This window comes from Halovivax ruber XH-70 (assembly GCF_000328525.1).
GTDB classification, from domain to species: domain Archaea; phylum Halobacteriota; class Halobacteria; order Halobacteriales; family Natrialbaceae; genus Halovivax; species Halovivax ruber.
In genome coordinates, this window is sequence record NC_019964.1 from 1 (window position 1) to 112,086 (window position 112,086).

Annotated in this window: 110 protein-coding genes and 1 pseudogene (1 of these 111 only partly in view); 65 read left to right on the top strand and 46 right to left on the bottom strand. The window is 64.4% G+C overall.

From position 1 onward, the window contains the following. The first annotated feature begins 181 nt into the window (after positions 1 to 181). Positions 182 to 1,936 (top strand): Cdc6/Cdc18 family protein, encoded by a 1,755-nt coding sequence (locus tag HALRU_RS00005; protein WP_015299361.1) that lies wholly within the window; start codon positions 182 to 184, stop codon positions 1,934 to 1,936. 270 nt (positions 1,937 to 2,206) lie between these two features. Here HALRU_RS00005 and HALRU_RS00010 read toward each other — a convergent pair whose 3' ends face one another. Next, complete coding sequence (locus HALRU_RS00010) at positions 2,207 to 3,202, bottom strand: S26 family signal peptidase (protein WP_015299362.1); 996 nt, start codon at positions 3,200 to 3,202, stop codon at positions 2,207 to 2,209. A 147-nt stretch (positions 3,203 to 3,349) separates the two neighbouring features. Here HALRU_RS00010 and HALRU_RS00015 point away from each other — a divergent pair, with 147 nt between their 5' ends. The 6 genes from HALRU_RS00015 to HALRU_RS00040 all read left to right on the top strand — a co-directional run bounded on the left by HALRU_RS00015 (position 3,350) and on the right by HALRU_RS00040 (position 9,320). Next, positions 3,350 to 4,960 (top strand): DNA-directed DNA polymerase II small subunit, encoded by a 1,611-nt coding sequence (locus HALRU_RS00015; RefSeq protein WP_015299363.1) that lies wholly within the window; start codon positions 3,350 to 3,352, stop codon positions 4,958 to 4,960. Positions 4,961 to 6,268: 1,308 nt separating this feature from the next. Further along, positions 6,269 to 6,907, top strand: coding sequence for an Era-like GTP-binding protein (locus HALRU_RS00020; protein ID WP_015299364.1), 639 nt, complete (start codon positions 6,269 to 6,271; stop codon positions 6,905 to 6,907). A 3-nt stretch (positions 6,908 to 6,910) separates the two neighbouring features. Continuing rightward, a complete protein-coding gene (locus HALRU_RS00025) occupies positions 6,911 to 7,303 on the top strand; it encodes a DUF2073 domain-containing protein (RefSeq protein WP_007701204.1) in 393 nt (130 codons plus the stop codon). Beyond that, positions 7,303 to 8,052, top strand: a complete 750-nt coding sequence (locus HALRU_RS00030) for an OapC/ArvC family zinc-ribbon domain-containing protein (RefSeq protein ID WP_015299365.1) — start codon at positions 7,303 to 7,305, stop codon at positions 8,050 to 8,052. The genes HALRU_RS00025 and HALRU_RS00030 overlap by 1 nt, the downstream gene beginning before the upstream one ends. Positions 8,053 to 8,448: 396 nt before the next feature. Continuing rightward, positions 8,449 to 8,538 carry a hypothetical protein gene (locus tag HALRU_RS16200; RefSeq protein WP_015299366.1) on the top strand — a complete coding sequence of 30 codons (90 nt, stop codon included), beginning with the start codon at positions 8,449 to 8,451 and terminating at the stop codon, positions 8,536 to 8,538. Further along, positions 8,538 to 9,320, top strand: a complete 783-nt coding sequence (locus HALRU_RS00040) for a DUF7089 family protein (protein ID WP_015299367.1) — start codon at positions 8,538 to 8,540, stop codon at positions 9,318 to 9,320. The genes HALRU_RS16200 and HALRU_RS00040 overlap by 1 nt, the downstream gene beginning before the upstream one ends. Before the next feature lie 113 nt (positions 9,321 to 9,433). Here the strand turns inward: HALRU_RS00040 and HALRU_RS00045 are convergent, their stop codons facing one another. Continuing rightward, positions 9,434 to 10,012: a DUF7090 family protein gene (locus HALRU_RS00045; protein ID WP_015299368.1), complete on the bottom strand. Its 579-nt coding sequence runs from the start codon at positions 10,010 to 10,012 to the stop codon at positions 9,434 to 9,436. 314 nt (positions 10,013 to 10,326) lie between these two features. Here HALRU_RS00045 and HALRU_RS00050 point away from each other — a divergent pair, with 314 nt between their 5' ends. Further along, complete coding sequence (locus HALRU_RS00050; protein ID WP_015299369.1) at positions 10,327 to 11,007, top strand: class I SAM-dependent methyltransferase; 681 nt, start codon at positions 10,327 to 10,329, stop codon at positions 11,005 to 11,007. 480 nt (positions 11,008 to 11,487) lie between these two features. Here HALRU_RS00050 and HALRU_RS00055 read toward each other — a convergent pair whose 3' ends face one another. Next, entirely contained in the window at positions 11,488 to 12,057 is a 570-nt protein-coding gene (locus HALRU_RS00055; protein WP_015299370.1) for a DUF1684 domain-containing protein, read from the bottom strand. Between the two features lie 422 nt (positions 12,058 to 12,479). On the opposite strand from HALRU_RS00055, the gene aspS reads away from it, so the two are divergent. Further along, entirely contained in the window at positions 12,480 to 13,784 is a 1,305-nt protein-coding gene (aspS, locus tag HALRU_RS00060; RefSeq protein ID WP_015299371.1) for an aspartate--tRNA(Asn) ligase, read from the top strand. 105 nt (positions 13,785 to 13,889) lie between these two features. Continuing rightward, positions 13,890 to 16,292, top strand: coding sequence for an ATP-dependent DNA helicase (locus HALRU_RS00065; protein WP_148680569.1), 2,403 nt, complete (start codon positions 13,890 to 13,892; stop codon positions 16,290 to 16,292). 60 nt (positions 16,293 to 16,352) lie between these two features. Here the strand turns inward: HALRU_RS00065 and HALRU_RS00070 are convergent, their stop codons facing one another. Then, positions 16,353 to 16,619 (bottom strand): hypothetical protein, encoded by a 267-nt coding sequence (locus tag HALRU_RS00070; RefSeq protein WP_015299373.1) that lies wholly within the window; start codon positions 16,617 to 16,619, stop codon positions 16,353 to 16,355. A 136-nt stretch (positions 16,620 to 16,755) separates the two neighbouring features. On the opposite strand from HALRU_RS00070, the gene HALRU_RS00075 reads away from it, so the two are divergent. Together HALRU_RS00075 and HALRU_RS00080 are read left to right on the top strand one after the other, a co-directional pair. After that, the gene (locus tag HALRU_RS00075) at positions 16,756 to 17,184 is read left to right on the top strand and encodes a CBS domain-containing protein (protein ID WP_015299374.1); all 429 of its coding nucleotides are present in this window, start codon (positions 16,756 to 16,758) and stop codon (positions 17,182 to 17,184) included. A 97-nt stretch (positions 17,185 to 17,281) separates the two neighbouring features. Next, positions 17,282 to 17,482 (top strand): hypothetical protein, encoded by a 201-nt coding sequence (locus HALRU_RS00080; RefSeq protein ID WP_015299375.1) that lies wholly within the window; start codon positions 17,282 to 17,284, stop codon positions 17,480 to 17,482. A gap of 64 nt (positions 17,483 to 17,546) precedes the next feature. On the opposite strand, the gene HALRU_RS00085 is transcribed toward HALRU_RS00080, so the two are convergent. Continuing rightward, positions 17,547 to 17,975 (bottom strand): DUF6069 family protein, encoded by a 429-nt coding sequence (locus tag HALRU_RS00085; protein WP_015299376.1) that lies wholly within the window; start codon positions 17,973 to 17,975, stop codon positions 17,547 to 17,549. A gap of 116 nt (positions 17,976 to 18,091) precedes the next feature. On the opposite strand from HALRU_RS00085, the gene HALRU_RS00090 reads away from it, so the two are divergent. Together HALRU_RS00090 and HALRU_RS00095 are read left to right on the top strand one after the other, a co-directional pair. Continuing rightward, on the top strand, positions 18,092 to 19,750 hold the full coding sequence (locus HALRU_RS00090; RefSeq protein ID WP_015299377.1) for a thiamine pyrophosphate-binding protein: 1,659 nt from the start codon (positions 18,092 to 18,094) through the stop codon (positions 19,748 to 19,750). A gap of 177 nt (positions 19,751 to 19,927) precedes the next feature. Beyond that, positions 19,928 to 20,911 (top strand): hypothetical protein, encoded by a 984-nt coding sequence (locus tag HALRU_RS00095; protein WP_015299378.1) that lies wholly within the window; start codon positions 19,928 to 19,930, stop codon positions 20,909 to 20,911. A 689-nt stretch (positions 20,912 to 21,600) separates the two neighbouring features. On the opposite strand, the gene HALRU_RS00100 is transcribed toward HALRU_RS00095, so the two are convergent. Then, a complete protein-coding gene (locus HALRU_RS00100) occupies positions 21,601 to 22,569 on the bottom strand; it encodes a DMT family transporter (RefSeq protein ID WP_015299380.1) in 969 nt (322 codons plus the stop codon). 75 nt (positions 22,570 to 22,644) lie between these two features. Here HALRU_RS00100 and rpiA point away from each other — a divergent pair, with 75 nt between their 5' ends. Beyond that, positions 22,645 to 23,328, top strand: a complete 684-nt coding sequence (gene rpiA / locus HALRU_RS00105; RefSeq protein ID WP_015299381.1) for a ribose-5-phosphate isomerase RpiA — start codon at positions 22,645 to 22,647, stop codon at positions 23,326 to 23,328. 11 nt (positions 23,329 to 23,339) lie between these two features. Here rpiA and HALRU_RS00110 read toward each other — a convergent pair whose 3' ends face one another. Next, positions 23,340 to 23,804: a hypothetical protein gene (locus HALRU_RS00110; RefSeq protein ID WP_015299382.1), complete on the bottom strand. Its 465-nt coding sequence runs from the start codon at positions 23,802 to 23,804 to the stop codon at positions 23,340 to 23,342. A gap of 161 nt (positions 23,805 to 23,965) precedes the next feature. Between HALRU_RS00110 and fni the strand changes: the two genes are divergently transcribed. Together fni and HALRU_RS00120 are read left to right on the top strand one after the other, a co-directional pair. Then, the gene (gene fni, locus HALRU_RS00115; RefSeq protein WP_015299383.1) at positions 23,966 to 25,027 is read left to right on the top strand and encodes a type 2 isopentenyl-diphosphate Delta-isomerase; all 1,062 of its coding nucleotides are present in this window, start codon (positions 23,966 to 23,968) and stop codon (positions 25,025 to 25,027) included. A 254-nt stretch (positions 25,028 to 25,281) separates the two neighbouring features. Then, positions 25,282 to 26,649, top strand: coding sequence for a hypothetical protein (locus HALRU_RS00120; protein WP_015299384.1), 1,368 nt, complete (start codon positions 25,282 to 25,284; stop codon positions 26,647 to 26,649). Between the two features lie 201 nt (positions 26,650 to 26,850). Here HALRU_RS00120 and HALRU_RS00125 read toward each other — a convergent pair whose 3' ends face one another. Beyond that, positions 26,851 to 27,018, bottom strand: coding sequence for a hypothetical protein (locus HALRU_RS00125; RefSeq protein WP_007701338.1), 168 nt, complete (start codon positions 27,016 to 27,018; stop codon positions 26,851 to 26,853). Positions 27,019 to 27,307: 289 nt separating this feature from the next. Here HALRU_RS00125 and HALRU_RS00130 point away from each other — a divergent pair, with 289 nt between their 5' ends. Then, entirely contained in the window at positions 27,308 to 27,556 is a 249-nt protein-coding gene (locus HALRU_RS00130; protein ID WP_015299385.1) for a GIY-YIG nuclease family protein, read from the top strand. A 42-nt stretch (positions 27,557 to 27,598) separates the two neighbouring features. Here the strand turns inward: HALRU_RS00130 and HALRU_RS00135 are convergent, their stop codons facing one another. After that, positions 27,599 to 28,186: an NADPH-dependent FMN reductase gene (locus HALRU_RS00135; RefSeq protein ID WP_015299386.1), complete on the bottom strand. Its 588-nt coding sequence runs from the start codon at positions 28,184 to 28,186 to the stop codon at positions 27,599 to 27,601. A 667-nt stretch (positions 28,187 to 28,853) separates the two neighbouring features. Here HALRU_RS00135 and HALRU_RS00140 point away from each other — a divergent pair. The 6 genes from HALRU_RS00140 to HALRU_RS00165 all read left to right on the top strand — a co-directional run bounded on the left by HALRU_RS00140 (position 28,854) and on the right by HALRU_RS00165 (position 33,276). Then, positions 28,854 to 29,744, top strand: coding sequence for a hypothetical protein (locus HALRU_RS00140; RefSeq protein ID WP_015299387.1), 891 nt, complete (start codon positions 28,854 to 28,856; stop codon positions 29,742 to 29,744). Between the two features lie 56 nt (positions 29,745 to 29,800). After that, positions 29,801 to 30,190 (top strand): hypothetical protein, encoded by a 390-nt coding sequence (locus HALRU_RS00145; protein WP_015299388.1) that lies wholly within the window; start codon positions 29,801 to 29,803, stop codon positions 30,188 to 30,190. Between the two features lie 210 nt (positions 30,191 to 30,400). Continuing rightward, entirely contained in the window at positions 30,401 to 31,795 is a 1,395-nt protein-coding gene (locus tag HALRU_RS00150; RefSeq protein ID WP_015299389.1) for a phosphoglucomutase/phosphomannomutase family protein, read from the top strand. 109 nt (positions 31,796 to 31,904) lie between these two features. After that, complete coding sequence (locus tag HALRU_RS00155) at positions 31,905 to 32,186, top strand: hypothetical protein (protein WP_015299390.1); 282 nt, start codon at positions 31,905 to 31,907, stop codon at positions 32,184 to 32,186. 69 nt (positions 32,187 to 32,255) lie between these two features. After that, complete coding sequence (locus HALRU_RS00160; RefSeq protein WP_015299391.1) at positions 32,256 to 32,792, top strand: NUDIX hydrolase; 537 nt, start codon at positions 32,256 to 32,258, stop codon at positions 32,790 to 32,792. Between the two features lie 49 nt (positions 32,793 to 32,841). Further along, a complete protein-coding gene (locus HALRU_RS00165; protein WP_015299392.1) occupies positions 32,842 to 33,276 on the top strand; it encodes an NUDIX domain-containing protein in 435 nt (144 codons plus the stop codon). 32 nt (positions 33,277 to 33,308) lie between these two features. Here the strand turns inward: HALRU_RS00165 and HALRU_RS00170 are convergent, their stop codons facing one another. The 4 genes from HALRU_RS00170 to tenA form a co-directional block, all read right to left on the bottom strand. After that, positions 33,309 to 33,761 (bottom strand): GNAT family N-acetyltransferase, encoded by a 453-nt coding sequence (locus HALRU_RS00170; RefSeq protein WP_015299393.1) that lies wholly within the window; start codon positions 33,759 to 33,761, stop codon positions 33,309 to 33,311. After that, on the bottom strand, positions 33,758 to 33,988 hold the full coding sequence (gene samp2 / locus HALRU_RS00175) for a ubiquitin-like small modifier protein SAMP2 (protein ID WP_015299394.1): 231 nt from the start codon (positions 33,986 to 33,988) through the stop codon (positions 33,758 to 33,760). The genes HALRU_RS00170 and samp2 overlap by 4 nt, the downstream gene beginning before the upstream one ends. Positions 33,989 to 34,118: 130 nt before the next feature. Further along, on the bottom strand, positions 34,119 to 35,561 hold the full coding sequence (locus tag HALRU_RS00180; protein WP_015299395.1) for an Nramp family divalent metal transporter: 1,443 nt from the start codon (positions 35,559 to 35,561) through the stop codon (positions 34,119 to 34,121). Positions 35,562 to 36,022: 461 nt separating this feature from the next. Continuing rightward, the gene (tenA, locus tag HALRU_RS00185; RefSeq protein WP_015299396.1) at positions 36,023 to 36,679 is read right to left on the bottom strand and encodes a thiaminase II; all 657 of its coding nucleotides are present in this window, start codon (positions 36,677 to 36,679) and stop codon (positions 36,023 to 36,025) included. A gap of 131 nt (positions 36,680 to 36,810) precedes the next feature. Here tenA and HALRU_RS00190 point away from each other — a divergent pair, with 131 nt between their 5' ends. Further along, positions 36,811 to 37,887, top strand: a complete 1,077-nt coding sequence (locus HALRU_RS00190) for a S66 family peptidase (RefSeq protein ID WP_015299397.1) — start codon at positions 36,811 to 36,813, stop codon at positions 37,885 to 37,887. Positions 37,888 to 37,995: 108 nt separating this feature from the next. Here the strand turns inward: HALRU_RS00190 and HALRU_RS00195 are convergent, their stop codons facing one another. Then, entirely contained in the window at positions 37,996 to 38,202 is a 207-nt protein-coding gene (locus tag HALRU_RS00195) for a hypothetical protein (protein ID WP_015299398.1), read from the bottom strand. Positions 38,203 to 38,359: 157 nt separating this feature from the next. Between HALRU_RS00195 and HALRU_RS00200 the strand changes: the two genes are divergently transcribed. Continuing rightward, the gene (locus HALRU_RS00200; protein WP_015299399.1) at positions 38,360 to 39,349 is read left to right on the top strand and encodes a replication factor C small subunit; all 990 of its coding nucleotides are present in this window, start codon (positions 38,360 to 38,362) and stop codon (positions 39,347 to 39,349) included. Positions 39,350 to 39,384: 35 nt separating this feature from the next. Here the strand turns inward: HALRU_RS00200 and HALRU_RS00205 are convergent, their stop codons facing one another. Then, the gene (locus HALRU_RS00205) at positions 39,385 to 41,541 is read right to left on the bottom strand and encodes a sensor histidine kinase (RefSeq protein WP_015299400.1); all 2,157 of its coding nucleotides are present in this window, start codon (positions 41,539 to 41,541) and stop codon (positions 39,385 to 39,387) included. Positions 41,542 to 42,323: 782 nt separating this feature from the next. Between HALRU_RS00205 and HALRU_RS15885 the strand changes: the two genes are divergently transcribed. The 9 genes from HALRU_RS15885 (at position 42,324) to HALRU_RS00250 (ending at position 49,500) form a co-directional block, all read left to right on the top strand. Beyond that, on the top strand, positions 42,324 to 42,551 hold the full coding sequence (locus HALRU_RS15885; RefSeq protein ID WP_015299402.1) for a hypothetical protein: 228 nt from the start codon (positions 42,324 to 42,326) through the stop codon (positions 42,549 to 42,551). Positions 42,552 to 42,914: 363 nt separating this feature from the next. Continuing rightward, a complete protein-coding gene (locus tag HALRU_RS00215) occupies positions 42,915 to 43,397 on the top strand; it encodes a hypothetical protein (protein WP_148680364.1) in 483 nt (160 codons plus the stop codon). Positions 43,398 to 43,510: 113 nt separating this feature from the next. Beyond that, a complete protein-coding gene (locus HALRU_RS00220) occupies positions 43,511 to 44,596 on the top strand; it encodes a hypothetical protein (protein WP_015299404.1) in 1,086 nt (361 codons plus the stop codon). 1 nt (position 44,597) lies between these two features. Then, positions 44,598 to 45,749 (top strand): hypothetical protein, encoded by a 1,152-nt coding sequence (locus tag HALRU_RS00225; protein WP_015299405.1) that lies wholly within the window; start codon positions 44,598 to 44,600, stop codon positions 45,747 to 45,749. A 447-nt stretch (positions 45,750 to 46,196) separates the two neighbouring features. Next, positions 46,197 to 46,646 (top strand): HVO_A0114 family putative DNA-binding protein, encoded by a 450-nt coding sequence (locus HALRU_RS00230; protein WP_015299407.1) that lies wholly within the window; start codon positions 46,197 to 46,199, stop codon positions 46,644 to 46,646. A 377-nt stretch (positions 46,647 to 47,023) separates the two neighbouring features. Continuing rightward, positions 47,024 to 48,013: an eCIS core domain-containing protein gene (locus tag HALRU_RS00235; protein WP_449271806.1), complete on the top strand. Its 990-nt coding sequence runs from the start codon at positions 47,024 to 47,026 to the stop codon at positions 48,011 to 48,013. Further along, a complete protein-coding gene (locus tag HALRU_RS00240; RefSeq protein WP_015299409.1) occupies positions 48,010 to 48,507 on the top strand; it encodes an ankyrin repeat domain-containing protein in 498 nt (165 codons plus the stop codon). The genes HALRU_RS00235 and HALRU_RS00240 overlap by 4 nt, the downstream gene beginning before the upstream one ends. A 201-nt stretch (positions 48,508 to 48,708) precedes the next feature. Further along, on the top strand, positions 48,709 to 49,038 hold the full coding sequence (locus tag HALRU_RS15815) for a hypothetical protein (RefSeq protein WP_015299410.1): 330 nt from the start codon (positions 48,709 to 48,711) through the stop codon (positions 49,036 to 49,038). Positions 49,039 to 49,161: 123 nt separating this feature from the next. Then, positions 49,162 to 49,500, top strand: a complete 339-nt coding sequence (locus HALRU_RS00250; protein ID WP_015299411.1) for a hypothetical protein — start codon at positions 49,162 to 49,164, stop codon at positions 49,498 to 49,500. Between the two features lie 99 nt (positions 49,501 to 49,599). Here HALRU_RS00250 and HALRU_RS00255 read toward each other — a convergent pair whose 3' ends face one another. Beyond that, on the bottom strand, positions 49,600 to 49,974 hold the full coding sequence (locus HALRU_RS00255; protein WP_015299412.1) for a hypothetical protein: 375 nt from the start codon (positions 49,972 to 49,974) through the stop codon (positions 49,600 to 49,602). A 133-nt stretch (positions 49,975 to 50,107) separates the two neighbouring features. Here HALRU_RS00255 and HALRU_RS16205 point away from each other — a divergent pair. Continuing rightward, a pseudogene (locus tag HALRU_RS16205) lies at positions 50,108 to 50,972 on the top strand (hypothetical protein). A gap of 375 nt (positions 50,973 to 51,347) precedes the next feature. Continuing rightward, complete coding sequence (locus tag HALRU_RS00265; RefSeq protein ID WP_015299413.1) at positions 51,348 to 52,445, top strand: NADH:flavin oxidoreductase/NADH oxidase; 1,098 nt, start codon at positions 51,348 to 51,350, stop codon at positions 52,443 to 52,445. Positions 52,446 to 52,466: 21 nt separating this feature from the next. Here HALRU_RS00265 and HALRU_RS00270 read toward each other — a convergent pair whose 3' ends face one another. Further along, entirely contained in the window at positions 52,467 to 52,952 is a 486-nt protein-coding gene (locus tag HALRU_RS00270) for a cupin domain-containing protein (RefSeq protein WP_015299414.1), read from the bottom strand. 372 nt (positions 52,953 to 53,324) lie between these two features. Here HALRU_RS00270 and HALRU_RS00275 point away from each other — a divergent pair, with 372 nt between their 5' ends. Continuing rightward, complete coding sequence (locus HALRU_RS00275; protein WP_015299415.1) at positions 53,325 to 54,044, top strand: DUF2270 domain-containing protein; 720 nt, start codon at positions 53,325 to 53,327, stop codon at positions 54,042 to 54,044. A gap of 366 nt (positions 54,045 to 54,410) precedes the next feature. Here the strand turns inward: HALRU_RS00275 and HALRU_RS00280 are convergent, their stop codons facing one another. Together HALRU_RS00280 and HALRU_RS00285 are read right to left on the bottom strand one after the other, a co-directional pair. Beyond that, positions 54,411 to 55,046, bottom strand: a complete 636-nt coding sequence (locus tag HALRU_RS00280; protein WP_015299416.1) for an SDR family oxidoreductase — start codon at positions 55,044 to 55,046, stop codon at positions 54,411 to 54,413. Positions 55,047 to 55,214: 168 nt separating this feature from the next. Continuing rightward, a complete protein-coding gene (locus HALRU_RS00285; RefSeq protein WP_015299417.1) occupies positions 55,215 to 55,901 on the bottom strand; it encodes an SDR family NAD(P)-dependent oxidoreductase in 687 nt (228 codons plus the stop codon). 229 nt (positions 55,902 to 56,130) lie between these two features. Here HALRU_RS00285 and HALRU_RS00290 point away from each other — a divergent pair, with 229 nt between their 5' ends. Together HALRU_RS00290 and HALRU_RS00295 are read left to right on the top strand one after the other, a co-directional pair. After that, positions 56,131 to 56,604, top strand: a complete 474-nt coding sequence (locus HALRU_RS00290) for a hypothetical protein (protein WP_015299418.1) — start codon at positions 56,131 to 56,133, stop codon at positions 56,602 to 56,604. Positions 56,605 to 57,026: 422 nt separating this feature from the next. Next, positions 57,027 to 58,757 (top strand): MFS transporter, encoded by a 1,731-nt coding sequence (locus HALRU_RS00295; RefSeq protein ID WP_015299419.1) that lies wholly within the window; start codon positions 57,027 to 57,029, stop codon positions 58,755 to 58,757. 133 nt (positions 58,758 to 58,890) lie between these two features. Here HALRU_RS00295 and HALRU_RS00300 read toward each other — a convergent pair whose 3' ends face one another. After that, positions 58,891 to 60,120, bottom strand: a complete 1,230-nt coding sequence (locus tag HALRU_RS00300) for a cation:proton antiporter (protein ID WP_015299420.1) — start codon at positions 60,118 to 60,120, stop codon at positions 58,891 to 58,893. Between the two features lie 1,039 nt (positions 60,121 to 61,159). Between HALRU_RS00300 and HALRU_RS00310 the strand changes: the two genes are divergently transcribed. The 3 genes from HALRU_RS00310 to HALRU_RS00320 all read left to right on the top strand — a co-directional run bounded on the left by HALRU_RS00310 (position 61,160) and on the right by HALRU_RS00320 (position 64,824). Beyond that, a complete protein-coding gene (locus HALRU_RS00310; RefSeq protein ID WP_394295000.1) occupies positions 61,160 to 62,848 on the top strand; it encodes a Na+/H+ antiporter NhaC family protein in 1,689 nt (562 codons plus the stop codon). 345 nt (positions 62,849 to 63,193) lie between these two features. Beyond that, positions 63,194 to 64,018 (top strand): helix-turn-helix transcriptional regulator, encoded by an 825-nt coding sequence (locus tag HALRU_RS00315; RefSeq protein ID WP_015299423.1) that lies wholly within the window; start codon positions 63,194 to 63,196, stop codon positions 64,016 to 64,018. Positions 64,019 to 64,218: 200 nt separating this feature from the next. Then, the gene (locus HALRU_RS00320; RefSeq protein ID WP_148680366.1) at positions 64,219 to 64,824 is read left to right on the top strand and encodes an OsmC family protein; all 606 of its coding nucleotides are present in this window, start codon (positions 64,219 to 64,221) and stop codon (positions 64,822 to 64,824) included. A 130-nt stretch (positions 64,825 to 64,954) separates the two neighbouring features. Here HALRU_RS00320 and HALRU_RS00325 read toward each other — a convergent pair whose 3' ends face one another. The 3 genes from HALRU_RS00325 to HALRU_RS00335 all read right to left on the bottom strand — a co-directional run bounded on the left by HALRU_RS00325 (position 64,955) and on the right by HALRU_RS00335 (position 68,282). Then, a complete protein-coding gene (locus HALRU_RS00325; RefSeq protein ID WP_015299425.1) occupies positions 64,955 to 66,670 on the bottom strand; it encodes a hypothetical protein in 1,716 nt (571 codons plus the stop codon). 104 nt (positions 66,671 to 66,774) lie between these two features. Beyond that, positions 66,775 to 67,473, bottom strand: coding sequence for a hypothetical protein (locus tag HALRU_RS00330; RefSeq protein ID WP_015299426.1), 699 nt, complete (start codon positions 67,471 to 67,473; stop codon positions 66,775 to 66,777). Further along, complete coding sequence (locus tag HALRU_RS00335; protein WP_015299427.1) at positions 67,470 to 68,282, bottom strand: hypothetical protein; 813 nt, start codon at positions 68,280 to 68,282, stop codon at positions 67,470 to 67,472. The genes HALRU_RS00330 and HALRU_RS00335 overlap by 4 nt, the downstream gene beginning before the upstream one ends. Positions 68,283 to 68,539: 257 nt before the next feature. On the opposite strand from HALRU_RS00335, the gene alaS reads away from it, so the two are divergent. Next, the gene (alaS, locus tag HALRU_RS00340) at positions 68,540 to 71,317 is read left to right on the top strand and encodes an alanine--tRNA ligase (RefSeq protein ID WP_015299428.1); all 2,778 of its coding nucleotides are present in this window, start codon (positions 68,540 to 68,542) and stop codon (positions 71,315 to 71,317) included. A gap of 53 nt (positions 71,318 to 71,370) precedes the next feature. Here the strand turns inward: alaS and HALRU_RS00345 are convergent, their stop codons facing one another. From HALRU_RS00345 to HALRU_RS00355, 3 genes are all read right to left on the bottom strand, one after another. Next, positions 71,371 to 71,574, bottom strand: coding sequence for a hypothetical protein (locus tag HALRU_RS00345; RefSeq protein WP_015299429.1), 204 nt, complete (start codon positions 71,572 to 71,574; stop codon positions 71,371 to 71,373). Beyond that, a complete protein-coding gene (locus HALRU_RS00350; protein WP_015299430.1) occupies positions 71,571 to 71,771 on the bottom strand; it encodes a DUF7511 domain-containing protein in 201 nt (66 codons plus the stop codon). Before HALRU_RS00350 ends, HALRU_RS00345 begins: the two co-directional genes overlap by 4 nt. Positions 71,772 to 71,958: 187 nt before the next feature. Next, entirely contained in the window at positions 71,959 to 73,071 is a 1,113-nt protein-coding gene (locus tag HALRU_RS00355; protein ID WP_015299431.1) for a S1C family serine protease, read from the bottom strand. A gap of 127 nt (positions 73,072 to 73,198) precedes the next feature. On the opposite strand from HALRU_RS00355, the gene HALRU_RS00360 reads away from it, so the two are divergent. The 4 genes from HALRU_RS00360 (at position 73,199) to HALRU_RS00370 (ending at position 75,465) form a co-directional block, all read left to right on the top strand. Next, positions 73,199 to 74,680 carry a tRNA pseudouridine(54/55) synthase Pus10 gene (locus tag HALRU_RS00360; protein WP_015299432.1) on the top strand — a complete coding sequence of 494 codons (1,482 nt, stop codon included), beginning with the start codon at positions 73,199 to 73,201 and terminating at the stop codon, positions 74,678 to 74,680. Beyond that, a complete protein-coding gene (locus HALRU_RS15520; protein WP_015299433.1) occupies positions 74,677 to 74,838 on the top strand; it encodes a hypothetical protein in 162 nt (53 codons plus the stop codon). Before HALRU_RS00360 ends, HALRU_RS15520 begins: the two co-directional genes overlap by 4 nt. 95 nt (positions 74,839 to 74,933) lie before the next feature. After that, positions 74,934 to 75,209 (top strand): ribbon-helix-helix domain-containing protein, encoded by a 276-nt coding sequence (locus HALRU_RS00365; RefSeq protein ID WP_015299434.1) that lies wholly within the window; start codon positions 74,934 to 74,936, stop codon positions 75,207 to 75,209. Continuing rightward, positions 75,202 to 75,465: a type II toxin-antitoxin system RelE family toxin gene (locus HALRU_RS00370; RefSeq protein ID WP_015299435.1), complete on the top strand. Its 264-nt coding sequence runs from the start codon at positions 75,202 to 75,204 to the stop codon at positions 75,463 to 75,465. The genes HALRU_RS00365 and HALRU_RS00370 overlap by 8 nt, the downstream gene beginning before the upstream one ends. A 47-nt stretch (positions 75,466 to 75,512) precedes the next feature. On the opposite strand, the gene HALRU_RS00375 is transcribed toward HALRU_RS00370, so the two are convergent. Further along, entirely contained in the window at positions 75,513 to 75,968 is a 456-nt protein-coding gene (locus HALRU_RS00375; protein ID WP_015299436.1) for a hypothetical protein, read from the bottom strand. Positions 75,969 to 76,066: 98 nt separating this feature from the next. On the opposite strand from HALRU_RS00375, the gene rnhB reads away from it, so the two are divergent. From rnhB to HALRU_RS00400, 5 genes are all read left to right on the top strand, one after another. After that, positions 76,067 to 76,765, top strand: coding sequence for a ribonuclease HII (gene rnhB, locus HALRU_RS00380; RefSeq protein WP_015299437.1), 699 nt, complete (start codon positions 76,067 to 76,069; stop codon positions 76,763 to 76,765). Between the two features lie 53 nt (positions 76,766 to 76,818). Next, a complete protein-coding gene (locus tag HALRU_RS00385) occupies positions 76,819 to 77,061 on the top strand; it encodes a hypothetical protein (protein WP_015299438.1) in 243 nt (80 codons plus the stop codon). A 132-nt stretch (positions 77,062 to 77,193) separates the two neighbouring features. Beyond that, positions 77,194 to 78,987 (top strand): oligoendopeptidase F, encoded by a 1,794-nt coding sequence (gene pepF, locus HALRU_RS00390; RefSeq protein WP_015299439.1) that lies wholly within the window; start codon positions 77,194 to 77,196, stop codon positions 78,985 to 78,987. Positions 78,988 to 79,220: 233 nt separating this feature from the next. After that, a complete protein-coding gene (gene pan2 / locus HALRU_RS00395; protein ID WP_148680367.1) occupies positions 79,221 to 80,450 on the top strand; it encodes a proteasome-activating nucleotidase Pan2 in 1,230 nt (409 codons plus the stop codon). A 353-nt stretch (positions 80,451 to 80,803) separates the two neighbouring features. Beyond that, the gene (locus tag HALRU_RS00400) at positions 80,804 to 81,010 is read left to right on the top strand and encodes a hypothetical protein (protein WP_015299441.1); all 207 of its coding nucleotides are present in this window, start codon (positions 80,804 to 80,806) and stop codon (positions 81,008 to 81,010) included. Positions 81,011 to 81,040: 30 nt separating this feature from the next. Here HALRU_RS00400 and HALRU_RS00405 read toward each other — a convergent pair whose 3' ends face one another. The 3 genes from HALRU_RS00405 to infB form a co-directional block, all read right to left on the bottom strand. Next, on the bottom strand, positions 81,041 to 81,439 hold the full coding sequence (locus HALRU_RS00405) for a DUF5811 family protein (RefSeq protein WP_015299442.1): 399 nt from the start codon (positions 81,437 to 81,439) through the stop codon (positions 81,041 to 81,043). A gap of 74 nt (positions 81,440 to 81,513) precedes the next feature. Beyond that, on the bottom strand, positions 81,514 to 81,993 hold the full coding sequence (locus tag HALRU_RS00410) for a pyruvoyl-dependent arginine decarboxylase (RefSeq protein WP_015299443.1): 480 nt from the start codon (positions 81,991 to 81,993) through the stop codon (positions 81,514 to 81,516). 331 nt (positions 81,994 to 82,324) lie between these two features. After that, positions 82,325 to 84,130 carry a translation initiation factor IF-2 gene (infB, locus tag HALRU_RS00415; RefSeq protein WP_015299444.1) on the bottom strand — a complete coding sequence of 602 codons (1,806 nt, stop codon included), beginning with the start codon at positions 84,128 to 84,130 and terminating at the stop codon, positions 82,325 to 82,327. A 162-nt stretch (positions 84,131 to 84,292) separates the two neighbouring features. Here infB and HALRU_RS00420 point away from each other — a divergent pair, with 162 nt between their 5' ends. Beyond that, entirely contained in the window at positions 84,293 to 84,538 is a 246-nt protein-coding gene (locus HALRU_RS00420) for a PRC-barrel domain-containing protein (RefSeq protein WP_015299445.1), read from the top strand. A gap of 21 nt (positions 84,539 to 84,559) precedes the next feature. Then, positions 84,560 to 85,018: an NOB1 family endonuclease gene (locus HALRU_RS00425; protein ID WP_015299446.1), complete on the top strand. Its 459-nt coding sequence runs from the start codon at positions 84,560 to 84,562 to the stop codon at positions 85,016 to 85,018. Between the two features lie 174 nt (positions 85,019 to 85,192). On the opposite strand, the gene HALRU_RS00430 is transcribed toward HALRU_RS00425, so the two are convergent. Then, entirely contained in the window at positions 85,193 to 86,503 is a 1,311-nt protein-coding gene (locus tag HALRU_RS00430; protein ID WP_015299447.1) for a CPBP family intramembrane glutamic endopeptidase, read from the bottom strand. A gap of 104 nt (positions 86,504 to 86,607) precedes the next feature. After that, entirely contained in the window at positions 86,608 to 87,918 is a 1,311-nt protein-coding gene (locus HALRU_RS00435; protein WP_015299448.1) for a glucose-6-phosphate isomerase, read from the bottom strand. A 211-nt stretch (positions 87,919 to 88,129) separates the two neighbouring features. Here HALRU_RS00435 and HALRU_RS00440 point away from each other — a divergent pair, with 211 nt between their 5' ends. Beyond that, positions 88,130 to 88,645 carry a DUF5812 family protein gene (locus tag HALRU_RS00440; RefSeq protein WP_015299449.1) on the top strand — a complete coding sequence of 172 codons (516 nt, stop codon included), beginning with the start codon at positions 88,130 to 88,132 and terminating at the stop codon, positions 88,643 to 88,645. 39 nt (positions 88,646 to 88,684) lie between these two features. On the opposite strand, the gene HALRU_RS00445 is transcribed toward HALRU_RS00440, so the two are convergent. After that, positions 88,685 to 89,074 carry a hypothetical protein gene (locus HALRU_RS00445; protein ID WP_148680369.1) on the bottom strand — a complete coding sequence of 130 codons (390 nt, stop codon included), beginning with the start codon at positions 89,072 to 89,074 and terminating at the stop codon, positions 88,685 to 88,687. Positions 89,075 to 89,238: 164 nt separating this feature from the next. Between HALRU_RS00445 and secF the strand changes: the two genes are divergently transcribed. The 3 genes from secF (at position 89,239) to HALRU_RS15525 (ending at position 92,206) form a co-directional block, all read left to right on the top strand. After that, positions 89,239 to 90,156, top strand: coding sequence for a protein translocase subunit SecF (gene secF / locus HALRU_RS00450; protein ID WP_015299451.1), 918 nt, complete (start codon positions 89,239 to 89,241; stop codon positions 90,154 to 90,156). Beyond that, positions 90,153 to 91,832 carry a preprotein translocase subunit SecD gene (locus HALRU_RS00455; RefSeq protein ID WP_015299452.1) on the top strand — a complete coding sequence of 560 codons (1,680 nt, stop codon included), beginning with the start codon at positions 90,153 to 90,155 and terminating at the stop codon, positions 91,830 to 91,832. Before secF ends, HALRU_RS00455 begins: the two co-directional genes overlap by 4 nt. Positions 91,833 to 92,041: 209 nt before the next feature. Further along, on the top strand, positions 92,042 to 92,206 hold the full coding sequence (locus tag HALRU_RS15525; protein ID WP_171814971.1) for a hypothetical protein: 165 nt from the start codon (positions 92,042 to 92,044) through the stop codon (positions 92,204 to 92,206). A 35-nt stretch (positions 92,207 to 92,241) separates the two neighbouring features. On the opposite strand, the gene truA is transcribed toward HALRU_RS15525, so the two are convergent. Beyond that, positions 92,242 to 93,144, bottom strand: a complete 903-nt coding sequence (gene truA / locus HALRU_RS00460) for a tRNA pseudouridine(38-40) synthase TruA (RefSeq protein ID WP_015299454.1) — start codon at positions 93,142 to 93,144, stop codon at positions 92,242 to 92,244. 123 nt (positions 93,145 to 93,267) lie between these two features. Between truA and HALRU_RS00465 the strand changes: the two genes are divergently transcribed. Beyond that, complete coding sequence (locus tag HALRU_RS00465; protein ID WP_015299455.1) at positions 93,268 to 94,788, top strand: sulfatase family protein; 1,521 nt, start codon at positions 93,268 to 93,270, stop codon at positions 94,786 to 94,788. A 50-nt stretch (positions 94,789 to 94,838) separates the two neighbouring features. On the opposite strand, the gene HALRU_RS00470 is transcribed toward HALRU_RS00465, so the two are convergent. Further along, entirely contained in the window at positions 94,839 to 95,165 is a 327-nt protein-coding gene (locus HALRU_RS00470) for a hypothetical protein (RefSeq protein ID WP_015299456.1), read from the bottom strand. Positions 95,166 to 95,630: 465 nt separating this feature from the next. On the opposite strand from HALRU_RS00470, the gene HALRU_RS00475 reads away from it, so the two are divergent. Beyond that, positions 95,631 to 95,906, top strand: coding sequence for a PadR family transcriptional regulator (locus HALRU_RS00475; protein ID WP_007701473.1), 276 nt, complete (start codon positions 95,631 to 95,633; stop codon positions 95,904 to 95,906). Positions 95,907 to 96,195: 289 nt separating this feature from the next. Here the strand turns inward: HALRU_RS00475 and HALRU_RS00480 are convergent, their stop codons facing one another. The 3 genes from HALRU_RS00480 to HALRU_RS00490 form a co-directional block, all read right to left on the bottom strand. Next, a complete protein-coding gene (locus HALRU_RS00480) occupies positions 96,196 to 98,145 on the bottom strand; it encodes a hydantoinase B/oxoprolinase family protein (protein WP_015299457.1) in 1,950 nt (649 codons plus the stop codon). Beyond that, the gene (locus HALRU_RS00485) at positions 98,142 to 100,283 is read right to left on the bottom strand and encodes a hydantoinase/oxoprolinase family protein (protein WP_015299458.1); all 2,142 of its coding nucleotides are present in this window, start codon (positions 100,281 to 100,283) and stop codon (positions 98,142 to 98,144) included. The genes HALRU_RS00480 and HALRU_RS00485 overlap by 4 nt, the downstream gene beginning before the upstream one ends. A 104-nt stretch (positions 100,284 to 100,387) precedes the next feature. Further along, complete coding sequence (locus HALRU_RS00490) at positions 100,388 to 101,821, bottom strand: sulfatase-like hydrolase/transferase (protein WP_015299459.1); 1,434 nt, start codon at positions 101,819 to 101,821, stop codon at positions 100,388 to 100,390. Positions 101,822 to 102,029: 208 nt separating this feature from the next. Here HALRU_RS00490 and HALRU_RS00495 point away from each other — a divergent pair, with 208 nt between their 5' ends. Together HALRU_RS00495 and HALRU_RS00500 are read left to right on the top strand one after the other, a co-directional pair. Then, on the top strand, positions 102,030 to 102,218 hold the full coding sequence (locus HALRU_RS00495; RefSeq protein WP_015299460.1) for a hypothetical protein: 189 nt from the start codon (positions 102,030 to 102,032) through the stop codon (positions 102,216 to 102,218). Between the two features lie 265 nt (positions 102,219 to 102,483). Next, on the top strand, positions 102,484 to 103,494 hold the full coding sequence (locus HALRU_RS00500) for a hypothetical protein (protein ID WP_015299461.1): 1,011 nt from the start codon (positions 102,484 to 102,486) through the stop codon (positions 103,492 to 103,494). A gap of 268 nt (positions 103,495 to 103,762) precedes the next feature. On the opposite strand, the gene hisS is transcribed toward HALRU_RS00500, so the two are convergent. Further along, positions 103,763 to 105,085: a histidine--tRNA ligase gene (hisS, locus tag HALRU_RS00505; RefSeq protein WP_015299463.1), complete on the bottom strand. Its 1,323-nt coding sequence runs from the start codon at positions 105,083 to 105,085 to the stop codon at positions 103,763 to 103,765. 332 nt (positions 105,086 to 105,417) lie between these two features. Between hisS and HALRU_RS00510 the strand changes: the two genes are divergently transcribed. Continuing rightward, entirely contained in the window at positions 105,418 to 106,452 is a 1,035-nt protein-coding gene (locus HALRU_RS00510; protein ID WP_015299464.1) for a sensor histidine kinase, read from the top strand. A 108-nt stretch (positions 106,453 to 106,560) separates the two neighbouring features. On the opposite strand, the gene HALRU_RS00515 is transcribed toward HALRU_RS00510, so the two are convergent. The 4 genes from HALRU_RS00515 to HALRU_RS00530 all read right to left on the bottom strand — a co-directional run bounded on the left by HALRU_RS00515 (position 106,561) and on the right by HALRU_RS00530 (position 108,367). Then, positions 106,561 to 106,764 carry a hypothetical protein gene (locus HALRU_RS00515; RefSeq protein WP_015299465.1) on the bottom strand — a complete coding sequence of 68 codons (204 nt, stop codon included), beginning with the start codon at positions 106,762 to 106,764 and terminating at the stop codon, positions 106,561 to 106,563. A 106-nt stretch (positions 106,765 to 106,870) separates the two neighbouring features. Further along, positions 106,871 to 107,464 carry a DUF7411 family protein gene (locus HALRU_RS00520; protein WP_015299466.1) on the bottom strand — a complete coding sequence of 198 codons (594 nt, stop codon included), beginning with the start codon at positions 107,462 to 107,464 and terminating at the stop codon, positions 106,871 to 106,873. Continuing rightward, the gene (locus HALRU_RS00525) at positions 107,464 to 107,811 is read right to left on the bottom strand and encodes a DNA-binding protein (RefSeq protein ID WP_015299467.1); all 348 of its coding nucleotides are present in this window, start codon (positions 107,809 to 107,811) and stop codon (positions 107,464 to 107,466) included. The genes HALRU_RS00520 and HALRU_RS00525 overlap by 1 nt, the downstream gene beginning before the upstream one ends. Positions 107,812 to 107,911: 100 nt before the next feature. After that, on the bottom strand, positions 107,912 to 108,367 hold the full coding sequence (locus HALRU_RS00530; protein WP_148680370.1) for a 30S ribosomal protein S19e: 456 nt from the start codon (positions 108,365 to 108,367) through the stop codon (positions 107,912 to 107,914). 102 nt (positions 108,368 to 108,469) lie between these two features. On the opposite strand from HALRU_RS00530, the gene thiL reads away from it, so the two are divergent. Beyond that, complete coding sequence (gene thiL / locus HALRU_RS00535; RefSeq protein WP_015299469.1) at positions 108,470 to 109,384, top strand: thiamine-phosphate kinase; 915 nt, start codon at positions 108,470 to 108,472, stop codon at positions 109,382 to 109,384. Positions 109,385 to 109,416: 32 nt separating this feature from the next. Here thiL and HALRU_RS00540 read toward each other — a convergent pair whose 3' ends face one another. The 3 genes from HALRU_RS00540 to HALRU_RS00550 form a co-directional block, all read right to left on the bottom strand. Further along, a complete protein-coding gene (locus HALRU_RS00540) occupies positions 109,417 to 110,535 on the bottom strand; it encodes a site-2 protease family protein (RefSeq protein WP_015299470.1) in 1,119 nt (372 codons plus the stop codon). Between the two features lie 207 nt (positions 110,536 to 110,742). Next, a complete protein-coding gene (locus tag HALRU_RS00545) occupies positions 110,743 to 110,988 on the bottom strand; it encodes a DUF7123 family protein (protein WP_015299471.1) in 246 nt (81 codons plus the stop codon). A 493-nt stretch (positions 110,989 to 111,481) separates the two neighbouring features. After that, positions 111,482 to 112,086, bottom strand: the 3' end of a protein-coding gene (locus HALRU_RS00550) for a NosD domain-containing protein (protein ID WP_015299472.1). It continues 1,231 nt past the right edge of the window; the window shows 605 of its 1,836 coding nt (coding positions 1,232–1,836); its start codon lies beyond the right edge, outside the window; it ends in the stop codon at positions 111,482 to 111,484.

Consider the following 112,086-nt stretch of genomic DNA (forward strand, 5'->3'; position numbering starts at 1 on the left):
GGTGACTGGTTTCGAGAAGGATAGATTTAATAGGCAGGTCTTCATCTGGTTCGTCTGCATCAACTGGACCTGCGAGGGTATCTCAGGATACCAAAATCGGGTCCACAGGACGAACGTCCTGCAATTTCGACGAATGCGGCGGATCATCTCCAGTTGAAACAAAGGGGGACACGTACGACGGATGGCTGACGACAACTCGCACACGAACGACACCGACGGAATCGGCTCCACACCGGGCTTTCGAACCGCGCCCGAGGAGCGATCGCTGACGGACGACGAGTCGAGTCAGGGACTCTTCGACGATCTGCTCAGTGGTGAACCGATCTTCGAGAACAAGGAAGTTCTCCGCCCGTCGTACACGCCACACGAACTGCCCCACCGATCCGACCAGATCAACAAGATGGCGACGATCCTCGTGTCCGCACTGCGCGGGGAAACCCCATCCAATATCCTGATCTACGGCAAGACGGGAACGGGAAAGACGGCGAGTGCGAAATTCGTCAGCCAGGAGTTAGAACAGACCTCGTCGAAGTACAGCGTCCCCTGTGAGGTCGAGTACATCAACTGCGAGGTGACCGACACCCAGTACCGCGTCCTCGCCCAGCTCGCGAACAAGTTTATCGAGAAGAACCACGAGTGGATCGACGACCGGTTAGACGAACTGACGGATCTCCACGATCGCGTCGAATCGATCGACGACGACCGGCGTGAGATGGACGCCACGAAGCCGTCGACGACCGAGGCCGACGAACACCAGTCTCCGCAGTCGGCGGACGAAACGGACGATCTCGATCCACCCGAAACGAACGGGGACGACGGGACCGACGAAGCGCCGTCCACAGCGACGGATTCAGTATCGGAACCGACGGTTCAGTTCCAGGAGGAATCGGTCGTTTCGAGCGACGGAGACGACGATGACGGCGGTGTTGCAGACGAAGCGTCGGGGGTCGACGAATCGACACCCACGCACCCGCTCGCGGACACGCCATTCGACTCGATCGACGCCGTCACCGAGCGGATCGAAGAGCTCGAGGACGACCGCGACTCGTTCGAAGAAGTGCCGATGACCGGGTGGCCGACCGACCGGGTGTACAGCGTCTTCTTCGACGCGGTCGACTACTCCGAACGAGTGGTCGTGATCATGTTAGACGAGATCGACAAGCTCGTCGAGAAGAGCGGCGACGATACGCTCTACAACCTCTCGCGGATGAACTCGGAACTCGAGAACTCGCGCGTCTCGATCATGGGCATCAGTAACGACCTGAAGTTCACTGACTTCCTCGATCCGCGCGTGAAGTCCTCACTCGGTGAAGAAGAGATCGTCTTCCCACCGTACGACGCGAATCAGCTCCGTGATATTCTCCAGCATCGATCCGACGTCGCGTTCAAAGGCGACGCCCTCTCACCCGACGTGATCCCGCTCTGTGCGGCGTTCGCCGCGCAGGAACACGGGGACGCCCGTCGCGCGCTCGACTTGCTCCGGACGGCCGGTGAACTCGCCGAACGATCCCAGACGGACACCATCGTCGAGGATCACGTTCGCCAGGCCCAGGACAAGATCGAACTGGATCGCGTCGTCGAGGTCGTCAGGACCCTCCCGACCCAGAGCAAACTCGTCCTCTTTTCGATCATCATGCTCGAACAGAACGGCGTCCACAGCATCAACACCGGCGAGGTGTACAACATTTACAAGCGCCTCTGTCAGGAACTCGACACGGACGTACTCACGCAGCGTCGCGTCACCGACCTCATCAGCGAACTCGACATGCTGGGAATCGTCAACGCCGTCGTCGTCTCGAAGGGCCGATACGGCCGGACGAAAGAGATCAGCCTCTCCGTTCCACTCGAAGAGACGGAAGTGGTCCTCCGATCCGACTCCCGACTCTCCGACATCGACGACGTCCAGCCCTTCGTACAGGCCCGCTTCGACAACTAATCGCGAGCAGGCCGCTTTCGCCGGATTCGTTCGAGCGACAGTTCTTCGACCGATACGACCCCCCACCTTCAAGTGGAACCAGCAGTTGCTGCCCAGTCGACGTCGTATCACTGAACGCCGGGACCCTCGGTTCGCGATGGCGAACGAGATGGAAAAACGGATCGACGTCGACCGTCCGCATCGGGAGGATCGAACGTCCACATCGGACGGGCCAATCTGGCTCTCCGATTGACGAAACCCTCTAACCGACGAGACCGCGACTAGGACCGGTTACGTCACGCGCCGCGAGAGGACCAGTCCGCCGCCGAGGGCGGCGATTGGTGCTGCCTCTTCGGGCGGGATGCCGTTCCCGAGGACGTCGTCGACCACGAGTCGGATCTGTCCGAGCCACGGGATCCGATACGCGGCCTTCCCCTCGATCCACTCGGGTTTGACGACCTGTGACCGCTCGGCACCGTAGCCCGGATGCTGGTCGTACCCCCCGTTCGCATCGCCCTTGGTGACGAACCCGTCGTACGGAGCGGGACAGGTGGCAAGCTCGCTACAGGACGCCCCGTTTAGCGCGGCAGCGTCGGCCTTCGTCTCGGTCCACCGTTCGCCCTTCTCGACCCAGAACTCGGCCCGGTGAATCACCGGCGTCTCCAGGTTCGAGCCGCCGGGACGGAAGATGATGACGTCACCCGGATTCCCGAACTGGTCGTGGCCAGTCTCGGTACCGATCGCGCGAGTCACGATCCCCGTGTCACCGATCGCCCCGTCGCCGACGAAGCGGTCGTTTTCGACGACGAAGATCATGTCGCCACGCTCCATGTTCGGCTCCATGCTGCCGCTTTCGACGGCCACCATCGGCGGCCAGACACCACTGACGCCGAACAGAATGAGGGCGATCAGCATGACGAAGCCGACACTCGAGGCGATATCGCGGACGTAGACGACGGCGCCAGAATCCGCTTTGAGGAACCAGCGAAGGATCCCGTCGTCTTCGATGGAGACCGACCGGTCCTCACTGGTACTCGGTCGGTCTTCCCTGGCACCAGACCCGCCTGATTCGCTCGAATACTCGCTGATTCTCCCGTTTTCGTCGGGTCCACGCGAGTCCACGTCGTCGTCACCCGACGACTTCGCCGTCTCCGACCCTCGCGGGTGTCGATGTGTCGGTTCGGACGTCCGTTCCGATTCGGTCGATGGCCTGGAACTGGGTCCATCGCTTCGGTCGCCGGTACGATCCGACTCGGTCGGTGGCGAGTCGGACCCCCTGTCGGTCATTACAGCCCCGTTCACGCGGGTAGAAAATCAACCTTCTGCTCCCACAGGTGATTTGGTGCGACTCGGTGGGCAGCACAACCCCCGGGTGAGACGCAGTCGCCGAGTGAGAGTCAATACGTTTTTGGGCGCGGTCGCGAATTCCGTGCTGTGCCACTCGAGGGTCCGGCCCGGATCGTCCAGCAACTGACGGCGCACGGATACAACGCCGAGCGAGAAGCCGTGACGCTGCTCGCCTCCCGTCCGGATCCGACTCAGGCCCTCGATCGAGTGCTCGAAAACACTCCAGACGAAACGCTGGTTATTGGCGCGAAAGACGTCGAACGAGTGCTCGACGCAGAGACCGAGAGTACTCGGGAGATAGCGCCTCCATCAGAGTCAAAAGCGGGAACGAGCGACTCCGCACCAGCCACCGATACCTCCAGAAAGACGGAAATTGACACGGCTGGCCAGGACCCCACCGCTTCACCTGGAGAGCGGACCACGGATTCGCCCGGCGAGGCGGCCGTGGATGCAGTTGAAACAGGGGGGTTCGAGCGTGCCGGTGATCGGTCACAGCGCGACATCGCCATTCGTGGCGACATGACCGGTGAGAGTACCGGGACCGGGGAGTATCGCGACTTCATCGCCGTCTTTCGGGATCGACTCGACAAACTCAGTTCGAAGCTGAGCGGCCGGGTCAACCACCGACCGGCGAGTTCGATCGAGAGTATGCCCGGCGGGAGCGACGTCGCGATGATCGGCTTGGTGAACGACATCCGTTCGACGGCGAGCGGTCACTGGCTGGTCGAACTCGAGGACACGACCGGGACGTTTCCTTTCCTCGTGATGAAAGATCGCGAGTACGTCGACCTCGTCGACGAGTTGCTACGAGACGAGGTGATCGCGATGGAGGGGACGCTCGCCGACGATTCGGGGATCGCGTTCGTCGATAGCATGTACTCGCCGGACGTCCCGCGAACGCACGAGCCGAAGACCGCCGATCGACACGTCGAGGCCGCGCTTATCAGCGACGTCCACGTCGGCAGCGATGAGTTCATGGCCGACGCGTGGAACGACTTCGCCGACTGGCTCCACACCGAGGAGGCCCAGCACGTCGAGTATCTCTGTATCGCCGGGGACATGGTCGAAGGTGTCGGCGTCTACCCCAACCAGGACGAGGAACTCGACATCATCGACATCTACGAACAGTACGAGGCGTTCAACGAGTATCTCAAACGGGTTCCCGGCGACCTCGACATCGTGATGATCCCCGGTAATCACGACGCCGTTCGGCTGGCCGAACCACAACCGGGCTTCAACGAGGAGTTACGATCGATCATGTCCGCCCACGACCCACAGATCGTGAGTAACCCCTCGACCGTGGAGATCGAGGGCGTCTCGATTCTCATGTACCACGGCGTCTCGCTCGACGAAGTGATCGCGGAGTTGCCATCGGAGAAAGCGAGCTACGACGAACCGCACAAGGCGATGTACCAGCTGCTGAAAAAACGCCACGTCGCCCCGCAGTTCGGCGGCCACACCAGACTCGCTCCCGAAGAGAAAGATCACCTCGTGATGGAGTCCGTCCCCGACATCTTCCACACGGGACACGTCCACAAACTCGGCTTCGGGAAGTATCACGACGTGCTCGCGATCAACTCGGGCTGCTGGCAGGCCCAGACGGACTTCCAGAAGAGCGTCAACATCGACCCCGACTCGGGCTTCGCCCCGATCGTCGATCTCAGCACGCTCGACGTGACCGTTCGAAAGTTCTCCTGAGAAGAGACCGAATAGTCTCTCCTGGGAAGGGAGTCGATCGTCCGTGCGGAGCTGCCTGATCACCAGCGATCGGACCGATCGACCAAAACCGAGTGAACACTGTCCACCCGAACCCGTGCCGGGCCTGGTGAACCGTCACTTCGACCCGTTCTCCGCACCTGGACGAGAGACGACGGCAGGAATCACCTACGCAGAGCGGCCAGCTCGTCCAGATGCTGCTGTCTCGAAGAGGTTGCTGTCTCGGAGACCGAGAGTCCCCGGAGAGACGAGAGAGGAAATGAGAGAAAGACGGAACAAGTGGCTGGACGTCGCCGAGGCTATTCGAGATGAAACGGTGGACCCCCCATCCCCTTCGTTTCGACTGGAACGGTGAAACGGCCTACCCTCGACGAGAGGTTATTAATACAGGAACACTTATGATGGTATGGTTGAAACAGTATCCGTAAACCAACTAGAGAAGGGTGAGTTGGTGGGTGGAGTTGTTGTGGAGTGTAATCCGCTCCGATCGCTGTTGTTCAATCTTTTATCTAGATCTCACTGCCAGAATTCGCGGACCGGTCGGAATATCCGACGTAGATCCGCTGTAAACCCAATCCTCCGCTGGGGATCCAATCACGCTAGCTGGCCCACCGCTCATCGACCGGTAGGGGTGTTTTCTGTTCCACTCGAAACGGTGGGGTGGGGGATCCTCCCACTGCCGGACGACACCATGTGTCGTGGTGTGAATTACAGTCTTGTCAACGCTACGATTGGGATACTGCCGTGATCAAATCTCGACTGTTGGTACCCACCGATCGATCCCTGAGATCGGGCTTCGGGTGTAATTCACGTGGAGCGTTTCGCCGATCCGGACAACTGAACGGAGCACAGCCCATTCTCCCGAAGCGTTGCGGTGTCATCAATGGAACTCACTCGATCAAACCCGAATTCATCGGTATTGCGGCTTCTCCTCTCAGTATAGCTCCGATTCTCGTAAGTGAAACAGTCGATGAGACTCGCCAACAGTCGACTCTCTCGGCCGAATTCCGTTCTGTCTGATCACGACTCCACGCGAAACTGGGGGGTTGGGGAGGACACTGACAACTCCCGAGGATCACAGATCCATCATCGATTCCGGTCACACATCCATCGCCGGCTCCGATCCCAATCGAGAGTTCCGCACACCAGCGAATATCCACTCACCCAGGGTTATCGGTCGGAATTCCCTCTCACTCACCGATTCGTGAGACTATCGTCTGACGTAGGCTTAAGTGAATGCGAACCTGTCGTTTGGCCAGACGCACCCGCGGGTGCAGGAGGTTGCCATAGATGGGTCTGCTCAAAGGATTGAAAGATAGTATCTCTCGGGCCACCGACCGGCTCTTCTCCGACGAAGAGCCCAAGCGCATCGGTATCTACGGTCCACCGAACGCCGGAAAGACGACGCTCGCGAATCGGATCGCGCGCGACTGGACTGGCGATGCCATCGGAACCGAGAGCCACATTCCACACGAAACGCGTCGCGCGCGACGCAAGGAGAACGTCGAGATCGAACGCAACGGCAAGACGGTGACGATCGATATCGTCGACACGCCCGGTGTCACGACGAAGGTCGATTACGAGGAGTTCACCGACGAGATGGAGAAGGACGACGCCGTTCGACGCTCTCGCGAGGCGACCGAAGGGGTCGCCGAGGCCATGCACTGGCTTCGCGAGGACGTCGACGGCGTCATCTACGTTCTGGATAGCGCGGAGGATCCGATCACGCAGGTCAACACGATGCTCATCGGGATCATCGAATCGCGCGACCTGCCCGTCCTGATCTTCGCGAACAAGATCGACCTCGACGACTCGAGCATCAAGCGGATCGAGGACGCCTTCCCGCAGCACCAGACCGTCCCCCTCTCGGCGAAGGAAGGCGACAACATGGACGAGGTCTACGACAACATCGCGGAGTACTTCGGGTGAACCATGCCACAGGCCAAACAACCGGACGACGGCGACGGCGTCCAGATCGACCTCGTGAGCGGTGCACGCATGGATGGGCTGACCAGCATGGAGAAGATCCGCCTGATCCTGGATGGCGTCCACGACGGCAACATCGTCATCCTGGAAGAGGGACTCTCGCCCGACGAGGAGAGTAAACTCATCGAGGTGACGATGGCCGAGATCAGCCCGGACGAGTTCAACGGCATCGAGATCGAGACCTATCCCCGGTCCGATACCCGCGATTCGTCGTTCCTGGGTCGCCTCGTCGGCGGCGACTCCTCGAACGCCAAACTGACCGCGATCGGCCCGGCGAACCAGATCGAGACACTCCACAAGGACGAAACGCTCATTAGCGCGCTCGTCTCTCGCAACTGATGCCACACCAGTGTACGAACTGCGACCGACGCTTTCCCGACGGCTCGAAGGAGATGCTCTCGGGCTGTCCGGACTGCGGTGGCAACAAGTTCCAGTTCGCGCCCGCCACGAGCGACGCGTCGGACGATGCCTCCAGTGGCGAGGCGACCGCAGCGACGGAATCGGATCAACCGGGCGACGAGACGTCGTCTGCTGACCAGGATCCGGCGCCGAACACCGCCACCTCGGGACAGGCCCCTGATCGCGAGTGGCCGGAGACGGCGCGCCGACCGGCCGAGAAGGATGGTCGGCTCGACGGCTCGTTTGCAGACGAGTCGCCTGCGGAAGCGGGCACGGACGCGATGGCGGACGACTTCGAGTGGGTGAACGGCGAGGAAGACGACGCACAGGCAACCGCCCGAAGCGACGTCGTCTCGCCCGACGAACTCCCCCGCACCACCACCGACACTGAAACCGTCTCCAGTCGAACCGAGGGGGCGACGACCGACGCGTCCGACCATTCCCGAGCAACTGACACACCGGACCGCCCAGACAACGGTCGCGTCGTCAGCGAACCGGAAACCGACCAACCCTCGATCGACCAGCTCAGAGAGGAACTCAATCAGCAGTTCGAGAGCATCAAGATCGTCAATCCCGGGCAGTACGAACTCAACCTGATGGAGCTGTACGATCGGGAAGAACACATCGTCTCCCTCCAGGAAGACGGCCGGTACGTCATCAACGTCCCCGAGAGCTGGCACGACTCTTGACCCCCGTTCTCCGATCCGTTCGTGTTCTGTACCCGTCGGCACCGTTACTCAGACAGTACGGCTCGTCGATCAGTTCCTGCGATCGTCACGTGTCTCTATCATCGATCGACCGTCAGTTCCAGGTACCGGAGCCGACTGATGTCGGAACCCACCCCTCCATTTCATCTGGAAACAGCCCGACGATCGAGCAAAAGATCCACCGTACCCGGCCTGTTGGCGGGTGATCGAACTCTCCAGTCGAAACGGAGGGGTCCGTTCGGAGACTGGGGCGGTACCGACGCCTGCAGGGTTCGTCGCCAGCCCGACCCGGTGAACAGCTGGCCAGATCGAACCGATGACTGGCGGGTGAGCCGGCGAACGGATGGATTTATGCGACCGGATCGACTCCGTTCAGTCATGAGTCAGGCAACCAAGATCGTTCTCTCGACCGTCGCCGTCGCTGCGGTCGTCTCGGTCGCACTCGTCGTCCAGCTCGGACTGCTGTGATGTTCAGCGAGCGAACGCTCTCACCGCCGGTCGAGTCGGCCCGAGAGGCGTACGCACCGGAACTGCTCGTCTACGATGCGGCGGGTGATTTCGAGACCCTGCCGCCGGCACAGGCAGAGGAACTCGGTCTCATCGTCGACGCACTCGATCCGAGTCACTACCCGGCCGAGTGGATCCCGCCGACGGGGCCGGACGTCCTGGAACGGTACGCGAGTACGACGTTTACCATCGGCATGCCCGGCGACGGCAGCGTCGTCTGGACGCGACAGACGACCCCGCCGATCGTCCTGGTCAAACCCCGTCTCGAGGGGTCGCCCGAGGGCTTCGTCGACTTTCTGCTGGCGGAAGCGATCGTCGAGTGTTCACTGGACGTTCCCGAACACTTCCTCGGCTTCTTCGAGTCCGGCTATCGCGACCTCGACGCGGCCGTCGATCTCGGTCCGGCCGGCACCTATCAGATCGCGGCCGCGCTGTACGACGGCTGGATCGGCCTCCACACGCGTGAAGAGTTTGCTTCATGGGAATCGGATCGATCCGACCTGGCCGGACAGTGGCGCGACGCTGGCGCTCGACTCGAAGGACGGGTGGAATCGCTCCCCGGCGCTGTCGCACGGGGCGAAACCTCGTTCGCCGACGCCACGGAGCTGGCCTGTAGCGCCATCAAACACGGGCTCGACCTGCCGAAGCCCTTCGACGCACTGGACACCGACGCCTACCGGGACCACGCCAGTGCGTTCGCGATCGAGTGGGCCGACCGGACGTTCGCGGCGCTCTCGGACTGATAGGACGTACTTTCGACGTGATGCGCCTCACTCCCGACGTGAGACGACACACCCTCGGTGTGGAGGGATTCACTCTCGGCGTCCGCTGAGGGTCGTCCGCCCGAGTCCGCTGCTCAGTACTCCACGCTAGTGGTCCCGTCTTCGTCGAGTTCGATCACGACGTCGAAGAGCGTCGCGAACTCGTCTAAGACGTCCTGGTCGTGAACCTCGGCGGAGAGGTGAAAGAGGCCGACGCCGTCGTTGTCTTCGAGGAGTGCGAGGATTCGCTCGGCCGCGGTGAGCGCCTCGTCCTCGTCGGCGTAGTAGGCGAGCTCGGTGAGCGAGTCGAAGCTGAGCCGGCGTTTCCCGTCGGTCCGTTCGAAGAAGTCGGCGACGCCGGAGACGATCCCGTCGACGTGGTCGGGTGCCGAGACGTAGGAGACGTGGTCTTTCGAGCGTCGAGAGTAGCCGCGTTCGATGCTCAGGGTGTCGAGAATGTCCGCACAGCGTTCGTCGACGTCGTAGTGTTCTAGCTTCTGGCTCACCTCGCGGGCGGTCGTTCGGGTCGAGACGACGAGGAAGCGATCGGTGTCTGACTTCAGAAAGTCGGTGTCGATACGATCCGTTTCACCGGTACTCGGGTGCAACAAGAGAATCCCCGTTCCCCCCGGAACGGTTTCGGGTGCGCCGTCGATGTCGAGCGCGTACTCCATAGTGCGCGAAAGAGGAACGGGCCGGACCATAAACGGTGTGGATCCGGGGTGACGTGTGGCCTGTCGTGGCTGGGTGGTTCCGAACCGCACCACAGGTGGTTCCGAACCGCACTACGGGGGTCTCTCCGACGCTCGATTCCCCCTCGAACACATTGCTCGAACCCGACCACTCTGCTCGATCTACGTCGAAACACCGACCGACCAACGGTGCCCAGTCCCTCCGATCCACGTCGACCACTCCTTTCGATTCACGTCGATCACTCCTTCCGATCCATGTCGAACGCATTTTCAACGGTCACGCCGACTGTCCCGTCATGAGCGTACGTGCGGAGTTCGACGCGTGGGCGGCCGACGGTCGCGACAGAGGGATGGAAGACCGCCACTGGGCGACCGCCAAACACGCGCTCGGGCGGATGCCGGTCGAACCCGGCGACGTCGTCCTCGATCTCGGCTGTGGAAGCGGCTACGCCGGACGGGCGATTCGCGACACCTACGACGCCGGAACCGTCTACGGCCTCGACGGGGCGCCGAAGATGGCCGAAAACGCCGCGAGTTACACCGACGATCCGCAGGTCGGCTACGTCGTCGGCGACTTCGGTTCGCTGCCGTTCGCCACGGACGCGATCGATCACGTCTGGTCGATGGAAGCGTTCTACTACGCCGCCGATCCCCACGAAACCCTCCGAGAGATCGCCCGCGTGCTCCGTCCGGGCGGCACCTTCTACTGCGGCGTCAACTTCTACGAGGAGAACGTCCACTCACACGAGTGGCAGGATCGTATCTCCGTGGAGATGACCCGCTGGGACGCCGGGGAGTACCGCGAGGCGTTCCGCGACGCGGGGCTTCACGTCGCCGAGCAGGACACGATCCCCGACCGCGAGGTCGATATTCCCGACGAGTCGGCCTTCCCCACCGACGACTGGGAGCGCCGCGAGGACATGGTCGAACGCTATCGCGAGTTCGGGACGCTGCTGACGGTCGGCGTCGCCGAGTGAGGGTATCGGTCCGGAACGTCGACTCGGGCGAGCGACCTCGGCGACTGATGGCGATTTACCCGCGAACCCCCTTATTTCACGTGGAATATCGGGACAGACTGACTCATTTCCCCGAAATCGACGCCCACGACTCCTTCCTCCCCGTCGGTCGTCCGTCTGACACTCCAGTCGAACGGATCGTCGTTACGCGCCGTCAGCTGGGCGAATTCGACCGAATATCGGCGTACCGAACCCCCTCTCTTCGACTGGAACTACGACACGGGGACACGAGGGGTGTGTGAACTCGACGCAGGCACGCTCACTCGGCGTCTGACGCACGGCTGACGTCCACTGGAAATGTGGGTATAGACATCTTTTCAGACAATACAAGAAGGGTCGACAGTTCCCAGCCGCGTGCGACCACTGTCGCAGGTAGGTGTGAAGGAGACCACTGCATCGAAGGCTACCGCCCCAGTATCGGCGGGACGAACTCACGTCAGTTCAGGGCGTCCGCTCGCCGGCCGGGATCGCGACGTCGAGCCAGTTGGTCTCGGGCGGTTTCGGGCACTCGAACGCCTCCGAGAAGGCACAGAAGGGCGTGTACGCAAGGTTGAAGTCGACGACGATCTCGTCGCCCGTCTCGAGCGACCGGTCGGCGGCCAGCTCGATGTACCGCCCGCCGTCGTAGGTCTGCTGTCCGGTCGTCTTGTCGCGGAACGGGACGAACAACGTCTCGTCGGTCGCGCCTTCCTGGCGATACCCATCGATCTCGACGGGAACGTCGTCCCGATCGGGATCTGCGGAGGGGAGCGCCGTCGACAGCGTCGCGACCGTGAGGTAGCGCATCTCGCCACCCGTCTGCGTGTCCATGTAGGCCACGTCGGGGTCGTCGTGGACGGTCACGTCGGCCGTGACACGGTAGGCGGGGTCCGGCTCGAAGTACGCGAGCCCGTCGAACCCGTCGCGTTCGTCCGGCGGGATCGGCGATTGGGGATGGTCGGCGAAGAAATCGTCCTTCTCCGCGCGCTTTGCGGCGAGTTCGCGTCGCCAGGTGTCGACGGCTTCGTCCATAGGTGCCGAAGTCTCTCTGGTCGGGTGTGTGTTGCGGTCTCTGCTGGCGGTCGTCTCGAGGTGTGGCGACTGCCTCTCACTAGAGGTCGAGCAAGTAACCACAATCGTTATGTCACCCCGGTAGGAAGACTCGTTCAGATGGTGACGATCGTCTCGTTCGGTACTGCCGCCGCTCGGAGGGAGCGACGGCGCTGCGACGACGTCACGGCCGCGACGAATGCGCCTGCGTGAGCAGGTGCACCTTCCCATTTTCGTGAGTTCGCCGATCGATCCGACCGTCGTCCAGTCCCGACGGCGTCGGGTATCGGCAGCTCCCACGACAGGTGTCCCGAACCCAACCGGACCGCGTGACCGATTCGTGCGACGGTCACGTGCCGACCGGGTGGAGTCGCGAATCCGCCCGCCCAACCGCACGAACACCGATGCAAGACAGAACGTACATCGACGACTGCGAACCGACCGAATCGACGACGACCATCGCGGGCCACGTCCACGAGATCCGCGACCTCGGCGGCATCCAGTTCGTCCTGATCAGGGACCGAACCGGTCGCTGTCAGGTGGTCGTGAAAGACGACGAGCACCCGGCTCTCACAGATCGGGTCGACGATCTGGGACGGGAGGACGTCGTTCGCGTCACCGGCGACCTCGTCGTGGCCGAGCAGGCGCCGGGCGGGGTGGAACTCTTCCCAGACGAACTCGTGGTTCTCGACGCGGCCGCGACCGACCTCCCGCTCGAAATCGCGAAAGCCGTCGACGCGGATCGCTCGACACGACTGGACCATCGTGCCATCGACGTGCGCAGTCCGGAAACCCGGGCGATCTTTTCGCTGCGGTCGAAAGTGATCGTTTCGCTCCGGTCGTGGTTCCGCGACGCGGCGTACGAGGAGGTGGAGACGCCGACGATTACGGCTGCGGGTGCCGAGGGTGGAGCGGAACTGTTCCCCGTGGTGTACTACGACCGGGAGGCCGTGCTCTCGCAGAGCCCACAGCTCTACAAGCAGGTCCTCGTCGCTGCGGGGTTCGACCGACTCTTCGAGTTCGGCACCGCGTTCCGCGCGGAGGCGTTTGCCACGTCCCGCCACGTCTCGGAAATCTCGATGCTCGATGTGGAACTCGGCTACATCGAGGACCATCACGACGTGATGGACGTTCAGGAGGCGTCCCTGCGACACGCACTCGATGAGCTCAGGACGCGGGCTGACCGCGAACTGACACGACTGGACGTCGACCTCACCGTCCCCACGGACCCGTTCCCCCGGATCACCTTCGAGGAAGCAAGGGAACTCCTCGCGACGGAGTACGATCACGAACCCGAGGACCCGACGGACCTCGACACCCGCGGCGAACGCCTGCTCGGCGAGTACTTCGCCGAACGCGGTCAGCCGGCCGTGTTCGTGGTTGGGTATCCCGAGGAGAAGTTCTACTATCGCCAGGACGTCCCGGATGATGAGATCGCCTCACGAAAGTTCGACCTGCTCTACCGAGGGCTCGAACTCTCCTCGGGCGGCCAGCGCGAACACGACGTCGACCGACTCCGCGAGCGGATGGTCGAGCGCGGCCTCGAACTCGCGGACTTCGAGTTCTACCTGGAGGGACTCAGCTACGGGACGCCGCCCCACGGCGGCTTCGGACTCGGTATCGACCGGCTCGTTCAGCAGATCGCCGACCTGGACCACGTATCGGAGGCGATCCTCTTCCCGCGAGATCCGGGCCGGCTGGCGCCCTGAGTGAGAGTCCCGCTTCGATCGGGGGTGATCCGGCCATTTATACACGAGGACGCAGCATGTCCACTCCGTCAACCCTATGGCTACCCATCGATGAGTACGGGAGAGATGGAAGCGTGGCGGGCGCTGTTCGGTCACGACGAGCCCTACGACGAGCAGGTCGACGGCATCGAGACCGCAATCGAGACGGCTCGTGACGGTGGCTACACCGTGATCGAGGGCGCCTGCGGGACGGGCAAGACGATGCTCTCGCTGTCGGCCGGGCTCTCGCTGGTGCGCGATCCCGACTCGACGTACGAGCGCGTCCTCGTCCTGACGAGCGTCAAGCAGCAGTTACGCCAGTTCGAGACCGATCTGCGGACGATCAACGAGAACTTGCCCGACGAACACGAGCCGGTCTCAGGGCTCACACTGGTCGGGAAGGCGGACGTCTGTCCGTACAATCGCGAACACGCCGCCGGCTTCGACGACAGCGTCGTCTACGACCGGTGTGAGACCCTCCGCGACCGCACCCGCGATCTGACGGGCGAGGGCGGCTCGACCACGACCGGCGACCTCACCGCCCAGGCGCGGAGCCAGCAGGTCGGCCTCGCCGACAGTGGCCGACGCGATCGCGGCGTTCGCCTCCTCGAGACGGCCGGCGAGACCGCCCCGTTCGCTCCCGACATGCCCGAGTACGACGACGGGCGCAGCGGCGTCGAGTACTGCCCGTTCTACGCGCAGTACCTGGACGACCTACCCGCTGAGGGCGAGGGCTCGCCGGCCGAGGCAGTGCCGTTCGATCTGACGAGTGCCGGGATGGTGACCCCGGATGACCTCGTGGCGAAGTCGGTCCGACACGGCACCTGCCCGCACTCGGTGATGGGCGCGGCACTCGGCGAGGTCGAGGTCGTGATCGGCAACTACTACCACGCATTCGATCCGACGACGCTCTCGGCCTTTACGGGCGCACTCGCCAGTGAGGAGACCTTCGTCGTCTGCGACGAGGCGCACATGCTCGAACCGCGTGTTCGCGACCTCGTGAGCGACGGCGTGGCCGACGCGACGATCCGCGACGCCGTCACGGAACTCTCGCGGGTGATCCGGCCCGTCCGCTACGAGCGCGAGGGCCGGGAGACGGAAGGCGGGTCGAAGACGGCGGATGCGGAGCTCGTCCGCGCGGAACTGGCCGGCTCAGACGTCTCGTTCGAGGAACTGGAGGCCACCCTCGAGTTCCTGCAGGACCTGCGCACGGAACTCGATCGTCGGGTCGAGGCCCACCTCGACACCGAATCGCCGGGCTGGCGCTCCGATCTGACGACGCTCTCGGACGACGAAATCCCTCTTCGGGACCCGTCAGAGCCGGCCGTCGACGCCCTCTCGGAGTGGGCCGAACGGGCGGGCTACACCGATATCCACTGGGTCCGGTCGGAGTCCGTCGGGGCCGTCGTCGCTCGCATCCTGAACGAAGCCGAAGACGAAGAGCGGACGAGGGCAGCACCCGCTGTCGGGCGGCTCCTGGGTGAGTGGAATCGACGGGGCCACACCGACTACTTCCGCGAGATCGAACTCGAACGGACGTGGGACGAGACCGAACCCGACGACTCGTGGCGACGCGCGTACACGGCTCGACTCTCCCTGCACAACTGCGTCCCGAGCGGTGCCATCGGCGAACGGCTGGCCGCGTTCGGCGGCGGCGTCCTGATGAGCGCGACGCTCGCCCCGATGGACGCCTTCGCGGAGGTGACGGGACTGCGCTATCTCGAAGACGAGGCGGATCGCCCGATCGTGGAACGCCGCTACGGCCTCCACTTCCCCGAGGAAAACCGCGAGAGCTTCGCCGTCGCCGCACCCAAGTTCACCTACGACAACCGCGGGTCCCCGGGCGGGGCTGGCGACGAGGCCCACGGCGTCGCGGACGACACGACGCCGACCCGCCGCGTGTACGCCGACGCCCTGGCCGAAATCGCCGCCCTGCCCGGCAACGTCCTCGTCGGGATGCCGAGCTACGCCGAAGCCGAGTGGGCGGCGGGCAGACTCGAAGCGAACCTCGACGGCAAACCCGTCCTCCTCGACGTCGCCAGCGACCACGTGGCCACCGAGTCGCTGAAAGACGAGTTCTTCGCGGGTGACGGGAAGGTGCTGGTCACCAGTCTCCGCGGGACGCTCACCGAGGGCGTGGACTACGGCGGCGACCGACTGAACGCGGCGGTCGTCTGCGGCGTCCCGATCGTCAACACGTCGAGTCCGCGCACGCAAGCGGTTCGGCGGGCCTACGACGACGAATTCGGCGCCGGCTTCGAGTACGCGCTGACGGTTCCGGCGGTTCGAAAGGCGAGACAGGCGCTCGGACGCGTCATCCGGAGCCCCGAGGATGTCGGCGCTCGAGTCTTTCTCGACGAACGCTACGCGCGCGAATCGTGGGATTCGGTTCGGGGCTATCTCCCCAACGCCGACGAGTACCAGCCCGTGAGTCCGGACATGCTCGAACTGGGCCTGGACCGCGTCCGTGCACAACTCGAAACGGAGTGAGGCAGTTCGACCTCTCGAGACGGATTCGAATCGGACTATCCTGGAACCCGGACGTGTCCGTCACTGAAAGCCGGTCGTATCGTACTGCTCCTGTGGCTCGGCTGGTTCCGTTTGTCGGCCGAAGGGAATCCCGCCGAGCAGCGCCGCGACGACGAGCAGCGACGCCGCGAGGACGACGAAATCCCCACTTGGCTCGTAGCCGGCCAGCCACGCGCCGCGCGAGACGACGAATACGGAGACGAAGAAGGCCGCGATCCCCAGTGCGACGAGGACGGCGACGGTGACCACGAGCTGGAGCAACGAACCGGCGAATCTGGTGAGTGCCATACGCCGCAGATGCGACGCCACGGGGATAAGGTCGGGTGGTCGTCGTCGGTGCGGAGCCGACGTCTCTCGGCCAACTCGCCCGGTCACGGATCGCAACCGGCCGAAGAATTATCGTCGCGCGGACCGTCTCTCTGTCATGGAAGTCCGTGAGATAATGTCGTCGCCGGTGGTGACGGTCGGCGTCGACGCCACGCTCGACGAGGCGGTCGAGACGATGCTCGCCCACCGCGTCGGCAGCGTCCTCGTCGTGGACGACGGCCTCGTGGGAATCGTCACGGAGTCGGATATCCTGGCCGCGGTATTCGAGGCGGAAGCGACGCTCTCGGAACTCGCCGTCGCCGAGGTGATGAGCAGCGAGTTGGTGACGACAACGTCGACGACCAGCGTGAAGGCCGCCATCCGCACGATGGAGGTCGAGGGAGTCAAACGACTCCCGATCCGCGGCGGCACGAAACCCCTCGGCATCGTCACGCTCACCGACATCGCCTGGCATCTCCCCGACCGCTTGCGAGAGCGGCCGGGCCTGTCGACGCGTCGGCAGGGGCAACGCCGTGACGGTCGGTGAGTAATTCCGTAGATGGGTGGCCACGGGCACGCTGCCTCCGGCCGAATTGCACAGCTTGCACCGAAATTGGTATTTCTTTACCTTCGGACATCTTCGTATGACACAGCGACGGCCGACAGCAAGTGTCCCACTCGTCCACTTCCTCGTCATCGGGGCGCTCGTCGTCGTGACGACCGTCTACACGCTCTCCGGCACGCCCTCTCTCTTCGGCCCGCCCGGACTCCTTGCGCTCCTCGCGTACCTGTGCTATCTGGTCTATCGGGGTGTTCGCGCGATCGAGTACGAGGCCTTCGAGTAACGAGTGAGACGATTCGAACGGAGCGAGCGACTGTGGTGACGAGCGCCGGGTAGGTCGCGTGTGACTATCGCGCGATCGGCGAGTAGCGGTCGGTGAGGGCGACGACGCTGGCCGCCGCGGCGACGACGTGCATGACCATCAACACTGCCACCGCGCCGACGGTCGCGCCGGGTTCGTTCTGGAGCACCCAGTAATCCGGGCCGAACGACAGGAGGAGGACGACCGCGGCGGCGACGATGAACGTCCGATCTGGCTGGTCGGATCGGCGCGTGAGCAGCCCGAAGACGAGCGTGGCGCCGGCCACGCCGAGGACCGTAAAGAGCGCGACCGGGCCGATGGACAACTGTTGAATCGACGCGACGAGGTCGGCCGCGAGGACGGCGCCGAGCAGGAGGCCGTTGCCGACCAGCGCGAGGACGAGGGCGACGACGCCTCTGACGGCGAGCGTCGCGGTCGGGATCGATTCACCGGCGGCGTCGAATTGCGATGCCATGTGTCTGTCCGGCGAGTTGCACGCAGGACGGTTAGAGTGTACCCATTTCGGCTCGGCGACAGCAACCTTCGGGACGAACACGGCCGTTGAAATACTCGCCCCGCGAACGACCGACCATGCGCGTGAGTACTGCGGTCGTCGACCGGCTCGCCGAGAGCGGGATCGAGGCCGTCTTCGGGATCCCGGGGAAGCAGACGTTGCCGTTGAACGAAGCGATCGGCGGGCGTGACGACGTCCGGTTCGTCATGGCTCGCCACGAGACCGCCGTCTCGCACCAGGCGTGGGGCTACGCCGAGACCAGCGGGAAGACTGCGGCGACGGTCGTCGTTCCAGGGCCGGGTGACATGAACGCGATGAACGGGCTGAAGAACGCGTACAACGACTGTACGCCGCTGGTCCACATCGCCGTCGAGACGGAACCCGAGATCCGCGGCGGCGAGGGTATCCACGAGACGCCGCCGGACACCTACGACAACGTCGTCAAGGAGAACGTCCTCGTCGAACGCCCGGAAGGCGCGGTTGCGGCGCTCGAGGAGGCCATCGCCATCGCCGAGACGGCCCCGACGGGTCCCGTCCGGGTGGGCATTCCGAAGAACTTCCTCGGAAAGGACGTGGCCGTGGCCGAGCCGCCCGAATTTTCGCGGGACGGGCCGTCCGGCGCCGCGGAGGGGGACGTCGCGGCCGCCGCGGACCTCCTCGCCGACGCCGACGAACCGGTCGTCATCGCCGGCGGTGGCGTCCGATCGGCGGACGCGAGCGTCGACCTGGAGGCCGTCGCGACGCGACTCGACGCGCCCGTCGTGACCACCTACAAGGGCAAGGGAACGATCCCGGCCGATCACCCGCTCTCGGCCGGCACGCTCTCGGGGAGTGCCCCGCCGGCCCTCCTCTCCTTACTCGCCGAGGCGGACGCTGCACTCGCCGTCGGAACGAACTTCGACGCGGTCGCGACCCGCGCCTGGTCTGTCGACGTGCCCGACGAGCTGGTCCACGTCACGCTCGACCCGGACGATCTGGGAACGGGCTACGAACCAGCCGTCAGCCTCCTGGCGGACGCTGCCGATGCGCTCCCGGCCATCGGGGAGGCGCTCGCCGAGCGCGACGTCGCCGGCCCGACCGGCGCCGACGAGACGCCAGGTTCCGACCGCGCGGCGGCCGTCCGCGACGACTTCGCCGAACGTATCGCCGAGTTGCAGGTGACCGACATCCCACTCACCTCCGTCGCTGCACTCGAAACCGTCCGCGACGCCCTCCCCCGCGACACCGTCGTCGCGGCCGACGCCGGCGGCTTCCGCGTCTGGGGGCTCAACGCCTTCCCCGCCTACGGCCCGCGATCCTACGTCAACCCCGGCTCCTGGGCGACGATGGGAACCGGCCTCCCGTCGGGGATCGGCGCGCAGGTCGCGAACCCGGACGACGACGTCGTCGTCCTCACCGGCGACGGCGGGTTCATGATGTGCATCCACGAGATCCACACCGCCGTCGCCGAGGACCTCCCGCTCACGATCGTCGTCTTCCGCAACGAGGACTACGCGATCATCAGCGAGGAGGCCGAACGCTCCTACGCACTCGCCGAGAGCGCCTACGGCTGGCCCGACGCGCCGATCGACTTCGTCGCGATGGCCGAGAGCATGGGGATGACTGCGAGGCGGGCTGAGGGCCGCAATGCGGTGGCCGAGGCGGTCACGGAGGCCGTTTCGGCGGACGAACCGGTCCTCGTCGAGGTGCCCACGGACCCGCACGAACCGCAGGCGAGCGAGTGGCTCGCGGAGTAACTCGAAAATTCTTCCTTCACTAACAAATAAGGTGTCGAGGGGTAAATCGATCCAACTAATTTGCTATATCGCTCGATTTTTCTTTATCAAGCATGGTCGTGGAAGGGTGTTCACCCAGAATATAAATTTAGAAACAATAGAAAATTTTATAGTAAAATATACATTATGATATGACGCATGAAATCGTTCAACACCCGATATGGAAGGAGGGATTACATAAAAAATGCATTATCTGCTGGATCTGTGATTGGTGGCTTCACGCTGGCTAACCACGCAGAAGCGCAAAACGTAATCGAAAGCGGAGGTCCGGAAGAGACCTGGGATGTTTACGAAGAGAATTTCCCTATGGATGATGAGGATGCAGCAGCAACTGTCGTTTCATCTGTCTTAAACTGGTGGGGAGCAGAAATTGTCCCTCGCCCGGGTGGTGATAAATACGTACAAAACTTCGACACCTGCTGCCTATTCAGAAATCAAAAAACGGATGGGACGAGGGGATACGCATTTGAGGAACATTCACTATCTGCGTCAATCATTAATGGATGGGCTGAATTTAATGTTGCACCGAACGGGTCGGATACATTAGGTGCGGCAACTAATGAAACTCCCCTACGCGATGGGATGGAGAATGTTGCAGCGGCAACCGTCGAATACGGTCTGAGTCAGATTGCTGGTCCTTTTGACTATTTCTTTAGCGCGTCAGATATTTATGATGCCTATGATGAAACTGACTTTGACACTGGTGATGATCGTAAACTGGAATGGAACGACTCCTTTTACACAGGCCGTTCAGATATGACTCACTATTCCTGGATCATTGTGGATCAAGAACCGGGGGAATATCCTGCCGTTGGTACAATGGACGTTGTCAGCGAGGTAGACGCATCATATTCAATGTGGGACGCAAAAGTCGAGTACCGAGTTAACTATTCTACTCATTCATCCCCATGGGAATCAACAGAAACGAGCGTCTCCTCAATGGAGGATGAGGAGCTTAAAAGGAGGGGGATAAGTAAAATAAATCCTATGAGAGCTAAAGCGCTATCTGGAACAGTTTTACCTCCGATGGTCACCCAACGGGCGATCGAGGAGGAAAGGCCAGTTTACTGGACTACTGACCTTCCAATTGAGGTAACAGTTACAACCCAGTCTGGTGGCTAGCGTGATGACGAGCAGAAGACGATTCATCGCGTACTTTGGCAGCATGCTTTCCATGACTAGCGCAGGGTGTTTGTCTCGTCTTTCCCGGGAGGAACCTCGACTCGTCTACGTGGCACTGGAAAACCAGAGTTCTGAGCGAAAGACAGTCGATCTGAAGGTCAACGCCGACGGTGAAACTCGGATAGATACGTCGATCACACTCTCGTCGATCGATAAGTCGACTGACCAGCCGGATCCGTCGGACGCCCCGTATCAGTGTTACCTTACTGGCGACTGGCCTGAACGGGGTACGTATGAAGTCGTAGCTAGGTTAACCGACATCGACCGTACCTTTCGGTCGACGTCACGTGGTATCGAACCCGGATCGGACTTCGGGTTAATGGGCATGGTTCACCCTGGCCGCGACGCAATAGGTTGGTTCTCGGAAACGGTTGGCCCCGACGAAATTACGGAGTATGAAAACTGGCTGGAACGATATGGAGAAACGAGATAATAGCGAACTATTAGATATTTAGTCATGGGCTGGCGGGGGGATTAATATGGTTGCTAACATACGGCTCGAATTCCTTTTGATCGTTATTTCGGCGGCCGAACCCGTCCTCGTCGAGGTCCCGACGGACCCGCACGAACCGCAGGCAAGCGAGTGGCTCGCGGAGTGACCGCCGAACGGAGATCGCGCACCGGCGAGGTTACGGTCTGATTCCCGCTACCACGTCGACGACGTCGACCAGCGCGTTTCGTTTCAGGAGGGCGAACCCGAGCGCGACGAGCGAGAACCCGGCGATTGCGCCGGGGCCGATCGTCTCGCCCAGGACGAAGACGCCGGCGACCGTCGCGACGACCGGGACGAGGTACGAGACCAGTGCTACCTCGAACGCGCCGTACTTCTCGAGGATCGCGAAGTAGATCAGGAAGGCGACCGCGGTCGAGAAGACGCCGAGGTAGAGGACGGCGCCGACGGCGGTCGGGGTCGGCCCGCCGACGAGGTGCTCTCCTGCGACCCCGCTCGCTGCGTGGAGGACGAGTGCGCCGACGGCCATCGACCACCCGGTCAGGGCGACGCGGTCGATCGCGGGGGAAAAGCGCTGCACGAGGACGCCGCCGAGGGCGATGCTGCACACCTGTCCGACGACGAGCAGTCGCGCCGCCGTGTCGCCGGCCAGCACCGCGCCCGGATCGGGGGAGATGACCAGCCCGACGCCGACGAACCCGATCGCGACGCCGACGACGCCGACTCTCGTCAGGTGTTCGTCGAGCAGTACGATCGCCAGCAGGGCCGTCACGATTGGAGTTAGTGACTGCAAGATAGCGGCGACGCCGCTCGGCACGGTCTGCTGGGCGACGAACAACAGGCCGTTACCGGCGACCAGAAAACAGCCACCGGCGGCGATCGCCGCGAGGTCGTCCCGGCGCGTCGGAACCCACCCGTCGATGCGAATCGCGGCGACGGCGAGCAGGAGGATCGCGGCCACGTCGTAGCGCAATCCCGCGAAGAAAAGGGGCGGCAGGGAGTCGAGACCCACGCTGATCGCGGGAAACGACAGCCCCCACAGAACCGACAGCACCAGAAAGAGCGAGGCGTCGAGCGATCGTGACACGGCGACGAGTTGGGCCGGGAGTTCCAAGGCGCTGGCGGTGGCTGCACGGATCGCCGCCATCGACGCCGACCGATCGATCCGGCATCTCGTCGCGAGACGACTGGTTTTTTGCCGGTCCCCTTCCCCTAGGCGCGTATGAAAGCGGGTGACGGATCGGCCGAGGCGAAGCGCCGGGCGGGGCACGCGGCGGCCGACGCCGTCGAGGATGGGACGGTCGTCGGCCTCGGGACCGGGAGCACGGCGGCCTACGCCATCGAGGCGATCGGGCGGGCCGTCGAGAACGGCCTGGACGTCCACGGCGTCGCGACCTCCGCGGAGTCGGCCCAGTTGGCACGCGAGTCTGGGATCCCACTGACCACGCTGGCGGCCGTCGACGGTGTCGACCTCGCGATCGACGGCGCCGACCAGGTGGCCGACGGCGACCTGATCAAGGGCGGCGGGGCGGCCCACACGCGCGAGAAGCTGATCGACGCGGCGGCAGACCGCTTCCTCGTGGTCGTCGACGACTCGAAGCTGGCCGATCGGCTCGACTGGCCGGTCCCCGTCGCCGTCCTCCAGGGGGCCGAATCGGTCGTTGCCGAGCGCCTCCGGGGCCTCGGCGGCGAGCCCACGTTGCGCGAGGCCGAGCGAAAGGACGGCCCGGTCGTCACCGACGACGGCCACCTCGTCCTCGACTGTGACTTCGGTGAGATTGGAGATCCCGGGACGCTGGCGACGGCCCTGTCCACGATCCCGGGCGTCGTCGAACACGGCCTGTTCGTCGATCTCGCCGACGAGATCTACGTCGGCAGCGCGGACGGCGTCGACGTGTTGCAGTGAGTTCGGGCGTCTTACTGTGTGACTCGTTCGACGAGGGTGTCTGCCTGTGCGTCTCGTTCGTCCGCTTCCGTATCGCGCTGGGCAGCCAGCGCGACGACGGCGAGGTAGAGCACGCCCAGGGCCCGCGTGGCGGGGACGACCCACGACTTCAGTTTCAGCTCGTGCGGATTCTCGTAGGCGAAGGACTGACTGAATCGGATCAGCGGCCGCGGTGCGAGCACGGCGAGGAGTCCAGCGCTGGTGAGCGCGCCGCTGGTCATCGGCGTTCGTCGCCGGCCGCGACGAAGTTCCCAGACGAACAGGGCGCCCTCGAGTCGGGCGAGAGTGAGTGCCTCGGAGCGCAGTCGCCCGTCGCCGGGGTTTTCGAGTCCGATCCGTTCACAGGCGTCGATCACCGGCTGCGGGGCGACGATCTCGACGAGACCGAACGCGATCAGCGCCGCGCGGGCCGATCGAGAGAGTGGATGACGAACCATGGTCGTGGTACCACGACTCGGACGAAATAGCCCGGTCTCCGACCATCGTCTCCAGTACGGATCGGAGATCCCACCGCGGGTTTCGACCTTTTGTTCGTGAGATCACCGGTTTGGCACCGAAACGAACGGTTTTTGCCGGGTTGTACCGATCGGTGGGCTAGATGCCCGAGACAGCCGATCGAAAGGACGACCACATTCGGATCATCGAAGAAGAAGACGTCGAGACGAGCGGGACCGGCTTCGCCGACGTGGAACTGGTTCACGAGGCGCTGCCGGAGATCCACCGCGACGAGATCGACCAGTCTGTCACGCTGTTCGGGCACGAACTGTCGGCGCCGATCGTCATCGAGAGCATGACGGGCGGCCACCCGAACACGACGAAGCTCAACCGCAACCTGGCCGCGGCCGCCCAGGAGACGGGAATCGCGATGGGCGTCGGCAGCCAGCGCGCCGGTCTCGAGCTCGACGACCCCGACCTGCTCGAATCCTACACCGTCGTGCGCGACGTCGCCCCGGATGCCGTTCTCTACGGAAACATCGGCGCCGCCCAGCTCGACGAGTACGGCGTGGCCGAGGTCGAACGCGCCGTCGAGATGATCGACGCCGACGCGATGGCGATCCACCTCAACTTCCTCCAGGAGGCCGTCCAGCCGGAGGGTGACGTCGACGCACGTGGCTGTCTCGAGGCGATCGAGCGGGTCGCCGAGGGGCTCTCCGTGCCCGTCGTCGTCAAAGAGACCGGCAACGGTATCTCGGGGAAGACGGCCGAGCGACTCACCGATGCCGGTGTCGACGCCATCGACGTCGCCGGGCGGGGCGGCACGACCTGGTCCGGTATCGAGGCCTACCGAGCCCGCGCCGTGGGGGCGGATCGGCAGGCAGCGGTCGGCGAGCGATTCCGCCGCTGGGGCCTGCCGACGGCCATCAGCACGATCGAGGCGGCCGACGTCCACGACTGCGTGATCGCCAGCGGCGGCGTCCGCTCCGGCCTCGACATCGCGAAGGCGATCGCGCTCGGTGCCCGCGCCGGCGGGCTCGCGAAACCGTTCCTCGGACCGGCAGCCGAGGGGACCGACGCCGTCGTCGACCTGATCGAGACGCTGCAACTGGAACTCGAGACCGCGATGTTCGTCACCGGCTCGCAGCAGGTGGCAGATCTCCGGACGGCGGAGCACGTCGTGCTCGGTCGAACGAAGACGTACCTGTCCGAACGCGCGCCGTGAGCAGGTTGGCTCACCCGTGCGAGCTCACCTCCTGCGTGCGATTTCCCTCCTGTCCAATCTGTCCACCAGAACCGATCGCCGTCCGCCGATCGACCGGCGGCTCGATCGGGAGTTGACTTCATTCTTCGAAGCGTTGAACCGCTACAGGGACGACTGATCCCGCCTCAATCCCACCTTGAACTTGTTATCCGAATACTTTAATATGGATGGTGGGGAAAATTTATAACCATCAATCCTGTCGTCTCCGCCGGAGCATGGGATCGCGAACCGAGGGCGACGATGGGCCGATTCGGCGCACCGACTCGCTGGAGGCGTTGCTCCAGGCGACCGATCGGAACACGGAGGAGATCGTCGAGGCGCTCCGCGAGAGCGGCCCACGACGGCACGTCTCCGAGTCGAGCGTCGACGAGGTCCTCGAGACGGCTTCGCGCCCGCAGGCTGCGGACGACGACGCGTTCGCGCTCTCTGGCGGTCCCACACGCACGATTTCGACGACCGGTATCGACGAGGTGTTCGAGACACTGGAAGCGGAGGCACCACCGCTCTCGACGGCGTCGCGGGCCGAGGCCGCGTCACAGCCGGCCGCTGAACCCGATACCTCGACGAGTACGAGTGAGTCCGGATCGACCAGTGAATCGACCGATGCGACTGATGACCTCACTGCTCGCCCGCTCGCCGAAGTGGACGAAACGCAACGCGCGGAGGCGACGGTCGCGTCGCTCTCCGGTGGCGGCCCACGACGGACGGTCTCCGAGCAGAGCGTCGACGACATCCTCTCGCTGCTCGACGACGAGGAGCCGGATACGACCGATTCGGACGCGGCAGCCGCCGATCTCAGACCGGACGACGCTGGCGACGCGCTGGCATCGTTACTCGCCGACGCCGAGCCACCAGCTGAGTCGATCGAACCGTCGAGCGAGTCCGAGGAACCGGAGCGATCACAGGCGAGGAACGAGGCGTCGGTGAGCGTCGAATCGTCGAACACGGTCGACGCTGCGGTCTCGGCCCTCGAAACGCACGGGCCGGACGACAGTGATTCCGCCGAAGCGGCTCGCGGCGCCGACGATTCCCGTGCGGAAGCGACCGACAGCGCGTTCGAGTGGGGCCCACACGACACGGGGGACGAAGCCGACGTCTCCGACCGGAAGACGGGGCCGGCCATCACCGAACAGCCACCGACACCCGACGATGCAGGCGCGCTCGTCACCCGCGCCGAACTCGAAGAGATCGCTGCGCTCGTTTCGGAGCCCGAATCGACGCCGACTCGTCCCGCCTCGGCCGAATCCGCGACGGGTCACTCCACCTCGGTCGAACCGAGAACGGTCGGCCCGACCCCCAGTGGGACAACGGATGGGGTGACGGACGAGGCTACTGGGGCCCCGTCGAGTCCGTCAACCGTCGTGGTCAGTGTCGATACGGTCCTCGCACCGACGGCCGAGCAGGTCGGTGATCGCCATCCCGTGGTGGCCGACCGGCACCGTCGACCGACGTCGACCGATTCGACTGCCGGCCCGACGACTGAAGAGCGAGCTACCGAGGACGGTGGACGGGAGCCCGCCAGCACGGGCGGGACGGTTCGGTCGCTCTGGCGTCGCCTCCGGAAGTGGTTGAGTCGACGCTAACTGGTCGAGCGGACCTACCTATTCGAGTAGACGCTAACTGGCCGAGCGGTCGCTACCTGTTCGAGTGAACGCCCCCTGGCCGAACTGACGCTGTCTGTTCGAGTGGACGCTACCTGGTTGAGCCGAGACTAACCGGGTGAAATACACGTTCACCGCCCGTCGCTCGGGAGTCGGTGAACGGAAAACGCAGTCGAAGTTACCTTACAGGTCGCGCGGCTGGACGGTCTTTCGGTCGTTCGCTTCGGCACGTCGTGCGGCGTCGTCGAGGAGGGCTTCGACTTCCTCGTCGAGCGCGTCGTAGAAGTCCGAGGCGACGTTCTTGTCATCGAGCGCTTCCTTCACAGCGGCCTTGACGATAAGGTCTGCCATACGGTTACCCCGTTCTGCGCAACCCCTTATAAGCGTTCTGTTTAATACACGCTATAGCGCCCCTGAGGATGGCACGAGCGGGTGTCTGGAGCGCGTTCCCACCGAAACCTATATGATGGATGAGTAATGCGGCCGAGTCCTGGCCCGTCGTGTCGCGTGTCGACCGCTCGCGCGCGCTCTGGCCCGTGCACCGCCGAGCGAGGGATCGGTGCATCCGTCCACTCGACGAGTCGGGTGGGCTGGCGATTCCGGACGGGAGGCTTTTGTCGATCCGCTCGAACGCCAGCGTATGTCCCGGCACGTCGTCTACGTCCTCCACTGTGCCGACGGGACGCTCTATACCGGATATACGACGGATCTCGACCGACGCGTCGCCGAGCACAACGCCGGCGAGGGGGCGAAGTACACACGCTCGCGAACGCCCGTCGAGGTCGTCCACGTCGAGCGATTCGACTCGCGATCGGCGGCGATGTCCAGAGAGTACGAGATCAAACAGTATTCGCGACGCCGAAAGGAGCGCCTCGTCGGTTTCTCGTAGCTACGGGAGACGCTCGTCCGCTCGTCGATTCGACGTGCGTCGTCAGTCGTCGGCGGCGGTCGGCTGGACACACTGCTCGTCGATGAACGCGTACTCGACGAGCCGTTCGCCGAGCGTCTCGACGCGTTCTTCGAGCGCCGCGTCGCGGAACGCACGGCCGTCGATGGCGTCCGGCTCGGCGACGAAGGCGTCGCTCGCGTTCCTGATCCCGACCTGATGCGGCAGGGTCCAGCCGTGGACGTTCCGAACGGTTGCGCGCATATGTTCGAGCGTCGAGCCGTAACTCCCGCCGCCGGCGGTGGCGAGCAGACCGACGGTGGTGTCTTCGTACTCGTCCCATCCGCAGTAGTCGTGGAAATTCTTCAGTGCGCCCGAGTACGAGCCGTGATAGACGGGCGTGCCGAGTGCGACGGCGTCGGCGTCGCGGACGAGTCGTTTGACGGTGGAACTGTCGCCCTGTTCGTTTCGGTCTGGGTCGTAGACGGGAAGGTCGTACTCGCGAAGATCGAGGAGGTGCGTCTCGGCGCCGGCGTCCGCAGCCGCCTGGAGGACGTATCGGAGGGCGGTTCGCGTGTAGCTGTCCTCGCGAAGACTACCGACGACGGCGAGGACGGTCGGTGGGGACCTCATTTCGAGGACGATAGCACGGGCGCTACTAAAGCCCCGTCGGGTTGGCATGCCAGCCTAGCGGATCGTTGTTGATTGACGGGTAAGACTCCATTCAGCTGACCAACGTTTCGACACCGATTGAAGTTGATCGTTGATTGAGCAAATCGTATGCGGCATTCGGAACTTAAGAGTGGTTACGTGCTGAGACGAACAGTCATATTGTGCCATCTTATATCATCGGCGATATTTTATGACTGTTAGTGTTCATTATGCATAAAATGTTTTATATTCCCATTTATATGGCAACATAAATTATTTATATAAGGCTAAAACTGGCTGCTTCGGTAATATACTCTGATTAGCTGGATAAAGTTTTCACAAAATACGGCCATGGCTGAAATTGATTGAATATGGTAACTTCGGTACGGTGGGAGACGAATGTCCTTGTCTCATATTGTACATACTTTATTGGGGGGCATCCCATATAGTAGGTGATTGGATTGATGCCGTCGATATCGCATTGGGACTTGTAATCGGCGACCTTGATTTGTTAGACCATTCTATAAATTGAGAAGGAATTATAAAAAATAGCCTATCTGTACTTTAGGCAAACTTAGCGTTTGAATGGTTTATCTTATATTATAAGTTAGAAATATTCATATATCTGTCTATTATAGAAGTAAATGCAATGTCTAGGAAAGACGTTGGGCGAAGATCTGTATTGGCATCGACAGGCACAACTCTTTTTGGTTCAATAGCCGCAAATACTGCAATTGCGAGCCGAGGTACCGATCCAAGCAAGCGATTTACTGACGTTATTTTAGAGTCGAATAGAATTGCGAAGGAAAAAGGTTTGGAAGAGAGGCAAAAGTATCTTGATGAAAAAGGCGTATCTCATCAGGAAAAGGACCTCCAGGTTTCTTTGAACGGAAATCGATACGATAACACAACCCAGACCGCTGGCAATGACTCAAATATCTGCGTTGAACCGTTAGAGTGCGACGCTGATATTGATGTTCAATTTTCATTAAGCTATGAACCGCGTGCTGACCCAGGCGAATTTCATTATTCATACTTTATGAAATTCAACTATAGTCTTGATTGGGATTTGTCTCCGATTGGGCCGGGAATCACGTATTACGGGCCTAAAAATCCGGTAGATACATTAGGGCTTACATGGGAAGAGAATCGGGTTGATGTTAAGGACTATAAGGAAGTTCCAGAATCTGTAGTCACTGACGATTTCACAGAGTTTGATGGCGGAAGTTATACGGGTTCAGGTCTTGGTGTCCTTGTGGATGGTCGCAAAGCGGCGTGGGAATCGGGCTTAACTGGTGGAGAATGGGATTGGAGCCAACTAGCTACGGCGGGGGTCTTTCTCGTAGAGGATGTTGATTTCCGGCCCGAAACATCCTTCAGGGGCTTTTATACATATGCTTGGGAAGGAGTCAAACCAGATGTCTCTGTTTCCTATCCAGAAACAATTACATTTTCCGCAAATGAGTATGATGAGTCAGAAAAGTTTCAACACACTCCAGAAGGGGATACCTTCCATCTGAAGGCCAAAGACGTGATGTAATTTACAACAGGATTTAGAAACATATATAAATCCATATAATCATAAAATTGGTATTTATGATAGGCCGTAGAACTATTTTGGAGACAATATCTGTCGGAGTAGTCGTTTTCTGTGTGGGCTGTTTGGAACGTATTCTCAAAGACGATGATGAAGAGACTACTGTCCTTGTCGTAAGTAATCTCTCTGATGAGGACTTATGGTTCAATATTGCCATCAAAGGGTCTGATGGAACGAGTCTGCTCGAGGATCGGTTTTTCCTCGAAGAGGGAAAGGGATATGCGACGGAACAGTTCGAGGATGTCGCGCGATTCGTCGAGTACGAACTGAGCAGCGATGAAAGTGGAACAACACGTATCCCGACGGACTTAGAGGCGCCCAGGTCTTGGCCTCGGAAACTATTCGCCGATTACTCGCCCGATGATGGTCTCGTCGTCCACTCACCGTAACACACCCGCACTAGGGTAGCCGCTGTATCGAGGATACAAATCCCTCTGCGTCAGCAACGGCACTCGATCCAGGAGTGGGAGTCCCAGCCGGCGGAGTGAGGGTTGCGGGTCGAAAGCCCGCTTGTTCTGGGACGTGCGTTGCATCCTCGCGAACGGAGTGAGCGTGGTTTCCGTCGGCGACTTTTTATTACGGGCGGTGGATCGTCGGGTATGGAGCAGATCTCGTTCGGGACCGACGGCTGGCGGGCGACGCTGGAGACGTTCACCGCTCCGCGGGTCCGGATGGTCGGCCAGGCCGTCGCGACGTACCTGCGTGAGGAAGGCGAGACGGCCCCGGTGGCGATCGGCTACGACGCCCGGGAGACCTCGCGCGGCTTCGCCGAGGAGCTGTCGCGCGTCCTGTGTGCGAACGGATTCGACGTGGTGCTCTCGGCACGCGACTGTCCGACGCCGGTGGTCGCCCACACGATCGTCGAGCGCGAGCTGGCCGGGGCGCTCGTCGTCACGGCCTCGCACAACCCGCCCGAGTACAACGGCGTGAAGTTCATCCCTGGCGATGGCGCCCCCGCACTCCCCGCGGTGATGGATGCCATCGCCGACCGACTCGCCGAACCCGAGGCGCTGCCCGAGGCCGAGCACGGGACCGTCGAGGCGGTCGATCTTCGCGAGTCACACGCCGCGGCTGCCCGCGACCGACTCGATGCGATCGCCCCCGGGGCCGTCGATTCGATCGCCGACCTCAGCGTCGCGTACGACGCCATGCACGGCTCCGGGCGCGGATACACGGACCGGCTCCTGTCGGAAGCGGGCGCGTCCGTCGAGCGTCTGCGGTGTGAACGCGACCCCGACTTCGGTGGGACGCCGCCGGAACCCGCCACGGCAAACCTGCAGGACCTGATCGAGCACGTCCAGCGTGGTGACGCCGACCTCGGCATCGCCAACGACGGCGACGCGGATCGGCTGGCCGTCGTGACCCCTGACCGCGGGCTTATCGACGAGAACCTCTTCTTCGCGGCGCTGTACGACTGGCTCCTGACGTTCGATTCGGGGCCGGCCGTTCGGACCGTCTCGACCACGTACCTCGTCGATCGCGTCGCTGCAGCCCACGACGAGACCGTCCACGAGGTGCCGGTCGGGTTCAAGTGGGTCGCGCAGGCGATGGCCGACCACGACGCGCTGGTCGGCGGCGAGGAGTCGGGCGGATTCACCGTCCGCGGGCACGTCCGCGAGAAAGACGGCGTGTTCGTGGCGTTGCTCGCCGCGGCCATGCACGCCGCAGAGCCGATCGACGACCGGGTGAACCGCCTCCTCGAAGAGCACGGGACGGTGGTCCAGGACAAGCGCAGCGTCGACTGTCCCGACGCGGAGAAGGCGCGAGTCATCGAGGCGCTCGCCGACGAAATCCCCCAGTCGGTAGCCGGCGAGCCCGTCGAGGACGTCAACACGGCGGACGGGTTCAAACTCCTGCTCACGGACGGTTCGTGGTTGCTCGTGCGCCCCAGCGGGACCGAACCCGTGTTACGGGTGTACGCCGAGGCGAGCGACGACGAGCGTGTCGACGCCTTGCTCGACGAGGGAACCGACCTGGTCGCCCGACTGGTCTGAGTCAACCCCACTGGCCGCTGTCCGCCCGCCAGTCGGACCCCGCCAGTCACCCCCGTTGAACCGCTGTGCCGGCCCGGATTTTACGAGTTACGGCCCCGTCGGACTCCCTATGTCATCGGACGGCGACGCGGCCAGAATGGAACTGGGAGCCGACGCCTGGCACCAGGACGAGGACGGGAGCTACTACATCGACTGTCCGGAGTGCGGGTCGGCGGCCACGATCTCGAACGTCGTCACCCACGGCCGGTGCAACGGCTACCTGAACGAACGGGAGTCGGACACGGACCTCGACGAGGCGGCGATGAGCTGTACGGCCGAACTCTCCCTCGAACTCGTGTACACCTCGGATCCGTCGGCTTCGGGTGCGGACGAGGCCGTCGGCGAGGAGTAGGTCGTCGGGGGAAGTGAGTCGGTGGCGGGGAGTACCTACTTCACGAGCGGGTGTGAATCGGCGGATCCAATGTCAGTAACGACGGACAGCCGCGACCGCGTTCGGCGGGTGCGCTCCCGGTTAGGCGAGACGGACGATTTTCGGTGCGTCGAGGTGTCCTGGGACGTGACGGCAGCGACCTACGAACGGGAACGCGAGCGATTCGAGCGGCGAGCCCTCGGCGGGGCGGGGGTCTGGCTCACGCGAGACGACGGAGCGGTCCTCCTGGCTCGCAACGAGGGCGACGTCGGCTGGGCCAATCCCGGTGGCAAACGCGAAGCCGGCGAGACGTACGCGGAGGCGGCGAAACGCGAGGTCCGCGAGGAGACGGGCGTCGACTGCCGGCTCACCGGGATCCGGGAGTTCCACGAGGTCGAACACCACCCACCGGACGACTCGCCACCGATCGTCGAGGCGATCGTGATCTTCGACGGCGAGTACGTCGACGGCACGCCGCGGGCCCGTCCCGGCGAGATCGCCGCGGTCGAGTGGTTCACCGCACCGCCCGAGCGAGTTGCCTACGAGCAGGTTCGAACCAGACCGTATCCGGCCGATTCGGAATCGTGAGGCGACGAACTACCCATACCACTTTCATCGTCCGACAGCATCGTCACTCATGGACGAGTACGGATACGTTGTGAACGTCGATGGAGCGGTCGTCCGCGAGGACGAGTACCTCCTCATCGAACGCGGTGCTGACGAAGAACATGCGGCGGGCGAACTGGCGTTTCCCGGCGGGAAACTCGAGACGCCACCGGGGACCGACGACGCGATCGCGAAAACGGCCCGCAGGGAACTTCGCGAGGAAGTCGGGATCGAGGTGGGTGCGGTAACGTACGTCTGCAGTTCCACGTTCACGGCCGACGACGGGACTCAGTGTTTGAACGTCGTCACGCTGTGCGAACATACCGGTGGCGTCGCGCAGGTTTGCGAATCGGCCGAAGTCGAGACGGTCCACTGGCTTTCACCCGAAGAACTCCGTAACCGGTCAGACGTACAATCGTACCTCGTCGAGTACGTCGAAGCGGTCGAGTTGGCCAGAGGACAATAAGCGTCCGTCTTGGCACGCGATCACGCCGGACGTCACCGCTCGCGGACGCCTGCGTACCGATCGTCACCCATCCGAACGATGTCGAATCCGAGCGCCTCGTAGAACGGTCGAACGGCGCCGTCGAAGTGAGCGGTCAGGCGACCCTCACGTTCGATCGCCGCCTCGACGAGTGCCTCGCCGATTCCCCGGCCACGATGGCTGGTCCTGACCGCGATCGCGTCGACGTGGGCGCCGCGTTCACGCGGGTTGGTTGGCACCGAATCCGGCTCTCGGCCCGTGGCGATCGGCTCCGGTTTCAGGACGATCGCCCCGCGGACCGTTCCGGCGCCGTCGGTCGCGACGAGAACGTCGTCAGCGGCGATTCGCGGGTCGAGGGAGGTGAACTCGAGCATCGCGGCGTCGAGAATCCGTCGAACGGAAAGCGACTCGTCGGGTGTGGCTGGCCGAATCGTGGCGGGGACTGACGGCTCGGCCACGCCGATCACCCGCCCTTGATGAGCCGGAGGACGGTCACCTCGTCGGTCTCGACGGGCTGGTCCTCGGGGACCGGGTGGCCGTCGACGAGGACGCTCACCTCGTGGGGGCTGTAGTCGATGGCTGCGAGGAGTTCCGCGTACGTCGGGGGTGACGACCCGGCGGCCGATGTGCCCTCGGCCGTCTCGAGGTCGACCTCGTGCGTCTCCTCGCCCTTGACGTCGACGGTCACGCGCATGGCCGGCCGTTCGGGCCGGAGTGGCTTGAGGGCGTCGTCGAGGGAACGTGACCTGGGGACACCTCCGTTTTCGGCGGACGCGCCGACGTCGTCTCGGTTGTCGCCGCTCGATCGTCCCGCTCGCTCCCCCTCATCGAAGGACGTCGAGTAGTTCCGGAACGAGATCAAGCTGGGCCGCCGCGCCCATGAGGCCGAAGACGACGACGGCGAGCAGACTGAGCGCGTAGTAGGCGACCCACGTCCTGGAGGGCTGGAACGCTTCGGGGAGGTTCTTCTTCACGACGTACCAGTTCGCCGGGTAGAAGAGACTCTCGGTGACCGCCAGGATCGCCGCGACGGTGACGACGAACGTGACCGGGACGTTCCCCAGCGCGAGGACGACGACGCTGCTCGCGACGACGGTCGTGAGGACGACAGCCCGGCGGACCGTCTCATTGTCCGGGCTTCGGTCCCCCAGTACCATCGGCGAGATATCGCCGGCGGCCCGCGAGGCCCCATCGAGGAGCGTGATGACCGTCGAGTACAGCGCGGCGAAGCCGCCCACGAGCATGGCCCAGAACGACCACTCGCCGAACGAATCCGAGAGCACCTGCCCGAGCTCGTACGCGAAGTTGGCGTCATCGAGCGGGTTCGGGTAGAGGACGTTCGACGACAGCACGATCATGGCCGCGACCAGCAGGAAGCTGAACGCGTACCCGATGTTGAAATCGCGTCGACCGGTCCGGATCCACTGGCGGATGTAGTCGTGGTACCGCTCGTCGTCGGGATCGAGGTCCGCGTCGCGGAGCTGATTCGCGCCTTCCCCTTTCGCCGTACTCCAGCTCCCGATCAACACGCTCGTGCTAAACCCGGTGGGGGCGAATCCCGCGGCCGCGGCGAACAAGCCGACGAAGACGACCGTGCGTTCGCCACCGAGATCGGGTGAGATGGCCGTCTCCGCCACGACATCGAGCGAGGGCGGGCCGACGACGGCGCCGAGGACCAGCAGGATACCGAGGACGATCGTGAATCCGAGGAGGATCTTCTCGAGGAGCGTGTAGCGGGCGAAAATCACGAGTACGCCGGCGATCCCGACGAGGACGACGAACGTCTGAGGGACTGATAGCGGGACCAACGGGCTCACGAGCGCGGCGCTCGAGAGGCCGACGCCCGCGGTGATCGCAGCGTAGCCGATCACGAAGACACCGAGTGTATACCACTGCATCCAGTTCGCCGGGCCGGGGAGCTGGTCGTAGGCCTCGACCGGATTCCCGCCGATTCCGTAGTTGTACCGGATACCGAGCTCCCAGGCACCGTACTTGACCAGGTAGATGAACGCGAAGACCCAGATCGCGAACAGTCCGAAGGTCGCCCCCATCGTCGGCCCGAGGACGATGTGGCTGCCGCCGATCCCGATCAGCGCCCAGAGCATCGAGGGTCCGAAGTGATTTCGGAAGAAGCCGGCCCAGTCGTCGCTCGGGTAGTCCAGGTCGACGCCGTCCGCCCCGCCGGTCGCGGTCCCGCCGTCGGGTCGTCCGTCTCCGTGCGATCGTTCCCCACCGACTGATTTGCCTTCGCCGTTTCCACTGGCCATACAGTACGGGTGTTCCGTCCCCTTTTGACAGTTATGTTGGTGGCGCTGAATTATGAGGTGACTGTGTGCGACCAGATGGGCTCGATTACGGACTCCACTCCGCTTGCGTGTCGCACATCTCTCAGATGTATACCAGCATCACCACTGGGACAATTCCAGATACAAACGCCTCTACAACTTCTTCTGGATTCCTCGCGTACCATCCTCTTTCCTCTTCCTTCCTGCCAACACCTTCATATTGTATAGTAACATAGAAATCAATGTCATAACTAAAACTGAGGCAAGAATAATAGACGTCATTGGGGATAAATCGTTTTTGAAGACATTGTATGCACCCCACCACAGGCCTAGACTGGCGCCTACTGCTGGGAGTACCAAAGCTGAAAACTGCAGAAAACCCTTACCAATAGACAGGAGTAGCGATTTCTTGCTTGTCAATGGTAATCAGTACAGTCGTGCTTTTAAAATAGTTTTTCCTTTTGATAACACATTTCCCAGAACTCGTGTTCGAGGCGGGCACTCGTCAGGAACGCCTCGCGCATGGCCTCGCGCTCGCCGGGGTTGCGCTCGGCGCAGTCGTCCACGAGCGTGCGCAGCCAGTCGGCCACTTCGTAAAACTCGTCGCTGGTGTACATCTCGATGAACGGCGTGTACCGGTGCTCCTCGTCGGCCAGTTCGGCCATGTGTTCGGCCACGTCGAGGTAGCCCTGTCCGCAGGGGTAGACCGCGGCGGCGATCTCGGGTAGCGTCCCTTCGTGGGCCGTGCGGACGAGGAAGTTGGTGTAGGCGACGCAGGTCGGTGCTTTTACCGTCGAATCGAGGTCCTCCCGGGGGATACCGTAGTCCGCTGCGAACTCGCGGTGAAAGTCCATCTCGGTGTGGAGGGTGGTGTGGGCGACGTTCAGCAGGCCGGCCATCCGCTCCTCCTGTCGGGCCTTCGTCGCCGCGATGGCGAAGGTGCGCGCGTAGTCCAGCAGGTACCGGTAGTCCTGTTCCACCCAGTGACGGAAGGCGTCGGGATCGAGCGTCCCGTCGGCCAGTTCCGTGACGAACGGGTGCTCGTACTGCGCTTCCCAGATCTCGGCGCCGGCGTCGAGGAGTTCGTCGCTGAAAGCCATACAGGGACGTTGGGCAGCCTGCGTAATAGGTGGTGGTAGTATCGAGTTGTCGATCGTCAGGCGCCTGATTTCAGCTGAACCGGTCGCCGCTCCTGCTAACCGTTTTAGGTGTCGCGTGAGAACGCGAACGTATGTCCACCGACGAATTCGTCGTCCCGCCGGCACTCGAACCCGGTGACAAGGTTGCGATCGTCGCCACCTCCTCCGGTGCGGCGGCGACGTTCCCGCACGTGTACGAACTGGGACTCGAGCGAATCCGCGAGGCGTTCGACCTCGAACCGATCGAGTACCCGACCGCGACGGCGGATCAGGAGACGCTGTCCGCCGACCCCGAGATGCGGGCCCGCGACATCGAGGAGGCCTTCCGTGACCCCGAGATATCGGGCGTCATCACGACGCTCGGCGGCGACGACCAGATCCGCTTCGTCGATCAGCTCGACCCCGACGTCCTCCGCGAGAACCCGACACGGTTCTTCGGCTACAGCGACAACACGATCCTCGCGTCGTACCTCTGGCAACAGGGAATCGTCTCGTACTACGGCCCGAGCGTCCTGACCGAGTTCGCGATGCAGGGCTCGATGTTCGATCACACCGTCGAGTACAGCCGGCGGGCGCTGTTCGAGGAGTCGATCGGCGAGATCGGCCCCGCCGAGTTCTTCTCCGATCACGACCTCAACTGGGCCGATCCCGACAACCTCGAGCGACGCCGGGAGACGGAGCCGTCGGACGGCTGGCGCTGGGCCGGCGGGAGCGACGACGCGACCGGGCCCGTGACCGGGCGCACCTGGGGCGGCTGCCTGACCGTGCTGGATCAGTTACTCGCCGCCAACGTCGCGGTGCCCGAGCCTGCGGACGTCGACGGCGACATCTTGCTCCTCGAGACGTCGGAAGTGATGCCGGAACCCTGGTACGCTCGACAGTTCCTCATCGCGATGGGCGAGCGCGGGCTCCTGGAGCGCTTCGACGGCGTGATCGTGGGTCGGGCGAAGGCCCGAAACGCGTTCGAGGAGCCGCCCGCCGACGAACGGGTGGCCTATCGGGACGAACTCCGGGAGGCGATCGAAGCGACGATCGCGCTCTACAACCCCGACGTGCCGATCGTCTTCGACGTCGAGTTCGGCCACTGCGCGCCGACGGTGCCCGTCCCCGTGGGTGCGATGGCGACGATCGATCCCGCCGAAGCGCGTATTTCGTTCGATGGGGCGTGAGGGCCGCAGCTCGAATCCAGCGGACTGTCCTGGGCGACGGCTTGCCACGTCGATCGTGAGGAGAACGGGTGCGGTATCCGACGGCTGGTGGCGGCGTCGGTCGGGTCGCTATCGGAGTTCGCGCTCGTGACCGCCCGGCCCCACGCTGGGGAGGACGGGTCGGCTGGCTGGCTGTCCCGCCCCGTCGTGTGCGCCGACGAGGTGTCTGGCGAGTTCTTCCTGTGTATGATTCCTGCAGAGGTGATCTTCGAGGGTGCGATCCGGGGCGAGTGTCGTCTCGCAGACCGGACAGTCGACGGCTGGTTCGAATGCCATTACTGAAATTGCGTTCAGCGGACCCACCGATATGGATGTAGCTTGCATATGCGGCGCCGGTGTCGCGCCCGTCGCGGACGGGAGAGGGCGACACCGGCGTCCGCCGCCCGAATCGTCCTTCGGTCGTTTTATCTTCGGGCTTCCCCTGTCTCCCGGTATGACCGAGGCCGACGCCGAGACGGAGTCGTCGCCGGATCCGACCGGCATCTGGATCGAGAAGTACCGGCCGGAGTCGCTGGACGACGTCAAGGGTCACGAGAACATCGTGCCACGTCTGCGCAAGTACGTCGAGCAGGACGATCTGCCCCACCTCATGTTCGCGGGCCCGGCCGGCGTCGGAAAGACCGCGAGTGCCGGTGCCATCGCCCGGGAACTCTACGGCGAGGACTGGCGCGAACACTTCCTCGAACTCAACGCGTCCGACGAACGCGGGATCGACGTGGTTCGCGACCGGATCAAGAATTTCGCGCGCTCTTCCTTCGGCGGCGTCAAGTACCGCATCATCTTCCTGGACGAGGCCGACGCGCTGACCTCAGACGCCCAGTCCGCGCTGCGCCGGACGATGGAGCAGTTCTCGCACAACACCCGCTTCATCCTCTCGTGTAACTACTCGAGCCAGATCATCGATCCAATCCAGTCGCGGTGTGCCGTCTTTCGCTTCACGGAACTCTCCGACGAGGCCATCGAGGCCCAGACCCGCGAAATCGCCGAGACGGAGGGCATCTCGCTGACCGACGACGGCGTCGACGCGCTCGTCTACGCCGCCGCGGGCGACATGCGAAAGGCCATCAACGGGTTGCAGGCGGCCGCCGTCATGGGCGAGGAAGTCGACGAGGCGGCCGTCTTCGCGATCACGTCGACGGCGCGGCCGGAGGAGGTCGAGAAGATGGTCGACCAGGCGATCGGCGGCGACTTCACCGCCGCGCGGGCGACGCTCGAGGACCTGCTGACCGACCGCGGCCTCGCCGGCGGCGACGTCATCGACCAGCTGCACCGCTCGGCCTGGGAGTTCGACCTCGGCGAGCACGAGACCGTCCGACTCCTGGAGCGGCTGGGCGAGGTAGACTACCGGATCACCGAGGGCGCGAACGAGCGCCTGCAGCTAGAGGCCATGCTGGCGCACCTGGCGCTCGCGAGTGACGAGTGAGGGAGTTGTTTTTTGCGTCGCGGATCGGGCCGTGTTCACGCGCCGAGCTGGAAGTCGAATCGCGCGCCGCCTGCCTCGCTCTCTTCGGCTGAGACCGACCAGCCGTGGCCCGCGGCGATCTCGCTGACGATCGAGAGGCCGAGGCCGGTGCCGTCGTGGCTCGTCGTGTAGCCGGAGTCGAACAGCCGATCGAGGTCGACCTCGTCGCCGAAGCCGCAGCCGTCGTCGACCACCGCGAAGCCGTCTGGCGTGTCCGCGACGGTGATCGTGAGGTCCTGCCCGTCGCCGTCGGGCGTGCCGTGTTCGACGCAGTTGCGAACGAGGTTCTCGAGGAGCTGTCGGAGGCGACTCCGGTCGGCCTCGACGGTGGCCGTCGTCGACAGGTCGAGCGTCGCCGCGCCGGTGTCGACGTTCGCCCAGGCATCGCTGGCGACGGCGGGGAGGTCGACGGGTGCCGTCTCCGTGACTTCGCCGCCTTCACGGGCGAGTGTGAGGACGTCCTCGACGATGTCGAACGACCGGTCGATGCCGCGTTCGGCTTCCTCGAGCAGCGAGAGGTCGTCAGTCTCTCTGGCCTGTTCGATGTAGCCCGCGGCGACGGACAGCGGGTTGCGCAGGTCGTGACTGAGGACGCTCGCGAAGCGGTCGAGGCGTTCGTTCTGCTCGCGGAGTTCGCGCTCGCGGCGCTTCTGGACGGTGATGTCGGTGTAGATGGCGAATCCCTCGGGGCTGTGTTCGCCGAGCTGGAGGGGGACCACGTCGATCCTGACGTCTCTGAGGCCCTCGGCCGTCTCCCGCTTGGTCACGTGCTGGACGGTCTCGCCGGCCAGCAGGGCCTCGTTGAGCGCGTTGCCTTCGTCCTCGAAGCCGGGCGGGACGATGTAGTCGTCGACGCTCTCGCCCATGACGGTCGCGCGGTCGTAGCCGAAGACGCCCTCGAAGGCGTCGTTGACGTCGCGGACGACGGGTTCGTCGTCGACGAACTCGAATCTGATGGCGGGATCGGGGACGTTGGCGAACAGCGCGGAGAGGCGGTCGTGTTCCTCGACGACGTCCTGTTCGGCACGCAGGCGGGCGAGCGACTCGGCGACGTGGGCGGCGAGTAGTTCGACGAGTTCGAGGTCGCTCTCGTCGTATGTGTCGGGCGTCGTGGAGACGGCCTGGAGGACGCCGAACTCGTCGATGGGGACGCTGATGCACGCTCTGAAGTCGCCGACCTCGTCGTGGGTGCGGTCGTCGGTGGCCGCGTCGCCGATCCGGTAGGACTCGCCGGTGCGGTAGGTCTCGCCCATGAGGCCGTACTCGAGCGGGAGTGCGCCGATCTCTTCGCGGATGGGCCAGGAGGGGCGGCCCTTCGGGACGAATTCGCCGTCCTCGACGATGCCGAGGTAGCAGACGTCGATATCGAGGATGCGTTCGGCGGTGTCGACCGCGTGTTCGAAGAGTTCGGCTTCGGAGTCGGCGGCGGCGATGCCGAGCGTGCCCTCGTGGAGGCGGGTGACGAGTTCGCGCCGTTCGCGGAGGCGCTCTTCGACCCGGATGCGTCGCAGGGTTTCGGCGACGTGAGAGGCGAGGATCTCGGCGAGTTCGACGTCGCGGTCGTCGAACCCGGCGTACTCGGTCGAGATCGCCTGGAAGACGCCGTACGAGCCGCCGATGGGGACGCTGATGGCCGATTTGAAGCGCTCGCTCGCGGGCTGGGCGACGGGATGGCTCTCGGCGTCGTCGACGTGGAAGGTCTCGCCGGTCCGGAAGGTCTCGCCGGCGAGGCCCGTGGGTCGAAACTCCGTCTCGTAGTCGAGCGGGAAGGTGGAGGTGCCCGCGCGATGGACGAGCCACTCGCCGTCCTCGCGTTCTTCGTGGATGAGGAACGCGGTGGTGTCGAAGTCGAGGACGCCCTTGGCGGTGTCGACGGCGAGGTCGAACAGCTCGGCTTCCTCGCGACAGGCGACGATCTCGGTCGCCATCTCGTGCAAGCGGGCGATCTTCGAGCGGTCGTCCTCCGTGGGGAGGGCCGTGGACCCCTCCGATTCGTCGGCGGTGGCCTCCGCGTCGGTGTCGCTGGGGCTCCCGTCGGTCGCCTCGTGTTCGGGCGGTGTGACCGGTTCGCCGCCGTCGGTGGTCGCCCCGTCGGTCCCCTCGTCAGGCTCGGGGCGGGTGATGTCGTCGCCGGGTCCGATGTTCCCTGTCATAGGTTCTGCTCGCTGGTCGAGACCGGGATGGTGTCAGTGGGTACAGAGAACTTGCCCGTTATGAATGTGCCGAGAAATGCAGCATTTCCTTCGATATCGCCCGTTCCTATGATATTCACCAGCGGCAAAATTATCTGGTACCACTGACGAATATCCGCGTCTCTCAGTCTGCAGATCCGGTCCCTGCTCGCTATTTTCGACGAGAATCGTGTTAGTCTATCGAACTTGTGGGGTTACTGAGCACTTCTGTTTCGTACGGCGGTCGAATCGGTAAATAATCGAACTCCGACTCGGGCGCGAACCGGCTTTAGAGCCGCTCTGCAGGGGATATCGGCAATTTGTGACCGCTATAATTGGTGGCTGCCTTCGATAGTGCACTGGCTCGTTCTCGGTCCAGCTGCGAGTGGCAATGGTTCAGCGGGGTGCTACTCAGGGATATCGAATTCTCTGGTGAAGGCCACGTGGGATCGACTTCGCCCGCCGAATTTCCACGCACCAGTAACTATATATTATTTCACACCATACTTCGGAACGGAAGCCACGGACTCCATCGTACGCGCGGGGACATACGCAGAGGAAATGTCCCGGGTGCTAGAGCCACCCGAGACGTGGTTTCCAAACCCGCGAGGGTTTAGTCACCATGCTACGCAATTCACCATCGAGACAAAAAGCTCTCGTCCACCTGTGGTATCGCCAGCCGAAGCGCTATTTCGAATTCGTCTGGGATTCGAAACTCGTCGAGGATCTGCTTCTCAGGCTCGGCAATCTCAAGGTGAACTGAGATGGGTCGCTACGAGTACGACGAGCCGAAGCCGGACGATCCGTGTGAGCGTTGCCGGGCAGATCTGGCGCAGACGGACTGGGCCAAACTGCGAGCTGTCCACGACGGGCCGTCCGCCAGCGGGTATCGAGACGCGGAGAAGCGGGTCTGCGTTGATTGTCTCGCGGCGCTTGGGATGCTGGAGTTTGAGATGAATGGTGGATCTGGAGGTGGACAGAGAACGGTGTGAGGACGTGTTGGTAGTAGGGCTGGGAACCTACCTAGTACCGTCTCGCAAACCAGTTGGTCGTGATCACGGCGTTTCAATTTTGGTCTTCTTATGTGACTAGCAGGTGGTTTCTTTTAATGTACTGAGCAACTGGCCGTGATTTCGATTTGATCTCAGTATAGGTGTCTCACCCTGTTGTCTCTCGCGAACACAAGAATCCCGGCCGCTTGTTCATTTAGTGGATAAAAGGTTTGTTGAGCTACGACCTCTTGAGTGGAGATAGTGGGATATTTTTGGAATAAGATAGCAGGGGGAGTTCTGAAATAGTCCATATCAGAGTAATTTGGTGGAAAGAGATATGTGTGGAAAGGAGAAGGAACGAATATGTCGCCTAATATTCCTGCTTGGTTTTCGATAGCAGCAACTCTCCTTTCAGGCGGGGCAATTGCCTATCTAATACGGCAGGTCTGGAATAGTTATAAGCTGAAAAGAGCCCTTAAGTGCGAAATCCAGTCCATGGAGGGTCTTGTTAATTGTACCAACTCTATGAATTCGCGTCGTTCGCCGCCCTCTGATAAGGAATTGGGGCCTTCAGACGTTCCTCCGGGAGGGTCTATCCCTACTAGTATTTACGAAGCAAATCTTCAGCGACTAGGGTTACTTCGCCAAAAGGATCTTCGGAAGATAGTGGGGTTCTATTCAGATGTATTGAGGTACAAATCAATAATGTCGTCAATTAGGGCAGGTGAGGATATTCCAGATCCCGATCAGATGGATCTGTACCAGTCCATTGGCGATTTAGAAAACCGTCGGCAATCCCTCTTTGGAGAAAACTGGATATCCGAAGAAGGCGCCGACGAGGAGTAGGAGGTCAAGAGCAACTGGAGTCTACTATCTGGTCGTATATGAACACTTATGATGGTCCGTTTGATTTGGTAGGGCACGCAACAGTCTCGGAACGTACGTCAGGATAAGATATTATGAGTGAGCTGGATTTCCTTAAAGTTAAAGACCTCACGTTCTCCTCGGAGGAGGACTTCATTAATTACGTAGATAGTGAGGTAGACTTTGGCGAAGTGGAGGGGAACGTCAATATAATCGGGTCTGTGAGTGATTATATTACCAAAGAGCAATTCACGAAGGCTCTAGAATACGAATTTGAAACTATTTGGTCAACTGGAGATCTATATCTTTCAGCTGCTCATACTAACTCATCTGCTATTCCATACTACGTGTACTTTGATGAGGACTTTCCGGTATTCATCACTACTGCAAACATCACTGATGAAATGCCACCAACCATTGAGAGGTTTTTGCGGACAGATCCGAACTTAGGCCGGTTTTGGCTCTCAATGGAGCAGATGGAACTCCTACGAGCAGAAATCTCCAGAAAATACGCTGATATGATTGTTCCGTTCTTTACGGGTAACAGATCGGAATACACAGAAATACCGGCCGAAAAGAGGGATGAAATTGATCGCACGATTACTTACTGGGGAGACGATGGTCGGCAAGCATATAAAGAAATGCGAACAAAGTATGGTGTCCTCCCAACAAATATTGTCTTCGACAGACCAAACCACTTTAAATTTGGAATAAAACAAGAGGGCGTTTTCAAACATCAAGATGGCTCGATAAAAGAAGCGTGGGAATTGTACCGAAGCGAAAGAACCCGGAAGAAGAGAGTGAAGAAGGCGATCAACACAGGACAGTTTAACGAACAAACAGAAAGTACACAGATTGCAGAACGGACGATCTCAGGTAGCAAACCTTGGGCAGTTGAGATGGACAAAGCAATGACTTCGGAACCGCTTGAGAGCTTTGTTCCGCATCTTAATGAAGAGGAGTTGGAATTTAGCGTCGCAAATTACAAGGTTAAACCGGATCGCTCCAGTTTTGATGCTCAATTGGTTGATAATAATAGCTACGGAAGTACCCGTCTTCGCGGCCGGCGAAACGCTATTCGGGTCTATCCGCATGAAGGGTCAGGTATTGACCAGCACATTCGAATTTACAACTTTGTGCAAGACCATTTTGATCCCTCATGCAGAGCTGTAGAGGTGTAGTATGATCTCTCCGGAAGAAGTCGACTCCAATAACTATCTTCGACTTCTCACTGACTATGATGAAAAGAATTTCCGGTCAGAATATGAGAATGCGCATAAGGACCTCTCTTTAGATGCTGCAAAAGCGGCGGTAGAGGCGCTATTCCAGAATAGATACGAACCGAAATATGAGGTTTTCGAGGCAATTGCCGACGGGTTCCATCCATACAATGATGAAGGAATGGAAACCGGGTACGAGTTCGAGCTGACAAATCCTCTATGTGAAATTAGTGAAACTCCTGCAGACGTGCTGTTGACCTCACATGACTACCGTGAGGTCCATCTCTGCTTTATTATCTGTGAACCCGCTGGGGAGAACTACATTGAGTGGGCTACTAGGATAAATACTGTGAGTGATCTGTACACTGGCCATGAAGAGTACCTCTTAGATCAGATACCAGTCGATGGACTTGAACCTGGTCACGTACAGTTTGTTACTGCAACTCACAAGGACGATTTACCTGATATTGACTTTCAGTACCTTATGAATAGCGTTAGCCCTGAAAATTATTCTATATGGGTTGTTGATGACGATTATAACGGCAATGAAGATAGGAACGTAGAATTGAGGAAAGAGTATGGACGGATCTCGCACCGGCCGTTACGAAGTGAACTTGAGAAAGGTTTTGATTATGAAAAGGGGGAAAACACTGAGGTAGGATGCACTCTGAATAGCAATGAGTTAATAATATTACGCGAGTCCTTTATGGGTTTAATGCTAAGACAGCACGCTTCAGGTAGGGACGAGCCCCGTGAATTCGACCGAGAGGACTTCATTGAGGAACTAGCTAACCAGACTCAGTATGATGAGCCCCCAGAAGAGAAGCAAGAAGTCATTCAAGAGAGGGCCAATTTAGTATTAGAGGTAGCAGACGAATCCGACATGGTGTATTCTAAGCCGCGAAGTGAGATCAATACGAATCGGGACTATCGTCTTCGGTATCCAAGTGGGATGCCCACACAAATTCCAGAACATATCAAACCAAAGTACATCGATTATCGCGCGCCTATCAAAATGGCTAAAGATGCGTTTCAACAAGCGAAGGAAGAGCACGAACCTAGAGATCAATTGATGACCGAAATAGACGATTCTAGTTCTTGGGGGCCAGAATAAATGTATATAATGCAAAAATCAACGCCTACTCTCAAACTTTTGCTTGACCTTTCGTTTATGAACTCACATACTGCGTTACGGTAGGTGGAATCTAGTCATCCATACTATGAAGCACTACCACATCTGGGTGGGGGAGTATCGTTTGGACCTCCAAAATTTCGGGTGCTATCCAGAGGCTCGTTTCAACTACTTCGACTAGAGATCTGGGGTGCAGAATAGGGTAGGTCGGTGGTATTTCATAATTCGGTCACCTAGATGATATGAAGTACGATGCTGTTACGGTAGATCTCCGTTATAGCCTACCTTCTTCTCCCCAACCCAAACCCCTCCGTTTCGACTGGAGTAGCCATAACCACTCCTCACGTCGAAGCAGGCGTCCCGTTTCTACCTCTTATAATATTGTAAGGCCAGTTATAATATCTGAATCCACCTATCTACAAACCATCCATGACCGAGAATTCGCCTGACCACACCCACGATCCCGCGGCAGACAGCGAGTCACCCTCGACGCTTCGCATCACGTCGAAGCCGTTCGAGGAGCACAGAGAGTCCGTCCTGGACCGCGCGGAACGCTGGGAGCAGGGCGAAGCGGTGCCACACGTCGTCAACTTTCAGGACGCGAGTCGCCTCCAGCGCATTCTCACGCCGCGCCGCCTGGAACTCGTGCGAAGTCTGATGGAAGCGCCCGCCGAGAGCATTCGCGATCTCGCCGCTCGCCTCGACCGGGACGTTCGACAGGTCCACGACGATCTCCACCTCCTGCACGAGTACCGCATCGTCCACTTCACCGAATCGGGCGGTGCCAAGCAGCCGTCGGTTCCCTACGACACGGTGCAGATCGACATCGAACTCTCGACTCCCTCGGCGGACGCGACCGAATCGCAGGCATCGGCGTAGCTGGTTCCTCGGGGTCGAACGTGGGAACCCTCGAACTAACCCACCGACTCTCATTTAGGAAACGATTATAGTATACTAAATTGAACACTTCTCTAATGATGGGTTCTCCAATACCCTCAACATCGAAAACCCATACTGTCCCCACGGAGGGCGGGTAGATGGGCCGGAAGAAGCGCCGGCGGCGCGCCGATCGGGAGCGCGCGACCGAGCGCGACCGTGCCGACGACGAGGCGGAGCGCGACGCAGCGTCGGCCCTCGGGACCCCGATGGGCATGCCGGACGCGCCGATCCCCGATTCCCCGATGCCCGACGCGCCCATGCCGGACGCGGGCGTCCCAGATATGGGGCTGGGCGGGGCGGCGATGCCCGGCGCAGCGATGGGCCAGGAACACGGGCGTAGTGCGACCCAGTCGCTGACGATGCGCGGCTACGGCCCAGAGGCCCAGCAGCACATCTATCGGGCGACGGAGGAGACGGGAACGGATCCCCACGACGTGCCAGACGCCGTCCTCGACGTGCTCGCGACCGGTGGCGGGCAGTCGCTCGACGCTTCGATTCAACGTGCGCTGGAGGAGCGGATGGACGCTGACTTTTCGGACGTGGAGATTCACACCGGCCCGGCGGCGGCGAAAGCCGCCGACGCGATCGACGCCCGGGCGTTCACCTGCGGGAATGCCATCGTGTTCAACGACGGCGAGTACGATCCCGAGAGTGCGGAGGGGCAGCATCTTCTGGCGCACGAGTTGGCGCATGTGAAACAACAGACCGGCGCGGCGATCTCGATGATGCCGCAGGCGGACGCCGACCTAGAGATTGATCCGGACCCGCAACTGGAGCGCGAGGCCGATCAGGCGGCCGAGGATGCACTCTCGGGCGACGAGCCGCTTATCGTGAACCGACTCGGCGCCGACGTGCACATTCAGCGGTGGAAAGACCAGCCACGGGACGCCTATGGGCGGTTTGATCAGAAAGATCTGGACCAGTACCCTCATAAAAAATGGGGGAGACAAAAACGCCCTCCGTATGCCCGAGGGCAGGTAGAAGAAGTATGGCGTCGAGCAGATACCGATGCTGAAGCGCTCGACACGGGACAGGTCCCCGACCCACATGAACCCTGGCGTATCCTAACCTGGGATGGTGGCTCTCGAAAAGGGGCCTGGGAAATGGGACACAAGCAGGGAAGGGAATACAGGTATCTGGTCGAATACTATCTGCAGGACGTAATCTCTGAAGCCGAGTTCCGTCGAGAGTACCAAAACCCCGATCACTACCACCCACAACATCCAGATACGAACAGAAGTGGCCAATACGACGGTGAAGGAGAGTACTGGGTGAGCAAATGGGGAACGTTGGAGGACAACCAATGACCGAGAACGACGATGACCTGTACTACCATTCGGAGTTAGAAACGGCCGTGATCCAAAACGACGGTGAGCGGTTTGAAGCCCTCGCTGAAGAAGCGAATCTGCACGGCCGGTCGGACAACGGAAGTACACTGTTGCACAAAGCGGCAAGTGTGGGCGAGACTGAGATGGTACAGCGGTTGATCGATCGTGGTATCGACACAGATATTCAAAACGAGGGCGGAAAGACTGCGCTTCACGTTGCCGTTGACAACGGCCACACTGAAGCGGGCGAAACTCTCGTCACAAACGGAGCGGCTCTCAATATCCAGGATAACAGCGGAGCTGTACCGCTATTTAAGCTAGTCTACCGCAATGATGTGGAACTAGCGCAACTGATGATCGAGAACGGGGCTGACCCGACAATCGAGAGCAACGGTGGCGTCTCACCGCTCGACATCGCCACGGAAATCGACGCCGATGACATGGTAGAGATATTGCGCCAAAACCCATCGTAGCGAACAGGACTGTCCGTACACTACGACCGGCGTAGTGGTATTGATCGAAATCATCTGGTCCACACGAATCTCGAAAACTTCGACCGAAGCGGAACGTACGCGTGCTTCGACCCATCGAGTGGGACCGGGGACGAATTCCACGAGATCACAGATGAGGCCACGGCCGGGTTTTGTGCTCGCCGGGAAAGTGGTTGGGTCGCCGTGTATCCTGATCCGGACGAAGACACGCTCGTCGTTCAGATCGATGGAACGACCTGGGATCTATACGGTCCAGAGACGGTTGTTAAATATTACCACGAGTACGACGACGCCGAGACACATTTCCGGATCGAAGATGGAGAGGAGCGATTCGAAACATCGTACGAAGCGTGGTGGGCTGATCGGCCTGATTTCGATCCGAATCCATGGGCAGCAAGTGAAGAAGAAGAGAGCTCAATGTACGACTTCTTCGGCTATATACGGATGCTCTGGCAGCACGAGGCGGATAAAGACAATTGGATCGATATGTGGTCTGCAAACCTGACGGCCTGAGAAGCGCTCTGCACCCCTCCCAATGAAACGACTGCAACCGGTGGGGCCCGGAAAGTCGACCACAGATTGCGACCGGTATCGCGATCCCGCCGGAACGAGCACGTGTTTTTAGAGAGTCCATCGATGACGAACCTCCACTACGACGATACCGTGTTGACGATCGACGGCGAATCGGTCACTCTCGAGTACGAAATAACGCAGGTCATGGAAGCGGACGGTGTCGTGCTTGCGGTACTCTACCCTCCGGAGGGTGAACAACACGACGGACGAAATGTCGTTGCGTTCGATACGGACGGAAACCAGTTGTGGCGATCCGAACTCCCCGAGGACGATGAGCGCCACTTGTTCGGAAACGTCTATCGAGAAAACGGTGACATCATCGGCTGGAGCTGGAACTCCAACGAGTACAAGATCGACCTCGAGACGGGCGAACTCGAGAATCTCGGGTACGCCGGAAAATAATCTTCAACGATGAATTGGTACCGATATATGGCCTATACGAGGTGAGTGTTCCGTGCCAGCGGTACTGTCCGACGGGAACGTGCTGACGAGGTACCCGAGTCACCCGAACTGCGAATAGAGTACTACGGCGAGTATTCCCAGGTTGACGACGATGCCGGCGTAGGCGACTCTGTAGTCGAGGACGGTCAAGAGCAGCGAAAAGACCGTCACCGCGACCACCAACAGCGGCCAGTGCTCCCAGTCCGTGAGAAATGCGCCGGCAGCGGCGACGAACCCGATGGCTGCCACCGCCCAAAGGACCCCGAACACGCGAATGCCCGCGTCTCCGACGTTCACCGCGCCGCCGAGGAGCGACGTCTTGTAGGGGAACTCGGCGACATCGGCGAGCTCGAAATAGACGGCAGTACCGAGGAGATGGACCATCCCGTGTCCGGCGAGAATAATCGTTCCCACGTATGTCAGGAGCCTGTTCATACCCGTAGTTATACAGCGTTCCGATATGATGATTCCGATCGATGAACCTTCAGTACGAAGTGCAACGTCCCGTCTCCGCCCACGACGAATGCCTGGCCGGCGTATCGCGACAGCGATCGAAGCAACGACGGTGGTGAGCGTGTCCCGAACACCGATTCCCCGTTCGTACCGTCTCGCATCGCTCACGACGCTGGTGTTGACCATCGTCGCCACCGTCGTCGGGCTGTTCGTCCCGACTTTCTACCGCGACGACCCGGTGTTGCTCCCCCAGATCTACGGACAAGACCTGTTAACGCTCGTGATCGGCGTTCCAGCCCTCGCCGTGTCGCTGTACTACGCGGACCGCGGGTCGCTACGGGGCTACGTCGTGTGGCTCGGCGTGACCGGCTACCTGCTGTACACGTACGCCTCGTACGCCTTCATGACCGCGTTCAACGAACTGTATCTCGTGTATACGACGCTGTTCTGGCTGACGCTGTTCACGTTCGTCGGCGGGATGGTTCGGCTCGACGCGGCGACGTTGAAACGGGACCTCGGTGAGGCGTCCGTCCGTCCGTCCCTACGTCGCCTTCCAACTGTTGCTGGCCCTGTTAGTCGCGTTGCTGTGGCTCTCGGAGATTCTGTCGGCGACCCTCGCGGGAACGACGCCGGCGAGCATCGCCGAGCCGGGACTCCCGACGTCGGTCATCTACTCGCTGGACCTGGGCGTCGTCATCCCAGCATTCGCCCTGTCAGCCTACTTGCTTCGGAACCGTCGACCCCTGGGATACGCGTTCACCGCCGTCCTGCTCGTGAAGATCGCCACCCTCGGCGGTGCCGTCCTCGCGATGATCGTCTTCATGATCCGCGACGGGCAGACCGTGCCGCTGCCCCAGCTCCTCATCTTTGGAACGCTGACGGCCGTCAGTCTAGTGCTGATGGGCCGATTCCTGCGGGCGGTCGATCCCGAGTCCGACCCGGTCAGGGCGGGAATGCGTTCCGAAAGTCAGGGAGCGTAGCGGGCGGCCGAGCGTACGCTCGTACGACGACGCAATTCTTCGCTGGTCAGCAGAAGCGGCGCACTCTGCAACGTTCCCGTACGAGCGATGCGCCGTATTCAACAGCCACCGGTGGTACCACCAAAATCGTCAGAAACGGCCTGCTGCATGCAGCGGATCAGTATCGTACGACGGGATCTCCATCCCGAAGATAGTGGACTGGCTGTTCACGACACGTGATTCCGGAACGAGCGCCGGTGCGTGAGCATCCGCGAGAGAAGCGAGGGTTCGCCGCCGGAGGGGGTAAAACCCCACGGCGGCCTTTTTCGATGCCCGAAACCGGCGAAAATCTCCCCTGCCCCGTTTGCGATAGGCGCGTAGACCCTACCCGGTGTGATGACTGACGACGTGTTCTCGTCGCTCGAGATCCGAGAGACGACGATTCGAAACCGGTTCACCCTGTCGCCGATGTGTCAGTACTCCGTCGAGGAACGAAACGGCCTCGCGACCGACTGGCACCGCGTCCACCTCGGCTCTCGCGCCGTCGGCGGCGCCGGCGTCGTGCTGACCGAAGCCACCGCCGTCGAGGAGCGCGGCCGCATCACCCCGGAAGACCTCGGTATCTGGAGCGACGCCCACCGCGACGCGCTCGCCCCCGTCGCCGAATTCGTCAGATCCCAGGGCGCGACGCCGGGTATCCAGCTCGCCCACGCCGGCCGAAAGGCGTCGAAGACGCGACCGTGGGATGGAAGCGAGCCCCTCCAGCCCGACGACGGCGGCTGGGAGACGGTCGCGCCGAGCGCCGTTCCGTATCCGTACGACGACGACCCGCCGGTGACGACGCGGCTCGACGCGGCCGGGATCGCCGACGTCGTCGACTCGTTCCGGGCGGGGGCGCGCCGCGCTCGCGAAGCCGGCTTCGAGATCGCGGAAATCCACGCCGCTCACGGCTATCTCCTCCACGAGTTCCTCTCACCGATCACGAACCACCGCGACGACGAGTACGGCGGCAGCTTCCGGAATCGGACCCGGATTCTCCGCGAGATCACCGAAGCCGTTCGCGACGAGATGGGCGACAGCCGGCCCGTCTTCGTCCGCATCTCCGCGACCGACTGGGTCGACGACCGCGACTCCTGGGATATCGAGCAGTCCGTTCGGCTCGCGGACGACCTCTCCGACGCCGGTGCCGATCTCGTCGACGTCTCCTCGGGCGGTATTCACCCGGAGCAGACCGTCGACTGGGTCGGCCCGAACTACCAGCTCCGGTTCGCCGAACGCATCCGAAACGAGTGCGATACCGACGTGTTGGTCGGCACCGTCGGCGGGATCACGGCCGCCGAACAGGCCGACGCAATTATTCGCAACGACCGCGCGGACCTCGCCGTCGTCGGCCGGCGGTTTCTCAACGACCCCCACTTCCCGCTTCACGCGGCCGTCGAACTCGGCCGCGAGGACGCCGTCGACATTCCCGTCCAGTATCGGCGCGGGTTCTAATCCCGCCACCGACGCGGTTGCCTAGAGCGTCATCTCGGTCCCGCACTCGTTGCAGGTGAGTCGAAACCGTCCGTCATCGGTGAGATCCGTCGCGTGAATCCGTTCGTCGTCGCAGTCACGACAGTAGACGAGCGATTCGAGCTGTTCCCAGTCGTGGCTCGCGCTGGGCGCGCCGAGTGCCCAGCCGACCACGCCCTCGCCGTCTTCGACGGCGTACCCCTTCTGGAACTCGCCGGGTTCGAATCTGATGAGTTCGCCAGCCTCGACCCGGTGTTTCTCGCGCTCCCGTCCGACCTCGAACGCGGCCGTTCCGGTCTCGATGTAGAAGACCTCCTCCTGGTCTAAGTGTCGGTGGATGCCGCCCGAAAACGAGTCCCCCGGTTCGAGTTCGAAGTAGTTCATCGCGAAGTGTTCGATTCCGAGGGCGTGCGACACGGGGCGGCGCACGTCGTGTACCTGCAACGGATTCACCTGATTGTCGACCTCGTCGATCGTGACTTTCTCCATAGGCGTGCAAGCGGCGGAATCCCAATAGCTCTGTTGACGACGGCGGGCGCCGGTGACGCGTTGTCCGGCTGCGTCTCATTCAGGGGTTCTGTTGGCCTTGTACAGGCTGTTGTGCATCTGAGGGTTGGTAGTAGCGATACCGTGTGAACCGGGGAGCGGCGCGTGCAGCTACGTGCGCGTCGATGGCCGGATTCGCTGGCTGTGCACGTTCCTCCGGACCAAGCGACTCCACCCACCGGACGGATTTCGGTTTCCGAGTATGGTCGTCCACCGAGTGGCCGTTCCGGAGTGGTGCGTACTGTCCTCCAGTCTTGACACGTAACTTCTGCTGTGACCATCGCTGCTTTTGGAGCGAGGGGATGTCACTTCCCTATGGAAGATTCGAGTAGTGACGAATTCGACCCGACAGCACCGGACCAGCGGGAGATCGGCCGCAAAATGGTCGAGGACAGTACGGGACTCGGCTCGATGATGGCCCACGCCTATCGCGGAGAGGTAGACCGTGTGGGGACGTGGCGCCAGCGCCTCGACGAGACGACGACGTGGGCGGTGACGCTGATGGCAGCGATCCTGACGTGGGCGTTTTCGAGTACCGATAACCCACACTATATCCTGCTGATCGGGATCGTCGTCGTCACCATCTTTCTTGGCATCGAAGCGCGGCGGTACCGGGACTACGACGTCTTTCGCTCTCGTGCTCGAGTCATCCAGGAGAACTTGTTCGCAAACGCCCTCGATCCGTCCCAGGGCACCGAAAGTCACGACTGGCGAGTGGAACTGAGCAGGGACTATCGCAGGCCGACGCTGAAAGTCTCGTTGTTCGAAGCCCTCGCAAACCGGCTCCGGCGCGTCTACCTCGCGCTGCTCAGCGTCCTCTTGGGCGCTTGGGTCTTCAGGATTACAGCGTTCGGGCCGCGCCAGGACTGGCTGACGGCCGCTGAAATCGCCCGTATCCCCGGGATCGCTGTGGTTGCCGTTGTGGGTGCGTTCTACGTCGTCCTGCTGGTCGTCACCTTCTGGCCCCACGAGCGCCATGCCAAGGGTGAGTTCCGCGAAGGGGAGCCGGGTGACTGGAAGGAGACGGACGGATAATCTGTATCGACCGATCACGCGGTGAACGGAGTTCGCCCTCGCGCCGTCTCGATCGACGGCTCCGCCCGGTCGGCCGGATATCCTCGCGCCGCTATCCCAGCGGTGAACGCACGTACTCGGCCGCTCGGCCGATCCCGATAGCAGGTCCTCCGGCGCTCTCGAACCGAGGGCGGCTCGTATGCGGCAATTAGAACGGGGTGAACCGTCTGTAACGGACGAACGCGTAGTGGCCACCGAGGGCGCTGCCAATCGAAGGAGGTGTTCCGATAGCCGTGCGAGAGACGAAGCACCGCTGCTGGTACCGGGCGTCGGGTGTCACCACGGAAGACCGGTAGCCGTTCGCGGACCGCTCACCGACCCGTGCGATCAGCCGTCCAGCGGCGCCTGCAACGCTTCCTCGATCGACTCGTCGCCGGCCGCGAGTTCGAACGTTTCGCCGTACGTGCTCTCGGCTCCGAGCGCTGCGACCAGCGTCCGGGCGACGTCCTCGCGAGGGATCTCGACGTCGTCCCTCTCGAGATCGGTGCCGGTTCTGATCCGGCCGGTGCCGTCCTCGTTCGTCAGCGGCCCCGGCCGGACGATCGTGTGCGTCAGGTCGCTCTCCCGGAGGTCCTCGTCGGCCTCGGCCTTCGCCCGGAGGTACTCCCGCAGCGCTTCCGGGCTGTTCTCTGGCCGATCGGCGTTGATCGAGCTGAGCATCACGAACCGTTCGATGCCCTCGGCTTCGGCCGCTTCGATGAGGGTGATCGCGCCGTCGCGGTCGACGCCCCACACGTCCTCGCCGCCCGAACCCGCGGCGAAAATGATCGCGTCGATTCCTTCGACGGCGTGCGAGACGTCCCCGGTTAGATCCGCGACGACCGGCTCGGCGCCCAGGTCCGTGATGTCCGGCGACTGCGACTCCGCACGAACCATCCCCCGGGCGCCGTGGTCGCTCTCGGCGAGGATGCGGGTCGCGTGTCGGCCGACCTGTCCGTGTGAACCGGCGATGAGCACGTTCATACGCTGGAATATATCGGTGGGAAGCGTGAAGAAGGTGGGGCCGATCGGCGGCCGCAGGGGCGACGCAATAGCGTCCCACCGCTCCAGGTCTGTGGCTTTCGTCCGAGAGACACGGTGCGTATTCAGCAGCCAGTGATCTCTCTGCCCGGAACCTGTCAAAAGGACCCCTCAGCGCGTCGCTCGCTTCCACTCCCGGAGCCCCACGATTTCGCCGTCGAGCTCCTCGGGCGGGCACTCGAGCGCCGCCCAGCGGAACAGCTCCGCGACGTCGGCCGGATCGCGCCCCGCCCCGCCGGTGAGATCGGTCGCGACGATGCCCGGGTCGACGATGCCGACCGTCTGGTCGACGTCGACGGCGAACCCGCGGGCGAGCGCCTCGGCGGCCGCCTTCGAGGGCGCGTACGCCCCCATTCCCGGTTTCGGGTCACGCGCCACCGCCCCCGACGGGACGAGCACGCGGCCGTCGGGGTCCATGAACTGCAAGGCCTCCCGGATCACCGCGAACAGTCCGTACACGTTCGTGTCGAGTACCGCCCGGACGTCCTCGTAGTCTTCCGCCTGGAGCGGTCGTTCTCCAGGTGCGTGGGGCATCACCGCGGCCGCGGGGAGCAGCACGTCTAGCGTCTCCGGAACCGTCTCGAGGAGCGCGTCGAACACCCCGTCTTCGTCGCGGACGTCGACCGGATGAACCACCGGTGTGCCACCCGCCGCCGAGACGGCTTCGGCGGTCGATTCGAGCTCAGCCTCGGATCGGCCACAGAGAACTGTCCGCCAGCCGTCGCCAGCGAACGCCTCGGCGACGGCCGAGCCGATCCCGCCGCCGGCACCGGTAACGAGAACGGTTTGGTGAGTCATGTCGTATCACGTCTAGCACGACGAGCGAACGGAAAAACGCTGCCGCGACTACGCGTTCGAGCCCCGACGTTCTGCAATCGTCGGCAGACAGTCTCACCGCCGCGGACGAAACTACGACCCTCCGCCGGCGAGTCGGCGCGGTGGGAGAGCTCGCGGCTGACGACGTGTGTTAGTGACAACGACCGAGGGGGACAGATGTTTCCTCGTTGCGGTCCCATATGGTGTATCGATGGACCGAATCGAAACCGAGCGGGTACGGGCGTACAAGCGGCGGTTCGACGAACTGGACGTGCGGATCGCCTCGGCGATGAATCGGTGGAGCATTCCGATACTCCGCGCCTCCCTCGCGGTCGTGTTCGTCTGGTTCGGCGCGTTGAAAGTGTTCGAGATCAGTCCGGCGGCGGACCTGGTTGCGGCGACTGTCTACGTCGTCCCGCCGGATGTGTTCGTTCCTGTGCTCGGCGTCTGGGAGGTGCTCATCGGCCTCTGTCTCTTGTACCGACCGTTGATCCGCGTCGGGATTCTCCTGTTGTTCCTTCAGCTTCCAGGCACCTTTCTCCCGCTCGTTATCCTTCCTGAGGTCGTCTACACGACCGCTCCGTACGCCCTCACTGTCGAGGGGCAGTACATCGTCAAGAACCTCGTCATCATCGGTGCAGCACTCGCAATCGGCAGTACCGTCAGGAGCGAAGCGGAGCACTAGCCCGTTTCTCCCCGTTCGGCCACGTCCAGTTGTTCTCCCGGTCTGAACGCTGAGCCCGGTCGAAAGCGTTCCATCCCCGTACTGAGCGATCGCCACCTTCGGAAATCGAGTCGAACTCGTGGGACAGTTGCGCCGGCGACTCGGCAGCGTCCCGTCGAACGACCGAATAGCTGCCCTGGAGTGATGGACCGAAGCGAGCGGGACGGGGTCGAACCATTTTATGCGCAGGGATGGCAGCGTCCGGCATGCCGACGATCGAATTGACGGGGTGAATCGGACCGTTTCGCTGACGAGGGACGTTTCTCGACACCTCGGTCGCGTTCGGTGCGGCTGCAAACGCGGCTCGTCTCGCCGGTCGCCGACGAAACCCCGCAGCCGCCCAGGTCCCGATTATTTGGTGGTCAACCGCGTGAGGCCACGCTATGGCCTCGGACGTGTCCCCTTCGAACGGGGATACGCCGATCCTCGAGGGCTTCAAGGCGAGGGTACGATACTGGGCGCCAGCGATCGCCGTGAGCCTGACGACGTTCATCGTGGTCGTCAACGCCTCGCTGATGAACGTGGCGATCCCCACGATGGTGGACGAGTTCGATACCACGGTCACCGTGATTCAGGGGGCGGTGTCGCTCTATTCGCTGGTGATCGCCGCCCTGATTCTCCCAGCCGGGACGCTGCCGTCCCGGCACAGTACGAGGCGCGTACTGGCGGTGGCACTGGTCGCCTATGCCGGCGGGACGCTGGTGGCGGCGATTAGCTGGAACACGACGGTTCTCTATCTCGGTTGGTCGCTCGTCCAGGGCGCCGCTGCCGCCGTGATATTCCCCCTGACGTTCACCGTCTTGACGGTCAGTTACGAAGACGACGATCGGGCGACGGCGTTCGGGCTGTTGGCCGGCGTGCACGGGGTTGGATCGACGCTCGGACCGATCATCGGTGGCGCGCTAACCACGTACGCGAGTTGGCGGTGGGGATTTTCGCTCCAGATCGTCGGTGTGGTGGTGATCCTCTTTTTCGTTCGGTACGTGACGCCGAACCCGCTGTCGGAATCGCGCAGTTCGCTGGATACGGGCGGGACGGCGCTGTCGATCGTCGGTGCGACGTCGCTCGTCGTCGGATTCCTGCTGAGCGGGAAGTACGGGTGGCTCGTCGAACGGCGGCCGTTCGTCGTCGGCGAGGTGCAGTTCAATCCGTTCGGGACGTCGCCGTCGATCTGGTTTCTCGGGGTCGGACTGCTCGCGTTCGCCGCGTTCGTTCAGTACGAACGCCGACTGGAACGCGCCGGGAAGTCGCCGCTCGTTCCCCTGCACGTCCTGACGAATCGTCCGTTTTTGGCCGGCGTGATAACGTACAACATTCGCTCGATCGTTTCGGCCGGGTTCGTGTTCATCTTCCCGGTCTATCTGCAGGCGGTGCTCGGATACACCGCCTTCGAAACCGGGCTCGCGCTGTTACCGTATTCGATCGCCTCGATCCTGTTTGCGACGGGTACGACCGGCTGGCGCAAGCACGTCTCCCCGAAGACGCTCGTCCAGGTCGGCATCGTGTGTATGGGCGTCGGACTGCTGGTGTTGTACGGGCAGACCGGCCCCGATCAGACGATCGGCAGGATGATCGTGCCGGTGACGCTCTACGGGGCCGGCGTCGGGCTCATCGTGGCACAGATCGGCAATATGACGATGTCGGCCGTCCCGACCGCGAACTCCCCCGAGGCGTCCGGCGTCCTGAACGTGAGCAGTTCGATCGGCTTCGCCATGGGGACCGCCGTCCTCGGCTCGTTTTTTCTCGGACGGTTCTACGGCAGCGTCGTCGACGGTGTCCTCCGAGCGGAACACGAGACAGTTTCGCCGGCGCAACGAAACGACCTGGTGATCGCGCTCGAAGATGCGGCGGAGACGGCGACCGAAGCCACGCAGCAACAGTTCCTGGACCAACTCGCCCCAGCCCAGCGGCGGTTGCTCGAGGGGATCTTCGAGGCCGCGATGTTCGACGCCCAGCGGGCGACGCTGCTCCTCCTCGTCCTGTTCGTGGGGCTCCTGCTCGTCGCATCGACGTTCCTGCCGCGGCAGATTCCGGACGCCGACGACGGAACCGACCACTCCGAATCGCCCCGTGGTTCCACGGGCGACCCGTCCGAAACCGGCGACCATCCGTGAGGCTCCTATCACGAAATGGTGGGACTGTTTGGGTCGTCAGCCCGCGTCTCGTTTCTTAGTGGCCGAAACGGCAGGGCCTCACCACGTCACACCGTCCGCACGGCACTCCCAAATCACGGATCGAGTGCGCCACTCACCGCTCGGACTCGGCTACCCCGAGGGTGCCGGCGATCCGTCTCGCGAAACCCGCTTCGACGACGACCGTGACGAGAATAACGAGAAAGACGGTGCCGAGCAGCAGGTGCGCGCCCGACGGATCCGACGGCGGCGCCTCCGTCTGCAGCCGGACGGCGAACAGCGTCGCGACCGACGCCGGGATGATCCCCCGCGGACCGACGAAACTCACGAACAGCCGTTCGCTCGTCGTGAAGCCGACCCCGATCGTCGAGCCGAAGACCGCCAGCGGACGGATCACGACCATCAGCGCCGCGACGACCGTGAGCCCGGCCGCTCCGAGCGCGAGGAGCTCTGCGAACTCGAGCAACGCCGCCAGCGTGATGAAGACGAACGAGAGGACTAGCACCGTCACGTCCCCCATGAACTGCAGGATCTCCGCTCGGTAGGGGAGTTCGAGACTCCCGAGGGTGAACCCCGCAGTAGCGGCGGCCACGATCCCGGCCTCCGAGAACACCGAGTCGGCGGCGGCGAACGCGATGACGGCACCGGCCAGCGCGAGCAGTCGGGCCGTCTTCGGCGCGGTCGCCGATGGCTGTTCGACCTGCGTAAGGAGGTACCAGACGACCCCGGCGACGACGAATCCGACGATCACCCCCATCGCGAGCCGCTGGACGAAGAGCCACACGTACCCCTTCGGCGCGAGGTGCATGGCCGTCATGGCCTTGAACAGGACGACCGCCAGCACCGCGGCAGTCACGTCGTTGACGATCCCTTCGACTTCGAGCGTCGTGGCGACCTCCTCGCGAACGGGAACCACCGCGAGGATCGGCGCGATGACCGTCGGCCCGGTGGCGACCAGCAGCGCGCCGATGAGAAACGCGATATCCCAGCTCGCTCCCAGTAGCAGGCGCACGGTCAGCGCCGTCCCGACGAACGCGATGACCGCGCCGATCGTGATCATCCGGCTGACTGCCTTCGACGCCGTCCGGATGGCCCCGTGCTCGAGCCGAAACGTGCCCTCGAAAATGATGATGGCGACGCTCACGCCGACGATGGTCGAGAGCGCGTCGCCGACGACGGCGGGCGTTATCAACCCGAGACCCTCGGGACCGATGGCGACGCCCGTGAGGATGAGAAACAACACGCTCGGCACTCGGTAGACCGCGGCGAGAAACTGCGCCGCCGTACCGAGGCCGACGATGGCCGCGATGAGGGCGACGGCGTCGAGACTGACGTGTATGGACACCGGTCTATCGACCTCCTGGACGAGAGGTGGGACTATCCGCGTCCCACACGGCCGGCGCGGTACGCCTCACGGGTAGTTCCCGGCCCGTACGACCGACATGCGGTGGTCTTCCACACCCAGTCACAAATATTCGCAGACTCGGCCACGACCGATCGCTATCGAGTATTGCCGGCGTCGGTTCGAGAGTCGTTCAACAATCCACGATCCGAAACGGGCGTTCCCCGGATCGAATGCGGGAAATCCGGATTGGCGCCGTTGTACTCGTTCGGAACCGGGAGAACGGCCACACCGTAGACGGAGGTGTGTTCAGCGCGACCGGGGGGACACGTCGAGTCGACGGTCGATATTGAGGGATTCGGTCGCCGGAGGCGCTACGACGGAAATCCGGCCCTCGTCACTCGACCGGCTCGGCCTCGGGGAACTGATAGCTCCCGTCGAGAATCGCCTCGCGCGGTTGGTAGAGCCGAACCGTGTAGTTCCATCCCTCTGGTGTATAGCGGAAGTTCGGCCGCCACCCAGCGCAAGCATTCCGGCGAGGCCCGCCCCGCGAAGCGCGTTTCGGCGCGTTGCTCGCAGTAGTTCGGCGTTCGATTCTGGCGTCGCGTGATTCGGTTCTTCGCTTATGGCTCATCCTTCCGAGTGTCCCGCCGGAGCGGTTGGGACCGACTCACGCCCTCCCACTCCAGCAGTTCACATAATACGGCGACGATACCAGCGGTGGATTTCACGACGCGGTGAGAGTGACAGGCAGTTGCCGCTCCGCGTTCTCGATCGACCACTGGTGCCGGTAGTGATCGCGCATACCCGTCAGTCCGTGCTGCATTCGCGCTTCGCGAGGCGCTCGTCGATCGAGCCCGTCGATGAAACGCTGAACTCGGCCTTCTCAGCCGAGCCGCCGCGGCGGCGAGTCCCCTGTACGGGACCGACCGACGGCCCGTAGGCCCTGCGTACTTTTCTCGTACACCCCGAGACGTGGCGTATGGCTGAGCACTTCGGGGTCCTCGCGCTGGCGCCGCCGCTGCTGGCGATCGTGCTGGCGATGACGACGCGGCAGGTGCTGGTGTCGCTGTTCGCCGGCGTCTGGGTCGGCGCGTTGCTCGTCGCCGAGTGGAACCCGATCGCGGCCACGGCGCTGACGATGGACTGGATCGTCGCGGTCGTCCGGGAGCCGTTCGACGCCAAGTTCATCGTCCTGATCCTCTTCATGGGCGCCGGGGCGGCGTTCATCTACCGTTCGGGCGGGATCCTGGCACTGGAACGCGCGATCGGGGATCGGGTGACCACCGCTCGCGATTCTCAGCTGCTCACCTGGGTCATCGGCGTGTTCATCTTCTTCGACTCCTACACGAGTACTGTCGTGACGGGCAACGCGACGCGCGAACTCGCCCAGGAGAATCGCTCCTCCCGGGAGATGCACGCGTACGTACTCGACTCGACGACGTCACCTGTGACCACGTTCGGCCCGGTGTCGAACTGGGTCGGCTTTCAGGTGTCGATGGTCATCGTGGGGTTCGAGGCGGCGGACGTCACCGCCGCCGAGCTAGACGTCACCGCGTTCGGCCTGTTCCTGCAGTCGATTCCGTGGAACATCTACTGCTTCATGGCCTTCTTCATGGTCGGATTTATCGCGCTCACCCAGCGGTTCTACGGGCCGATGATAGACGCCGAGTGGCGTGCCCGCTCGACGGGCCGGACGATCCGCGAGGACGCGACGCCGCTGTCTGACGTCTCCACGGACGTCGGCGAGCCGAGCGAGCTGAATCCGAAACTCGCGAACTTCTTCGTGCCGATCGCCGTCCTGCTCGTCGTCGGCCTCGTCTCGATGTGGTACCTGGGTGGCGGGCATCAGCCCGGCGTCGACGTCGCGACCGCCTTCGAGGAGACCGACGTCGCGCTCGGACTGCTCTACGGGGCGTTCGCGTTCATGGTCACCGGCTTCGCGGGCTCGCTCGCCTACCGGACGATGGATCTGGACGAGGCGAGCGACACGATCATCGACGGCTTCAACACCATGATGATCGCCGTCGCGATCATCGTCCTCGCGTGGGCCATCGGCCTGGCGGCAGAGGAGGTCGGCACCGCCGAGTTCATCGTGGACGTGATGGTCGGCAGCGGTGTCCCCGGCAGCTTCCTCCCGCTGATCGTCTTCCTCGCGGCGATGTTCGTCGCCTTCACCACCGGGACCTCCTGGGGCACCATGTCCATCCTGACCCCGCTCGCGATCCCGCTCGGCCTCGAACTCGTCGGCCCGTCGGTGCTCCCGGTCGTGATCGGGATGCTGTTCGGCGGTGCCATCTGGGGCGACCACAGTTCGCCGATCAGCGACACCACGGTGATGTCGTCGATCTTCGCCGGCTCCGACCACATCGACCACGTCAACACGCAGGTCCCGTTCGCGGCGACGGCTGCCGGCGCCACCGTGGTCGTCCTCGTGCTCTACGGCCTCGGACTGCGGAGCCCGCTCGTCGCGCTGCCGCTCGCGTTCGCGCTGACGATCGTCGCGGTCCTCGTGCTCAACAAGCTCGACGCGCGGCGCAAGGGCCTCCCCGAGGTGATGCCGACGGCAGCGGCCATCGAGTCGGGTGCGGCCGACGCGGACCCCCTCGAACGCGACGTCGCGGGGGCCGACGACGGGTACGACTACCTCTCGCCGATTCCCGTCATCGCGGTCACCATCACCGCCGCGTACGTCACGCTGGTGTTCGCGTTCGCGACACTCGGCGGGTGAACGCCCCGGCCGGGATCGCCGGTAGGGCCACTCCCGTTCGACGTCGATCCCGCGAAACGCGACCGTTGCCCCCTCTTCGCTCTCGGCGCCGCACGTGCCAGCCGTGGGCCGTGGCGACGCGCCGACCGGGAGCGAACACCTGTCCGGACGACGATCGACCCTGTCCCAACGCGGAGCGCGCTACAGCCTCGAATTCGGGACGCGGGGGACTCCAGGCGTGGCGGACGCGACGATCCGGATCTCTGTCGACGAGGCTGCCCGTCTTGGCGCCCGATCAGCCCGGTTACGGCCAGTCGTTGCGTGAGAGAGGGCAATCGTTTTCGCGTCACCATGTGTACTCTTCTCATGGGCGGGGATACCGCGAACCACTATCACGGCGATTCGCCGACCGGCGACGTCGCCTACCTGGTCCGTTCCGGCCACCGCGTTCCCGCGCTCGTCGCGATGACAGAGCGCCCGCGGAGCCGGTCGGAACTCTGCGAGCTGACGGGCGTGTCCGCCTCCACGATGCGGCGGACGATCGCCGCGTTCGAGGCCCGCAGCTGGGTCCACAAGGAGGGCTACCAGTACGTTGCGACCCGGCCGGGGGAAGTGATCGCGGCCGAGATGGAGCGGCTGCTGGCCCGGGTCGAAACCGAGCGCTCGGTGCGCGCCGTCTGGGACTGGCTCCCCGCGGCGATCGGCGACCTCTCGATCGAGACCTGGGGCGAACTGACCGTCACTGCCGCCGAGCCCGACGCCCCGTACCGCCCGGTAAAGCGGTTCGAAACGCTCCTCGGGCGGACGAGCGCGGTCCGATTCCTGCGACCCGAGGTCGCCCTCATGGAGTTCTGTTTCGACCTGCTTGAGGACTTGCTCGACGACGGCGTCGAGCTCACGCTGATCGACCGGCCGGCGTGTCACGCCTACTTCTTCTCGACGTACCCCGAACACGCCGCGGCGATGGTCCGGCGGGACAATTTCACGGTCCTCGCACACGACGACCTGCCGGCCTACGGCGTCGGGCTGCTCGACGACCGGGTGATCGTCAGCTGCTACGAGGCGGGCAGCGGGACGGTGCAGGCGCTGATCGACACCGACGACCCGGCGGTCCGCGAGTGGGCCCGGTCGACGGTCGAGCGATACGCGGCCGACGCCCGGGCCGTCGAACCCCCTCGGATCGCCGAGTAACCAGCTCGTCGACGACTGCCGGTAACTTCGCCAGTTGCGGACCACGTTCACGCCGAAGTGTGACACTCGGTCACGACCTGGCCAGGGAGCAGTGGGTGCCTCACGGCCGGGGTGTCCACGTCCGGCAGGCGCCGCCGGTTTGTCACGAGATGCCTTCTCGACTCTCGGGATCCTACGAAGGACTGCCGGAGGCGACGACCATGACTGACGACACACCCATTGCACACGGAATCGATCGCGAAACCCTCGAGGGGTTCGCCGAACACGCGGCCACAGATCCCGACGCGGTCCAGCTCGGTCTCGGAGCGTCGGCGACCTACGAGGGGATGGCCGCCCACAGCCTGGCGAAGGTGGACAGCTACGAACTCGGCGGCGAGACGATCGCCCGCGAGACGCGCGAGTACACCATCCCGTACGGAGCCTGGAAGGAGGTGCTGGACGCCGGCGGCTGGATTGGCGCGACGGATCGGATCGAGCCCGTCGAAGCCGCGCTGTCGGCGCTCGCCGCCTGTCTCAACGTCGGCATCTCGATCAACGCCGCCGCGAACGGCGTCGAGATCGACTCGCTGCGGACCCACGTTCGCACCGACTTCGACCCGGCGGTCCTCTTCAGCCTCGCGGACCTTCACGAGGCGGAGTCGGTCTACGAAAACCTGACCGCCGAGATCGAGATCGACGGCCCGGACGTCGACGCGGAGCAGGTCGACGAGTGGGCCCGACGCGCGCCCGTCTACACGCTCGTCTCGCTCGCTCAGGACGTCGAGATGGACATCACCACTCCCGCGAAGGTGGCGGGCGACGACTGACCGGTACGCCGCGCTGCGCGACGCCCTCGACGCGGAGAAACTCGACCGTGCGGGCCGCGACGTCGCGGGCGTCGGCTCTCATTTCTACCTGGCGGTGCCTGAAAACCAGCCGAGGCCGTCCGCGACCCCTTCACACCACTTCCTCGATAACCACGCCGCGGAACGCGACTGCCGCCCCCTCCTCGCTCTCGGAGACGCCGACGTGCCAGCCGTGGGTCGCGGCGACGCGTTCGACGCGGTCACTGCGCATGTCGGCCGTGGCCGTCCCAACCCCGCCGTCACCTGCCGATCGGCCGGCGACGTAGAACCCGTCGTCGGTGGCGCCGACGGCGACGACCGGCGCCGCGCCCGTGTCCGCTCCGTCGGCGCCGTCGCCAGTGCTCGCCGCCCCGCTCGCGGTCGACAGCAGTTCCTCGACCATCGCCAGCAATCGGTCTCGCTGGCCCTCGAAGCGAGCGTTCGGGCCGAGATCGAGCGAGGCGTCGCCGGTGTCGGCGCCGCCCCAGGCCTCGCGCGCCAGGTCGTGGAGGTCGATCCTGTCTCGCTCGACGACGACGGCGTCGCGGCCCACGAGTCGGGTGAGGTGGGCGGTCGTCTCGGCGAGCGCGTCGTGGGCGTCGTCGATCTCGGCGAAGTGCTCTCGATCGCCCGTCTCCTCGGCGACCTCGAGGTAGCCGCGGGCGACGTTGAGCGGTTCCTGGAGGTCCGACTCGACCAGTTCGGCGATCGACTCCAGCCGCCGCGACCGGGCGGCCAGTTCCTCCTCGGCACGACGCCGCTCGGTGACGTCCCTGCAGGCGACGAGGCCGGTGTCGGCTCCCGGGCCCTCACCCGCAGTGGCCGGGGGGACGACCGTGACCGTAATCGCACGCACGCCGTCGGTCCCGTCGTATCGCCCGTCGAGCGTCGACTGGCCACCCTCGCCACCGGCGATGGCGTCCGCTGACGTCGTCCCGTCGCTCGCCTCGCCACCGCCTGCGGGGGCGACCGTCGGACCGGCGGCCGGTCGCTCTCCGGTGACCCAGTTTCGCTCGGCGTCCGCCGGATCGAGGGCGGCGCGGAAGCGCTCGTCGTCGACCTCGACCCCCGCCGCGTCGACGACGTCGGGCACCGCTGCTCCCCGTGCGGTGTCGGGGTCGACGCCGAACGTGGCCGTGAAGGCGTCGTTGACGGTCCTGACGGTCGCCGTCCCCGCCGACTCGACGGTGTAGAGGCAGACGGGTTGGGGGACGATCGAAACGGCCCGCTCGAACCGGTCGCGTTCCTCACGAAGCTGGTCGCACTCGTCACCGAGCCAGTCGCGCTCCTCGCGAAGCCCATCGGCCACCCCCGCGAGGTGGCCGGCCGCGGTCTCGAATCGATCGCGCTCGGTCGCCAGTTCGGCCACCCGGCGCGTGAGCCGTTCGTACGCCGATCCGAGGTGGGCGGCGGCCCGCCGGTGGCGGTCGTCCTCGCCGACCGACACCCCCGTCTCGGTGCCGGGCGAACACAGCCACGCCACCTCGTCGGCGAGGTGTGCCACGGCGTCGGGGGTGTCACTGCGGACGTAGGCGTCGACGCCGTCGGTCGAGTGGGCCATCGCCGGGTCGAACGATCGCTCGCAAAAGAGGATCAGGGGCGTCCCCGCCGCGGCGTCGATCACGTCGAGGATGGCCGCGCCCTCGGCGGTCGTCGGCGTCTCGGCGAAGACGACGCAGTCGGTCATCTCGGCGGCGTATCCCACCTCCTCGACGGTCGTCGCCGGTTCGACGGCGAGGCCGTCCGCCACCGATTCCAGTGCGGACGCACCGCTCTCGGCGGCCTCGATCGTCGCGGCGACGTAGACCACTGTTCGGGTATCCGACATCGGTTTCGGCCGTCTCGTCCGTACGCTATGCGTGGATGTCGTAATGTAAGTATTGTCTGTGTCAGTGGCTAATCAGTCAGACTCGTCCGCGGCGTGATGGCGCGCTACGCGCCGCGTCGACGGAGTGAGACGGCGAACAGGGCCCCGACGGCGAGCGGGACGAGCCAGTAGAGCGCGAACGGTCGGTAGGCCGACAGCACTCGCGTCGGTGCCTGCAGCGCGAAGCGGGTCACGGCGCCGGCCGAACCAGCGACGACGATGCCGACGGCGAGGACGTGCTGGCGCGACGGCATCGACAGTGGCTCACCGGGTTGTGACCGGCGCGTTCTGACGCCGGTGACGGCGAGGGCAGCGGCAGCGCCGGCCGCACCCGTCGTCAGCGACACGGCGAGGTCCAGGTCGAGGGTCCAGCGGAACGCGAAGAGCTCCCCGACGAGTTCGGGCGCGAGCGCGATGGCGAACGCCAGAATCGGCCCGCCGTTCCAGATCGCGTAGCCGATGGGGCCGAGCGTCGCGACGAAGAGCCCCACCAGAATGAGGACCGTACTCAACGCGTCGAACGTCGGCGAGAGTGTCTGCAGCGTGCCGCCACGGAGCTCGCCTCGCGTGAGCGCGCTGAGTGCGTAGAGCCCCCACAGGGCGAGGAGGGTTCGCAGCGTGAGGGCGGTCCGGCGTTCCTCGAGGCCGAACAGTGATCGATCGAAGCCGAGTCGGGTCGACCCCGTTCGACCGATCGCACTCGCGTCCGGCGTCGAGGGTTCCTCGGACGGCTCGCCCGCCGACCCCACCGACTCGTCGCTCATGCCGACCGCTCCCGTGCCCCCTCGTGCAACCCCCGCCGATCGGGTGCGGGCGGCCGAACGAGCGATGCGCGCCCGTCGTGATCCACGGCGTCGCCGTTCGCGAGGTCGAGCGCACGGGGTGTGACGCGCCAGCCGGCCGCGTCGTAGATCGCTTCGATCGTCTCGCGAGCGCCGACGTAGGTGGTGATCCCGTGTGTGGGCCGGACGGGCGTGTCCTCGTGGGCCTGCATCGAGACGATGCCCTCGAACTCCCAGCACCGGACGTGCAGGCGGCCGTGCAGGCCGAGTGGGGATTCGGCCGCCGTCGCGTGCTGGTGGACGTACGCGTCCTGGGTCGGATCCCACGCGTACCGGGCGTACTCCTCGACGTGTCGCGTCCAGCCGGCCGCCTCGAGGACCGCCATCACGCTGTCGAGGCCGACTTCGGCGTCGGCGAGTGGGAAGACGACGTTGATGGGACACGTCGACGCGAAGCCGTCGTCCGTCGGCTCGTAGTGGTAGCGAGCGATCGGACTCGCCCCTTCGCTCTCGATGTGTGCGCCGTCGAACGCGCCCGCGTCGTCGGTCGCGGCGGCCACGGTCGACGGGCGCGTGGGTGGCGACGGGGCCAGCGCGAGTCCACCGACTGCGGCGAGACCGATGGCACCGAGATCCCGGAGGACCGTTCGGCGACGTCGGCTCGACTCCGCGTCGTGGTTAGTCCCCGGCCGGGGATCGGACTGGCCGCTGGCTCGGCCGTCGCCACCGGCCTCTCCTGCCCGATCTTCATGGATACTGTGGAATAATATATCTTCAGAGCTATTGGTCATCTAATCTGTCCTTCTCTGTGAGTTGTATTGACAGTTTCGACCCGGCCGCAACTGGGCAGGGACGCACTCGCTCTGCGGCCCTCATCGATCACGTCGCCCACCACCGAACACGCCGACCCCCCTCCGAACACGCCGACCTCTCCGGTCACGTCGACCGCCACCGAACGCGTCGTCCACCCCGATCACGCCGCGCGCCGTTCGCCCGCGCTGGGGCGGGTGCGGAACTGTTTTACCCGCTCCGGCGCGAAAACGCACCAATGAGCGACCTCGAGGAGGAGTACCGTCTCGAGTACTTCAGGGAGGAGGGGTTCGAGCGTGTGGAGTGTGTCTCCTGTGGGAATCACTTCTGGACGCGTGATCCGGAGCGCGAGGTGTGTGGGGAGCCGCCGTGTGCGACGTACGACTTCATCGGCGATCCCGGCTTCGACGAGGAGTTCACCTTGGAGGAGATGCGAGAGGCCTTCCTCTCGTTCTTCGAAGACCACGACCACGAGCGCATCGAGCCGTACCCGGTCGCGGCGAACCGCTGGCGTGACGACGTCCTGCTCACCCAGGCGTCGATCTACGACTTCCAGCCGCTGGTCACGTCGGGCCAGACGCCGCCGCCGGCGAACCCGTTGACCATCTCGCAACCGTGTATCCGGATGCAGGACATCGATAACGTCGGCAAGACCGGCCGGCACACGATGGCCTTCGAGATGATGGCCCACCACGCGTTCAACGCCCGCGAGGATCTCGACGATCCCGGGCAGTACGCCTTCGAGGGCGAAGTCTACTGGAAGGACCGAACCGTCGAACTCTGCGACGAACTGCTCGACGAACTCGGCGCGGACATCACCGAGGTCACCTACATCGAGGACCCGTGGGTCGGCGGCGGCAACGCCGGTCCCGCGATCGAGGTCATCTACAAGGGCCTCGAACTCGCGACGCTGGTCTTCATGTGTATGAAGCAGGATCCCGACGGCGAGTACGAACTCAAGGACGGGAACACCTACTCCTACATGGACACCTACGTCGTCGACACCGGCTACGGCCTCGAACGCTGGACCTGGATGAGCCAGGGCACGCCGACGGTCTACGAGGCCATCTACCCGGAGATGATCGCGTTCCTGAAGGACAACGCCGGCCTCTCCTACACCGACGAGGAGTCCGATCTCGTCGGCCAGGCGGCCCGCCTCTCCGGAAATCTCGACATCGACGACGTCGACGACGTCGAGGCAGCCCGCGGCGACATCGCGGCGGAACTCGGCGTGGACGTCGCCGAACTGCGCGACCTCGTCGAGCCGCTAGAGCACATCTACGCCATCGCCGATCACTCACGCACGCTCGCGTACATGCTCGGCGACGGCATCGTCCCCTCGAACGTCGCGACGGGCTATCTCGCGCGGATGGTCCTGCGCCGGATGAAACGCCTCTGTGACACCGTCGGCGTCGACGCCCCGCTCGACGAACTCGTCGACATGCAGGCCGAACGCCTGGGCTACGAGAACCGCGACACGATCCGCGACATCGTGCGGACGGAAGTCGAGAAGTATCGCGAGACGTTAGAACGCGGGAGCCGCCGCGTCGAGGATCTGGCCGAGGAGTACGCCGAACGCGAGGAACCGATCCCGACGGACGACCTCATCGAGCTCTACGACTCCCACGGCATCCAGCCGGACACGGTCGCCGAGATCGCCGACGACCACGGCGCCGACGTCGAGGTTCCGGACGACTTCTACGCGCTCGTCGCCTCGCGACACGACGAGGAAGTCGCCGCCACCGCCCAGAGCGGCGACGAGGATCGGTTTGCGGACCTCCCCGAGACGGAAAAACGCTACTACGACGATCAGGAACGCACCCAGTTCGAGGCGGTCGTCCTCGACGTCTTCGAGCACGACGACGGCTACGACGTCGTCCTGGACGGGACGCACTTCTACCCCGAGGGTGGTGGCCAGCCCGCCGATAGGGGGACACTCTCGACCGATGAAACCACCGTCGACGTCACGGACGTCCAGGAGGAAGGCGGCGTGATCCTCCACCGGACCGACGACGAACTCGGCAAGGGTGAGTTCGTCACGGGCCGGATCGACGCCGACCGGCGGCGACAGCTCATGGCCCACCACACGGCGACACACATCGTCGGCCACGCGGCCCGCGAGGTGCTGGGCGAGCACATCCGCCAGGCCGGCGCCCAGAAGGGTGTCGACTCCTCCCGGCTCGACGTCCGCCACTACGACCGGCTCTCCCGCGAGGAGGTCGAGGCGATCGAACGCGTCGCGAACGACCTCGTCACGGCGAACGTCCAGGTCTCCCAGGAGTGGCCCCACCGCAACGAGGCCGAGGCCGAGCACGGCTTCGACCTCTATCAGGGCGGCGTGCCACCGGGCGAGAACATCCGCCTGATCCACGTCGCCGAGGACGTCCAGGCCTGCGGCGGCACCCACGTCGCTCGCACGGGCGACATCGGCGCGATCAAGATTCGCTCGACCGAGCGCGTCCAGGACGGCGTCGAGCGCCTCGTCTTCGCGGCGGGCGAGGCCGCCATCCGGGCCACCCAGGAGACCGAGAACGCCCTCTACGAGGCCGCCGAGATCCTGGACGTCGATCCGCAGGACGTTCCCGAGACGGCCGAGCGCTTCTTCGAGGCCTGGAAGGACCGCGGCAAGCGCATCGACGAACTCGAAGAACAGTTAGCGACGGCCCGGGCCGGCAACACCGACGACGCCACGGAGGTCGACGTCGGCGAGGCGACCGCGGTCGTCCAGCGCATCGACGCCGACGTCGACGAACTCCGCGCGACCGCGTCCGCGTTCGTCGAGGAGGGCCAGATCGCCGTCCTCGGTAGCGGCACGGACAGCGCCCAGTTCGTCGTCGCCGTTCCCGACGGCGTCGGCGTCAACGCCGGCGAGGTCGTCGGCGAACTCGCCGCACAGGTCGGCGGCGGTGGTGGCGGCCCCGCCGACTTCGCGCAGGGCGGCGGTCCCGACGTCGACGCGCTGGCGGACGCCCTCGAGGCCGCGCCGGAGATCCTCCGGCAGGTACGCAACGCCTGAACACTGGCCTCGATCGGTCTGCCCGTCGCTCGCAGGAATTCTTCGACCGGTCCTCACGCCCGCGGATAGTCGTGGCCGAGCACGAGCGCGACGACGTTGAGTGCGAGCAGGGCGACCAGGAGCCCGAAGCGCAGACCGGAGTCCACACCGGCCAGCAACAGCGGGAGGTAGACGATCGGTAACAGCGTCCCGGCCCAGAAGGAGACGGCTGTTAGCGAGGGCGTGACGGCGAGTGCGGATTGACGATCGGTGCTCATCGCATCCGCTCTCTGTCGACGAATCCGTCGCCGGTAGCGCGGATCCAGACGGTGGATTCCGACGCTGAGGCGTCCGCTGGCGGGACGAACGCACACTCGTCGGGCCCGGTCGGCTGGTCGACGATCACGTGCTCGAAGCAGTCGGTCGGTTCATCGGTGGCTACCGCCGGCCACTCGGTGTCGGGTGCGGTGCTCATGTGTGTTCGGGCCAGCCCTGCTACGCGTGAATCGGGCATTGTTATCGAAGGGCTACACGCGCGGGTGGAGTGAGTTGCCGGCGCCTACCGGCGAGAAGGCGGTGCGTACCGGGCGACGAGAGGGTTTTTCGGCCGACGGTGGCACCGTTCACGGCGCGTCGTCACCGCTTCTGCGTGTCCGAAGGCGTCAGGGGGAGACCGGCCGGGCGCCGAGTGTCAGGTCGACGGTCGTGCGCTCGCCGTCGCGGATGAGTTCGACCGCGACGGTCTGGCCGGGGCTCGTCTGGAGGGAGAGGACGCGCGAGAGGGCGTGGTTGTCCGGAACCGGTTCGCCGGCGAGGCCGACGACGACATCGCCGCCGACGGGGATAGGGACGCCGTCGCGGGCGACCTGTCCGTCGGCGCCCTGCAGGACCCCGTCGGCCGGCCCGTCGCGGGGCGTCTCGACGATCATGACGCCGGTGGCTTCTTCGAGGTCGTTGGCGGCCGCGACGGCGGGCGTCACCTCGCGTAGCCTGACGCCCATCCGCGGGTGCTCGTATCGGCCGGTCTCGATCAGGCTGGGGAGGACGCGAGTCGCCAGCGCGGCCGAGATGGCGAAGCCGACGCCCTCGACGATGCCGGCGTTGATCATACCGACGACGCGACCGTCCATGTCGAGCAGCGGGCCGCCGCTGTTGCCCGGATTCACGCCCGCGTCGGTCTGGACGGCGTTCGGGATGTCGTAGTCGTTCGGGCCCGGGAGCGAGCGGTTCACACCGCTGACGATCCCGCGGCTCATCGTGCCTTCGAGACCGTACGGGTTGCCCACCGCGACGACCTCCTGGCCGACGGTCGGGAGGACGTCGGTGAACGAGAGCGAGGTGGCGGCCTCGGGCCGGTGGACGACGTCCAGGGCGGCCAGGTCGCTGTAGACGTCGGTGCCGACGACCTCGGCTTCCGTCCAGTCGCCGTTCGTGTACTGCAACTGGATCGTGCTCGCTCCTTCGACGACGTGGTTGTTCGTCACGAGGTGGCCGTCGTAGACGAACGCCGATCCCTGGCCGCCGATCTGTTCGCCGTTCTCGTCTTCGCCGCCGCTGACCGTCACCATCGCGACCGAGTCGATGACGTCCGCGTAGATCCCGGTGTAGACCGTTCCGTCGGCGCGCTCGTCGAAGTCGACGGCGCTGGGGAGCGAGGAGTCGCCCCGACCCGCCTGCGCGCGGGACCCGGGTTCTGCGCACCCGGCGATGGCGGCCAGTATCCCGCCGCCACCGGCCGCCAGAAACGCTCTGCGAGAGGGAGCCGGATCGTCCATATGCCGGCCACGACCCGGACCACCTTCAAGTCCGTGATCCGGTACTTCGCGTGAGAGCCGAGGCAGGTGCGCGGTGCGAGCGCGCGAATGGAAAGCGTGTTAGGCCCGCCCGCCCCACCTAGGCCCAATGACTCTCACGGATGCGGCGGCCGACCTGCTTGCAGGCGGCCCCGTCTGTGACGCCTGCCTCGGGCGGCCGTTCGCCGACCGAAGCTTCGGCCTGCGAAACGACGAGCGCGGCCGGGCGCTACGGACCACGCTGGCCCTCGAGGCGGACGAGCCGTACGAGCCGGTCGACCCCGTCGAGTGCTGGGTCTGCGAGGGCTACTGCGGGACGTTCGATGCGCTCGCCGAGGCCGTCGTCGAGACCCTCGATGGCGTCGACTTCGCTACCTACCAGGTCGGGACGGTCGTCCCGCCGCTGGTCGAGGAGAACGACCGCCTGCTCCGCGAGGACGCCGGCATGGAACCTGACGCCGGCGAACCCCTCAAACGAGAGGTCAATCGCGAGGTCGGCCGCCGCGTCGGCGCGCGAACCGGCGCCGAGGTCGACTTCGACCGGCCGGACGTCCTCTGCATCGTCGACCTCTCGGCGTTCGGCCCGTACGCGATCCTCGAAGACGGCGAAGCCGTCACGGCCCACGCCGTCGACCGTCAGATCAACCCCGCGTTCGTCTACGGCCGCTACCGCAAGATCGAGCGCGACATTCCACAGACGGAGTGGCCCTGCCGGGAGTGTGGCGGCAGCGGCACCCAGCTCACCGACGACGGCGAGGAGCCCTGTGACTACTGCGGCGGCTCGGGCTACCTCTACGACACGAGTATCGAGGAGACGGTTCGCCCGCACGTCGTCGCGGCGATGGACGGCCGTGAGGGCACCTTCCACGGGGCAGGCCGGGAGGACGTCGACGCCCGGATGCTCGGCACCGGCCGCCCGTTCGTTCTCGAGGTCAAACACCCCCACCACCGGACGCCCGACGTCGAGGCGCTCGAAGCCGAGATCAACGAGGCCGCGGCGGGCGCCGTCGAAGTCGAGGGCCTCCGCCTCGCGACCCACGACATGGTCGAACGCGTCAAGGAACACGACGCCAGCAAGCGCTACCGCGCCGCCGTCCAGTTCGACGAGCCGGTGAGCGCGACTTCCCTCGACGAGGCGTTCGCCGAACTCGAGGGAACCACCGTCGAGCAGTACACGCCCCAGCGGGTCGACCACCGCCGGGCCGAGCTGACCCGTGAGCGGACCGTCTACGCCATCGACGGCGAGCCGGGGATCACCGAGACGATGGCCGACAGCGTCGAGACGGAACTCCTGGAGCCAGAAGACGTGGACACCACCGCCACCATCGAGGTCCACGGCGCCGGCGGTCTCTACATCAAGGAACTCATCAGCGGGGACGACGGCCGCACCGAGCCGAGCGTGGCTGGTCTGCTCGACACCGGCGCCGAGGTGGCAGCTCTCGACGTGCTCGCTGTCGAGGGCGAGGACGAACCGTTCGAACGCGCCGACTACTTCAAAGACGAGGCCGCCGACGGCGGAGGCGAATCCGGTGACGCGGAGGAGACTGGCGACGGAGACGAATCCGGCGACGACACCGGTGATGGCGAGTGACCCCCTCCGACCGACAACTCCACGCCCTCTACCTCCTCGGCATCGCGCTCAACGCGATCGGACTGGCTTACGCCATCGATTCGGGCGAGTACCTCTTCGCTGGCACCTTCGTGCTGATCCTCGTGTACATCGTCTTCCGGTTCCGGCTGACGCGGTGACGTAGACTTGCTTACCGGGAGTTGACCTGGATAGTTCGGCTGTCGTTTCCAAAGCCGACCGAGGGTTTAACTGTGATACAGGCGTATCACAACACATGAGTACAGACACGAACGCTGGCGATGGCCGGATGGAGAAAATCAACGTCCGCGTCCCGGAATCGCTCTCCGCTCGAATCGACGAAGAGTGGGAACGTCGTGGCTATACGAGCAAGTCGGAGGCGATTCGTGACGCACTCCGGGACTGGGTAACGCCACCGCAGGAACTCTCCGACGAGACACTCGATGCCCTCAGCGATAGCCGTCGGGAGGATCGTCAGGGTGAGACGGTCTCTGTAGACGAAGCACGCGAACGACTTGGACTGGATGACTGACGTCGAGTACACCGAGACGGCCCTATCTCAGTTGGATGCTCTGGAACCCCAGGTAGCCGATCGCGTATTCAACAAGGTCGACGAAGCGACAGAGTGGACCGATCACCGGCTGGAACCGCTTGCCGGATATCCGTACTACAAACTTCGTATCGGGGACTACCGAGCTATCATCACCTGGGATCGGTCGGCGGATCGACTGCTCGTTGAGGCCGTCGGCCACCGACGAAACGTGTACGATCGCCATCTTCCTCCGTAACGACTTTCGTTCGTACGACTTGGTGACATTTGGGCGGGTGCCGAAAACTATCCGTTTACAGCGTCGTATTGGCGGTACAGTGTGACCGCCTCGAACGCCCGCCGCCCGAGAACCAGTAGTGCGAGCGGGATTCCGGCCGAGAGAGTGAGCAAGCCGCCGAAGAAGACGCAGCCGCCGATATCGGCGTACAACGCGTGGAGGCTCACGACCGACAGAAAGAGTGTCACTGCAGCGAGGAGCCCGATCCCCGCCGTCCAGAGGGCGTGAACACTCTTGATGGCGGTGATACCGCCCGAAACGATCGAAGCGCTCGTCCGGATCGCGCTGACGAGCACGACGATGGCCAGCGCGCCGGGCACCAGCAGTTCCGGATTGGCAGGAAAACCGGCCACCTCCGGCCACGACGGGTACTCGACCGGGACTCCCGTACTCATCACCCAGACGACGAGGAGCACGCCGACAGCGAGGGCGGTCTCGACCGTTCGGACAACCCCGCCCTTCATTTTATTCGACCTGTCGTTCAGCGTACTGGTCAATAAGCGTTCGGTCGGGCCGGTCGGAGTCACAACGATTTTGCGCCCCTCCGACGATGACCCACCAGATGGTCTTCGGCGTCGACGAGGCGGGGAAGGGGCCGGCTATCGGGCCGATGATCGCCGTGGCCGTCCGGGTGGCCGACCGCAGCCACCTCCCCGACGGGATGGCCGACTCGAAGGACCTCGCCCCGGACCGGCGCGAGGACTTGGCGGCGCGACTCCGGGCGGCCGACGACGTCGCCGTCGGCGTCTGTGCGATCACGTCGGACCGGATCGACGACCCGGAGACGGACATGAACGGACTCGCCGTCGCCGCCCACGCGGGAGCGATCGAGGCGGCGCTGGCCGACGCGGGCCTGGATGGCGCGGGAACCGACGACGATCCTCCCGCGGGCATCTGTGACGCCTGCGACACGGATGCGGACCGCTTCGCCCGGCGGGTGACCGACGCCTGTTCGCCCCCGATCGACGTCGCGGCCAAACACGGCGCCGACGCCGACGACCCGCTCGTCGGCGCGGCGAGCATCGTCGCGAAGGTCGAACGGGACGCCCGGATGGCCGACATCGCCGCCACCTACGCCGACGCCGGCTACGGGGATCCGGGTAGCGGCTACCCGAGTGATCCGAAGACACGGGCGTTCCTCGAAGCCCACGTGGACGAGACGGGCCGGCTCCCCGACTGTGCCCGCCGGTCGTGGGCGACCTGCCGTGACGTGCTCGCCGACGCCCAGCAGTCGGGCCTCGCCGACTTCGCTGGCGAGTGATGCCAGCAGGGAGACGGGGAGGGTTTTTCTCAGTTCCGTCCGCAGGCACCCGTATGCAACACACGGCGGAGGAGTACGGCGACTACTGGGAGGGCGCCGTCCGGATCGCGATCGGTGTGCTACTCGCGTGGATCGGTCGGACGGCCGGTGCGCCGTTTCTCGCGCTGGACGGCCTCGGCCCGACGGCGGTCGGCTTCGTGGTTTTCGCCGGCACCGCGCTGGTGGGAACGTACGTCGCCGTCCTCGGACTCGCCCGGGTGATCAGAACGGCCGTCGCTGCGGAACGTCGGCGCTGATCCGCCCCATCGGCGCGAGGCGGCTTCTCGTTCTCACTTATTTCCGTTCGCTGGGCCCGCTGGCCGCGATCCTGTCGCCCTCGGCCGTGTCACTTCGTCACGTTTTACCCATTGCGATTCGAAACTGCTTCCATGAGTGACGTTCCCTCACGTGAAGAGGTGCCGGCCGAACACACCTGGGATCTCTCCCGCATCTTCGACTCGCCCGACGACTGGCGCGACGCCTACGACGACGTCGCCGACCGCCTCGACGAACTGACCGCCTACGAGGGCGAGACGGCGACCGATGCCGCGACCCTTCTCGAGACGCTCGAGACCCGAGATGACCTCATGCGCGAGGTCGAGCGCGTCGCGACCTACGCGCAGATGCGCCGCGACGAGGACACGAGCGACCAGGAACGACAGGCGATGGCCGCGCGGGCCGAGTCGCTCGTCGCCGACGCCCAGTCGGCCGCCTCGTTCGTCGAACCGGAGGTACAGGAACTCACGACCGACGAGTTCGAATCCTACGTCGACGAGGAACCCGACCTGGAGCGATATCGGCAGTACGTCGACGACGTCCTCCGGATGAAGCCTCACACGCGGTCGCCGGAGGTCGAAGAACTACTCGCCGACTTTGGCGAGGTCACCGGGACCGCGGGCAACGTCTACTCGATGCTCGCGAACGCGGACATGACGTTCCCCACGGTCGAAGACCCGGACGGCGAGGACGTCGAGATCACGCAGAGCAACTTCGTCAACCTGCTCAAACGCCCCGACCGCGACTTCCGCGAACGCGTCTACGAGGCGTACTTCGAGGAGTGGGGCGACGTACGAAACACCGTCTCGACGGCCTACGCCAAGAGCGTCACCGCCGACGTCCGGATGGCCGAAGCCCGCAACTACGAGACGGCCCGCGAGGCCTCGCTCGACGACGCCAACGTCCCCGTCGAGGTCTACGATACGCTCGTCGACACCGTCAACGACAATCTCGACGCGCTGCACCGCCACGCCGAACTGAAACAGGCGGCACTCGACGTCGACGAGCTCCGCCCGTGGGACCTCTACATGCCGCTCACCGGCGGTGAAGGTCCGGAGATTCCCTACGACGAGGCCTGCGAGCACGTGATCGAGGCCGTCGCGCCGCTCGGCGAGGACTACCAGGCCCGACTCGCCGAGGGCCTCGAGTCGCGCTGGGTCGACGTCTACGAGAACGAGGGTAAACGCGCCGGCGCCTACTCCGGCGGCACGTACGACACCGAACCGTTCGTCCTGATGAACTACCAGGACGACGTCGCCTCGATGTACACGCTGGCGCACGAACTCGGCCACTCGCTGCACTCCGACAACACGCGGACGAACCAGCCGTACGTCTATTCGAACTACGAACTCTTCGTCGCCGAGGTCGCGAGCACGGTCAACGAGGCGCTCCTGACCGAGCACCTCCTGGAGACCGTCGAGGACCCCGAGTTCCGCGTTCACATCCTGAACGAGTTCTTAGAGCGTGTGCGCTCGACGCTCTTCCGCCAGACGCTGTTCGCCGAGTTCGAACACCGCGCCCACGAACTCGAGGAGGCCGGCGAACCGCTGACCGCCGACCGCTTCGACGAACTCTTCGGCGACCTCAAGGCCCGCTACTACGAGCCGGCCGTCCTCGACGACCACATCGCCCGCGAGTGGATGCGCATCCCGCACTTCTACCGCGCGTTCTACGTCTACCAGTACTCGACCGGCATCTCCGCCGCACTCGCGCTCGTCGACGACATCGTCGCGGACGGCGACGAGGCGGCCGCCGACTATCTCGAATTCCTCCGCCTCGGCTCCCGGGAGTACCCGCTCGACCTGCTCGAGATCGCCGGCGTCGACATGCGCTCGCCCGAACCCGTCGAACGGGCGATCGACCGCTACGCCGACCGGCTCGACGAACTGGCCGACATCGTCGACTGACCGGCCAGCCGTTCTCTCACTCTCTCTCTCTCTCACTCTCTCTCACTCTCTCTCTCTCACTCTCTCACTCTCTCACTCTCTCTCTCTCACTCTCTCACTCTCTCGCACCCGAACCCTCTCTCGCTAGCACTCACGGCCTCGTTGTCTCCTCGTCGTTCACAGCCATCACGATGCAGCCGTACCCGCGACCCAAAGGCACATTTACATCCGCCGATTATCCCTCGCTCATCAGAATGGCCCGAAGTCCGTCGTTGCCCGACCGACCGACCCGCGACATCGACCCGAACCTCCCCGACGAGGAGCGCCTCGACGCGCTTCGGTCTCACCACGAAGAACTGACCGACGTGCAGGAAAAACTCGCTTCGCAGCTCGAATCCGCCGAGCATCGGCGGGACGAACTCCGCGAGCGCGTCGATCAGGTCGAACGCGAGAACGAGTGTCTCAAACACTCGCCGCTGTACGTCGCCTCTGTCGAGGAGTCGTTCGACGGCGAGGTCGTCGTCAAACAACACGGTAACAATCAGGAGGTCCTGACCGAGGTCTCCCCGCGCATGGCTGACCGCATCGAACCCGGCGACCGCGTCGCCGTCGACGACTCCTTCGGCCTCCAGACCCTCCTCTCGGCCGAGACCGACGCCCGTGCTCAGGCGATGGAGATCACGGAGAAGCCCGACGTCTCCTACGACGACATCGGCGGGATCGACGACCAGGTCCGCGAGGTACGCGAAGCCGTCGAACAACCGCTCGCCGAACCCGAACTGTTCGAGCAGGTCGGCATCGAACCGCCGTCCGGCGTCCTGCTGTACGGCCCGCCGGGCACCGGCAAGACGATGCTCGCCAAAGCCGTCGCGACGAAGACCGACGCCACGTTCATCAAGATGGCCGGCTCCGAACTCGTCCGCAAGTTCATCGGCGAGGGCTCTCGCCTGGTACGAGACCTCTTCGAACTCGCTCGCGAGCGCGAACCCGCCATCATCTTCATCGACGAGATCGACGCCGTCGCCGCCACACGTACCGACTCGAAGACCTCCGGCGACGCCGAGGTCCAGCGGACGATGATGCAACTGTTGAACGAGATGGACGGCTTCGAACACCGCGGCGAGATCAGCATCATCGCCGCCACCAACCGCTTCGACATGCTCGACCGCGCCATCCTCCGCCCCGGGCGCTTCGACCGCCTCATCGAAGTCCCCGAACCCGACGTCGAGGGCCGCGAACGCATCTTCGAGATCCACAGTCAGGACCTCTCGCTCGCCGACGCCGTCGACTACGACACCCTCGCCGAGCGCACCGACGGCTACTCCGGCGCCGAGATCGAGAGCGTCACCACCGAAGCCGGCATGTTCGCCATCCGCGACGACCGCACCGACGTCACCATGGCCGACTTCGAAGCCGCCATCGACAAACTCGAATCCGACGACGGCACCGAGTACGTCTCCTCCGAGAACTACTTCTTCAACTAACAACGACCTTTTGCGCTGCAAACTTTTGCGCTGCGTGCGGTCGCGTAGCGACCGCACTCGGCAAAACTTTGATGAAAAGCACTCCTCCTTTCCCGCCAGCCGCGCTACGCGCGGCTTCTGGGTCAGTCGTCGGCCCGCTCACTTCGGCTACGCCTCGTTCGCGGTGAGTGCACTAGTGTATACCAGCCCTTCCCCGTTGGCAGGCGGTTCTGCCCGAACCGCCTGCCAGGCCGCAAAATTGGTTCGGTTGAGTACCTGCAGTCTCCTATTTGGCAAGCGACTGGTTTCCTGGATCGGGCCTCAGCACCCAATCTGCCAGAATCGTTTTAGTACCCGGGTCTGTGGTCGGCGGTATGAGAGAAGTGTTAGCGGGTTTCGACAGCCGGCGTGGCCTCGTCGGGTTCGTAGTCGTGGTGAGTCTCGTCGCGGGGTTCATGGTCGTCTCGAACGAGGTACAGGCCGGCGATCGGGAGGCGTTGTTGTACTTTCTGCTGTTCGTGATCGTCCTCGTCGCCGTCGTGCTCGGGGGTGCCTACGCCTGGCGCTTCATCGAGGAGTAGGGGAGACGAGAAATTACGGCGGCGAACGCGTTAGCGGGCGGTCGGCGTGAACTCGGTGCCCATGGCCTGTTTGACCTGCAGGGCGGCGCTCGCGGCGAGGCCGCGGGCGACCTCGGCGCACTCGTCGTCGTCGATGACGGTGTCGGCGTCCTCGACGAGCGAGACGTCCGGGGCGAAGCCCGCGCTGACCGGGTGACCGATCGGGGGCTGGACGGCGACGGTGAGCTGCGGGCCGCCGATCCCCTGCGTGATGTCGCTATCGACGACGAACTCGTCGGGGAGAAGATCCCGGGTCTGGGCGGCGACGCGGGAGACGTCCCGACGGAGCGCGCGCCGCTGGATCGGCGTCACCTCGTCGAGATCGTCCGCCGAACGGTGCCCCGCCTGTGTGGTTCCCGGGCGGCCGGCATACGGTGTATTGGCGTTCATGAGAAGTCGGTACCGACTCAACGAGTCGGCTGGCCAAAAGCGTTTGGCTCCCTCCACTTCCGAGCGACGCCCACCTACACGATCGGTTCGCTCTCGCCGTAGGCGGCCACGACGACCGCCGCCGCGTACGCACCCGAGTCGGCGCGAGCCTGCTCGACGTGAACACTCGCCTCCCCGAGGTCCCACTCTCTGAGGTCGGCACCGGCGTCGATTCCCTCGCGAACGCGACGCTCGACATCGTCGGGGTCCGCTTCGCCCGCTGCCTCGTAGAACAATCCCGGCCCCTCGTCGATCGACTCGACCCAGCCGAGGCCGGCGCTCACGCTCGTCGGCCCCGCCGCACGCGCCCGCCCCTCGACGACCGTCAGGCGCTCGCCCGCCGGTCCGAGGTCGGGCGCCGTCCCGACCGCCTCGACGGGCACGCCAGCCGGAATTACCGAGGAAACGGCCACGAGATTGTAGTTCTCGATACCCGCATCCGCGAGCGCCCCGTCGTAGGCCGCCATCTCCGTCGGCCCCGTCGACGACCCCCAGACGACCCGAATCGTACTCATTATCCACGCTCGGGCCCCGACGGCGTAAGGCGTTGCGATCCGCAATCTACCAGACCGATTGCGGTGCGGCGGCCGCGAGCGTGCCCACCGGGCACGCGAGCACGGGGAAAGGCTGGGTTACACTAGCACGAGAACCGTGAGCGGTGCGCGGTTCGGAGGCCGAAGGCCGAGAACCGCGAATGGCGAACGGCGTAGCCGTGAGCCGAGCGAGCGGGCCGACGACTGATGTGAAAGCCGCGCTACGCGCGGCTGTAACGGAAGGAGGAGTGCTTTTCATCGAAGTTTTTCCGAGGGCGCGGTGGAGCCGCGCCCGCAGAGAAAAAGTTCGGTTCTATTTACCCCAGAACGGGTCCCGTTTCCGGTGGCGATCGAGGTACATGTTGAGGGCTTCGCGTTCGTCGCCGGGGATCTCCTCGGCGAGTTCCTGTTCTAAGATCTTGGCGTGTTTTTCGGGGAGTTCGATCCAGAGTTCTTCGTCTTCGTGGATCTGGCGGCCGACGGTGGGGCCGTCGATGGCGACGGAGACGCGATTGCCGGCGCGGGCCTCGTCGACGTCCTCGCCCTGTTCCTGAATGCCTTTGACCACGCCGACGCGTTCGGTCTGGTTGCCGTCGAAGCGGACGACGCGTTCGTTGTTCTGGAGGGTGCCGGCGTTCACTTCGACGCCGACGACGGCCGGGTCGTTCTGGCGGAAGACGTGGTCGGGGAGGATCCGGAAGCGGGCGGGGCGGGTGATGTTCTCGAGGACGGTGTCTTGCTGGGCGCGTTCGAGTTCTTCGACAAAATCCTCGTAGCCCTCGACGAGCTGGTAGATGACGTCGTCGGTGAAGAGGCGCACATCGTCGATCTCGGCGCGCTCTGCGGCGTCGTCTAACACGTCGACGTTGAATCCGAGGATGACCTGCTGTTTGGTGTCCTCGGCGGTGGAGGCGACGGAGATGTCGCGGGGGGCGACGTCGCCGACCTCGGCGCGGACGATGGGGATCTCGGCCTCGCCACAGGCGTCGGCCATGGCTTCCAGACTGCCGAGGGTGTCGGCCTTGACGACGACGCCCTGTTCTTCGGTTTCGACGGCGATCTCGGCGAGCTCGGCCTCGACCTCCTCGATCACGTCGTCTATGTCGCGGTCACGGACGACGCGGACGGGAGCGCCGGCCATGGCGTCGGCGAGGTCGGGGGCGGCCACCTTGATCCCGGCGGCGGCGTCGACCTGTTCGACGCGCTCGAAGCGACTCTCCGTCCGGATCTCGGCCAGCGGTCGAGGTTGGAGGAGGGCGCGAACGTCGGTGACGATGGGTTCGGTCGTGCCGCCGACGACGATCGTGTCGTCGGTGCGGATGGTCCCGTCGTAGAGGACGATGTCGACCGTCGCGCCGAAGCCCTTCTCGTCTTTGACTTCGAGGACGGTGCCGACGCCGGGGCCGGCGACGTCGATCTCCATCTCCTCGCGCATGTAGCGCTGGGAGAGGCCCATCATCACGGTCAGGAGGTCGGGGACGCCCTCGCCGGTCATCGCGGAGACGGGGACGACGCCGATGTTGCGCTGGAAGTGCTGGACGCGCCAGTAGAGATCGGCGGAGAAGCCCTCGTCGGAGAGTTCGCCGATGATCTCGTAGAGGCGTTCGTCCAGATCGCCGCGGACGCGGTCGGACTGTTTGTCGTAGGTCGGTTTGATCGGGGCGTCGTCGGTCGGGTTCCAGCCGGGGACGGTGTCGATCTTGTTCGCGGCGACGATGAACGGCGTCTGGGAGCGCTGGAGGATGTCGAGTGCCTCGATCGTCTGGGGCTGGAAGCCGTCGTTGACGTCGACGACGAGGATCGCGATGTCGGCGAGGTTGCCCCCGCGCGAGCGGAGCGTGGTGAACGAGTGGTGGCCGGGCGTGTCGATGAAGAGGAGGCCGGGGAGGTCGAAGTCGTCCGGATCGACGAGGTCGCCCGCGATGGCGGAGATGACGTCTAGCGGGACGGCCGTCGCCCCGATGTGCTGGGTGATGGCGCCCGCCTCCCCCTCGATGACGGCCGAGCCACGGATCTGATCGAGCAGGCTCGTCTTGCCGTGATCGACGTGGCCGAGCACGGCGACGATCGGTGTCCGGAGCGAGGCGTTTTCGGGGGAATCAGTGTCTGAATCCGACATGCAAACCACCAGAGAAGGCTCTTGGTCGAGAGTCCCCGGGCCGACAGTTAAACCCATCGTCACGGATCGTGGGCCGATTCGGCTGGAGCGGGGTGCGAGGCGTCAGACGCCCGTCTTCCACGAACCCGAATGTTAATAGCCGACCGGCGTGACGTTGTCGGCATGAGCGACATACTCGCCGAAAACCTGTCGGGCAAGTCCGTCATGGGGGCGGACGGGACCGAGCTCGGACTCCTCTACAACATCACGATGGACCTCTCCTCGGGCCAGCTACACGATCTGGTCGTCGAACCCGACGAGGAACTGCCGGGTCGCGCCGTCGACTTCGATCGCAACGACGCCGGTCGCTTCCAGATACCCGTCTCCCGGGTAAAGGCCGTCAAAGACTACATCGTCGTCGAACGCTAATTCTTCGTTACTCGATCTCGCATGTACGTTCTCGACTCGTCGGCGTTTATCCACGACTTCCACACCACCGAACAGACCGCGACGATTCCGCTCGTCCGCGAAGAACTCGAAGACGAGAGTGCCTATCGCTACGATGCGATGGAGGGCTCGGGGATGCACATACACATTCCCGACGAGGACACGATCGAGAAGGTCCGTCGGGCGGCCCGCGAGTCCGGCGATCTCGACGTCCTCTCCGACACGGACGTTCGACTCGTCGCCGCGACGTTCGAACTCGACGGCACCCTGGTCACCGACGACTACGCGATGCAAAACGTCGCCGAGAAGCTCTCGGTCGCCGTCGAGTTCATCGCCCGCGAGGGGATCGACGAACAGCGCGACTGGCGCTTCCAGTGTCGCGGCTGCGGGCGCGAGTTCGACGAGAAGAAAGAGCGCTGTCCGATCTGCGGCAGCGAACTGACCCGGAAGAATCCGACCTGAGCGCTACACTGGGCGCCCACGTCGGTTTCGGCGGGCGGTGGGTATGGTTTCACCGGGGGTTGGTGAGCGAGCTATCCTGACAGACTCACGTGTGGCCCTCGCCTTCTCCTCCTGTGAGTGCCACTGGTGGTCTCTTACGCGTTCATCGTTCGGATCCCCGGCAACAGTGTCGGTCTACCCGACGAGCTCTAAGTACTGGGTGTAGAAGACGAACGCGTTGTAGAGGCCGTGGACGAGCGCCGGGACGAGCAGGTTGTTCGTCCGGGCGTAGACGATACCGAGGGCGAGCGAGAGGGCGAAGACGATGCCCAGACTCACGAGGAGGCCGCCGACGGAGCCGCCTGAGTACGCGATCAGGTGTGCGCTGGCGAAGGCAACGCTGGCGACGACGATCGCGCCGGGTTTCGAGAAGTACTCGTACAGCCCCTTCTGGATCACGTTCCGGTAGAGCAGTTCCTCGAACGGGCCGATGACGAGGATCGAGGCGACGGCCAGGACGAGCAGGAGTTCGGGGGTGCCCTGGGCCCGGTCGAAGCTGCTGTGGTCGGTGCTCTCGACTCCGGTCGAGCCGAGGAGGAGTCCGATCACGATCGCGATTCCGGCGAGGGCGGCGATGCCGCCGAGGACGTACCCGAGATCTCGCAGCCGGGGGATACGTAGATCGAGGTACGATCGACCGCGGCCGGTCCAGGTGAGGTAGGCGCCAGCGACGGAGGCTGTCCCCAGGACGGTCGCGACCTGCGTGAGTACCGACTGCGTGGTCGTCGGGAGTTCGGTCGTCGCCTCGCCGGTGAGCAGTGGAACGGCGAGCCCGCCGATGAGCGTGACCCAGGCCAGAATCGTCGCGTAGCCGAACGCCCCGAGCAGGCTGTAACCGATCGTCGCACGGAGCCGGCGGGCGAGTTGTTCGGTCGAGAGGTCGGCGTAGATGGCCGTCCCCGCGGCGACGGTGAGGATCGATCCGACGAACGCGACGAGCAAGGAGGGCGCGTCGGCGATCGGCGGCACCCCGAAGTCGGTCGTATAGCCGTTGGTGAGTCCGTAGACCGCGCCGAGTGCGCCCCCGGCGCTCGTCAGTGATACGAGCGGGCCCGCGATCGTGCGCGAAAGGATCCCGTGGCGAACGGCAAAGACGGCGGCGAGCGAGAGAAGTCCGAGTCCGACGATGGCGAGCGAAACGGCGTCGACGCCAGCCGTCCGGAGCGGCCGGGCGGCGCCCAGGACCGCGAGCGTCGCGGTGAAGAGGCCGGCGACGATCGACAGGTCCGCGACGGTGTCCGGAAACGGGTTCGTCGAATCGGCACTGGTGTCCGACGAGCCCGTCGTGGTGTCGCCGTTCGACCGACCGTCGCCGTTCGTCACGGGCGCGGCAGATCGACCGCCGTTCGCTGCCGTATCGGCCGATCGATCGCCGCTCGCATCCGCGTCACCTGCGCCGTCCGGGCGCTCCGCGGTGTCGTCGGCCGGATCAGACCCGCCGGTCATGCGCGGTGGTTGGGCGACGACGCTAATGGGCCTGTGGATTTGGGTCGGGTGGCTCGTGTCGACGCCACCTCGTACTCACTGGGTGCGAGCGGACCTGGCCGCGATCACCGCTCGACGCGTAGTGCGGTCTTTGCTTCGACGGCCCGCGCCTCCTCGAAGTCGCCACCACCGAGGAGGCCACGGGTGGCCTTCTTGGCCCACTCGACGGCGGGCTGCTCGAAGGTGTTCACGCCGGCGAGTTCGCCCGCCATCACGCATGCGGCCTCCAGCCCGTAGAGGAGGCCGCCGAGTTCGAAGGCGTCGACGCGTTCGAGCTCGATGCGGACCGTCGGGCGACCGGCTGCGGCGAGACTGGCCTCCGTGGCGCGGAACTCGGCGTCGAGCAGTTCCTCGAGCGAGCCGCCGCCGAGGTAGGCCAGATCGTCGACGTCGGTCGGTGGAATCGGCTGTGCTGGCCGTTCCCGGGGCGTGACGAACGTGACCTGCGTGTTTCGCGGGCCAGCCCGGTAGAGCTGCAGTTGGGAGTGCTGGTCGGTGGCGCCGAGTGCGCGGACGGGCGTCTGGCCCAGTCCATCCTTGCCGAGGCTCTCGGCCCAGAGCTGGGCGAACCACTCGGCCGTCGTCTCGAGGGACTCGGCGTAGGGCATGAACGCGTTGACCTGTGCCCCGCGAGCAGCGAGGGCGTGGCAGGTCGCGCCGTAGGCGTAGGCGGGACACTCGTAGAGCGACCCGGTGAGCGTCTCGGCTTCGGCGGCGGCGCCGTTGAGCAGTGATTCGAGGTCGAGTCCACCCGCCGCAGCGGCGACGAGCCCGACCGCCGAGAGCGCGGAGTACCGGCCGGGGACGCCGTCGGGTACGTCGAGCGCGGGCAGGTCGTGCGTCTCCGCGAGGTCGCGAAGCGGGCCCGCTTCGCCCGTCGTCACGATCGTCCGCTCGGTCCAGTCGACACCCGCCGACTCGAAGGCCTCGCGGACGACGAGGAAGTTCGCCAGGGTCTCGGCGGTCGTGCCGGACCGCGAGACGACGTTGATCGCGGTTCGATCCAGCGCGAGCGCGTCGAGGCTGTCGCGCACCCACTCGGGGTCGACGTTGTCGAGGAAGACCGTCTCGACGTCGGCGTCGAGCGCATCGACGATCGTCGCCGCGCCGAGCGCACTCCCGCCGATGCCGATCGTCACGAGCGCGTCGATCTCGCCGCCGTCGGGGCCGGCGATCGGCTCGACGGCCGCTCGAATCTCGTCCGGGTCGGTCCGTTCCGGCAGGTTCAGCGCGGCGTACCCGTGTTCGCCCTCGGCCCGTCCGGCTGCGATACGTTCGTGTGCGGTGGCCACCCGCTCGTCGAGTCGGTCGAGCGACGCCCGGGAGATACCCGGGGACGCGACCGACGCGAGCGCGTTGCCGATGTCGACGTCCATGCTCGCATTCCCGAGAGCAGCCGTCAAAGGCGTTCTCATCGGCACCGAGAGGCTCGTGCATGGGCGTCCTCATGGCGGACGTGGGTGGAACGGGACCGATGGCGGCCGTCCACCACCGGCGGATTCGTCCCTCACCGGGGCTGGCGTCTACCGGACAAGATAGCGCTCGTCGAGCGAAACCCCGAAACCGTTCCCGCTCCTCTGAACGGGTATGACAGACGACAGTACCGGTGTGGGCTCCGACGTGGCCGTCGAGAACGCTGTAACGGGCACGTTCGTCGTCACGCACGCGGACGAGAACAGCGCCGTCCTCCGTGACGTCGAGACGGCGCAGGTGCACACGCTCACCGCGAATCCGGATTTCGACGAACACGACGTGATCGAGGCGACCGTCGCACCGGAACCCCCGATGGGTGTCGCCTGGGAGGTGGCCGACCTCGTCGACCACTGGACCGTCGACGTGATCGACAGCGACCTCTCGCCGACCACGCACGAACGCGATCTCGCCGACGACCTGGCCGTCGGTGACCTGGAGACTGTCGAACGCGCCGGTACGGGCGAGATCCACGTTTTGTCCGTGCCGCCGGGCGAGGTCGAAGCGGCTGCCGCCGACGTCGTCGACGACGTCGAAACCGTCGCCAGAGCGGCTCGGCTCGACGCCGTGCGAGTCGAGGTCCGACGTGACGGGTCCGAGGGCGTACTCAGCGTTCGCTACTTGCCGGATTGATCGTCATGTGAACCTGTGCGGGCTGGGTGGCGGTCGCCGTCAGTTCGACTCGTCGGTCGCCGTCCCGGAGTGGGTAGGACCGCCGGCGCTCTGGACCGCCCAGCTTCCCTGCAGGTCGCAGGCCTCGCGGACCGTGTACTCGATCTCGCTGTTCTCGTCGATCAGCGCTCCCCCGTCGACACGCTCGACCTGGAGGGGGACGTCCAGACTGTTGCCACAGCAGCCGACGCCGACGAACTCTTCCCAGGCGTCGCCCTCGCGGGCCTCGTCGTGTACCTTTCGGAGGTAGGCACGGAACGAGGGCTTCTCGACCTGAAACCGGCCCCACGAGGAGAGGTCGGCGGGGTAGGAGACGACGACGCGCTCGGCCCGCTCGGGGTCGCTGTCGACTGCATCGACCGCCGGTGTCTGTGTGGACTGGTTGGCCATACCGGTAGTGATGCACTCTACGCACAAAACCGTCTCGCCACCCCCGTGTCCGCTCTCGTCGGTCACCATCGGCAACGAGCCCGCCCGATCGTGAGGGGGTGAACCCGCGCCCTGGGTCCGATTGAGAAGGTTTACGTGGCGGCCATTGGTAGCCGGGAACATCTATGGCCTCACTAGAGGTACCCGAGCTGGCGTACGAGGAGTACACGAATCGCCAGCTCGCTGCCGTCCCGCTCGCGATTCTCGCCGTCGCAGTGGCCGTGCTGGGGATCACGTTCGCGTTGACCGGCGCGCCACTCGGCCTCGGCATCGAGTTCACGGGTGGTGCGGAGTTGACGATCGCGACCACGGCCGATCAGGACGAGGTCGCCGCGGCGTTCGAGCAGGAACCGACGTCGATCCAGCCGGTCGAAGGTAGCGATCAGTACATCGTCCAGTTCGCCGCCAGCGACCTCGAAGGGTTCGACGAAGACGGACAGGCGATACTCCAGGATCTGGTCGATCAGGCCGACGAGAATCTGGCCCCATCAGCGGGGGCAGACGGCTCGTCGCCAGTCGTCGGTGAGTCGCTGACGTCGGCGTCGTTCGGCCAGCAGATCCAGTTCACCGCACTGATCGGGCTGGTCGTCGCGTTCATCGGAATGAGCGCTATCACGTTCGGGCTGTTCCGGACGTTCGTTCCGTCGGTCGCCGTCTCCCTCTCGGCCTTCTCAGATCTCATCATCCCGCTCGCGTTCATGAGTCTCTTCGACATCCAGCTCACCCTCGGAACCGTCGCCGCGCTCCTGATGCTCATCGGTTACTCGGTCGACTCGGACATCCTGCTCAACAACCACGTCCTGCGCCGGAGTGGCTCGTTCTACGAGAGCGTCCACCGCTCGATGCGGACGGGGATCACGATGACGGTGACCTCGACGGTCGCGATGCTCGTCATGGCAGCTGTCTCGTGGTTCTTCGGGATCGGTTTGCTTCGCGACATCGGTCTGATCCTCGCCGTCGGTCTCATCGCGGACCTGATGAACACCTATCTGATGAACGTGAGCCTGCTTCGCTGGTACAAGTTCGAGGGGGTGAGCCGATGAGCGCCCGCGAGACGTTCTCGAAGTGGTGGCGGATCGCCGTCCTCGTGTTGCTGGTAAGCGTCGCCCTGTACGCGCTGTTCATCCCCGGCGGAATGTTCGGCTCGGCCGACGATGGACCCGTCGGCGACGCGAACGAGACCGAAACCGACGACTCGCTGCACAACCTCGTTTTCGGCCTCGATCTCGATGGTGGGGCCCGCATCAGCGCGCCGGCGACTGGGATGACCGTCGACGACGTCACGCTGGACCACGGCGGGACACCCGAACAGGCCCAGCAGGCGGGTAGCGACCTGGAAAGCACCCTCAGGGAGTCGTTCCAGTCGGAGTACGACGACTTCCAGGCTGCCGACGTCACGGTCCGGTACCACCAGGGCGACGACAGCTACACCGTCGAAGTGTTCAACGACAACGTCTCGGCGGCCGCGTTCGCCGAGACCCTCTCGGCGGAGGGCCACGATGTCTCCGAGAGCGACGTCGAGAACCGCGTGACCGAGGAGACGCGATCGTCGATGGTCTCCGTCATCACGAGCAAACTCAACCAGGCCGGCCTCTCCGGTGGACAAGCCTACACCACGGAGACGCTCGGCGGCGAGCACTACATCGTCGCGGAGGCGCCGGGCTATACGGCCGAGGAACTCCGGGCACTGCTCGAACAGCGCGGCTCCATCGAAGTCCGGGCGTACGTTCCCGACGGGAACGGGAGTCAAGAAAACATCACGCTGCTCCAGCAGGAAGACTTCGACAACATCGAGCCAGCTGAGTACGACAACGAACGGAATCAACACCAGGTCGGTGTGACGCTGCACGACGGCCCTGCGGCCGAGTTCGAGTCGCAGATGAACGATATCGGCTTCACCACGGAGGGTGTCGAACAGTGTTCGATTCGACAAAATGCTGACGGGAACTACGACTTCTCCGACAGCGGTGACCAGTGGTGTCTCTTGACCATGTCCGACGGCGAGGTCGTCAGTGCCCTGGGGCTGGACAGGGGGCTCGCGACAAGCATGCAGTCCGGAGAGTGGAAAAACAACCCGCGGTACAACATGGTAACCGGGAGCGGCGAGGGGAACGAGGAGGCTGCCCAGCACGCGCGCGAAATCTCGATGAACCTTCAGGCCGGTGCGCTGGACGCTCCGCTCGACTTCGGGAACGCGCAGGTGATGTCCGTGCAGTCGTCACTCGGTGACCAGTACAAGACCGATTCGGTACTGATCGGCCTCGTCGCGGTGTTCGCCGTCAGCGGGATGGTCTACGTCCGCTATCGCGACCCGCGCGTCGCGCTGCCGATGATCCTGACGGCGCTGTCGGAGGTCGTTATCCTGCTCGGCGTGGCCGCCGCGGCGGAGATGGCGATCACGCTCGCACACGTCGCCGGGTTCATCGCGGTCGTCGGGACGGGGGTGGACGACCTCGTCATCATCGCCGACGAGGTGATGGACGAGGGTGCGGTCAGCCAGGCCCGGATCTTCGACAACCGCTTCCGCAAGGCGTTCTGGACGATCGGTGCCGCGGCGGCGACGACGATCATCGCCATGAGCCCGCTGGCCGTTTCGAGCAGCCTCGGTGACCTCCAGGGCTTCGCCATCATCACCATCCTCGGCGTCCTCATCGGCGTCTTCGTCACCCGGCCGGCCTACGGCTCGATCCTCCGGAAACTGTTGACGAGCGAGGAGTAACGGACCGCTCTCTCGTTCGACCCGTCGCTCACGCAGTTTTCTAGCCGCGTTCACCTGAACCCGGAGTTCTCGGTGTGCCGTTCGAGTGAGTCTGCCAGATGATGCTGACAGCCGCTGGTGCCCGGTCATCGACCGATAGCGAGCATCAGGGATGCCCATTCATGTGGATGTGGGCACATTTTCACACCAAGGGGTTCAATTTCGACGTAATGACCGATGACGAACTCAGGCCGGCCGACCGCGATCCACACACGGGAATCGATCTCCCGATTCCGGAGGGAAACGCTCGCCGGTGGGCCGTCTTCGCGCTCCTCGCAGTCATCGCGTTCGGGACACTCGTATGGCTGCTCGACCTGTTCCTCACGCTCCTGTAGCCGAATCGGCTGCCGTAGCGGCTCGATGCCGCTGATCACCGAACCCCGTCTCGAAGCTGTCCGGCGACCCGGCTACCGACCTCACGGTCGATCCGGCGTTGCTCGAACACGTGTTGGGCGCTCGCCGCCGCCTCTTCATCGGCGGCGAACTCGATGTTGGGGTAGGTCACGTCCGTGAGGACGAGCGGTTCCGGCGGCGCGGGCGGAATACCCTCGTGACCCGGGAGTGACTCGGAGGTCAGGACGCGATCGATCTTCTCGAGCGGGGCCTCGCTCGTCCCCACCCGGTGGAGGAGGGTAACGAGCCGGCGGACGAGCTGGCGTGCGAAGCCGCCCGCCTGGACGGTCACGGTGAGAACGTCCCCGTCCCGATCGGCCGCGAGCGAGAGCGTCCGCTCGGTTCCCTCGTCGTCCGGCGTGAGGTTGTGATAGTCGTTGGTGCCGGCGAGGGCGTCGAGCGCCTCGTGGAACCGGGCGTCGTCGACGCGACGTTCGTGGGTGGTAGCAAGTTTTCCCCGGTTCCGATCGTTCCCGCTCTCGGCTGGTGCGTACAGGTGGTACGTGTAGGTCCGCGCCGTCGCGTCGTGGGTCGCGTGGAACGAGTCGGGCACGTCGGCGCTGGCCCAGGCCCGGATCTCAGCGGGGAGTTCAGCGTTGAGCGCTCGCGGGGTGAGCCACTCGGGCGCGTCGAACGCGACGGTCTGGACGAGCGCGGAGACGCTGGCGTCGGTGCGCCCTGCGGCGGCATAGCCCTGCGGGCGGTCCGGGACGGGTCCGGCAGACTGACTGTCGCTGGCCGAGGTCGACGCCGCCGCAGGGCGGTACGCGTCGAGCGCCCGGAGCGCGTCGAAGAGGGCGTCCTCGACGGTCGCGACGTTGGGCTGGCGCTGGAAGCCGAAGTAGTCGCGACCGTCGTAGGCGAGCCGGTAGGCGCGCATCGTGGCCGAATTGCGCCGCGATCGGGTTAGCTCCGTCGGGACCGATGTCGGGTGCTGGCGCGACTGACCCCCTGCGTACGCCGGGGCGGTGACCTTCCCCGCCTCTGGCGCAGATAGGGTACCATGACGACGCACGGCGATTCGGCGGACGACGAAGAGCGCCATGGCAATGGGCGGTCCGACCTGCAGGAAACGGACAGACCGAACGTCTGTCTGGTCGTTCTCGACACCGCGCGGGCGAGCGACGTCGACGCGGCGACGATGCCGACGCTCACCCAACTCGGCGACGAGGGGACCCGATTCGAACGCGCGTTCTCGACGGCCCCGTGGACGGTCCCGTCGCACGCCTCGCTCTTTACGGGGACGTACACGAGCGAGCACGGGACCCACGGCGGCCACCAGGTGCTCGACGATCGGTTGCGGACGCTCCCGGAGGCGTTCGCGGCTGCGGGCTACGAGACGGTCGGCGTCTCGAACAACACCTGGATCACCGCCGAGTTCGGCTTCGATCGCGGGTTCGACGACCTCCGACGGGGATGGCAGTATCGCCAGTCCGACACCGACATGGGAACCGTCGTTCGCGGCGAGTGCCTCTCCGAGAAGCTCCGGGCCGCCCGCGAGCGCCTCTTCGAGGGCAATCCGCTGGTGAATCTGGCGAACGTCGTCTACAGTGAGTTCCTCCAGCCGGCGGGCGACGACGGCGCCGCCCGGAGCGTCGACTGGATCGACTCGTGGTTGCGTCGGCGCTCGACCGACGAGCCGTTCTTCTGCTTCTGTAATCTCATCGAACCCCACGTCGTCTACGATCCACCCCAGTCCTCCGCCGAGGCGTTTCTCCCGTCGGGCGTCTCACACGAGGATGCTCGTGCAATTCGGCAGGACCCCCGTGCATTCGACTGTGGGGAGTACAGTCTCGACGAGGAGGACTTCGCGGCCCTCCGCGGACTGTATCGCGGCTCGCTCGCGTACGCCGACGCCCAGCTGGCCCGGCTGCGCGAGTCGCTCGAAGCGGCTGGCGCGTTGGAGAACACGATCGTCGTGGTCTGTGGCGACCACGGGGAACACGTCGGCGAACGCGGCTTCTTCGGCCACCAGTACAACCTCTACGACACCCTCTTGCACGTCCCGCTGGTGGTCCACGGCGGCCCGTTCACTGATGGGACATCCCGTCGTGACCTCGTCCAGCTGCTGGACCTCCCTGAAACGCTGCTCGACGTGACGGGCGTGTCGGACCCGGCACTTCGGGCACAGGGCGCCGGCCGATCACTCCATCCCGGTGCCGACGAATCCCCGAGAGACGCCGTCTTCGCCGAGTACGTCGCACCGCAGCCGTCGATCGAGCGCCTCGAAGCTCGCTTCGGCGAGGTACCCGACCGCGTCCGCGCGTTCGACCGTCGCCTCCGGGCGATCCGGACGACCGAATACAAGTACGTCGAGGGCTCGGACGGCTTTCGTCGCCTTCACTATCTCCCGACCGACCCCGACGAACGCCGCGATATCGCCGCCGAGAACCCGTCGGTGGTGGCCGACCTCTCGGCCAGGCTGGACGCGCAGCTTGCAAGCGTCGACCACACGCCGCAGACGGAACCCGTCGCGATGAGTGACGGGACGAAGCAGCGCCTGGCCGATCTGGGCTATCGCTAGCCGCGTCGCTATCCGACCTGGCGCGACGGAGAATGGGATCGCGATGCGACTTACTGTGCCACGTTGTAGTCGACGTGAACGGTGGGTGTACTCTCCGATTCCGGTGCGGGGACGCCGTTCCAGTCGACGAGGTTGACGGTGGCCAACTCGCCGGAGAAGCGAAGACGGGTGATGCCGACTTCGAGCGTTCCCTCGGCGGCTGATCCGGAGACGATCGTCCCGTCGGCGACGGGGTCGTCGGAGGCGGCCTCGATCTCGCCGTCGACGGTGACCTCGAACGACGAGGGGACGCCGCGACCGACGATCGTCACGAGATTTGGAAGCGGTTCGTCTGTGGTCGACTGCGTACCGGTCCGTACCGGCGTGTCGCGTGCCATATCGGGAAACGCCGGGGCCCCACCATAAGTCTTCTAGTCGAAGGCCACAAACGTTCACGAAAGTAGGGAAGATATGGATTTTATTGGTATTGTTCTGTGACTGTCTTCGAGTTTATACAGTAATTTGGGGTTACGGTCGACCAGGTCGTCTCAGGTACCGCTGCTGGAGCGTCTGCGAGTCGAAACCGTCGGCCCCGTCGCCAGTGTTCACTCGATGTGACGGAGGGGCCAGCTGACCCATCGCCCACCGCTGGTCCGCTCGGTGGCCAGGCGGGAACCGTGTCGACGCCTGTGTCTCCGGCGACGAGGACAGCGAGCGTCGAACGTGCCGCGGCTGGTTACTGTCGGATATGTGGCCCGTCACGCTCCTGTATCGTCCCCGCTACTCCGCTGGTATGGGTGGCCTAGGAATCGTACGGCGGGAGTAACAACGGTCTGTCGGATGGAGTGTCTCTTCGGTTGTCGATGCACGAACTCACCGGGTTTCAACGCGACCTGCTGTACGTAATCGCCGCGGCCGACCAGCCGTCCGGCCAGGACGTCAAATCAGAGATCGAGGGCTACTACAGCGCCGACATCAATCACGGTCGGCTCTATCCGAACCTCGATACCCTCGTCAATCGGGGACTGGTCGAAAAAGGCCAGCTCGACCGGCGGACGAACTACTACGACATCACGGGAGAAGGCGAGCAACTGATTCGGGAACGACGCGAGTGGGAATCACAGTACGTCGATACGTGATCGGTCACGATCGCGTGCTGGCCACCCCTCCTCGTCACCCACGACGTCCCTGACAGCGCCGCGGCGGGCCGGCCCCCGTTCCGTCGCGAGCGGCGCCGACGGTCGGTTGTGCGGCGCGAGGCCTCGACAGCCTCGCGACCGGCCGGTCGGCACTGTCGGCATCGACAGCAAGGTGTCCCCGTTCGGCCAGCGTCGCGGCCCCGTCGGCGCCGCCCTGGCCACCTCTCCTGGTGCAGCATCGGTCGCAGGTCGATGATCCGACACACTCGGTCCCTTCGTGACGATGCGCTCATCGCGACCGCGCCGACTCGTCGTCATCGGCAGTCGCGTCTAAATCGGCCCCGGCGCGTTCGACGAGATCAGCGCCATATGCTTGCCGGGCGTCCTCGACCGAGAGCAGCCCATCGGCGAGATCGCGTCGGAGCGCAGCCGGGTCGCGGTCGGCTGGGTCGCCGTACCCGCCGCCACCCGGCGTCCGGATGCTGACGACGTCGCCGGCGTCGAGGCGTCGCGTGCACTTCGCCGGGAGCGCCTCGGCGTGTTCGTCGGGCTCGTCGACGTCGTCCGCGTCGCCCTGACGGGCCGCGGCGCTGTACAGTACGTCCTCACCAGGAGCACCGTTTTCGCCGCCCGCGACGCCGTAGGGGGCGTGCGTTCGGCGGTCGGCGAGCAGACTGAACGCCGCCCCGGTCGACCCTGTGGCCCGGACGCGGATGTCTCGCCGAAGGCCGAGGCCGCCACGGAACTCGCCTGCACCGCCGGTATCGGGCCGGTAGGCGTAGCGCTCGACGGAGAGCGGGTAGGCCGTTTCCAGCACCTCCGCCGGCGTGTTCATCGTGTTCGACATGTGGACGTGGACGCCATCCATCCCGTCGCCGTTCGCGTGCGCGCCGAAACCGCCTCCGCCGGTCTCGTAGAAGGCGTAGGGGTCGTCTGTCCGCGGGTCGACGCCGCCGAACGTGACGTTGTTCATCGTCCCCTGGCCCGCCGCGAGCGCGCGTTCCGGCGCGATTTCGGCGAGGGCGCCCAGGACGACGTCGGTCACGCGCTGGGAGGTCTCCAGGTTGCCACCGACGACCGCGGCCGGCGGTTCGGCGTCGACGACGGAACCCTCGGGCGTCTCGATGTCGATCGGCCGGTACGCGCCCGCGTTCGCGGGAATCTCGGGATCGGTCACGCAGCGCACCGCGTAGTACGTCGCCGACGCCGTGACCGCGAAGACGGCGTTGATCGGTCCCGCGGTCTGGGCGTCCGTCCCGTCGAAGTCGACGGTGAGCGCGTCGCCGTCGATCGTCACGGTCGCCTCGATCCGGACGTCCTCGCTGGCGCGACCGTCGTCGTCCAGCACGTCGGCGTAGCCGTAGGTGCCGTCGGGCAGGTCAGCGATGGCCGCGCGCATCCGTTTTTCGGCGTAGTCCTGGACGGCATCGACGGCGGTTCGCAGGGTGTCGATGCCGTGGTCGGCCGCGAGCTCTAACAGTCGCGTCCGGCCGGTCTCGTTGGCCGCGTGCTGGGCGCGCAGGTCGCCCCGGCGCTCGTCTGGCGTGCGCACGTTCGCGAGGAGCAGGTCCACGACGTCGTCGACGACGTCGCCGCCGTCGTAGAGCTTCACCGGCGGGATCCGCAGCCCTTCCTGGTAGATCTCCGTCGAGTCGGCCGCGACGCTGCCCGCCCGCGAGCCGCCGATGTCGGCGTGGTGGGCGCGGTTGGCCGCGAAGCCAAGGAGTTCCAGGTCGTCCGTGACGGGTTCGCCGCCAGCACTTTCTCCGGCCGAATCGGCCGCGACCGCGCCGCCTGTCCCCCCGTCGTCGACGAAGATCGGCGTCACGAGCGTGAGGTCGGGCAGGTGGGCGCCGCCGCGGAACGGGTCGTTGAGGACGACAGCGTCGCCCGGAGAGAGCGTTTCCGGCGGGAACCGCTCCAGCGCGGCCGCGACGGAGAAGGGCATCGCGCCGAGGTGGACGGGCATCGTCTCGGCCTGACTCAGCATTTCGCCGTCGGCGTCGAACAGCGCGCACGAGCAGTCCTTGCGTTCCGTGATGTTCGGCGAGTAGCCCGTCCGGACCAGGTTCGCGTTCATCTCCTCGGCCACGGCCGCGAACGCGTTGCGAAGGACTTCTAGCGTGATCGGGTCGATGTCGTCGCTATCTGGGGCGCCATCCCGTTCGTCGTCACCGTCGTTCCCTTCGCCGTCGGTGGCCGCGCCACCGGCCACCCTCGGATCGGGTTCGTCGCTCACGTTGCCACCTCCATGACGATCGTCCCGTACTCGTCGACGGTCGCGCGCCAACCGGGGCGGACGACCACCGTGCTCTCCGGTCCTTCGACGATGGCGGGGCCGGTGACGTCGCTTCCCACGCTGAGCGCGGGGCGGTCGTACACCGGTGTCTCGCGGTTCGTTCCGTCGAAGACGACCGATCGCGTCCCGCGGATCGCCTCGTCCGCGTCCGCACCGGTTCCCTCGGCCGCCGAGAGCGTCGGCGGTTCGACGACGGCCCGGACGCGCGCCCGGACGGTGACCAGTTCGACGGGTTCGTCGGGCGAGGCGTGGCCGTAGCGTCGCTCGTGGGCCGCGTGGAACGCCTCGACGGCGTCGGTGAGCGTCTCGTCCGTGACCGGCCCCTCGGGCAGGTCGACCGCGAGATCGAACGACTGGCCGGCGTAGCGCAGGTCGACCGATCGCTCGACGAGGACCGTGTCGGTTGTAGTGCCCAGCTGCGCTCGTCCCTCGTCTTCGAAGCCGGCGAGAGCGGTTTCGATCGCGCCCGGGTCGACGGCCGCGAGCGGGCGAACCATCGACGCGCTTCGCTCGACGAGCCGATCACTGACCAGCAACCCGAGCGCCGAGAGCACGCCCGCCGTCCGGGGGACGAGTACTCGCGGGATGGACAGGGACTCGGCGAGCGCCGCCGCGTGGGCCGGTCCCGCCCCACCGTAGGCGACCAGCCCGAAGTCGCGCGGATCGTGGCCCGCTTCGACGCTGACGACCCTGAGCGCTCGCTCCATGCTCGCGTTCGCGACGTCGAGGATGCCCTCGGCGGCCTCGGCGACCGAGAGGCCGAGCGGCTCGGCGACGTGTTCGGCCACCGCGTCTTCGACGGCGTCGCGGTCGATGCCGCCTCGCTCGCCGTCACCGCCACTCGCTTCGGCGCCGTTCGCACTCTCGGACGGGCCGCCTGCCTCGTCCAGGAAGCGCGAGGGATCGAGCCGACCGCACAGGACCTGCGCGTCGGTCACCGTCGGCTGCGTGCCGCCGCGGCCGTAGCAGACCGGGCCCGGTTTCGCACCGGCCGATCGGGGGCCGACGCGGAGGGCACCGCCGTCGTCGACCCACGCGATCGAGCCGCCGCCCGCGCCGATGGTGTGGACGTCGATCGACGGCACGGCGACTGGATACTCGCCGATCTCGAGGCCGGTCGTGACCGTCGGGTCGCCGTCTCTGACCAGCGAGACGTCGCAGGAGGTGCCGCCCATGTCCATCGTGATGACGTCGCCCTCGCCGCGGAGCCCGGCGACGTGGGCCGCCCCGCGGACACCCGCTGCGGGCCCGGAGAGCAGGGTGTTGACCGGCCGCGTCCGGGCGCGATCGGCGCCGATCGTCCCGCCGTTCGACTGCATGATGCGGAGGGCGGGCTCGATCCCGCGATCGGCGACGGCCTCCTCCAACCGCCCGACGTAGGCGTCCATGACGGGCTTGAGCGCCGCGTTCAGCGCCGTCACCAGCGTCCGCTCGTACTCTCTGATCTCGGGGCGGACGTCGCTCGACAGCGAGAGGGAGACCGGCGAATCGCCGCTCTCGTCGACGGTATCGCCGTCACCGCCGAGCTCGTCTTCGAGAATCTCCGCGACGCGGCGCTCGTGGGCGTCGTTCTCGAACGCAAAGAGCAGCGAGACGGCGATGCTCTCGATTTCCGCGGGGAGCTCGTCGGCGACCGCGCGGACGGACGCCTCGTCGAGCGCCGTCCGCACCTCGCCACGCTCGTCGAGGCGCTCGGTCACCTCGAATCGGCGGCGTCGGGGGACGACCGGCTCCGGTTTCGACACGGTGTAGTCGTAGATGTCGGGGCGGTCCTGTCGCCCGATCGCCAACGCGTCGCGAAAGCCCTCGGTCGTCACGAGCGCCACGTCGGCCCAGTCGCGTTCGAGGACGGCGTTCGTCGCCACGGTCGTCCCGTGGGCCAGATCGGCGACGTCGGCGACGGCGTAGCCGGCGGCGTCGCGGCTGAGTTCGAGGCCGTCGACGACGCCCTCGTCCGGCGAAGCTGGCGTCGACGGCGTCTTCGTGACGGTGAGTTCGCCGTCGCGAACCGCCACGACGTCGGTGAACGTCCCGCCGACGTCGACGCCGATTCGGACGCCGGGCGATGACTCTGTCATAGCACTCGCTTGCAGCGACCGGGTCATAATGGTTGGCGAGGGGTGCTGAGGGGGCGGCTGTGCGAGTCACTCCGAGAACGCGGCTGGGCCGATGTCTCGAACCGCTACGAGAACGTCTTCGGCACCCACTTGCGGTACGGGTCGTCGGTCGCGTCCATCCAGGCGACGAGCCGGTCGGCCAGTTCGCCGCGGACGTCGGCGTAGTCCGGGTGATCGATCAGGTTCTGGAGCTGGGCCGGGTCGGCCTCGCGGTCGTAGAGTTCGTTCACGTCGGGGCCGTTGTAGACGAACGTGTACCGCTCCGTGCGGACCAGTCGCTGGGTGTAGAGGCCGAACTCCTCGCCGGAGTACTGGCCGAAGGTGGAGTCGGGCCAGGCGTGCGGTCGCCGGCCGGAGAGTAGCGGGACGAGACTTCGGGCGTGGAACGATTCGGGGACAGGGACGTCGGCGAGTTCGCAGAACGTCGCCGCGAGGTCGTGTACGTGGACGGGGGCCTCGCAGGTCGTCCCCGGCTCGATCTCGCCGGGCCAGCGCACCTGCAGCGGGATCCGGTAGGTGTCGTCGTACATCAGCGGGCCCTTGTTGAACTGGCGGTGCCCGCCGACGAAGTCGCCGTGATCTGCCGCGTGGACGACGACGGTGTCGTCGGCGAGTCCGTGATCGTCGAGTGCGTCTATGACGCGACCGAACTCGTCGTCGATGAGCGAGACGAACCCCCAGTACTTTGCAAGCACCTCGCGCCAGGTCTCCCGGTCGAAGTCCGCGACGCCGCGGTAGCCGAGGAACTGCTCGTGTGCGCGGGGTTTCCCGTCGAACGTCTCGGCGTAACTCGCCGGCAGGGAGACGTCGGCGGGGTCGTACATCGAGGCGTAGGGCTCCGGGATCACGTACGGGTGGTGCGGGCCGTAGAAATCCGCCCGGTGGAAGAACGGCCGGCCGGCGTCGGAATGAGCGCCGATCGCCTCGATCGTTCGGTCGGCGAGAAAGTGTGCTCGCGTCGCCTCGACGGGGACCGGTGTCGTCGCCGCGACGAGCGTGCCGTCCTCGCCGGCGGTGTAGATCGCGTCCGAGAACTCGATCTCACCCAACGGGAGGCCGCGTTCCTCGCGGTAGCGTGCGAAGGCGTCGTCCAGCGCGTCGTCGTGGTGGTCGTCACTCCCGCCGCGGTAGGCGAAGCCGAATTTCTCGGGCGTCGCCTCGTGCCCGACGTGCCACTTCCCGGTGTAGGTGAGGGCGTATCCCGCCTCCGCGAGTTGCTGGGAGAAGGTCGGGATCTCGGGATCCAGATTCGACCGGATCGCGTCGCCCTCGTGGTGGTTGTTCAGCATCCCGTGGCCGTGGGGAAACTGGCCGGTGAGCAGCGAGGCCCGTGCACTCGTACAGATGCTCGTCGGTGTCGTCGCGTTCGTAAAGCGCATTCCCGCCGCGGCGAGGCGGTCCATCGCGGGCGTCTCGACGGGCGGTCCCTCGGGCGCGGAGACGTCGTAGCGCTCCTGGTCGGTGAGCGCGAGCAGGATGTTCGGCGGCGCGTCGGCCATCAGGCGGCGTACACCGACGGCGGTGATAATGGTGGGGTGCGAGCGAACTGCGGGCCGTCGCGATCGAACCGTTCGAATCTGGCAGCCTCGATCGACGTCCACTGCGGGCGGAAGGATTAGGATGGCTCGGTCAGATTGCTCGGCTAAAATGCCTGTCCCAGTACACCCCTCGACTGACCGCCTTCGGATCGCTATGGGGTGGTAAGCCGTGACTACTGCCTACTGTGCCGTCTGTGACTGGTCCCGTGAGACGGGATCGGAGACGACTCGATCCGACCTGAACCGTGCGATGATCGACCACCACGTCGAGACGGGTCACACGCCGATCGAGACGGACGAAGTGATATTGGACGAAAACCAAATCGGTGACGGCGGCATCGATGTTGCAGGCCAGTGAATTGCTGTTTTATCTGAACGCTACAAAAACAAGAATCGGTGGAGTGATTTTTGCTTACCTGGGTTGGTGAAACGCACCACGTGCCCCATCATTCTTGCAATATCAAAATCCAATGAATATGCTTCCTTCAAATGGGAATGGTAAATTCTGATCTTGGATTGAGGTTGGATAATATCGAAAAACCACCCATACATTCCTCCACCCAAATTATATAATTTCTAACCAAATCAAAAATATTATACACTGTCAAAATCCAATCTGTATTATGGCGGATGAATACAAAGGTCGCAGTGAGATGAACAGAAGGGATATGTTAAAGAAAGGGGCTGCCGGTGCTGGTGCTTTCGGATTCGCACCAACATCTATTACTTGGGAATCTGCCGATAGTGACGAATTTGAGCGTTTGCGGGCGGCACCTGAAGTTCAATCGATCCTTTCCGAATTAAAACTTGATTCACTGCCAGAAAAAGCCGAAAAGACCGAACTAAAGGTCACTGAATCAACTACATATTCTGCAACGAGAATTGAAATTGACTTTGGAACGTTGTATTTTGGTGACTTTGGCGGCGAAACAAGTGCCGGATTTGAGTTTTCTGGATCTAACTATAGAAATATTAGATCAGAAAAATACAGGAAAATCCCCTCCTCTGTAGATGCGTGGCTTATCGGCCTAGATAACGACACTATCTTCATACGAACGGCTACGGATGAGGAAAAATCGCCCATATTGTCACAGATTCCTGTGAATGAATCCGACGATACTTCAGTATATACGGGGTCAAATATAAGCGGGTTTCGAGTCGATGTCGTCCAGCGTCCGCCAGAACTAAATGAGGGCCTTCGAACCAATAAATCCCAGATAGGCTTGGAGGCCATTCAGGATACTGAGCTCAAAACATATCATGTGAACGCTGGCGTTTCGAATTGTAGTACTGAATCAGTACCCGTATCTTCGCTTCATATCTCAGCGGATGATGTCTCAGTTGAGCGTATCACTACACAAGGAATTGTTGACGATGTCACAGACTTGTTTGGTGATTTAGGTGCAGTAGCGGGTGATTGTGGTAACCCAATTATTGGTTGTATCTCCGCAATCGGTGTGAGTATATTTGGCTGTGGAAGATGTGTTCCAGTCTGTGCATCCAGTCCTACAGGTGTTGGTGCTGTTCTCTGTATCGGCTGCGTGTACCTGTTTTGCGATTGGCTACTTTCTGGAATCGCCTGTGTTGGGCCTGGTGGAGCTATGGATTGTCTCGAAACGCACGGCTATGTCTAATCCATGCCCCAAATTGCTGGTCTAACTCCGCGCCGACTTATGCTACTCTTCGTTGTCTCTGGTATTGCAGCGGTGAGCCAAACAGCATTACTCATTCAGGGAGAAGGTGGATTCAATTCGGTAATACTTCTCATCGCATTTATCCTTATCGCGCTCGCTTGTTTCTGGCCGTTGTGGAAACATCTGCGCCACCAAACTGACGGCCGCACGTGAGCCTTCTATCTCCTATTGGTATGAACCATCTCCGAACGCCTTCCGTTCGGCAGCCTCACTCGAAGTCGTCGATGCTCGGCCGCTCGCGCTCGCCGGGGAAGTCGTCGACGGGCGCGGTGACCTGGTCGCCGCTACCCATATCCTTGATCGTCACCTCGTCGTTTGCGAGGTCCTGTTCGCCGACGATGACGACCGTCTCGGCGTTGATCGAGTCCGCGTAGTTCATCTGGGCGCCAAAGGACCGCCCGGCGACGTCGCTCTCGACGACGTGGCCGGCTGCCCGCAGCTCGCGGGTGATCCGGGAAGCCGTGGGGCGGGTGTCGCCGACCTGCAGGACGTAGTATTCGGTCGCGAGTTCTTCGTCGGGCCAGACGCCCGCGCGCTGACAGAGCAACGAGAGCGTGGCGTAGCCGGGCGCGACGCCGACCGCGGGCGTTGGTTGGCCGCCGTAGGACTCGATCAGGTCGTCGTAACGGCCGCCGCCGAAGATGGAACGGGAGACCTCGCCGGTCGAGTCGAAGCACTCGAAGACGACGCCGGTGTAGTAGTCGAGGCCGCGGGCTGTGTCCAGCGAGACGGTACAGTACTCGCGAGCGCCGAAGTCCTCCGCCGCGGCGAGGACGTTCTGAAGGTTCGAGACGGCCTCGGTCACCCGCTCTGCGTCGGTGTGGGCGAGGACGGCGTCGAGGTCGTTTCGTTCGATCAGCGAAGCGAACTCCTCGGCCTGGTCGCCCGTGAGACCGGCGTTTTCCAGCAGCCTCAGGTACTCGGCACGGTCGACCTTCTCGGACTTGTCGACCGCGCGGATGCCGGCCTCGACGTCGATGTCGTCGGCTGCGTCCCCTGCCGTTTCTGCGGCGTACTCTTCGAAGAGCCCGCCGAGGATGTCGCGGTGAGAGATCCGGAAGTCGAAGTGTTCGCCGGTGAGGCCGAGACTCGTAAGCGCGTCGGCCGCCCAGGCGAGGATCTCGGCGTCGGCTTCCGGTTCGCTGGAGCCGAAGATGTCGACGTTCGTCTGGTAGAACTCGCGCTGGCGGCCCTGCTGGACCTGCTCGTAGCGCCAGAAGGGCCGCGTCGAGAACCACTTGATCGGCTTCGAGAGCGCCTGCTGTTTCGCGACGACGAGCCGGGCGACGGTCGGCGTGAGCTCCGGCACCATCGTGACGTGCCGGCCGCCCTGATCCTCGAAGGCGTACAGCTCCTCGACGATGTCGTCACCGCTCTTGTCCGTCCAGATTTCGGCGCGTTCGAGTGCCGGCGTCCCGATCTCGCGGAAGCCGTAGCGCCGGGCGGTGCCTTCGAGTGTGTCGATCGTCTCCCGACGGGCGCCCATCTCCTCCGGATAGAAATCGCGGAAGCCCTTGATGCGGTCGTACATAGCGGCCCGTTCGCGCGGGGCGTACTTTGATGTGTCCACTCGGATCCGGCCTCGGTTGCCCGTCGAACGATGGTCGAGCACCCGCGGCAACGGCTGCGAACCGTCCGGCGAGGCAGTGGGCGTTCGATCAGCGAGACAATAGCCGTGGACTGACGGGCGACAGGCGAGACACTGAGGCGTGACTCGCCCAGCCGAACAACCGGTTCGAATCACCACTCCTCATTTTCCCGCGACGGGGCCGCTAATTCCAGTCACTCGGCACGATTGGTTCGAACGGTCGGGGCGTGAGCACAGCCCGGAGATTCATTTAGTCCCGGTTCGAGACACAGTTTGTGAACGCGGCGGTCGACGAAGACGACTGGGTCGCAGCCGTCGCCGAGCGATTGCCCTTCTCGCCGCTGTCGGCACTCGGGCTCTTTCTCGCGATGATTATCTCCGTTCGGACGGTCGTCGAGCAGACCACGTCGCAGGCCATCCTCGAGAGTGTCGGCCCGCTGGTAGCCGCGACGGCGGTCGTGGTCGCCGATCGCTATCTGGTCAGTCGGGACGTCGCTCCCAGAGACCGATTGACCGTCTTCGCCTGGGGACTCAGCGGCTTTCTCGCGGCGGCGCTCGTGACCGCCCTGCACCTGCTGGTACTGAGTATGGAGGGTGTCGGGCCGCGAAACCCGCTGTATCTGACGCTGCTTTCGGGGACCATCGGCGTCGCCGCGGGGAGCGTCGCCGGCTGGTACGAGATCCGCCAGCGTGCCGCGGTCCGCGAGGCCCGCCGCCAGCGCGAACGCCTAGACCAGTTCGCTTCCGTCGTCAGTCACGACCTCCGGAACCCGCTCTCGGTCGCCGACGGACGCCTGCAGGAGGCGTTCCGGACTGGCGACGCCGAACATCTCCACGTCGTCGACGAGTGTCTCGACCGGATGGACGAACTCATCGACGACAGCCTCTCGGTCGCCCGCAGTGGCTCCGAGGTGATCGACCCCGAACCCGTCCCGCTGGTCGACCTCGCCGCCTCCGCCTGGGATGCCGTCGATACCGGCGACGCCACGCTCGAACTCGAGGGCGATCGGACGCTCCGCGTCGAGGAATCGCGCGCCCAGAGTCTCTTCGAGAACTGCTTTCGCAACGCCGTCGAGCACGGCGAGGCCGACACCGTCCGCGTCGGCCCGCTTCGAACCGGCTTCTACGTCGAAGACGACGGCACGGGTATTCCCGAGGACGTGCGCGACTCGCTCTTTCAGCAGGGCGTCTCGTCGAGCCAGGACGGTTCGGGGCTCGGGCTCGCCATCGTTCAGGCCGTCGCCGAAGCCCACGGCTGGGAGCCGACGGTGACCGAGAGCGACGAGGGCGGCGCCCGGTTCGAGTTCTGAGAAACTCGTTCGACGTTCGCTTTATCCTCGAAAACAGTAGGAGGGGTGCGGGGGGATAGACTGTCCCCGTGCAACTTTGTCGGTCGGCGCTGGTCGACGCGCCGCCGGTTAGTCGTCGAGCTCGGCGTACTGCCGCACCAGTCCGCACTCGGGGCAGCAAAACGACTCGAGCGGTTCGTAATCCCCGAGGCCGAGACGTTGGAGAATTCCGCCGTCGCGCTCCGTTTTGACGTAGAGGGTCCCTGCTCCGTCCGTCGTGACGGTCGTCGGTTCCATTTCGACGGCACACGCTGGACACCGAGGATCGGTCATGGGTGTCCGTTGTGTGCTGAACTATTTACACTTCTGCCTCGGCTGTACCCGTCCTTCTCGATACGCTTCGAATGGGTGTGATGCCCCGACGAGAGGCGAAGGGTCCCTACCGCCGCCCGGTTACGTGCGTCTGGTCGTGATCCGGGAAGCACTCGGCGACGGCCTCCTGGCCGCTCTCCTCGGCGATCACGGCCCGCAGTTCGGCCTCGTAGTCCGCGCGTGGGATCTCCTCGCTCGGGCCGACGGTGACGTCGAGTGTCGAGTCGACGAGGCGGTCGACCGCGCCGCGGCCGAAGCCCGACAGCGGGGCGACGTAGTCGACGTCGTGGCGATCTTCGAGGCTCTGTGCCTGGGCGCGCGAGACCGTCGGGACGCGGTCGTCGCGTCGGGTGCCGTCGGCGATGGCGTCGAAGTCGTCGGCGGCTGCCAGCGCCTCCAGCGCTTCCTGGTGGACGTGCTGGATGCCGTTTCGGGGGAAGCCGTCCTCGCGGATGCGTTCGGCGGCGTCGTGAGCCACCGCGTCGTCGAGTTCGATCCGGCGGAACGGCAGGTCGAGTTCGGTGGCGGCGCGTTCGGCGTGTTGCCAGTCGTCGGTGATGCCGAAGTGTGCGGTCGCCAGGGTGACGTCGTAGAAGTTTTCGAGGAGCAACGCCGCGAGCGTCGAGTCCTTGCCGCCGCTGTACAACAGTCCCAGTTGCATTAGCGTCGGCGGATGTCGAAGCTCTTTTTCTCGGGCTTCAGTTCGGTCAGCAGTTGTTTCATCTTCTCGTCGTCGATCTTGCCCTGGATGCGCCCGCTCCGGGCCAGCGCCACGACCTGGCGTTCGACCTGTTCGCCGAACTGCTCTTTGCTCATCTTGACCGTGTTCAGACGCTTTCTGGCGTCGTCGGTCAGGTGCTGACGCAGGACGGCCTTCTTCTGGGCCTCGGCCTGTTGCTGGGCGGCCTGCTGGGCCTCGGCGTTGCCACCCTGTGAATCGGCCCGCTCTTTCAACTCCTCCATGCGCTCGCGCCGTAGTTCGTCGATCTCGTCGTCCGCGTTGCTCATACGTGTGCGGTTGGGTCGCGGCGGGGAAAATGATTACGGAGCCTGTTCGAAACCCGTCGCGTTGCGGCGATCGAACCGCTGGGGTGACTCGAACGAAAACTTACGCGTAGCGCTCGAGTTCCGGTCGATCGAGGTCCGAGAGGACGTTGCCGGCAGTCTCGTCGAGGAGGCTGCGGCCCTCGGCGGTGATGCGGCGTCCCTCGCCCTCGGCGGTCTCGACGTAGCCGGCGTCCTCTAGCTGCTGGAGGATCGTCCGGATGAGGTTCTTCGAGCCGTCGGCGCGCTTGTCGGGTGCGACGCGGTAGCGGGTCGAGCCGCGCTTGGAGCCGCCGTAGGCCGTCGAGAGACGCTCGACACCGACGGGGCCGGTGTCGGCGACCTTGCGCAGGAGGCTGGCCGCGCGGGTGGCCCAGAAGTCTTCCTGTTCCGGGGGGAGTTCGTTACTGACACCGCTCTTGGCGAACGGTGCCCAGTCGGGTTCGTCCAGTTCGTCGTCGAGGTCCGCGGCGACCGCCTCGATGAGGGCGTCCGCCGGGACGTCGTACATCGTAGCCATTGCAGGAGCGTATCCCTCGGCGCCATTTAAGGCCATCGTATCGGCCTGGGCCGCCCGGTCGTGGTCGGGGCGCTTTTCTCACGGGCCGTCCAAGCCGCCCGTATGGACGAGCGCGCGGCACTCACCCTTCTGGGGGACGAACTCGCCCACGCGGGCGACGACGCGGCCGTCGTCGACGGCCAGGTGCTGACGACGGACATGCTCCACGAGACGACGGACTTCCCCGAGGGGACGACCCGGTACACCGCCGGGTGGCGGGCGGTCGGCGCCTCGCTGTCCGACGTGGCCGCGATGGGTGCCGAGGCGACGGCCGCCGTCGCCGTCTACGCCGCGCCCACGTTCGACGACGAAGCCCTCCTCGCGTTCGTCGATGGCGCCCAGGACGTCTGTGAGCGTGTCGGTGCACGGTACGTCGGCGGCGACCTCGACCACCACGCGGAGTTCACGGTCGCCACGACCGCCCTCGGTCGCGTCCCGGAAACGGATGGCGCAGCCGAGAGGCAGACTGCTCCCCCCGTTCGTCGCAGCGGTGCCCGTCCCGGCGATGTCGTCTGTGTCACCGGCACGCTCGGTCGGAGCGCCGCCGCCCTCGAACTGTTCGACCGGGGCGCGATCGAGCGGGCGAACGACCTGTTCCGCTTCGTCCCCCGGATCGACGCCGGCGTGGCGCTTGCCCCGCACGCGAGCGCGATGATGGATTCGAGCGACGGCCTGGCGCGATCGCTCCACCAGCTCGCCGACGCCTCGGACTGCGGGTTCGCCATCGAGTCCGCCACTGTGCCGGTCGACGACGCCGTGTCGGCCGCCTACGCGGACGAATCGGACGCTGCAATTCTCGAGACGGCCCTCACGTTCGGTGAGGACTTCGAACTCGTCTTCACCGTCGCTCCGGACGCGCTCGAATCGGTGCGAGCGGCGGTCCCCGTCGACGTGACGGTACTCGGCGAGGTCGTCGAGTCCGGCGTGACGATCGACGGCCAGGCCCTTCCCGACGCCGGGTACGATCACGGGGCGTGATCGCATTTCGCCGAATCACAACCGACGCCGAGCTACCCGACGATCTCGATCGGTACGGGCGTGAAACACAGCGCACCCAGCCCGAAGGTGAGCGCACCCAGCACTCGTCGACGTGAGTCGAGGCGTTCCTCCACGAACGGTTTCGCGGGACCGGCGATCGCGAGTAGCGTCGTCAGGACAGCCCAGAGGATCCAGACGGAGGCCGCCTGCCCGGTGTGATCGGTGAGGAAGTAGAGGTAGCCGGCGAGTCCGAGCAAGGCTGCGGGGACGAGCGCGCCGACGGTCTCCTGATCGGGGCCGATCATCGCCCGGAGGATGTGCCCGCCGTCCAACTGGCCGACGGGGATGAGATTGAGGAGCGTGACGAACATCCCGACCCAGCCGCCGATGACGACCGGGTTCACCATCGTCGTCGGATCGCCCCGGTACAGCGGCTGGCCGAAGAGCGCGGCGAGCCCCTCTAGCAGGAGCGGGAAGCCCAGATGCAACTGGACGGCGTCGGGGCTCTGGACCACCGCCGCGGGCGCGTGGATCGGCTCCATGTGCAGTCCGACGGTCGTCACGCCGATCGTGGCGACGAGTCCGGCGAGTGGGCCCGCGACGCCGATGTCGAACAGCGCTTTCCGGCTCGGCATCCGGCCGTTCATCTTGATCACGGCGCCCAGCGTCCCGATCAGCGTTGGAATCGGGATGAAGTACGGGAGCGAGGCCTGGACGCGGTGGTAGCGACTCGCGACGTAGTGGCCCATCTCGTGGACGCCGAGGACGAACAGGATCGCCGCGGAGAACGGCCACGCCTGGAGGAGCGCCGCGGGCTCGGCGAACGGGTCGATGTGGTACCAGAACGTCCCGGCGAACAGCGTCGAGAGCACTGTCGCGACGAACAGGCCGATGTGTTTCCACGGAATCCCGTCGACGCCGAGCGACTGGGGTTCGGCGACGAGCGCGGTGCGCCCGCGGGCGCCGCGCAGTTCGAGCTCGTACCCGGCGTCGTGGAAGGTCGGCCACAGCTCTTGCGTCACGGCGGCGGGCGAGACGCGCGGCTGGCCGACGTAGACCAGTTTATCGGCTGACCGGTGGATTTCGGTCACGGCGAACACCGACTCGATCGCTTCGAGCGGCGGTCCGTCGGTCGGCGACTCGGCTGCCATCGGCGGCACTTGGTCGTCCGTCCGGATAAATCGCCTGTTGGCTCGCAGTTACCGATCGCCGGCGCTCACCCTCGCCGATCGTTGCTCGCCGCGGCCGGTAGGGGTGCGTCTCTCGGTGTGAGTGAAAAACGGGGTGAGAATGCAGGGTGTTGCGGGGACCCGGGTTGGCGTCGTCTGCCGACGCACCCGAGGGAGGTTTCGATCCGATCAGGCGGCTTCGACGCGCCACGTGGTCGCGCTCGTGTAGGACCACTTCTCGACTTCGAGGTCGTCCGCGGAGTCCGCGAGAGAGACCATGAGCGCGCCGATCTCTTTCGGGGAGAGCCCGACGTCGTCGGCGATGAACTTCCCTTTGAAGTACATCTCGCCATCTTCCGCTCGTTCGCGCAGGTACTGCTTCAGGCGGCGACGCTTGGTGTCGGTGGAGGGTGATGCAGTCGTGCTCATCGTCATCTGACCCAACCGGCCGGGACCTGTTATAAAGGATGGTTACTTTGGCACGTTTCGTGTTCGTTCACGATACTGGCTGGTAATGAACGAATAGCTGGCGTTTCACCGACTTTTCACGAGTGCCTCAGAAACGCTTAGACGTTTTAGAACCGCTTCTTATCTTTTATCCGCCTGCGCCATTTCGGCCGGTAGTGTAGATAGATAGTAGTCAAATAAACTGGGGTTTTCTCGATACCTGAATACTTTCGGGCCGTTCGCGGCTGTGCTCTGGTGCCCGTTGAACGAACGGAATCTCAGGGCGAAACCGGCTGGCGAACACGTATTACTGCTGGTTTGGCCGGTCGCTGGGCCCGTAGTAGTGCTCACGGGTGTGCCAATTGATGACAACGGTAAGAATGGAGATCGGAGAAGCGTATGGCAGCTGACGGCGCTCGATCTCGGTAGTCGGCGGGTGCGCAGCAGGTCGCGGGGAAACCGGCGATTCGGGGGCTATCGCCTATGAGTAGGTTTGCCCGTTAACCTCGATCTCGTTCCCGCTGCCGCCGAAGATAGCAACTGGGGCAGTGCCGTTGCCATCGGCGCTGTTGCCGGTTCCCTGCGTGTCGGTGGAACTGTCCAACTGATATCCGTGATTTCCGTTGTCGTTGGCGGTGTTCTTCGAGAGGACGTTCCCTTCGGAACTAAGGATGTTGATGCCGTCGTCGTCGTTGTCGTTGGCAGTGTTGCCCTTCACAGTGTTCCCGTCCGACTCCTGGAGGTTGATACCGTCCCGGTCGTTGTCGTTGGCCGTGTTGTTCTTGATCTTGTTCTTGTGGGAGTTGTCGAGGGTGATGCCGTCACTGTCGTCGCCATTGTCGTCGTCTCCGTTGTCGTTCGCGACGTTCCCCACGATCGTGTTCTTGTTGGAATCGTTGAGGTCGATGCCGTCGTCGTCGTTCTCGCTAGCCTCGGATTTCTTGACAGTGTTCTTGTACGAGTAGTCGAGGTCGATCCCGTCCGCGCCGTTGCCGGTCGCCTCGACCTTCGCGATCATATTCTTCTTCGAGGCGTCGAGGTCGACTCCATCGTCGCCGTTGTCGTTCGCGCGGATCTTCTTGAGAG

Bases quoted from the DNA above. Each gene is read 5' to 3' on its own strand.
- HALRU_RS00005 (WP_015299361.1), top strand. From the start codon at position 182: ATGGCTGACGACAACTCGCACACGAACGACACCGACGGAATCGGCTCC.
- HALRU_RS00010 (WP_015299362.1), bottom strand. From the start codon at position 3,202: ATGACCGACAGGGGGTCCGACTCGCCACCGACCGAGTCGGATCGTACC.
- HALRU_RS00020 (WP_015299364.1), top strand. From the start codon at position 6,269: ATGGGTCTGCTCAAAGGATTGAAAGATAGTATCTCTCGGGCCACCGAC.
- HALRU_RS00025 (WP_007701204.1), top strand. From the start codon at position 6,911: ATGCCACAGGCCAAACAACCGGACGACGGCGACGGCGTCCAGATCGAC.
- HALRU_RS00030 (WP_015299365.1), top strand. From the start codon at position 7,303: ATGCCACACCAGTGTACGAACTGCGACCGACGCTTTCCCGACGGCTCG.
- HALRU_RS16200 (WP_015299366.1), top strand. From the start codon at position 8,449: ATGAGTCAGGCAACCAAGATCGTTCTCTCGACCGTCGCCGTCGCTGCG.
- HALRU_RS00040 (WP_015299367.1), top strand. From the start codon at position 8,538: ATGTTCAGCGAGCGAACGCTCTCACCGCCGGTCGAGTCGGCCCGAGAG.
- HALRU_RS00045 (WP_015299368.1), bottom strand. From the start codon at position 10,012: ATGGAGTACGCGCTCGACATCGACGGCGCACCCGAAACCGTTCCGGGG.
- HALRU_RS00050 (WP_015299369.1), top strand. From the start codon at position 10,327: ATGAGCGTACGTGCGGAGTTCGACGCGTGGGCGGCCGACGGTCGCGAC.
- HALRU_RS00055 (WP_015299370.1), bottom strand. From the start codon at position 12,057: ATGGACGAAGCCGTCGACACCTGGCGACGCGAACTCGCCGCAAAGCGC.
- aspS (WP_015299371.1), top strand. From the start codon at position 12,480: ATGCAAGACAGAACGTACATCGACGACTGCGAACCGACCGAATCGACG.
- HALRU_RS00065 (WP_148680569.1), top strand. From the start codon at position 13,890: ATGGAAGCGTGGCGGGCGCTGTTCGGTCACGACGAGCCCTACGACGAG.
- HALRU_RS00070 (WP_015299373.1), bottom strand. From the start codon at position 16,619: ATGGCACTCACCAGATTCGCCGGTTCGTTGCTCCAGCTCGTGGTCACC.
- HALRU_RS00075 (WP_015299374.1), top strand. From the start codon at position 16,756: ATGGAAGTCCGTGAGATAATGTCGTCGCCGGTGGTGACGGTCGGCGTC.
- HALRU_RS00080 (WP_015299375.1), top strand. From the start codon at position 17,282: ATGACACAGCGACGGCCGACAGCAAGTGTCCCACTCGTCCACTTCCTC.
- HALRU_RS00085 (WP_015299376.1), bottom strand. From the start codon at position 17,975: ATGGCATCGCAATTCGACGCCGCCGGTGAATCGATCCCGACCGCGACG.
- HALRU_RS00090 (WP_015299377.1), top strand. From the start codon at position 18,092: ATGCGCGTGAGTACTGCGGTCGTCGACCGGCTCGCCGAGAGCGGGATC.
- HALRU_RS00095 (WP_015299378.1), top strand. From the start codon at position 19,928: ATGAAATCGTTCAACACCCGATATGGAAGGAGGGATTACATAAAAAAT.
- HALRU_RS00100 (WP_015299380.1), bottom strand. From the start codon at position 22,569: ATGGCGGCGATCCGTGCAGCCACCGCCAGCGCCTTGGAACTCCCGGCC.
- rpiA (WP_015299381.1), top strand. From the start codon at position 22,645: ATGAAAGCGGGTGACGGATCGGCCGAGGCGAAGCGCCGGGCGGGGCAC.
- HALRU_RS00110 (WP_015299382.1), bottom strand. From the start codon at position 23,804: ATGGTTCGTCATCCACTCTCTCGATCGGCCCGCGCGGCGCTGATCGCG.
- fni (WP_015299383.1), top strand. From the start codon at position 23,966: ATGCCCGAGACAGCCGATCGAAAGGACGACCACATTCGGATCATCGAA.
- HALRU_RS00120 (WP_015299384.1), top strand. From the start codon at position 25,282: ATGGGATCGCGAACCGAGGGCGACGATGGGCCGATTCGGCGCACCGAC.
- HALRU_RS00125 (WP_007701338.1), bottom strand. From the start codon at position 27,018: ATGGCAGACCTTATCGTCAAGGCCGCTGTGAAGGAAGCGCTCGATGAC.
- HALRU_RS00130 (WP_015299385.1), top strand. From the start codon at position 27,308: ATGTCCCGGCACGTCGTCTACGTCCTCCACTGTGCCGACGGGACGCTC.
- HALRU_RS00135 (WP_015299386.1), bottom strand. From the start codon at position 28,186: ATGAGGTCCCCACCGACCGTCCTCGCCGTCGTCGGTAGTCTTCGCGAG.
- HALRU_RS00140 (WP_015299387.1), top strand. From the start codon at position 28,854: ATGTCTAGGAAAGACGTTGGGCGAAGATCTGTATTGGCATCGACAGGC.
- HALRU_RS00145 (WP_015299388.1), top strand. From the start codon at position 29,801: ATGATAGGCCGTAGAACTATTTTGGAGACAATATCTGTCGGAGTAGTC.
- HALRU_RS00150 (WP_015299389.1), top strand. From the start codon at position 30,401: ATGGAGCAGATCTCGTTCGGGACCGACGGCTGGCGGGCGACGCTGGAG.
- HALRU_RS00155 (WP_015299390.1), top strand. From the start codon at position 31,905: ATGTCATCGGACGGCGACGCGGCCAGAATGGAACTGGGAGCCGACGCC.
- HALRU_RS00160 (WP_015299391.1), top strand. From the start codon at position 32,256: ATGTCAGTAACGACGGACAGCCGCGACCGCGTTCGGCGGGTGCGCTCC.
- HALRU_RS00165 (WP_015299392.1), top strand. From the start codon at position 32,842: ATGGACGAGTACGGATACGTTGTGAACGTCGATGGAGCGGTCGTCCGC.
- samp2 (WP_015299394.1), bottom strand. From the start codon at position 33,988: ATGCGCGTGACCGTCGACGTCAAGGGCGAGGAGACGCACGAGGTCGAC.
- HALRU_RS00180 (WP_015299395.1), bottom strand. From the start codon at position 35,561: ATGGCCAGTGGAAACGGCGAAGGCAAATCAGTCGGTGGGGAACGATCG.
- tenA (WP_015299396.1), bottom strand. From the start codon at position 36,679: ATGGCTTTCAGCGACGAACTCCTCGACGCCGGCGCCGAGATCTGGGAA.
- HALRU_RS00190 (WP_015299397.1), top strand. From the start codon at position 36,811: ATGTCCACCGACGAATTCGTCGTCCCGCCGGCACTCGAACCCGGTGAC.
- HALRU_RS00195 (WP_015299398.1), bottom strand. From the start codon at position 38,202: ATGGCATTCGAACCAGCCGTCGACTGTCCGGTCTGCGAGACGACACTC.
- HALRU_RS00200 (WP_015299399.1), top strand. From the start codon at position 38,360: ATGACCGAGGCCGACGCCGAGACGGAGTCGTCGCCGGATCCGACCGGC.
- HALRU_RS00205 (WP_015299400.1), bottom strand. From the start codon at position 41,541: ATGACAGGGAACATCGGACCCGGCGACGACATCACCCGCCCCGAGCCT.
- HALRU_RS15885 (WP_015299402.1), top strand. From the start codon at position 42,324: ATGGGTCGCTACGAGTACGACGAGCCGAAGCCGGACGATCCGTGTGAG.
- HALRU_RS00215 (WP_148680364.1), top strand. From the start codon at position 42,915: ATGTCGCCTAATATTCCTGCTTGGTTTTCGATAGCAGCAACTCTCCTT.
- HALRU_RS00220 (WP_015299404.1), top strand. From the start codon at position 43,511: ATGAGTGAGCTGGATTTCCTTAAAGTTAAAGACCTCACGTTCTCCTCG.
- HALRU_RS00225 (WP_015299405.1), top strand. From the start codon at position 44,598: ATGATCTCTCCGGAAGAAGTCGACTCCAATAACTATCTTCGACTTCTC.
- HALRU_RS00230 (WP_015299407.1), top strand. From the start codon at position 46,197: ATGACCGAGAATTCGCCTGACCACACCCACGATCCCGCGGCAGACAGC.
- HALRU_RS00235 (WP_449271806.1), top strand. From the start codon at position 47,024: ATGGGCCAGGAACACGGGCGTAGTGCGACCCAGTCGCTGACGATGCGC.
- HALRU_RS00240 (WP_015299409.1), top strand. From the start codon at position 48,010: ATGACCGAGAACGACGATGACCTGTACTACCATTCGGAGTTAGAAACG.
- HALRU_RS00250 (WP_015299411.1), top strand. From the start codon at position 49,162: ATGACGAACCTCCACTACGACGATACCGTGTTGACGATCGACGGCGAA.
- HALRU_RS00255 (WP_015299412.1), bottom strand. From the start codon at position 49,974: ATGAACAGGCTCCTGACATACGTGGGAACGATTATTCTCGCCGGACAC.
- HALRU_RS00265 (WP_015299413.1), top strand. From the start codon at position 51,348: ATGACTGACGACGTGTTCTCGTCGCTCGAGATCCGAGAGACGACGATT.
- HALRU_RS00270 (WP_015299414.1), bottom strand. From the start codon at position 52,952: ATGGAGAAAGTCACGATCGACGAGGTCGACAATCAGGTGAATCCGTTG.
- HALRU_RS00275 (WP_015299415.1), top strand. From the start codon at position 53,325: ATGGAAGATTCGAGTAGTGACGAATTCGACCCGACAGCACCGGACCAG.
- HALRU_RS00280 (WP_015299416.1), bottom strand. From the start codon at position 55,046: ATGAACGTGCTCATCGCCGGTTCACACGGACAGGTCGGCCGACACGCG.
- HALRU_RS00285 (WP_015299417.1), bottom strand. From the start codon at position 55,901: ATGACTCACCAAACCGTTCTCGTTACCGGTGCCGGCGGCGGGATCGGC.
- HALRU_RS00290 (WP_015299418.1), top strand. From the start codon at position 56,131: ATGGACCGAATCGAAACCGAGCGGGTACGGGCGTACAAGCGGCGGTTC.
- HALRU_RS00295 (WP_015299419.1), top strand. From the start codon at position 57,027: ATGGCCTCGGACGTGTCCCCTTCGAACGGGGATACGCCGATCCTCGAG.
- HALRU_RS00310 (WP_394295000.1), top strand. From the start codon at position 61,160: ATGACGACGCGGCAGGTGCTGGTGTCGCTGTTCGCCGGCGTCTGGGTC.
- HALRU_RS00315 (WP_015299423.1), top strand. From the start codon at position 63,194: ATGGGCGGGGATACCGCGAACCACTATCACGGCGATTCGCCGACCGGC.
- HALRU_RS00320 (WP_148680366.1), top strand. From the start codon at position 64,219: ATGACTGACGACACACCCATTGCACACGGAATCGATCGCGAAACCCTC.
- HALRU_RS00325 (WP_015299425.1), bottom strand. From the start codon at position 66,670: ATGTCGGATACCCGAACAGTGGTCTACGTCGCCGCGACGATCGAGGCC.
- HALRU_RS00330 (WP_015299426.1), bottom strand. From the start codon at position 67,473: ATGAGCGACGAGTCGGTGGGGTCGGCGGGCGAGCCGTCCGAGGAACCC.
- HALRU_RS00335 (WP_015299427.1), bottom strand. From the start codon at position 68,282: ATGACCAATAGCTCTGAAGATATATTATTCCACAGTATCCATGAAGAT.
- alaS (WP_015299428.1), top strand. From the start codon at position 68,540: ATGAGCGACCTCGAGGAGGAGTACCGTCTCGAGTACTTCAGGGAGGAG.
- HALRU_RS00345 (WP_015299429.1), bottom strand. From the start codon at position 71,574: ATGAGCACCGATCGTCAATCCGCACTCGCCGTCACGCCCTCGCTAACA.
- HALRU_RS00350 (WP_015299430.1), bottom strand. From the start codon at position 71,771: ATGAGCACCGCACCCGACACCGAGTGGCCGGCGGTAGCCACCGATGAA.
- HALRU_RS00355 (WP_015299431.1), bottom strand. From the start codon at position 73,071: ATGGACGATCCGGCTCCCTCTCGCAGAGCGTTTCTGGCGGCCGGTGGC.
- HALRU_RS00360 (WP_015299432.1), top strand. From the start codon at position 73,199: ATGACTCTCACGGATGCGGCGGCCGACCTGCTTGCAGGCGGCCCCGTC.
- HALRU_RS00365 (WP_015299434.1), top strand. From the start codon at position 74,934: ATGAGTACAGACACGAACGCTGGCGATGGCCGGATGGAGAAAATCAAC.
- HALRU_RS00370 (WP_015299435.1), top strand. From the start codon at position 75,202: ATGACTGACGTCGAGTACACCGAGACGGCCCTATCTCAGTTGGATGCT.
- HALRU_RS00375 (WP_015299436.1), bottom strand. From the start codon at position 75,968: ATGAAGGGCGGGGTTGTCCGAACGGTCGAGACCGCCCTCGCTGTCGGC.
- rnhB (WP_015299437.1), top strand. From the start codon at position 76,067: ATGGTCTTCGGCGTCGACGAGGCGGGGAAGGGGCCGGCTATCGGGCCG.
- HALRU_RS00385 (WP_015299438.1), top strand. From the start codon at position 76,819: ATGCAACACACGGCGGAGGAGTACGGCGACTACTGGGAGGGCGCCGTC.
- pepF (WP_015299439.1), top strand. From the start codon at position 77,194: ATGAGTGACGTTCCCTCACGTGAAGAGGTGCCGGCCGAACACACCTGG.
- pan2 (WP_148680367.1), top strand. From the start codon at position 79,221: ATGGCCCGAAGTCCGTCGTTGCCCGACCGACCGACCCGCGACATCGAC.
- HALRU_RS00400 (WP_015299441.1), top strand. From the start codon at position 80,804: ATGAGAGAAGTGTTAGCGGGTTTCGACAGCCGGCGTGGCCTCGTCGGG.
- HALRU_RS00405 (WP_015299442.1), bottom strand. From the start codon at position 81,439: ATGAACGCCAATACACCGTATGCCGGCCGCCCGGGAACCACACAGGCG.
- HALRU_RS00410 (WP_015299443.1), bottom strand. From the start codon at position 81,993: ATGAGTACGATTCGGGTCGTCTGGGGGTCGTCGACGGGGCCGACGGAG.
- infB (WP_015299444.1), bottom strand. From the start codon at position 84,130: ATGTCGGATTCAGACACTGATTCCCCCGAAAACGCCTCGCTCCGGACA.
- HALRU_RS00420 (WP_015299445.1), top strand. From the start codon at position 84,293: ATGAGCGACATACTCGCCGAAAACCTGTCGGGCAAGTCCGTCATGGGG.
- HALRU_RS00425 (WP_015299446.1), top strand. From the start codon at position 84,560: ATGTACGTTCTCGACTCGTCGGCGTTTATCCACGACTTCCACACCACC.
- HALRU_RS00430 (WP_015299447.1), bottom strand. From the start codon at position 86,503: ATGACCGGCGGGTCTGATCCGGCCGACGACACCGCGGAGCGCCCGGAC.
- HALRU_RS00435 (WP_015299448.1), bottom strand. From the start codon at position 87,918: ATGGACGTCGACATCGGCAACGCGCTCGCGTCGGTCGCGTCCCCGGGT.
- HALRU_RS00440 (WP_015299449.1), top strand. From the start codon at position 88,130: ATGACAGACGACAGTACCGGTGTGGGCTCCGACGTGGCCGTCGAGAAC.
- HALRU_RS00445 (WP_148680369.1), bottom strand. From the start codon at position 89,074: ATGGCCAACCAGTCCACACAGACACCGGCGGTCGATGCAGTCGACAGC.
- secF (WP_015299451.1), top strand. From the start codon at position 89,239: ATGGCCTCACTAGAGGTACCCGAGCTGGCGTACGAGGAGTACACGAAT.
- HALRU_RS00455 (WP_015299452.1), top strand. From the start codon at position 90,153: ATGAGCGCCCGCGAGACGTTCTCGAAGTGGTGGCGGATCGCCGTCCTC.
- HALRU_RS15525 (WP_171814971.1), top strand. From the start codon at position 92,042: ATGACCGATGACGAACTCAGGCCGGCCGACCGCGATCCACACACGGGA.
- truA (WP_015299454.1), bottom strand. From the start codon at position 93,144: ATGCGCGCCTACCGGCTCGCCTACGACGGTCGCGACTACTTCGGCTTC.
- HALRU_RS00465 (WP_015299455.1), top strand. From the start codon at position 93,268: ATGACGACGCACGGCGATTCGGCGGACGACGAAGAGCGCCATGGCAAT.
- HALRU_RS00470 (WP_015299456.1), bottom strand. From the start codon at position 95,165: ATGGCACGCGACACGCCGGTACGGACCGGTACGCAGTCGACCACAGAC.
- HALRU_RS00475 (WP_007701473.1), top strand. From the start codon at position 95,631: ATGCACGAACTCACCGGGTTTCAACGCGACCTGCTGTACGTAATCGCC.
- HALRU_RS00485 (WP_015299458.1), bottom strand. From the start codon at position 100,283: ATGACAGAGTCATCGCCCGGCGTCCGAATCGGCGTCGACGTCGGCGGG.
- HALRU_RS00490 (WP_015299459.1), bottom strand. From the start codon at position 101,821: ATGGCCGACGCGCCGCCGAACATCCTGCTCGCGCTCACCGACCAGGAG.
- HALRU_RS00500 (WP_015299461.1), top strand. From the start codon at position 102,484: ATGGCGGATGAATACAAAGGTCGCAGTGAGATGAACAGAAGGGATATG.
- hisS (WP_015299463.1), bottom strand. From the start codon at position 105,085: ATGTACGACCGCATCAAGGGCTTCCGCGATTTCTATCCGGAGGAGATG.
- HALRU_RS00515 (WP_015299465.1), bottom strand. From the start codon at position 106,764: ATGACCGATCCTCGGTGTCCAGCGTGTGCCGTCGAAATGGAACCGACG.
- HALRU_RS00520 (WP_015299466.1), bottom strand. From the start codon at position 107,464: ATGCAACTGGGACTGTTGTACAGCGGCGGCAAGGACTCGACGCTCGCG.
- HALRU_RS00525 (WP_015299467.1), bottom strand. From the start codon at position 107,811: ATGAGCAACGCGGACGACGAGATCGACGAACTACGGCGCGAGCGCATG.
- HALRU_RS00530 (WP_148680370.1), bottom strand. From the start codon at position 108,367: ATGGCTACGATGTACGACGTCCCGGCGGACGCCCTCATCGAGGCGGTC.
- thiL (WP_015299469.1), top strand. From the start codon at position 108,470: ATGGACGAGCGCGCGGCACTCACCCTTCTGGGGGACGAACTCGCCCAC.
- HALRU_RS00540 (WP_015299470.1), bottom strand. From the start codon at position 110,535: ATGGCAGCCGAGTCGCCGACCGACGGACCGCCGCTCGAAGCGATCGAG.
- HALRU_RS00545 (WP_015299471.1), bottom strand. From the start codon at position 110,988: ATGACGATGAGCACGACTGCATCACCCTCCACCGACACCAAGCGTCGC.